A 113,913-nucleotide genomic window follows, 5' to 3' on the forward strand; every position below is an offset into this window, starting at 1 on the left:
GCGCTGGGGGTGATGGGCGGCGTGGCGCTGGGGGTGATGGGCGGCGTGGCGCTGGGGGTGATGGGCGGCGTGGCGCTGGGGGTGGTGGATGACGTGGTGCTGAGGGTGGTGGGCGACGTGGTGCCTGCGGCGGCGGGCAAGGTGGTGTGTTGGATGGTGGGCGACCCTGTGTTGCAAGTAGCGGGCGAGGTTGTGGCGAGTGGCGGGGTTCCGGTAGCAGCGGATGGGAGGGTAGCGGGCAGGAGGAGCGGGGAGGGGACCGTTGTGGCGAGGAGGGCGTGTACGCGCGCCACCTCCGTCCCCCCGACCCGGGGCGCCCCCGTAGCCGACCCGTCCCCCAGCAACCACCGATCGGCCCAGTCCTGCATGCTGACCAGCGTCGGCGCCAGCGCCCACCCCGTTTCCGTCAACACGTACTCGTGCCGCACAGGCCGCTCCTGATAGGCCCTCCGCCGCAGCACCCCGTGCTCCACCAGATGCTTCAGCCGCTCGGTCAGCACCTTCCGTGAGATGCCCAGCTCCCGCAGCAGGTCGTCGAAGCGCCGATGGCCGCGCGTCACCTCGCGCACGATCAGCAGGCTCCACCAGTCGCCGATGACGGAGGCCGCCTGCGCGATCGAGCACTGGACGTCCTGCTCGCGTAGCTGTCTGACCACGAGATGGACTTTACCTCAGCGGGTCTCTATTAGGAACTTACTTAGTTCCCAAAAGAGACCGAAGCGGCAGCGTGGGATTGCTCATGGAGGCGATGTGAGGGCACGGGGCGAAGGTCAGCGTCCCAGGATCTGCTGGAGCACCCGCTCAAGCGTCGCCACCGGATCCTGAACCGCCCCCGGCGACCGCCAGGCCACGTACCCGTCCGGCCGGACGAGCACGGCGCCGCCCCCGCTGACGCCGTACCGCTCCTCGAAACGCCCCTCCACGTCCAGCAGCTCGTCATCCACCGGCAGCCGCGTCAGCGCCACCCCGAGCCGTTCCTTGACCACCCGCCCCGCCTCCATCCACGCCTGCCGCCCCTGCTTGGCGGCCATGAGGACGAAGCCGGACCCGAACAGGTCGATGGTGGAGATGCGTTGCCCGTCCCAGTCGAGCACGACGTGCGGAGCGCGGCTGCCGGGCCGCCCGCCGGCGTGGCGCGGGTCCTCCAGGATGGAGCCGTCGTCGCCGGGCTCGGAGAGGATGGCCGTGGAGTGGCAGCGGTGGCCGAGCAGGGTGTGCAGGAGGTCGGGCAGCGGTTCCGGGTAGCCGATGCGCGCGGCCGGCGGCATGCGGGTGCCCAGCTCGGCGAGCTGCGCGTCGGCTGTCAGGGTGCCGATCGGGCGGCGTTCGGCGTCGTAGGTGTCGAGGAAGGCGGGCCCGGCCTGCCCGGTGAGGACCAGCCACAGCCGCCAGGCCAGGTCGGCGCCGTCCTGCAGCGCGGTGCTGCCGCCCTGGCCGCCGGTGGGCGGCATGGTGTGGGCGGCGTCGCCGGCGAGGAACACCCGTCCCGCCCGGTAGGTGTCGGCGAGGACGTGCGCGATGCCGAACGTGGCCCGGTCGAGGATCCGCACGTTCAGGTCGGGGCGGCCGGTCGCGAGCCGGACCAGCTCGGCGCAGCGGTCCACGGGGACAAGCCCATCGGCGTCGTGCACGCCCAGTACGTGCGCCCCGGCCCCCGCGCCGGTCACCAGCACGCCGGTGAGATCGTCGTTGCGCAGGTACCACAGCGTGACCTCGCGCTCGCGCACCAGGTCCGACAGGTCGGCGTCGAACATGATCGAGCACATCCTGCCCAGCTCGCCCTTGCCGGAGGTGGGCACGCCCAGTGCCGTACGCAGCGGGCTGTGGTGACCGTCGGCGGCCACCACGTAGTCGGCGCGTACGAGCCGGTCGCCGTCCTTGCCGCGGATCAGCGCCGTCACGCCGTCGGCGTCCTGCTCCAGTGAGACCAGCTCGGTGGAGAAGCGCAGGTCGGCGCCGAGCTCCTCGGCCTTGACCCGCAGCACCCGCTCGATGTCGGCCTGCGGCGCCCCCACCATCGCGACCGGGGTGAGAGCGGCCAGGAAGGCGTACTCGGCCTGTCCGCCGTCGGTGATCAGGTGCGGCTCCGGGTCGGCCATGTCGCGGGCGATCGCGATGCGCATGCCGTCGCCGATGCCTGCCCAGATGTCTCTGAGCTCGTCCTCGATCCCCTGCACAGGGCGCAGCAGTTCGAGCGCCCGCGGACCGATCCCGAACGCCTTGGGCTGGACGGAGGTGCTCGGATGCCGTTCGACCAGCATCACGGGCACCTCGCGCCAGGCCAGCAGCGTCGCGGCGCTGAGCCCCGCGTACCCGCCGCCGACCACCAGAACGGGCACTCGTTCCATTGAGACCACCTCCGAGCACGCGTACTATCGCGTCTGCGTCAGGGCAACACAATATGACGCGTCTATGGAGGGGTCAAGATATATCGCGAAATATCAGGACAGGTGGCGTTCCAGGGACTCGATCTTGGAGGTCATGCCGTCCGAGACCCCCTCGCGCAGGTCGGCCTTGAGCACCAGGCTCACCCGGGGGGCGACCTCGGCGACCGCGTCCACGGCGCGCTTGACGACGTCCATGACCTCGTCCCACTCGCCCTCGATGGTGGTGAACATGGCGTCGGTGCGGTTGGGAAGCCCGCTGTCGCGCACGACCTTGACGGCGCGCGCGACAGGCTCGGCGACCCCTTCGCCGACGCCCAGCGGGGTGATGGAGAAAGCGACGATCATCAAGGCTCCTCAGCGAACTCAGCGATTTCAGCGAACTGCGAACTCAGCGAATCCAGCGAATCCAGCGAACTCAGCGGAAGACATGACAGCGAGAAACACGACAGCGCAAGACCAGGACAGCGCAAGACCAGGACAGCGCAAGACGTGGACAGCGAAAAGCCACGACGTCCGCAGAACGCCGTGGCCGCCGCCGTACATCACGTCATGTCACGTCATGTCATGTCATGTCACGTCACGCGTGGTCGTGCTCTTCGTCGTCCTCTTCCTCGCTCGGCCCCTCCGACGGCTCGACGCCGAGCACGGCCTCGCGGGGCTCGATCTCGCTGATGTGCTCCACGAGCTGCAGCACGTGGTCAGGCTCGATCAGCCACTGCAGCGCCGAGGCGCCGGAGTCGTCGGAGCCGACCAGCTCGGCCTGCTCGGTGCGCTCCTCTTCGGTGAGATCGGCGTCCGGATGCCGGATCTCGGCAAGCGCCGCGGCCTGCAGCGCGTCCATGTCGAGCACCTCCACGGTCAGCTCGACCGTCAGGCGCAGGAACTTCGGTTCATCACTCATGGCGACGATGCTAGGGCAGCTTCCACTCCACAGGCGCCGCGCCTTGCGCGACGAGCAGCTCATTCGCCCGGCTGAAGGGCCGCGAGCCGAAGAATCCGCTGCGCGCCGACAGGGGGGACGGGTGCGCCGACTCGATGCGCGGCACCTGGCCGAGCATGGGCGCCAGGTTGCGCGCGTCGCGGCCCCACAGGATGGCCACCATCGGCTTGTCGCGCCCCACCAGGGCGCGGATGGCCTGCTCGGTGACCTGCTCCCAGCCCTTGCCGCGGTGCGAGGCGGGCTTGCCGGGCATCACGGTGAGCACCCTGTTGAGCAGCAGGACGCCCTGGTCGGCCCACGGTGTCAGGTCGCCGTTGGCGGGCCGCGGGAGCCCCAGGTCGGTCTCCATCTCCTTGTAGATGTTGACCAGGCTGCCGGGCAGCGGCCGCACCTCGGGCGCCACGGAGAACGACAGGCCGACGGGGTGACCGGGCGTCGGGTACGGGTCCTGACCCACGATCAGCACCTTGACCTCGTCAAAGGGCTGGTTGAAAGCACGCAGCACGTTGGCGCCGGCGGGCAGGTACTGCCTGCCTTCGGCGATCTCGTTGCGCAGGAACTCTCCCATCAGGGAGATCTGCTCGGACACGGGCTCGAGGGCGCGCGCCCAACCCTCTTCGACGACTTCGTTCAACGGACGACCGGCCATGGCCGTTGAGCTTAGTCAGGTCTGGTACGGCTTGCCTGCCGAACCCGGGGACAATCCGTACCAGAATGATCACAACGAGGGCTTGCCCGGCTTGAACAGCCACGCGTCGAAGAGGCCCGCGAGATCCTTGCCGGACACGCGCTGCGACAGTGCCACGAAGGCGGCGGTGTCGGCGTTGCCGTACCGGTGCTCGCGCACCCAGGCGCGCAGGATCGCGAAGAACGCGTCGTCGCCGACCGCGCCCCGCAGCACGTGCAGCGTCATCGCGCCGCGGTCGTAGACGGGGGCGTGGAACAGGTTCTCGGGGCCGCCGGGGTCGGCGGTCGGGGTCTGCCAGAATTCGTCCTCGGCCGGCCGCGCGTACGCCTCGTCGAAGGCGTCCTGCACGCTCTGCGCGCCGCGCCGCTCGCTCCAGAGCCATTCGCCGTACGTGGCGAAGCCCTCGTTCAGCCAGATGTCGCGCCACAGCGTGGGCGTCACCGAGTTGCCGAACCACTGGTGCACCAGCTCGTGCGCGAGCAGCGACTCGCTGGGCACGCGCGGGTAGATGGGCCGGGTCTGCGTCTCCAGCGCGTAGCCGACCTCGGGCGCGTGGTCCACGATGCCGCCGGTCGAGGAGTACGGGTACCGCCCGAACAGCCCGCTGAAGTAGTCGAGCACCGGCGGGTGCCGCTCGGCGAAGCCCGTGGCGTCACCGGCCGCCTTCGGGTCCACGGCGGTGGTCACCCGGTAGCGGCCGATCCTGGAGTCGGCCAGGTCGAACGTGCCGATCGACACCGTGGCCAGGTAGCCGGCCATCGGCTCGCGGGAGTTCCACACGTACGTGGTGCGCCCGCCCTTCGACGCCTTGCGCACCAGGTCGCCGTTGGCCACCGCGACGACGGAGCCGGGCACGGTCACCGTGAAGCGGTGCGTGGCCTTGTCCGTCATGTGATGGTTGCCGGGGTACCAGGTCATCGCGCCCTGGGGCTCGTTGGCGTTGAAGACGCCGTCATCGGTCTTGATCCACCCGTCCATGGAGCCGTCGGGGTCGATGACGTGGGCGGGGTTGCCGTCGTACCGGATCACGACAGAGAAGCCGCGCCGGTCGCGCAGTGTCCGGGGCGGGGTGACGACCAGCTCGGAGCCGCTCTGCGTGTAGGAGGCCGGCCTGCCGTCCACGGTCACGGAGCGTACGGTCAGCGTGTCGACGAGGTCGAGGTTGAAGCGGCTCAGTGCCTGCGTGGCCCGTGCCGCCAGGTCGGCGCGGCCGGACAGGCGGCCGGAGGCCGGGTCGTAGTCGAGGGTGAGGTCGTAGTGGAGGGCGTCGTACCCGCCGTTGCCCTGGCCGGGGAAGTACGGGTCGCCCGCGCCCGCCGCGCCCGGCGTGCCCGCCGGGTCGGCGGTTGCGGGGGTGAGCGGAAGCGTGAGGAAGGCTGCTGCGGTGAGAGCGAGAAGACGCTTCATGAAAAAGCATCGAAACTGCTCGTTTGGGCGTTACGGCGGGCGCCCGCCCCGGGCAGCGGATACGGGCGCCCGCCCCCGAAAAACGAAGCGGGCGCCCGCCCCCGACAAGCGGAGCGGGCGCCCGTTCAAGCCGTCGTCACTTGACGGAGCCGGCCATCATGCCCTGCACGAAGTACCGCTGGAACGCGAAGAACAACACCAGCGGAATGATCAGCGACATGAACGCCCCCGACGAGAGGATGTCGGTGTTCGACCCGAACTGCCGCATCTGAGACTGCAGGTACTTGGTCATCGGCTGGTTCCCGGTGTCCGCGAAGACCAGCGCGATGAGCATGTCGTTCCACACCCACAGGAACTGGAAGATGCCCAGCGACGCGATGGCGGGCTTGCCCAGCGGGAACACCACCGACACGAAGATCTTCCACTCCGACGCCCCGTCCATGCGCGCCGCCTCCAGCAGCGAGCCGGGGATGCCGACGAAGAAGTTACGCAGCAGGAAGATCGCGAACGGCAGGCCGAAGGCCACGTGGAACAGCACCACTCCGGGGATGGTGCCGAAGATTCCGGTGCTGCCGTAGAAGGAGGCGATGGGGATCAGCGCGATCTGGATGGGCACGATCAGCAGCCCGACGACCACGAGGAACGCGACGTCCCTGCCGGGGAAGTCCATCCAGGCGAACGCGTACCCCGCCATGGCCGCGATGCCGATCACCAGCAACGTGGTCGGCACCGTGATCGCGACCGTGTTCCAGAAGGACGCGGAGAACCCGCTGCCCAGCAGGTTGGCGTAGTTCTGGATGGTCAGCTCGGCCGGCTTGGTGAAGATCGTCCACCAGCCCTCCGCGCTGTTGACCTGGTTGGTCCGCAGTGAGACGACCAGCAGGCCGAGCGTCGGCACCAGCCAGAACAGGCCGAGCAGGATCATGACGACCTGGACGGCGCCGCTGCCCAGCCTGTCGACGATCCTGCTGGCGATGCCCCTGCGGGGCGCTCCCGACTCCAGCCCGGACGAGCCCGCGGGTGGCGCTGTGGCTGTCGCGGTCGTCATGACTCTCCCCTCCTGAACCGCCGGATGTTCATGATCATGAAGGGAAGGACCAGAATGAGCAGGAAGATCGCCAGCGCGCTGCCCAGCCCCTGGTTGTTCCCGCCGCCGAACGACACGCGCCACATCTCCAGCGCGACCACGTTCGCCTGCGGCTGCACCGAGGCGGGCGCGATGATGAACACCAGGTCGAACACCTTCAGCGTATTGATGATCATCGTCACGAAGACGACGAGCAGTACCGGCGACAGCAGCGGCACGGTGATCTTGCGGAACACCTGCCACTCCGTGGCGCCGTCGATGCGGGCCGCCTCCAGCGCGTCACGCGGGATCGCCGCCAGGCCGGCCGCGAGCAGCACCATGGCGAACCCGGCCCACACCCAGACGAACGCGCCGATGATCGCGGGTGTGATCAGTGTCGGGCCCAGCCACTGCAGGCCGCCGTACGAGGCCTGGAAGTTCGACTGCGGCAGCCGTACGGTGTAGGCCCCTGGCGCCAAACCCTCGAAGCGGAACGTGCCGTCCTCGGCCGTCGTGGCGGTGCCCGCGACCTGGCCGTTCTGCACCGCCTCGACGGTCATGCCGGGCAGGCCCTTCTCGGTGCCGTCCACGACGCCGCTCTGGCCGCCGCCGCCCTGCGTGAAGTCGAACCAGACGGTCCCCGACAGTCCGTCGCCCGCGGGAGCGGACTGGGCGGGCTGGGCGTTGGACGGCATGATCTCCGGCTTGACGCCGACGATCGGGATCAGCACCGGCGTGCCGGCCTGGGCGGGCTGCTTGGTGACGACCGCGCCGTCCTGCGCGGCGACCTGCGACTGGTCGCCCTCGCGCGGCCTGGCGTCCGGATAGCCCTGCGAGGAGGAGAACGTGTCGGCCACGGTGGTGAGGATGGCGTTGGCCAGGCCCTTGTCCGGGCTCTGCTCGTAGACGAGGCGGAAGATGACGCCCGCCGCCATGAGCGAGACGGCCATCGGCATGAACACGATCAGCTTGAACGCCGTCGACCACCTGATGCGCTCGGTCAGCACGGCGAAGATCAGGCCCAGCACGGTGACGATGATCGGGGCGACGATCACCCAGATCAGGTTGTTGCGGATCGTCGTCAGCGTGCCCGCGTCGGTGAAGATCGAGATGAAGTTGCCGAGCCCCACGAACTCGGTGAACCCGTTGGCGCCGTAGAGGCTGCGGATGATGGAGTAGACGATCGGATAGACCACCCAGATCCCCAGCAGCACCGCTGCCGGGAGGAGGAAGGCGATGGCGACCGCCGGCGAGGGGCCGAGGCGTTTTCTGGTACGGGGGGTTTCAGCCGGTCCGGTGGAGGTGCCGCCCGCGGTCTGCGCCGCGGGCGGGTCCTGCCGGCCGTCCAACCGTTCGGTCACGGCCTTACCTCTTTACTTCCAGGCCTTAGCGGCCTCTGCTTCGAGCGCCTCCTGGGTGCCCTTGACGTCGCTCGGGTCGCGGACGAAGTCCTGCAGCACCTTCCACTCGCCCTTGCCGTCGGTGCCGCCGAACGCGCTCGGCGCCAGGTCGGACATGTCGTAGCGGACGGCGTCGCCGGCGGAGACGATCGTCTGGCCGAGCTGCTTGGTCAGCTCGTCGGGGTAGTTGTCGGGCGAGACGTTCTTGTTGGGCGACAGGTAGCCGGGCAGCTTGGCCCAGACCTCGCCACCCTCCTTGGAGGCCAGGAACTGCACCAGCGCCATCGCGCCGGGGGTGTCCTTCATGGCCACGGCCACGTCGCCGCCGAGCACGACCGGGGTGGTGTCACCGGCCTTCGGGAACGGGAAGTACTTGGCCTCCTCGCCGACCTTGGCGCCGGCGTTCACGGCCTCGACGGCCACGAAGTCGGCCTCGATGACCATGGCGGCCTTGTCGGTGCCGTACACCTTGGTCACGCAGGTCGGGAAGTCGGTCTGCATGGTGCCGGAGGTGCCGTCGACCAGGTTGTCGCTCTTGGACACGATCTGCGCGATCTTCTCCAGCGCCACGCCCACGGTCGGGTCGGTCCACGGGATCTCGTGGTCGGAGAGCTTGTCGTAGTTCTCGGGGCCCGCGGTGGACAGGTAGACGTTCTCGAAGAGGTCGGTCAGCGTCCAGCCGGAGGCGCCGCACAGCGAGAACGGCGGGGTGCCGGAGTCGGCCACGGTCTGCGCGGCCTTCATCATCTCGTCCCAGTTGGTCGGCGGCTGCACGCCGGCGTCCTCGAACGCCTGCGACCGGTACCAGACCAGCGACTTGTGCGCCGCCTTGACCAGCACGCCGTACACCTTGCCGTCGACGGAGCCGAGCTCCTTCCAGTACGGCGTGTAGTTGGCGTCGATCTCCGCGGTGACCTCGGGGGTCAGCGGCTTGAGCGCGTTCTGCTCGACGTACTGCTCCACCAGGCCGGGCTGCGGCAGGATCGCGACGTCCGGCGGGTTGTTGCCCTGGATGCGCGGGCCGAGGTAGGCGCCGGTGTCCTCACCGGTGGAGGCGTAGGTGACCTCGGCGCCGGTCTTGTCGGTGAAGGCCTTCAGCACCTGCTCGAAGTTCTTCTGCTCGGCGCCGGTCCACTTGGCGGCTACCTCGATCTTGACGCCCTGGAGCGACTTGGCGCCGCCGCTGGTCGCCGATGCCGAGCCGGCCGCGGTGGGCTCGGTCGTCGTCGGCGCGTTGCCGCAGGCGGCGACGGCTACCGCGAGCCCGGCCAGGATCGCTGCTGCTCTGCCTTTTCGCATGGCTGCCTCACTGGGTTCTGATGATCTCTTCGAGTTCTGACTTCATGCCGGCCGCGACGTCGTCGGCGGCCGTGGGGGAGGGGTTGCCGAGCGCCTTGGCGACCGAACTGGCGATCACCAGGCTCAGCTGGTTGTAGTTCGCGCTCACCGGCCGTGGCCGGGCGGCGAGGATGCTCTCCTTGAGCACGGGCAGGTAGGGGAAGCGCTCGATGAGCTCGGGGTCGTCGTACAGCTCGCTCCACACGGGCGGGAACGAGCCTTCGGTGAGGACCCGGCGCTCGTTCTCCAGGCTCGTGAAGTAGCGGATGAACTCCTGCGCGGTGTGCTGGTGCTTGGAGTAGGCGCTGATGGCCAGGTTGGCGCCGCCCAGCGTGCTGGAGCCCGGCCCGTCGAGGCCGGGCAGCCGGGTCACGCCCAGCTTGTCGCCCAGCTCGGCCTTGGCCGGTCCGTACGCGTGCGGCCAGTTACGGGCGAAGGCGAGCCGGCCCTCCTGGAAGGCCAGGCGTGACTCCTCCTCCTTGTAACTCAGCGACTCCTTGGGGATCCAGCCCTCGCGCAGGCCCTGGAGCAGGAAGTCCAGTGCGACCCTGCCCTTGGCCGGATCGAAGGTCACCTCGGTGCCGTCGCGGCTGACGAGCTCCCCGCCGGCCGACTGGACGGCCTCGGAGAAGTTGACCGTGAGCCCTTCGTAGGCCAGGAACTGCCCCGCATACCCTCCTATGTTGTGCTTTTTCGTTATCTCGCGTGATTGGTCGCGAAGTTCGGCCCACGTCCGAGGCGGCTTCTTGACCAGGTCTTTCCGGTAGTAGAGCAGCCCAGCGTTGCTCGTGTACGGAACGGCCCAGAGCTTGCCCTTGTAGACGGCCGTCTCCACGACGGGCGGCAGGAACCTGTCGAGCGGGAACAACCCGCGCTCCAGGGGGATGATCCAGCCGTTCTCCGCGAATTCGGCAGTCCACACCACGTCGAGCCCCAGCACGTCGTACCGGTTGCTCTGGGCTTGCAGGTTGGCCGCGATCTGAGCGCGTTGCTCGTCGGCGGCCTCGGGCAGCTCCAGCAGCGTCACCTTCTCGGCCGGGTGGGCCTGATTCCAGCGATCCAGCAGGGGTTGCAGGTACGCCGTGGTGTCGCGTCCGGTGGCGAAGGTGATCGGGCCTGTTCCGCCCGTCCCGGTCTCGCCGCCGCCCTCGTCGCCCGCCGTCGCGCAGCCGGCCGCCAGGGTCACGGCCAGGAGTGCAGGCAGCAGGCGAAGCACCCTGTTTCCTCCACGTTCAGGTCGAATTACATACGTGTTAGGTAGATGCATTCATGTTATGCACAGCGGTAATCTGTAGGTCAACGGATTGGTCTGTAACGCGTACGTAACAGACCGGGGAGGAGAGCGGTGAGGCCTCACCTGCTGGCGCTCCTGGCGAAAGAGCCTGCCCATGGCTACGAGCTCAAACAAGCGCTTGAGCAGACGTTCGGCAGCGCGTACCCCTCCCCGAACATCGGGCAGATCTACGTCACGCTCGGCAGGCTGGAGAAGGACGGCCTCATCAGGGCCGTCGACGTCGAGCAGTCGAACCGGCCCAACAAGAAGGTCTACTATCTGACCGCGAAGGGCCGGGAGTCGCTCGAAGCCTGGGTGGACGAGCCGACCGAGGGCCCCAGGGTGCGCGACGAGTTCTTCATGAAGCTCGTGCTCGCCCCGCTCACCGGCATCGCCGACCGGATGGCGCTGATCAGCCGGCAACGGCGGCACTACCTGTCGCTGATGGGCGACCTCAACGACCTGCTGTCCCGCACCGCGCCGACCGATCGGGTGGCGATGCTGCTGATCGAAGGGGCCATGTTGCATCTTCAGGCGGATCTTGACTGGCTCGAACGCTGCCAGGAGGATCTGGCATGAGCCCGGTTGTGAAAACGGTCAATCTGGTCAAAATCTACCAGGATGGCGCGGTCCCCGTCCCTGCCGTACGCGGGGTGGACCTGGAGGTCGAGCCGGGGGAGTTCGTCGCGATCATGGGCCCGTCGGGCTCCGGGAAGTCCACGCTCATCCATATGCTGGGCGGCCTCGACGCGCGCACCAGCGGCGAGATCTGGCTCGACGGCAAGCGCACCGACACGCTCTCCGAGAGCGCCTGGGCGCTGCTGCGGCGCAAGAAGATCGGCTTCGTCTTCCAGTTCTTCAACCTGGTCGCCAACATGACGGTGGGCGACAACGTCGAGCTGCCCGCGCTGCTGGCCGGAGCCTCGCCCAAGGTGGCCCGCGAGCGGCGCGAGAGCCTGCTGGCCGCGCTCAACCTGACCGACAGGGCCGATGCCGCGCCCGCCCAGCTCTCCGGCGGCGAGCAGCAGCGGGTCGCGCTGGCCAGGGCGCTGGCCAACGAGCCCGCCCTGCTGCTGGCCGACGAGCCCACCGGCAACCTCGACAGCCGCAACACGCGCGACGTGCTACGGCTGCTGAGCGACGTGCACAAGCAGGGCCAGACCATCGTCATGGTCACCCACGACGCCCGCGTGGCCAGCCTGGCCGACCGGCTCGTGTCGCTGTTCGACGGGGAGATCGTGGACGACGGCCGCATCGCGCGCCGCCGCACGCGTACGGCCGGAGAGGTGATCGACCTCCGATGAGCACGAACTGGAGCGAGTGAGCCATCCATGAGCACAGCGCTCGCGGGCAGCAGGTGGATCAGGGCCGACCTGCGGGCCAGGACGGGGGAGGCGGTGCTCACCGTGCTGGCCGTGGCCGGCATCGTGGCCGCGCTGATCACCGCCGCGACCCTGCTGGAGGACAGCACGAACCCGTGGCGCAGCCTGTCGGCCCAGACCGACGGCGCCCACGTCTGGATCTACACCAAGGACAGCCCTCAGGTCGCGCTGGGCGGCATCGACGGCGTGACGCAGACCGCGGGCCCGTACCGCTCCGCGCCCGTCACGGTGGCGCAGGACGGCAAGAAGGAGCCGGCCTCGCTGCGCGCGATGCCGGCCACCCCGGCGGCGGTGGCGCACCCCCTGGTGGCCGAGGGCCGCTGGCTCGACCCGTCGCAGCCCGACGGGGTGGTGGTCGAGCGCTCGTTCGCCCGCTCCCTGGGGCTGCGGCTCGGCGCCCCGTTCAGCATCATCACGATCAACGGCGAGCGCCACACCCTGTACGTGCGCGGCATCGCCGACTCCGCCGACCAGGGCTTCTACCCCGAGTGGACACCCGGCCTGGCCTACGTGCTGCCCGTCATGCTCGACCGCGTCGAGCCCATGCTGGGCCGCAGCGAGTGGGTCACCGGGCTGCGCCTGGCCGACCCCGAGGCCGCCCAGGTCGTCTCGCAGCGCGTGGTCGTGCTGCTGGAGGACCGGCTCCAGCGCGTCTACACCTGGCGCGAGGTCAGGTCCGCGATGGAGCTGGACAACCGGCTGCTGGGCACGCTGCTCGCGCTGTTCGGCGTGGTCGGCCTGGTGGCCGCCGCGCTCGCGCTGGCCAACGCCGCCGGCGGCCGGGTGCTGGGCCAGCTCCGCGACCTGGCCACGCTCAAGTCCATGGGCTTCACCAGGGGCCAGGTCGCGCTGCTGCTCCTGGTCGAGCACGGCGCGCTCGGCCTGCTCGGCGTCGCGATCGGCGCCGTGGTGGGCTGGGGCGTGATGGTGGCCATGCTGGGCGTGGGCTCCGTGGCGCCCTTCCCCGTGCTGGCCATCGTCGGCGGCACGGCGCTGGTGGTGCTGGCCGCCGTCGGCGTGCCCGCCTGGCGGGGCGGCCGCACGCCGCCGATCCCCGACGTGCCCTCCGCGCCGCCCCGTGGCCACCTGTCCAGACTGGCTCGCCTGGCCCTGCTCGTACGCCTCCCGCCCGCCCTCGTGCTGGGCACCAGAGACGCCTTCACCCGCCGCGTGCCGGCGTTCCTGACGGCGTTCGGCCTGGCCGTGCCGATGATGATGATCACGATCGGCCTCGGCGTGTGGGCCACGCTCGACAACTTCTCCGCCCACCCCGAGCAGGTGGGCCAGCACGCCGCCCTGTACGTCAAACCGGGCAAGGAGGAGCCGGCCGTCGCCGAGCGGCTGGCCGGGCAGGACAAGGACGTGACCGAGGTCTACCCGGGCACCGACGTGAACGCGCTGGCCCCGGGCGAGGCCCGATCGGTGCGGGTGCGGGCCATCGGCAGCTCGGCGACCCCGTATCCGTTCCCGGTGGTCGAGGGCCGCATGTACGCCAGACAGGGCGAGGCGGTGGCCGGGCAGGGGCTGCTCGGCCTGCTCGGGCTCAAGATCGGCGACCGGGTGCGGCTCACGGTGGGCGGCACCCCGCTGATCGTCAGGATCGTCGGCAGGACGGTCGAGCCCGAGCAGGACGGCGAGGTGCTGTCCGTGGGGCTCGACAGCCTGGCGGCCAAGGACGCGGTGCCGCCGGAGTACTACGCGCTCGCGCTCAAGCCGGGCGCCGACCCGCTGGAGGTGCGGGGACGGCTGCTGGCAGCCTCGCAGGAGGGCCTGGACGTGCAGGCCGCGGTCAACCCGGCCGACCGGCTGTCGATCATCCGGGTGGTCATCGTGGCGCTGATCGCCGTGCTGGCCCTGATCGGCCTGGCCAACCTGCTCACCGCGAGCGCGCTGGGCCTGCGTGACCACGCCTTCGACCTGGCCGTGCTCAAGGCCATGGGGCTGACCCCGCGCCAGGTCATGGCCACGCTCGTGACCGGCACGGGGCTGCTGGTGGTGCTGGGCGTGGGCGTGGGCACGGCGGCGGGCATCTCCGTCGTCACCGGGCTGATCGACTGGCAGGGCCACACCAGCGGCGTCGGCGCGGGCATCGGCCGCGCGCCGTCGGCCCTGACGCTGGGTGTGGCGGTGCTGGTCGCCGTGGGCACGGCCCTCGCGGTGGCGCTCATCCCCGCGCGCCGCGCGGCCCGTGCCCAGGTGCCGGTCACCTCTCGATGAGGCTATCCTCGGGCTTCTTCAGCGCGAACCAGTAGAAGCCGTGCCCCGGCAGGGTGAGCAGGTAGGGCAGCTCCCCGATCGCGGGGAACGGCACCCCGCCCCTGGCCTCGACGGGCGTCATGCCCTCGAAGCGCCGCAGGTCGAGTTCGACGGGCTGCGGGAACTTCGACAGGTTGTTGACGCACAGCATGACGTCGTCGCCGTCCTCGCGCACGTACGTGAGCACGCAGGGGTTGGACGACCACATCTCCGTGTAGGCGCCCACGCCGAACACGGGGTGCCTGCGGCGGATCTCCAGCATCTTGCGGGTGAAGTGCAGCAGCGACCCCTCGTGCCGCTGCTGGGCCTCCACGTTGACCGCCTGGAAGCCGTAGATCGGGTCCATGACGGCGGGCAGGTAGAGCCGGCCGGGGTCGGCCGAGGAGAACCCGGCGTTGCGGTCGGGGCTCCACTGCATCGGCGTGCGGACCGAGTCGCGGTCCTCCAGCCAGATGTTGTCGCCCATGCCGATCTCGTCGCCGTAGTAGATGACCGGCGAGCCGGGCAGCGACAGCAGCAGCGCGGTGAACAGTTCGATCCGGTCGCGGTCGTTGTCGAGCAGCGGGGCCAGCCGGCGGCGGATGCCCAGGTAGGCCCGCATGCGCGGGTCCTTGGCGTACTCCTTGTGCATGTAGTCGCGCTCTTCCTCGGTCACCGTCTCGAGCGTGAGCTCGTCGTGGTTACGCAGGAAGATGCCCCACTGCGCGGTCTCCGGCAGCTTGGGCGTGCGGGACATGATCTCGGAGATCGGCTCCCTGGTCTCCTTCTTGACCGCCATGTAGATGCGCGGCATGAGCGGGAAGTGGAAGGCCATGTGGCACTCGTCGCCGCCCGTGGTGGGGTCGCCGAAGTACTCCACCACGTCCTCGGGCCAGCCGTTGGCCTCGGCCAGCAGCACCCGGTCCGGGTAGAGGCGGTCGACCTCCGCGCGGATCTTCTTCAGGTACGCGTGCGTCTCGGGCAGCCCGGAGCACGCGGTGCCCTCGCGCTCGAACAGGTACGGCACCGCGTCCAGCCGGAAGCCGTCGATGCCCAGGTCCAGCCAGAAGCGCAGCACCTCCAGCATGGCCTCCTGCACCGCCGGGTTGTCATAGTTCAGGTCCGGCTGGTGGTGGAAGAAGCGGTGCCAGTAGTACTGCTTGCGCACCGGGTCGTAGGTCCAGTTGGACTCCTCGGCGCCGATGAAGATGATCGGCGCGTCGGGGTAGCCGCCAGGATGGTCTGACCACACGTAGAAGTCGCCGTACGGCCCCTCCGGGTCGTGCCGGGACGCCTGGAACCAGGGATGCCGATCACTGGTGTGGTTCATCACCAGGTCGGTGATGATCCGCAGGCCCTTCTCGTGGGCCTTCTCGATCAGCGCTACGAAGTCCCCCAGATCTCCGAAATCCGGGAGGATCTTCATGTAGTCCGAAATGTCGTATCCGCCGTCGCGCAGCGGCGACTCGTACAGAGGCAGCAGCCACAGGCAGTCCACGCCCAGCCACTCGAGATAGCCCAGCTTCTCGATGAGACCGCGCAGGTCGCCGGTGCCGTCGCCGTTGGAGTCCTTGAACCCCCGGACGAGAACCTCGTAGAACACCGCCCGCTTGTACCAGGCTGGATCCTCCGAGACGAAGGCCTCGGAGATCGGCTCCGGCGTTGGGGATGCGTTGATCATGATGTCGCTCACAGGAAGAGATGTGGGCAGGACGAAGTCACCGGTTGCCCCGGCGTTGTTATCTGGTGACCGCGCCGCGTGGAGTCGTCATCCCTGCGAACTCCACTGCCCTAAAACGAGCCCGGATTTGTGATCTAGTACCCGTTTGTGCGGCGCTTACGGGCCGAACACTACCAGCCCGTTGGCTTTCCGGAACCCGCTTCTGCTGTGCGAGGTGTGATACCCGCGAGATCAGGATGTAATCACCCTGTTACCTAGAGTTCACTAAAAAGGCGTGGCCAGGTCCGAGAGGTCGTTCTCGAAGTCGTTCAGCCAGAGGCCGAACAGCACCAGTCCGCGCACCCAGAATCGATCGTTCCAGCCGTTGAACCTGGTCAGCGCGTCGGGCCCGCCGGCGACCACCTCGTGCAGCTCATCCGACAACAGGTTCGGAATCCGGCCGGCCAGAACCTCCAGCATCCGGTGCGAGTAGTTCCGGGCCGGAGCCGCCGTCGAGCGCAGCGGCACCCGCTGGAGCGGCTGCTTGATCACGTTCGTCGAGGGCAGCGCCGCCACGCGCGGGTTGGCAGCGTACAGCACCTCGCGGTAGAAGCGGCCCTTGTCCTTGCGCGCCACGCCCACCGACAGCGCCGCGTCGAAGAACTCCGGGTGGATGAACGGCGCAGCGAACGACGCCTCAGGGCCCACCAGGTTCACCGCCGAGCGCGCGATGCCCCGCACCGTCCTGGTGTGCAGCACCGACAGCGGCAGCTCGGCCCGGTGCCCGTGCAGCATCGAGGTGGTGGCCAGGAACTGCTCGCGCACCGTCTCGTCCATCCACTGGGCCGCCGCCTTCGACAGGAACGGCTGCGTCGGCTGACCCAGTGAGAGCGAGGCCAGCACCGCCGCCGACCGCTCCGCCTGCGACGTGGCCTCCAGCGCGGCCCCGCTGACCATGAAGTTCTTCAGCAGCGGACCGCCCGCCAGCCCGTCCACCAGGATCCGGCCCGCGCCGTGCACCTCCTTGGCGAAGGGCGCGTACCAGGCGTGGTGCGGCGTCAGGTACTCCAGCCTGCGCGCCACCTCCATCGCGTCGGCCGGATAAGCGGCGGCGTCCTGCGTGACCACCCGGTGCGCAATGCCCAGCTCCCTGGTGATCGACCTGGCGAACGCGATGTCGGTGTCGGTGCCGTCGTCGGGGCTGGTCGTCCACGACTCCACGTCGAACCCGCGCGCCGAGGCCACGCTCGCCAGCAGCCGCGAGTCGTAGCCGCCGCTGACCGGCACCAGCAGCTTGCGCCCGTCGTAGTCCCCGTAGACGCCGTGCAGCAGCTCGACGATCTCCGAGGGGCTGATCCACTTCTCGTACGGCTCCGTACGCAGCCAGCGCGGCAGCCGCCGCTCGGTCGCCAGCCGGTCGTGCTCGAACACCAGCGCGCTCGCCCCGGGCAGCCGCTTGACCTCCGTGTACGGCGTCGCCTCGCCCAGCGGGAACGTCACCTGAAGGATCGAGGCCCACGCCGACCAGTCGATCCGCACCGGCACCAGGCTGAGCAGCGGCTGGATCAGGGACGAGAAGTAGACCGCCTCGCCCAGCCGCACGTAGTAGACGTCCACCAGGCCCAGCGCGCCCGTGTGCAGCGTCACCTTCCGGCCGTCGCCGATCAGGCCGGGCGTCTCGTACGTCTCCGCGACCGTGATCCACTCGACCTCGGCCGTCTTCGGCCTGCGCTCGCCCCAGGCGAAGGCGTACGCGTCGCCCGACCGGTGGTAGGGCGGCAGCGGGGAGGAGCTGAACAGGGCCGCGTCGGCCGACTGGAGCGCGGGCCAGACCTTGGGGCCCGCGGCCATCAGTTTGCCGAGCACGGCGGTGTCGATCCGGCCGAGAGCGCCGCAGACATAGGGCCGCACGTTGAACTGCACCGGATCTCAATCCCTTCGAGACGCTTCTCGGCAAAGAGTATCCTTTGGCGGGCTACGAGAGCGGAGGTCCGGTTCGCGAACGTAGTGAGCGAACGATTAGACGCAGCGTCTTGACGCCGGACCGACGAAGGAGGACCGGTGTCCACAGAGCTGGAGAGCACGCGACGGGCGTTGCGTGACGCTATCGCGCAGGCCGAGCGCGCCGCCGAGCTGGCCAGGCTGCTGGACGCCGCCCAGGCCGAGCTGGCCGCGGCGCAGGAGAGCGCCGAGGAGGCCAAGGCGCTGGCCGAGCAGCTCGGCGACGCCGAGGAGCGGCTGGCCGCCGAGCAGGCCACCGCCGACAAGCTGCGCGGGGAGCTGGCCGAGCAGCGCTTCCAGGCCGAGGTCGCGCAGTGGAAGCTCTCGTCGATGAAGGTCGCCCGCTGGAGCCGCCTCGGAGACGCCATCAAGAGCGGCAAGAGCAACCCGGTACGCCTCGCCAGGGGGCTCAAGGGCGCCGCCAAGCCCGTCAAGCGCCCCACCGCGCCCAAGCGCAAGCCCGTCGCCGGCGCCGCCAAGCCCAAGGACGAGCGCCCAGGAGCCGCCTTCCAGGCCACCACCACGACCAGGACACTCGGCGGCGCCTCCTTCAAGCTCAAGCCGTACCGCGTGCCCACCGGCCCCAACACGCGCCCCCACCTCACGGCCGCCGTCATCGCCGACCCGCACGCAGAGGCGCTGCTGCGCTACGAGTGGCGCCAGACCACCGGCTTCACGCCCCGCGACTTCGCCAGGGTGCTGCCCCTGGAGGTGCCGCACCTGCTGGTCGTCGAGTCCGTCACGCAGGGCCCGTGGGCCGAGGAGCTCACCGGCGAGCCGGGCGAGGGCCTCAAGGCGCTGCTGGCCTGGTGCGCCGAGCGCGGCATCCGCACCGTCTTCTGGCACACCAAGGGCGACGTGTCGGCGTACGCGGCGGCGGCCGACCTGTTCGAGCACCGCTTCACCGCCGACCTGACCGTGGCCTGGCCGCGGCTGCAGTTCGGCGTGCAGCCCCGGGTGCACAACCCGCTGCCGCTGGCCGGCGGCCGCATCGACCGGGTGCTCACGCTCGACCAGCTCCTGCCGGGCCACCTGACCTACCCCGACGTCCTGACCTCCTATCGCTGGCCCGCCGCCGCCGACTGCCCGCCCGGCACCCCGCAGTGGCGGCTGGCCGAGATCGCCGCCTGCGGCACGCCCATCGGCACCGAGGCCGACTCGCGGCGCGCGCACGTCGCGCTGCGCAGGGCGTACGCGATGGGCACGATGAGCGAGCGCGTCGACGAGCTGCTCGACGCCATCGGCCTGCCCAGCGCCCGCCCCACCCTCAACACCTCCGTCCTGCTGCCCGTGCTCGACCCGTACCTGATGGAGCACGCCCTGGCCCAGGTCGCCAAGCAGTCCGGGATCGACCAGCTCATCATCATCGGCCCGCCCGAGGCCGAGCTGCGCGCCCGCGACGTGCTGCCCGACGTGGAGGTCATCCACCGCCGGCCGCAGCCGTCCATGACCGAGGGCGCCATGCTGAACGCCGGCATCGACCTGTGCGAGGCCGACCTCGTGGCAGTCATGGACCCGCGCGACGTCTACGGCCCCCACTACCTGTCGGACCTGCGGCGCGCCTTCCTGTTCAGCACCGCCGACATCGTCGGCAAGGCCGCCTTCTACGCCCACCTGCGCAAGCCCCAGGCCACGCTGCTCAAGCAGCCCGAGGCCGAATACTCCTACCTGCCCGAGGTCACCGGCGGCACCCTCCTGGCCCGCCGCAACACGCTGCGCGAGCTGGGCTTCGCCGACCTCACCGAAGGCTGGGACGAGGTCCTCATGCGGCAGTGCCGCACGGACGGGATCAAGGTCTTCTCGGCGGACCGGTTCGGCTACGTGCGGGTGCGCGACGAGGACCGCTGGCTGCTGGGGGCCGCGCAACTGGTCGAGTACGGGTCGGCGGAGCCGCACGCGCTCATCTGAGCCACAGGGCCAGGGCCACGGCCAGGAGGGTGTAGCCGCCCGCGGTCGCGATCCAGGTCGAGGCGGGGTGGTTCCGGGGGAACCCGCCTGCGAGGCCTGCCTCGGCGATCGTCACCAGCACGAGCCAGGGGCTCCACGCCACCAGGAGGCAGCGGGCGACCTCCTGGCAGATGAGCGCCACGCTGTGGATCAGGCGCAGCGGGCTCAGCAACGACCCAGGGCGTTCGCCCGGTTCCTCCACCTCGCCAGCCTGGTTCGCCGCGAGCGTCCGTAACGCCAGCCTGAGGGACGCCAGCATGACGCCGAGCCCAACGAGGAAGCTCCACACCCCCATCCATGCCGCCTCCGCCGCCCCCAGCCCGCCCCAGGCCACCAGCCCCCACCGCAGGACCTCGTTCAGTGTCGCCACGATCACCCCGATCACCACGGGCGCGACCGGCCGGCGCAGCACCTTCATGACGGCCGCCCCGCACAGCCCGGCCACCACCGCCGCCCCTGCCACCAGCACGACCGCGAGCCCCAGGCTGCGCCACGTCGGCCCCGACACCCACCCGGCCAGCCCCACGCCGGCGAGCACGGTCAGGACCATGTCCCGCCGCGTCTCCCGCATCCGGCGCCTGGCCAGGACCGTCCCGCGATCAGGCAGCGTCATGGCTCCTCCTCCGACACCCCGTCACTGCGTAGGGTCGTCGCCATGACGCTGCCTGACAAGCTCGCCGAGGCACTGGGTGAGCCGCCCGTCCCGGAGGGCACGTGGGACGAGGAGGTCGTGTACGTCTCCGCCGCCGCCCTGCGCCGCCGCCTGCCCGCCGAGGATCTGGCCGCCCGGGTGCGGGAGCTGGACGGGGTGGCCGCCGTGGAGATCCAGGGGAGGGGATTCCTGCGGATCGTCCTGACCGAGCCCTCTCTGGACGCCGAGCCCGCGGCCGTCCCCTGTCAGCCGGTCTGGCCGGACTTCCCGCGCACCTGGGACAACCCCGGGTTCGTGGTGCGGTACGGGCACGCGCGGGCCTGCGCCGTCCTCAGATGGGCCGGGCAGCTTGGCGTGGGGGACGGGTTCGCGGCGGCGGAGCTGTCCGACCGGTACCACCGGCGGGTGCTGCGGGTGCTGGCCGAGTTGCCGGGGAGGGTGGTCAGCCGGGAGCCGGGGTGGGAGGGTTATCTCCTGCGGCTCGCGCTGGCGTACCACGACGCGCACGAGCGGGCGCCCGCCGTTCCGGTCGGTGACGAGGAGCCGGGGCCGGTGCACGCCGCCCGCGTGCGGGTGGCGGACGTGGTGCGGAAGGTCCTCCCCGGCCCCGACCGTTTGTGACGTGTCACAAAATATCCGGCTAAACGGCGAAAAATCGTAAAAATATCCCTTCTGGGGCGTGATCGCGTCTCGATACGTGGTCACAGGGTCATGGCGTACTTGCGCTTCCGATAGCCTCGATCGGGTGAGTCGATTCGCCCATCCCGCCGGGGACCGGCACGCCGAGATGCTGCCCCAGGAGCGCCCGCCGCTGGCGCCCGCCGACCTCAACCGGATCAACCCCGCGATCTGGCCCCGAACGTCGACCCGGACCGAAGGCGCGCTCACGGTGGGCGGCGTGGACGTCCGCGATCTGGCCCGCGATCACGGCACGCCCCTCTACGTCATCGACGAGGACGACGTGCGCTCGCGCATGCGCGACTACGCCACGGCGTTCGCCGGCTCCGAGGTGCACTACGCCGGCAAGGCGTTCCTGTGCAAGGAGATCGTGCGCTGGCTGCAGGCCGAGGGCCTCGGGCTCGACGTCGCCAGCGCCGGCGAGCTGGCGGTCGCGCTGAGCGTCGGCTTCCCCGCCGAACGCATCACCATGCACGGCAACAACAAGTCCGTCGCCGAGCTGACCAGGGCCCTGGAGGCCGGGGTCGGGCACATCGTGGTCGACTCCTACGACGAGATCGCCAGGCTCGGCTTCCTCGCCGAGCAGCACGGCAAGCGGCCCAAGGTGATGATCAGGGTCACCACGGGCGTCGAGGCGCACACGCACGAGTTCATCGCGACGGCGCACGACGACCAGAAGTTCGGCCTGTCGCTGAACACCGGGGCGGCGGCCGAGGCCGTCCGCCGGATCCTGGCCCTGCCCCAGCTGGAGCTGGTCGGGCTGCACTCCCACATCGGCTCCCAGATCGTCGACACGGCCGGGTTCGAGGTGGCCGCGCGCCGCCTGACCGCGCTGCTCGTTCAGATCAAGGACGAGCACGGCGTGGTCCTGCCCGAGCTCGACCTCGGCGGCGGCTACGGCATCGCCTACGTCGAGGGCGACGAGGCCCCCGACATCAAGGAGCTGGCCGACGGCCTGCGCGAGATCGTCTCCAAGGTGTGCGTGGACGCGGGCCTGCCCGTGCCCCGCCTGACCGTCGAGCCGGGCCGCACCGTCGTCGGCCCCGGCGGCGTCACCCTCTACGAGGTCGGCACGATCAAGGACGTCGAGGGGCTGCGCACGTACGTAAGCGTCAACGGCGGCATGAGCGACAACGTGCGCACCGCCCTGTACGGCGCCGAGTACACCGCCGTGCTGGCCAGCCGGGCCAGCGAGGCCGAGCCGATGCTCAGCCGCCTGGTCGGCAAGCACTGCGAGAGCGGCGACATCATCGTCCGCGACCTGCACCTGCCCGCCGACCTCGCCCCCGGCGACCTGATCGCCGTGGCCGCGACCGGCGCCTACTGCCGCTCGCTGGCCAGCAACTACAACTACCTGCCCAGGCCCGCCGTGGTCGCCGTCTCAGGCGGCGTCTCCCGGGTGATCGTGCAGGGCGAGACCGAGGACGACCTGTTGAGGGGGCAGCTGTGAAACCGCTGAAAGTGGCTCTTCTGGGCTGCGGAGTCGTCGGCTCGCAGGTCATCAGGCTCATGCACGAGCAGGCCGACGACCTGGCCGCCCGCGTCGGCGCGCCGCTGGAGCTGGCCGGCGTGGCCGTGCGCCGCCTGGGCCGCAAGCGCGACATCGACGTCGATCCCGAGCTGCTGACCACCGACGCCGAGTCCCTCGTCACCCGCGACGACGTCGACATCGTGATCGAGGTCATCGGCGGCATCGAGCCGGCCCGCTCGCTGATCGTCGCCGCCCTGTCCAGGGGCAAGTCGGTCGTCACCGCCAACAAGGCGCTGCTCGCCGAAGACGGCTCCACCCTGCACGAGGCCGCCCGCACCGGCAACGGCGACCTGTACTTCGAGGCCAGTGTGGCCGGCGCCATCCCGCTGCTGCGCCCCCTGCGCGAGTCGCTGGCGGGCGACCGCGTCAAGCGGGTGCTCGGCATCGTCAACGGCACCACCAACTACATCCTCGACAAGATGGACTCCACGGGCGCGTCCTTCACCGACGCGCTGGAGGAAGCACAGACGCTCGGCTACGCCGAGGCCGACCCGACGGCCGACGTCGAGGGCTTCGACGCCGCCGCCAAGGCCGCCATCCTGGCCGGGCTCGCCTTCCACAGCCGCGTACGCGCCGACGAGGTGCACCGCGAGGGCATCACCGAGATCACCGCCACCGACGTGGCCTCCGCCAAGGCCATGGGGTACGTCATCAAGCTGCTGGCCATCTGCGCCCGCTCCGACGACGGCCGCTCGTTCGGCGTGCGGGTGCATCCGGCCATGATCCCCCGCTCCCACCCGCTGGCGGGGGTGCGCGAGGCGTACAACGCGGTCTTCGTGGAGGCGGAGTCGGCGGGCCAGCTCATGTTCTACGGCAAGGGCGCGGGCGGCGCCCCGACCGCCTCCGCCGTACTCGGCGACCTGGTGGCCGTCGGCCGCAACCGCCTGGCGGGCACCCACGGCCCCGAGGAGTCCACCTACGCCGACCTGGCCGTCCATCCGATGGGCGAGACCGTCACCCGCTGCCACGTGTCCCTGGACGTCGCCGACAAGCCGGGCGTGCTGGCGCAGGTGGCGGAGCTGTTCGCCAAGCACGACGTGTCGATCCAGACCGTCCGGCAGGAGGGCCACGGCGACGACGCCCAGCTCGTCATCGTCACCCACCGGGCCACGGACGCGGCGCTCTCCGCGACGATGGCGGGGTTGCGGGAGCTGGACATCGTGCGGGCGGTGGCGAGCGTGATGCGGGTGGAGGGCGACGAGTAGGGGCCGATCGACGCGGGCACATCAGGCGGCGTGACGGGGAGGACCTCCACTCCACGTCACGGCCGCGTAGGGCTCAGTCGCCGGGAAAGGCCAGGTCGCGGACGCGGCGTACGGCGCGCCTGAGCACCGTGCGATTGCGCTCCCCGGCCAGCCGCACCGCCTCGCGCCGCCACGTCTCGGCCTTCTCCCGCCACCGTGCCGCGTCCCGCCCGTTCTTGCCCGCCTCCCTGCGGGCCTGCGCGAGCTCGGCCCGCAGCGCGGCGACCCGCTTGCGGTAGCGGGCGACCTCCTTCTCGTGCTCGGCCGTGAGCACCGCGACCTCGGACGGCGGGCGCCGGCGCGGCGGGTAGACGGCGGGCCGCCGTTTGAACCCCCACGTCTCCCCGTCCACCCACTCCAGCCCGAACAGCGAGTCCACGAGGTCGTCCAGGTGTTCGCCCGGCGCGGCGACGAGGGCGGCGCGGGACAGGGCGGCCGTGCGGTCCAGCCGGGCGATGGTGACGCCTCGCCCGGTCTCCTCCAGGGCGACGCAGAGCGAGCCGGAGTCGTGTTCCTCCAGGTGCGCCACCAGGCGCTCCAGGGCGTCCTTGGCGACGACCCAACCGGGCGGCACCGACAGCCGGAACGGGGCCGTGCCCGCGCGGGGCGGAGTGAAGTGCACGCGGGGGTCGTGGTCGAAGGCGGCGTGGACGAGGCGCAGGTCGAGGTGCGGGTCCGTCAGCGGGGAGCGCCGATCGGGGGTCAGCAGGTCCCAGGCCCCGGCGACGGTGACCCTGACGTCGGGCAGCGAGCCGCCCAGCAGGGAGTCCACGGTGGCCCGTACGTCCTCGTAGCAGCCCTCCGCGACCGTCGCGTCCACGTACGGCACCAGCCACTGCCGGCCCGCGTCCGTCCGCAGGTAGCGCCGGTACGGCACCCGGTCGGCGACGTACGGATCGTTGTACCGCTTGAGCGCCCGGTGGTCGCGCATCGCCGTCGGCAGCCCGAGGTGCCAGGCCCTGGACTCGGGGTCGGGCACGTAGACGGCGCCCGCCTGCGTGAGCCGGTAGCCCAGCTCGGTGTCCTCGGCCAGCACCAGGGAGGTGTCCATGCCGCCCGCCGAGCGCAGCAGCGCCGCCGGGTACGACACCGTGGCCCCCACGTGGATCCTGGTGGCCAGGGAGCTGGGGGCGGTGCGCAGGCCGTCGTGGTCGGCGATGATCTGCTCGGCCCAGTCGTGGCGGTGCGGCGACAGGGGGAAGAGCCGCTCCTCCGAGCCCGCCGCCAGGGCGGCCACGACGTCCTCCGGGGCGGGGAGCGGGCCGGGGCCGGTGAAGTCGATCCAGCCGAGCGCCACCACGTACGGGGCCAGGTGGTGCCAGCGGAGCTGCGCCTCGACGTGCCGGCGGTGCGGCACCATGTCGGCGTCCAGGACGAAGACGACCTCGCCCGCCGCCGTGTCGATGCCCGCCTGCACCGCCCAGGCGCGCCCCCAGCCGCCCGGCGGGGCGGAGACGAGCTTGGTCCTGGCGGGGACGATCTCCGGCAGCACCAGCGGTGTGGCGCTGCCGTCGTCCACCACGACGACGTCCATCAGGTGCTCGGGGTAGCTCTGCGCCGACAGCGCCGCCAGCGTGAGGTCGAGCGTCTCCTGACGGTCGTGGGCGGGGATGACGACGGTGACCGTGAGCGTGGGCTCCCACTCGCCCAGCGCGGGCGGGGTGAGCACGCCGAAATCGTTGTGCGGGATGCGGGTGGTGGTCACGGGAGAGGGCTTTCTTCGAGCGCCATCAGCGCGTTGGGCCGGAAGCCGCGCCACTGCCGCCTGTTGCGCTGCAGGAACGTGCCGATCGGCTCCTGCCAGGTGTGGTTGGCGGCGGGGCCTCGGCGCAGGATGTACCCGAGGCCGTGCGTCCGGTAGATCTGCCCGCCCGCCGCCTGCAGCGCCTCCTGGAACTGCGTGTCCACCGAGCGGGGCAGCGGCCGGAACCCGCCCACCGCCTGGAACGCCGACCGCTCGACCAGGATCGTCCCACCGGCCACGAAGCTGGTGATCTGCTCGGTGACCTGCCGCCGGTGCACGGTCACGTCGATGGACGAGAGGTAGACGAACTCGGGCACCGTCCCGACCACCTGCGCCCCCGAGTAGGAGTGCGCAAGCAGCAGGTCCGCCAGGAAGTCGGGCCCGTACCAGTCGTCGTCGTCCATCTTCAGCAGGAACGATCCGGCGGCTCTGGCGGCGGCCAGGTTCAGCACCTCGCCGAAGACGGCCCGCCGGTCGGCCTCGAACACGGTCAGCGGCCCGTCGAAGGCGGCGATCGCGGCGGCGACGTCGGGATGCCCCTGGGGCACGCCGTGCAGCGCGAGGACGACCTCCAGCCCTGCGCCGCGCTGGCGGGCGATCTGGCCGAGCGCGAACGCCACCATGTCGGTGCGGCGGGTGGCCAGCAGCACCGAGGTGAGCGGGGGAGCGGGCGCGGGCGCGCCGAGCTGCTCCCAGCGGGCGGCCACGCCGTGGGTGCGCAGCGCGGCGCGGCGCAGCAGGATGCTGTGCTCCTCGCGCCGCAGCTCGTCCGACAGGTCAGGGGTACGGGTGAGCAGCGCGGCGAGCTCGTCGCCGAGGGCGCCCGCCCAGCGCGGCACCGTGTCGGCGACCAGCGGCACCCCGGCGGCGCTCAGCCCGGCCAGCACCCGCACGGCCGTCAGCGGGCCGCTGTGTGCGTGCCGCCAGTCGACCTCGACGCCTCTGATCTGGCGCAGCCTGGCCACGTCGGCGTCGGTGACGCCGCCCGACTCGGCGAACGACGTCACGACCTTCCCGTCCAGCAGCACCGACCAGCGTCCGTCGCGTTCGGCCAGGGACGCCATGCCGCGCGACGGGGTGGTGACGAAGCCCTGCGGGTTCACCAGCCGCTCGTCCACCGGCGGGATCATGGACGGCTCGGCGAGCACGTCGGGGTCGGTCAGCGGCGAGGCGGCCATGCCGGGCCGGCCCAGCCGTTCCCAGCTCACGGCTTCGAGGGCAGGGCGCTCGATCGGGGTCTCGGCCCCCGCCCATCCGGCCTCGGGGGCCGTGAGGGACGGGCCGGAGTCAGGATCCAGCACGTCCGCCGCCAGCGTGCGCAGCACGACGTCGCCGCCCGGCGCGCCCACCCGCTCGGGCACGGGCCCGCCGACCTCGGCGGGCGTCGCGTTCGGGTCTCCCGGCCGCCAGTCGGCCGCGCCGACGCCCGCGATCGCCGCCGCCGGCGCCGCGATCACGTCGAGGCGGTGCCCGGCGAACGCGCGGGCCGTGGCCGCCACGGTACGGCCGGCGGGCGTGGCGGCGGAGAAGCGGGCGTCCACCACCCACACCCGGTTCTTCGGCTGGTGGACCCGCAGGTCCGTGAGCGCCCGCCACCGGTGCGCGGGCGTCGGCGTGGGCACGGGCGCGGGGTGCGAGGCGGGCGTGTCGAGCACGGCGACGACGACCCGCTCGGCCTGCGGCAGCAGCTTGTGCAGGGTGGCGATCCTGCGCAGGTCAGCGGGGGTCATGGCGAGCACCAGCACGTCGCGGCAGCGCTCGGGCTCCGCGTGCGGCTCCAGCAGGTCCCTGTCCAGGTCCACGGCGCCGTGCAGGTGGGTGCTGTCGTCGATCCCGGCGAAGAACACCCGCGCCCCGCGCAGCTCCGCCAGCAGCCGCTCGATCATCCGGCGCTCCTGAGGTGGCGCATGAGCGAGCTGAGCGGTCCGCGCGGCTCCTGCTCGGCGGCGGGTTCCTGGCCGAGCCGCGCCACCTCGGCGGACAGCCGTTCCACGGTGGCCTTCAGCTCCCTGATCTCGGCCGCCCGCTGCCCGGCCAGCGCCCGCCACTTGGCGGGCTCCCCGGCCAGCGGCTCGGCCTCGTCCGCCGGAACGATGTCGTACTCGACGCCGCTCACCCACTCCGACCCGAACATCTCGTCCACCAGGTCGTCCGCCCTGCCGGGGAACAGCGCGGCGCGGGCGAAGGCGGCCGTGCGCTCCAGCCGGACGGCCACGACCCCTTCCGAGCCCTCCGCGAGCGCCACGCTGACCAGCCCGAGCAGGTCGCGGTCGGCATGCCGGACGAGCCCGGCGAGCGTGTCGGCCCCCAGCACCCATCCGGCGGGCAACGTGACCAGGAACGGGGCCGGCGCCGCCGACACCGGTACGCTCTCCGCGAACTCGACCCGGGGCTCGTACGCGTACAGGTTGTGCAGGAGACGCAGCTCCAGCATGGGGTCGTCGAGGTTCGAGCGCCGCTCGCCGGTCAGCTTGCTCCAGGGCCCGACGAGGGTGACCGCCGCGTCGGTGAGCGTGCCCGCGAGCGCCGAGTCCACGCTCGCGCGCGTCTCCTCGTACGTCGTGGCCGTCACCGCGACCCGCACGTACGGCACCAGCCAGTGCCGGCGCGGATGCTTGCGCAGCCAGCGCAGATCGGGGATCAGGTCACCGAGGTACGACCAGTTGTGCCGGTGCACCTCCTTCTCCCGCAGCATCACGGTGGAGGGCCCGACGTGCCACGCCCTCGCCTCGGCGTCGGGGATGAACACCGCGCCCGCCTGGGCGAGCCGGTAGCCGAGCTCGGTGTCCTCGGCCATGTTCAGGGAGGCGTCCACGCCGCCCGCCGCGCGCAGCAGCTCCGCGCGCACGGAGGTGGAGGCGCCGGTGTGCAGCAGGTACGGGTTCGCCCCCGCGTCCCTGAGCCGCCGCGTGGAGTCGAGGATCTTCTTCGTGTACGCGGTGGGCTCGCCCTCCTCGCCGGGCGCGTCCACGAACCGCGTCTCGCCGATCACCACCGCGTAGTCGATCAGGTGGTGCCAGCGCATGTGCGCTTCCAGGTGGTCGTCGGCGAGGAGCATGTCGGAGTCCAGCCAGTGGATCACGTCGCCGGTGGCCGCGAGCTGCCCCGTCTGCCTGGCCGCACCGCGTCCCCACCCGTCGGCCACCCGGACGACCCGCGCTCCCGGCACCCGCAGTGGCGGCTCGCTGCCGTCGTCGGCGACGATGATCTCGACCAGTTCGGCCGGGTACGTCTGCCGCGCCAGCGCGGGCACCGTGCGCTCCAGCGCCTCCTGGCAGTCGTAGGCGGGGATGACCACCGACACCCGCAGGGCCGGCTGCCACGTGCCGGGCTCCGGGGGCCGCAGCACGCCGTAGTCGTTGTGCCTGATCCGGGTCATACGCGGTCCTCGGCCAGGCTCCTGACCTCCTCGCGCAGCTCCTCCACCTCGCGGGCGCGCGCCATGGCGTTGACCCGGTCCTCGCCGAGTGAGGCCAGGATCGCGCCGAGGTCGTCGGCGCGGCGCGCGGCGGAGTCCTCGACGGCCTGCACCAGCACGTCCAGCCTGGTCTCGATGGTCCTCAGCGCGGCGGTGGTCCTGGCCAGCTCGGCCTCGTGCTTCTTGATGCGCAGGTCGATGCGGTGCGCCTTGCCGTCGAGGCGGCGCACGGTGAGGACGAGCAGGGCGAGCACGGCCAGCACGGCCAGGAACGCCACGGTGGTCGCGGCGGCGCCGAGCGTGATCAGGTCGGCCAGGACGAGGAGCGCGAGCACGCCGAGGGCCAGCGCTGCGAGGGGTGCGGCGGTCGCCGCCAGTCGGCGGGGCGAGAGCATCCGCGCATACCTTTCGTTGTTCACGACTGGGAGGACATCGGAGGCTTCAAGGACATTTATCGACTATTGACACCCTAATCAACATGGGCAACCACCGTGCCACAACTTTCAGCAGGTTCCCAGCGAATCATCAGGCACAAGGCAGGTCCTGCCGAATCTGGCATGCGCGTCTACTCGCCAGTAAAACGGGCGTAAGGTAGGCGCCGATCACCTCCCGAGCGGCCAAGGAGCACACCACCCATGTCCGTCAGCCCTTGCGGCTTCACGCGTACGCCGGAGAAGGGGCTGGCCCGCCTGCACTGGGGCGACACCGGCTGGGCGGTGGAGGGGCAGCCGCCCGACGTACCGGCGCTGCGCCCGCTGCGCGGGCTGGAGATCGAGTGGCCGGACGGGCGGGTGCCGCTCGACGGCCTGCTGAGCCTTACCGCCGCCGGGGTGCCGCTGACGGCGGAGAACGCGCCGCCATGGGTGCCGGACGACCTCGCGGCGCTGCTCACCGACCGCGAGTGGCTGGACCACGCCGCCGACGGCACCGCGCGCTCGCTGGGCGACCTGCGCCGCGAGGAGCACAGCGTACGCCTGCGCCGCCTCGCTCACCCCGTCGCCGCCCCGCAGGTCAGCATCGTGATGGCGACCAAGCGGCCCGCCCTGGTCGGCCAGGCGCTGGCCCAGATGGGGCGCCAGCGGGACGTCCGCGCGGAGGTGCTGCTGGGGCTGCACGGGGTGCGTCACGACGAGGTGCGCGACGCGGTCGCGGCCTGCCCGCTGCCTGTGCGCTGGGTGGAGGCGGCGGCGTCCGTGCCGTTCGGCGAGGTGCTCAACCAGGCCGCCGGGCTCGCCGGCGGTGACTATCTGGCGAAGTGGGACGACGACGACTGGTACGGCCCGCGCCACCTGGCCGACCTGTTCATGGCGATGTCGTACACCGGGGCCGACGTGGTGGGCACCACGGCCGAGTTCTTCTACCTGGAGCCGCTGAAGGCGACGGTCAGGCGGACGACGTTCGCGAGCGGGGCGAGCTATCCGAGCGAGGTGTTCGCCGATCACGTGGCCGGTGGCACGATCATGGTGTCTCGCGCGACATTCCACGAAATAGGGGGATTTCCGGGATTGCCGCGTGCCGTCGATCTCGAATTCCTCAAAGCGGCGCAGAAAGCGGAGGCCCGCGTCTACCGCACCCACGGGCTCGGCTACGTCCTGCGCCGTGGCCTCAGCGCCGACCACACCTGGCAGCTCCCGCTCTCCCACTTCCTCAAGGTGGCCGTCAACCAGTGGCGCGGCTTCCGCCCGAGCCTGCTGATGGAAGCCGCATGACCGAACGCGGCAGGGTGCGCGGGAACGACTACCGGGTTCTCGCCCCCGACGAACACTTCACGCCCCGGCTCACCGTCAGCGTCGTCATCCCGGCCTACGGCGGGCAGGACAAGCTCGACCTGGTGCTCGCCGCGCTGGCCAGGCAGACGTACCCGGCCGGGCTCACCGAGATCATCGTCGTCGACAACGGCAGCTCGCCGCCGCTGCGCCTGCCCGAGGGCACGGCCGCCCGGCTGCTCGTCTGCGACCGCCCCGGCCGGGCCAGCGCCCGCAACGCCGGCCTCGCGCAGGCCAAGGGCGAGGTCATCCACTGGCTCGACTCCGACGTGGTGCTCACGCCCGGCGCCATCGAGGCGCACATGCGCTGGCACCACGCCGCCCCGTACCTCGTCGTCACCGGCTACCTCCGCTTCACCGGCGCCGAACTGCCCGCCGAGCTGCCGGACGACCTGGAGGCGGCGTTCGAGCCGGCCGAGCCGCACGCCTGGATCGTCGACCTGGTCGAGCGCACCGACGGCCTCACCGACAACCCGCAGCGCCCCTTCAGCCTGCACGTCGGCGGCGCCACCTCGGTCAACGCCCGGCTCGTCGAGGCGGCCGGGCCCATGGACGAGGACCTGATACTCGGCCAGGACACCGAGATGGGCTACCGGCTCGGGCAGGCGGGCGCCGTCTTCGTCCCCGAACCGGCCGCCCGCGCCTACCACCTCGGGCCGACCATGCGCATGCGCGACAAGCAGCCCATCGACCGGGTCAGCCACGCGTTCGTCGCCGACCGCATCCCCGCCTACCGCTGGCTGCGCGGGCATCCGGGCCGTCAGTGGAAGGTCCCGTACGTGACGGTGGTCGTGGACGGGACGCGCGGCTACGACGACGTGCGCGCGACGGTCGACGCGGTGCTCGCCGGCACCGTGCCCGACGTGTCGGTGCTGCTCACCGGCCCCTGGTCCACCCTCGACCGCGACCGCCGCGCCCCGCTCCGCGACCCGGACCTGGAGCTGGTCCTCGTCCACGGGCACTACCTGCACGAGGGCCGCGTCCGGCTGGCCGGGACGGCGGACGTGGACCCGGCCGTGCCCTTCGTGCTCCACCTGCCGGCCGGCTGGATCCCCGGCGAGGACACCCTCGCCCGGCTGCTCGACCTGGCCCGCGACGACGGCCTCGGCCTGGTGAACGTCCTGCTGAACGAATCGGCCGAAGGGGTCGTCGCGGCGCGGCTGGAGCGGGCCTCGGCCTTCGCCAGGGCCCGCATCGTCGTCACCGCCGGTGAGGACCTGGACGACGTGGTGGACGAGGTGTCGGGGGTGGCCTGGGTCGAGGGCGAGACCTACGGCTTCTCCACCGGCTCCTCCACCGGCCTTTCCACCGGTTTTTCCACCGGGGCCGCTGTGCCGCTGGGGCGGCGGGGGGCGTACCGGGCGCGCGTGGAGGCGCAGGCCGAGGCCGACAGGCTGGCCAAGGAGGCCGAGCGGCTGCGGGCGCAGGTGGCCAAGTGGCGGGAGGAGGCGGGGCGGTGGCGCAAGTCCACCGTGGAGCTGCGCCGTGAGGTCGGCGCTCTGCGCCGCCAGCTCGCCGCCGCGAACCGGGCGCAGCAGGGGCTGCGCACGCTGGTCTCCACCACCATGAAACGCGCCCTGCGCAAGCGACTGCGCGGCTGACCGGCCGCCGGTCGCGTGGCGTGGCCTGGCGTGCGCCTGACCGGCCGCTGGTCGCGTGGCCTGGTCTGCGGCGCGACTGACCGGCTGTCAGTTCGGGCGCAGGGCGGACTTCAGGCGGCGGAGCAGCGAGTTCTCCGGAGCCTCCACCGACACCGGCACGGGCTCGGCAGCAGGCGCGGCGGGCGGTGCGGGGATGGTGACCGGCTCGGGCTGGGCGGGCGCGGGCCAGAAGCGATCCGGCGGCTCGTGCCGAACCCCGTGCGTCGCCGAGATGACTTCGTCCACGTCCTCCCCGGCCTCCGTGAGCAGCAGCGCCCGCCCCAGGGCCGAGGTCCGTTCGAGCCGGGCGGTCCGCCCGTCCGGCAGATCCACGACCAGCACCCCGGCCAGGTCCTTCTGCACCGACTCGACCATGCGCTCCAGCGTCGCCCGGTGCAGCGGCACGTCCACCGGCCCCCGGTAGCGGAACGGCGTCGGCGCGGGCGTCGGCGCGGCCTCGTCGATGAGCCTGATGCGTTCGTCGTTGGCGAACAGATCACGCATCAGCCGCAGCTCGAAGCACGGGTCCGACAGGCCGAAACGTTCGGGGGAGAGCCGCGACCACGGCCCCACCAGAGTCACGACGACGTCCTGCAGCTTGCCGTCCAGGGCGGCGGCCACGGCCTGCCGCACCACCGACTCGCTGGTGTCGGTGACGTCGAGCACCACCTCCACGTACGGCACCAGCCACCGCCGCCCCCGGTCCTTGCGCAGGTCCCTGCGCAGCGGGATGCGGTGCGCCAGGTAGGGCTCCACGGCCCGGACGGCGCGCTCGCGGTCGCGGTGCTGGGAGGGCAGCCCGAGATGGATGGCCTGGGCGCTCAGGTCGGGCACGAAGACGACGCCGTGCATGGCCAGCCGGTAGGAGAACTCGGTGTCCTCGCCGCGGATCACGGTCGGGTCGAGGCCGCCCACGGCGTGGAAGACCTCGCGGGGGAGGGCGAAGGTCGGCCCCGTGCAGACGTGGTACGGGTTGCGGCTCTTGCGCAGCCCGTCGGTCTTGGCGATCGTCGCCTCGGTCGAGCTGGCCACGGCCCCGTCGAGGTCGAACAGCTCTCCCAGGTGCCCGGCGTGGAAGACCTGGCGCGGCGTGACGGGCGGCGCGTCGACGAACTTCTTCATCCCGATCGTGACCAGGTAGTCGGTCACGTGATGCCAGCGGGCGAGCGCCTCGATGTGCTCGCGGCAGGCCACCATGTCGGAGTCGAGCCGCTGGATGAGCTCGCCGTCGGCGGCCTTGGCGCCGGTGTTGACGGCGTTGGAGATGCCCCAGCCGTCCTCGACCCGTACGAGACGGGTGTTGACCGGGCGGATCTCCGGCAGCCGGATCGGCGGCCGGCTGCCGTCGTCGACGACCAGTACCTCCATGAGGTGCGCCGGGTACGTCTGCGCGGCCAGCGCCGCCAGCGTCAGGTCGAGCTTGTCCTGCCCACCGTGCGCGGGTACCACCACGCTCACGGACAGGGCGGGTGACCAGGCGCCGAGCTGCGGTGCCGCCAGTGGTGAGTAGTCGTTCTGCCTCAGAGCAGGACGCGCGTTCATGGTCGTGACCCCCTTCCGCGACCTTATCGGGAGATGCTGAGAATTTCCTGAATAGTGCTCCTGTCCAACGCGGATCCAACGCGGATCCGGCGCGGACGTCCGACCCGTGGACGCGGCTCCGCGCCACGCGCGTACACCCCGTACACTCGGTGCCCAACACCGCAGGTAGGGAGTCATCATGAGCAGGTCGTGGCGTGGCCTCATCGAGGAGTACCGCGAGCGTCTTCCGGTCACCGCGAAGACGCCGGTCATCACGCTGCTCGAAGGCGGCACGCCGCTGGTGCCCGCCCACCGCGTCTCGGCCCTCACGGGGTGTGACGTCTACCTGAAGGTCGAGGGGGCCAACCCGACGGGCAGCTTCAAGGACCGCGGGATGACGATGGCCATCAGCAAGGCGGTCGAGGAGGGGGCCAAGGCGGTCATCTGCGCCTCCACGGGCAACACCTCGGCGTCCGCCGCCGCCTACGCCGTGCGCGCGGGGCTGACCTGCGCCGTGCTGGTGCCGCGGGGGAAGATCGCCATGGGCAAGCTGGCCCAGGCGCTCGTGCACGGGGCCACGCTGCTGCAGGTCGAGGGGTCGTTCGACGACTGTCTGGAGATGACCCGCAAGCTGTCGTCCAGCTACCCGATCGCGCTGGTCAACTCCGTGAACCCGTTCAGGCTGCAGGGGCAGAAGACGGCGGCGTTCGAGATCGTCGACACGCTCGGCGACGCGCCTGACATCCACTGCATCCCGGTCGGCAACGCCGGCAACATCTCGGCGTACTGGATGGGTTACCAGGAGTACGCCGACGACGGCGTCTCGACGAAGCGGCCGCGCATGTTCGGCTTCCAGGCCAGCGGTGCGGCGCCGATCGTCGGGGGCGCGCCGGTCGCGCATCCGCACACGATCGCCACCGCGATCCGCATCGGCAACCCCGCCTCCTGGTCGCTGGCCACCGCGGCGCGCGACGACTCGGGCGGGACCATCCAGGCGGTGACCGACCGGCAGATCGCGGCCGCGTACAAGCTGCTGGCGCAGGAAGAGGGCGTGTTCGTGGAGCTGGCGTCGGCCGCCAGCGTCGCGGGCTTGCTGCAGGCGCACGCGCAGGGCATGGTTGAGGCGGGGCAGCGCATCGTCTGCACGGTCACGGGCAACGGGCTGAAGGACCCTGACTGGGCCATTTCGGGGGCCCCGGCGCCGGTGGTCATCCCCATCGACGTCCACGCCGCCGCGGCGGCGCTCAACCTCGCCTGACGGGGAGTGACGAGGGAAAAGTGAACGAATGAGGACCGTTGACATTCGCGTGCCCGCGACGTCGGCGAACCTGGGGCCGGGTTTCGACGCGCTCGGGCTCGCGCTCAGCCTCCACGACGAGGTACGCGCCACGCTCACCGGGGAGCGCGGCGTGCACGTCACCGTGGAGGGCGAAGGCGCCGGGGAGGTGGATTCCGGCGAGGGTCACCTGGTCGTCAAGGCCATGCGCAAGGCGTTCGAGCGCATGGGCGTGCCTCAGCCGGAAGGCATACGGCTGCACTGCCGCAACCGGATTCCGCACGCGCGGGGGCTGGGATCGTCGTCGGCGGCGGTGTGCGCGGGCATTCTCGCCGCGCGCGCTTTGGCCGATAGCGAACTTTCCGACGACGACGTCTACGCCCTGGCCACCGAGATGGAAGGGCATCCCGACAACGTCGCCCCCTGTCTCGCGGGCGGGCTGACCATCTCGTGGTCCGACCACGACGGGCTGCCGCGTATGGTGAGACTGGCTCCCGACCAGCGCGTTCGTCCAGTCGTCGTCGTTCCTTCGACCCGGCTTTCCACGGAGGCGGCGCGGGGGCTGCTGCCGAAGGACGTGCCCCACAAGGACGCCTCCTTCAACGCCGGCAGGGCCGCGTTGCTGATCGCCGCGCTGACCCGACGGCCCGAGCGAGAGCTGCTGCTCGCCGCCACAGAAGATCGGCTCCACCAGGGATACCGCGCGCCTGCGATGAGGGCGAGCGCGGATCTGGTAGAACGTCTCCGTGCAGTGGGCGTGCCCGCGGTCGTTTCGGGAGCGGGTCCCACGGTTCTTGCGTTTTCGACATCGGATACGCAGGATTTGATCGCGCCAGAAGTGGGTAATGACTGGCACATCCAGCTAATGGACGTCGACCCGGTTGGTGCGAACGTTCAGTTCCCCGAGACACGCTGATGCCTCTTTAGACCTTCAGGGAATAGCCGTGTGCGCTGGTGATGTTAGGCTGATAGCCGCACCAGATGCCCCCTTGGTGGGTGCGTGCTTGTCAGCCACACATCGCTGCATCATGCTTCACGTCGCGAGGCGGAAGCAGCGCGGCTGTCTCCCCGGAATCCGTTGCCTCCGGTTGGCCCACACCCGGTTGGCTCGACGTGAGGTGGCGACGACGGGGATCTGCGCGTTCGAATCACTTCGACATCTGGTTGGCGACAGCAATCTGGGGGGTGTCAGCCACGCGCCAAGGGCCATCGGCGGCGTGGAAGAACCCCTCCCCAAGAGTGGCGGCCGTCTGCATCGACAGCCGAAGATCGCAAAGTGCACCCCGACCCGGTCTGTCCCGCCGGATCGCAAGCACCTCCGGGACGCTCGGAAGAACAAATCCGGCGCCCGACCCCTGGGAAGGACCTTTTAGTTGAGCGACACCACCGAACTCCTCTCCGACGCATCAGGCGCTGAGCCGGCGTCCGGCGACACCCCCACCCGCGCCGCGGCCAAGCCGCGTGCGCGTCGCTCCGGCACCGGCCTGTCCGCCAAGGTGCTGCCCGAGCTGCAGAAGATGGCAGCTGAGCTGGGCATCAGCGGGACCGGGCGCATGCGGAAGAGCCAGCTCATCGCGGCCATCCAGGAGAAGCAGGGTGGCGGATCCGGAGACGGCGCACCGACGGCCACGGCTGTGGCCGAGCCCGCCCCGGCCCCGGCGGAGGCGGCCCCCGCGGCCGAGCGGCCCACCCGTACGCGCAGGGAACGTTCCCGCACCAAGACCGTGGAGAAGCCCGCTGAGGAGACCGCTCCGCAGCCCGCCGCGCAGGCTCCCGAGCCCGTGGCCGCCGCGCCCGAGCCGGTCGCCGTGACCCCGGCGGAGCCCGTCGTGGAGCAGCAGGCCCAGCCCGCGGAGGCTCCGCAGGGCGACTCGCGCTCCGAGCGTGGCGAGAGCAGGCGCGAGCGCCGCAGCCGCGGCGAGCGCCGCGAGCGTGGCGACCGCGGCGGCGACCGCGGTGAGGGCGGCCGCGCCGAGAGCAGCCGTGACGGCGCCCGCGACGGCGCCCGTGACAGTGTTCGCGACGGCGCCCGTGACAGTGCTCGTGACAGCGCCCGCGACGGCGCCCGCGACGGCGTCCGTGACAGTGCTCGTGATGGGCGCGACGGCCGTGACAGCCGCGACGGTGGCCGTGACGGCCGCGATGGCCGTGACGGCGGGCGCGACGGCCGTGGCGAGCGCGACCGCGTCGCCGCCGACGCCGGCAGCCGCGGCGACCAGCGCGGCGGCCCCCGTGACGGGGCCCGCGACTCCCGCGACACTCGCGACGGGGACGACGACGACCGCGGCGGGCGCAGCCGCAGGGGCCGCTTCAGGGAGCGCAACCGTGGCCGCGGCCGCGAGCGCTACGAGGCGGGCGACCCCGTCATCGGCGACGACGACGTGCTCATCCCGATCGCCGGCATCCTCGACATCCTCGACAACTACGCCTTCGTCAGGACCAGCGGCTACCTGCCGGGCAGCAACGACGTCTACGTCTCGCTGGCCCAGATCCGCCGCAACGGCCTGCGCAAGGGCGACGTCATCACCGGCGCCGTCAGGCAGCCGCGCGATGGCGAGCGCCGCGAGAAGTTCAACGCCCTGGTCCGCCTCGACACCGTCAACGGCATGGACCCGGAGCAGGCCCGCAACCGGCCCGACTTCAACAAGCTGACGCCGCTCTACCCGCAGGAGCGCCTGCGCCTCGAGACCGAGCCGAACATCCTCACCACGCGGATCATCGACCTCGTCTCGCCGATCGGCAAGGGCCAGCGCGGCCTCATCGTCTCCCCGCCCAAGGCCGGTAAGACGATGGTGCTGCAGGCCATCGCCAACGCGCTCACCCGCAACAACCCCGAGTGCCACCTCATGGTCGTGCTCGTGGACGAGCGGCCAGAAGAGGTCACCGACATGCAGCGGTCGGTCAAGGGCGAGGTCATCCACTCGACCTTCGACCGTCCCGCCGAGGACCACACCACGGTCGCCGAGCTCGCCATCGAGCGCGCCAAGCGCCTGGTGGAGCTGGGCCACGACGTGGTCGTGCTGCTCGACTCGATCACCCGTCTCGGCCGCGCCTACAACCTGGCCGCGCCGGCGTCCGGGCGCATCCTGTCCGGTGGTGTCGACTCCACGGCGCTCTACCCGCCCAAGCGCTTCTTCGGCGCCGCCCGCAACATCGAGAACGGCGGCTCGCTAACGATCCTCGCCACGGCCCTGGTCGAGACCGGGTCCAAGATGGACGAGGTCATCTTCGAGGAGTTCAAGGGCACCGGCAACATGGAGCTCAAGCTCAACCGCTCCCTGGCCGACAAGCGCATCTTCCCCGCGGTGGACGTCGACGCGTCCAGCACTCGTAAGGAAGAGATCCTCATGGCCAAGGAGGAGCTGCAGATCGTCTGGAAGCTGCGGCGCGTCCTGCACGCGCTCGACATGCAGCAGGCGCTGGAGCTGCTTCTGGAGAAGATGAAGGAGACGAAGTCCAACGCGGAGTTCCTCCTCCAGGTCCAGAAGACCACGGTGAGCAACGACCGCGACTAGCGGTAGCGCTTCGCGAAGGGGCGGCGGGTTCTTTCCCGCCGCCCCTTTCGCGCGCCTGGGCGGGTGCCGGCGCCACTTCGGCGCGCCGCGGGGCCGGTGCCGACGGTCACACTCGGCGCGCTGCCACGCGCACCCGGCACCGCGTTCCTGGCGCAGCCTCTGCGGTGCGCGGCTGGACGCCGGGGGTGGAGCTAGCCCCACCCCTTGACTGCTGCTCGCCGTATTCCCGGCGACCCCGCCGCCGGGGGACGCTGTCGGCATGCGAACGGTGGCGTTGAAAGACCGCGTGCCGTGGGGGCCGTTGGGGCCGATCGGCTTGCTGGTGGATCCGATGACGTGGCGCGCGGCGCCGTACCTGCTGGTCAGCGGGGCGTTCGGGCTGATGTGGTACTTCGTGCTGGCCATCACCATCTCCGTCTCGCTCGCCCTGGCGGTGGTCTGGGTCGGCGTGCCGCTGGCCATCGCCACCATGCTGCTGTGGCGCGGCGGGGCCAGGCTGGAGCGGCGGGTGTTGCGGCTGGCGTTCGGGGTCGACATCGCCGACCCGTACCGGCCGCGCCCGAGGCGTGGGCTGGGCGCGCACGTGCGGTGGCTGCTGAAGGACCCGTCGACCTGGCGCGACCTGGGCTACCTGCTCATGCTGCTGCCGCTCGGCTTCGTCGAGGGCGTGCTGTCGTTCGTGTCGTGGATGGTCGCGGGCGGGCTGCTGCTGGCCCCCATGCTGTACGGGCTGCAGGAGGCGAGCGGCGGCTCCGGGTACTTCGTCGAGGGCTGGACGGAGGCGTGGTTCGCGGGCATCTGCGGCGTGCCGGCGCTGATGGGGTGCCTCTACCTGATCCGGGGGATGACCTGGCTGCACGGGACGCTGGCCACCGTCCTGCTCGGCGGGGGCGAGGAGGAACGGCTGCGGGCCAGCAGGGCCCGCGGGGTGGACGCGGCCGAGGCCGAGCGGCGCAGGATTGAGCGCGACCTGCACGACGGCGCGCAGCAGCGGCTGTTGTCGGTGGCGGTGGACCTGGGGCGGGCGCAGTCGAAGTTCGACAGCGACCCCGAGACGGTCAGGGAGCTCATCGCGCAGGCCCACGCCGGCACCAAGGCGGCCATCGCCGAGCTGCGGAACCTGGCCAGGGGCATCCACCCTGCCATCCTGAGCGACCGGGGGCTGGACGCGGCGCTGTCGGGGCTCGCGGCGCGGGCGCCGATCAGGGTGGACGTGTCGGTCGAGCTGGCGGACCGGCCGCCGGCCGCGGTCGAGAGCATCGCGTACTTCACCGTGGCCGAGTCGCTGGCCAACATGGCCAAGCACTCCGGAGCGACGGAGGCGTCGGTGACCGTGTTCAAGGACCGGCGCGGCGTGGTCGTGGACGTGTGGGACAACGGCATCGGCGGCGCGGCCGTCGTACCGGAAGGCGGCCTGTCGGGGCTGGCCGACCGGGCGGCGACCATCGACGGCGTGCTGGTCGTGCACAGCCCCATGGGCGGGCCCACGTTCATCCGTGCGGAGCTGCCGTGCGAGTGGTAGTCACGACTCATGCGTGTCGTCATCGCGGAGGACTCCGTACTGCTGCGTGAGGGGCTGGCGCGGCTGCTGGCAGACGGCGGCGTCGAGACCGTGGCGGCCGTCTCCGACGGCGCCGCCCTGGAGGCGGCGGTGCTGGAGCACGAGCCCGACCTGGCCATCGTCGACGTGCGGATGCCGCCCACGCACACCGACGAGGGCCTGCGCGCCGCCCTGCGGGTGCGCGCGGCCAGGCCCGACTTCCCGATCCTGGTGCTGTCGCAGTACGTCGAGGAGCGCTACGCGGGCGACCTCATCGGCAGGGCCGTCGGCTACCTGCTGAAGGAGCGGGTGGCGGACGTGACGGAGTTCCTCGCCGCGGTGCGGCAGGTGGCGGCGGGCGGCACGGTCATCGACCCGGAGGTGGTCGTGCAGTTGCTCAGCCGCCAGCGCCGTGGCGCCCCGCTGGACTCGCTGTCGCCGCGCGAGCGCGAGGTGCTGGCCCTGATGGCGGAGGGCCGCTCCAACACCGCCATCGCGGCCCGCCTGGTCGTCACGGAAGGCGCCGTGGAGAAGCACATCTCCGGCATCTTCGCCAAGCTGGCGCTGGGTCCGGCGCCTGAGGACCATCGGCGGGTGCTGGCCGTCCTGACGTACCTCGGGCGCTGATCGACGGGAATGACCGATGGCCTGGGATGGTTACACGATCTGGCACACTGGTAGCTGACCATTTTCGCGGTTCCGGTTCACGCCATGCGTGAAGGCGACCCGGCGGCCGCGCCCCGAAAGGACAGCGATGAAGCGCGACATCCACCCTGACTACCACGTGACGCAGGTCTCCTGCTCCTGCGGTAACACGTTCACCACCCGTAGCACCGCCAAGAACGGCGTCATCCACGCCGACGTGTGCTCGGCCTGCCACCCGTTCTACACGGGCAAGCAGAAGATCCTCGACACCGGCGGCCGGGTGGCCCGCTTCGAGAAGCGCTTCGGCAAGAAGGCCACGGGCAAGTAGCTTCACCCACGCCGGCTCGGACGCACCCTGTGCGGCCGGGTCGGCGTTGTTGGTGAAACGGCCACACTTCACGAAAACAAGGGACCCACGGTGAATCTCGACGAGTTGCTCAAGGAGTATTCCGAGCTGGAGCTGCAGCTCGCCGACCCCGCCGTGCACGCAGACCAGAACAAGGCCCGCACGCTCGGTCGTCGCTACTCGCAGCTCACCCCGATCGTCGGCACCTACCGCGAGCTCGACTCCGTCCGCGAGGACCTGACGGCCGCCAAGGAGCTGGCCGGCGAGGACGAGGGGTTCGCCGCCGAGGCCGCCGAGCTGGAGGAGCGCATCCCGCAGCTCGAGGAGAAGCTCAGGCACCTGCTCATCCCGCGCGATCCCAACGATGACAAGGACATCATCATGGAGATCAAGGCGGGCGAGGGCGGCGAGGAGTCCGCGCTGTTCGCGGGCGACCTGCTGCGGATGTATCTGCGCTACGCCGAGCGGCTCGGCTGGAAGACCGAGGTCATCGACAGCCAGCCCTCCGACCTGGGCGGATACAAGGACGTCACGGTCGGCATCCGGGCCAAGGGCGACGAGGGTGTCTGGTCGAGGCTCAAGTACGAGGGCGGCGTGCACCGCGTGCAGCGGGTGCCCGTCACCGAGTCGCAGGGCCGCATCCACACCAGCGCCGCAGGCGTGCTCGTCTACCCGGAGGCGGAGGAGGTCGACGTCCAGATCGACCCCAACGACCTGCGCATCGACGTCTACCGCTCCAGCGGCCCCGGCGGCCAGAGCGTCAACACCACCGACTCCGCGGTCCGCATCACCCACTTGCCCACCGGCGTCGTCGTCTCGTGCCAGAACGAGAAGAGCCAGCTCCAGAACAAGGAGTCGGCGCTGCGCATCCTCCGGGCCAGGCTGCTGGCCATCGCCCAGGAGGAGGCCGAGGCCGCCGCGCAGGCCGAGCGCAAGTCGCAGGTACGCACCGTCGACCGCTCCGAGCGCGTCCGCACCTACAACTTTCCGGAAAACCGCATCTCCGACCACCGCGTCGGCTTCAAGGCGTATAACCTCGACCAGGTTCTCGACGGCGAGCTGACCGCCGTCACCCAAGCCCTCATCGACGCCGAGACGGCGGAGAAGCTCGCACAACACTCATGACATTTCTGCTGGACGAGATCGCGCTCGCCACCGCCCGGCTCGCCGAGGCAGGCGTTCCTTCGCCGCGCACCGACGCGGAGGAGATCGCGGCGTTCGTCCACGGCGTGCGCAGGAGCGAGCTCCACACGGTCAAGGACTCCGAGTTCGACGCGCTGTTCTGGGAGGGCGTCGCCCGGCGCGAGGCCCGCGAGCCGCTGCAGCACATCACCGGGCACGCCTACTTCCGCTACCTGGAGCTGGCCGTCGGGCCCGGCGTGTTCGTGCCGCGGCCGGAGACCGAGGTGGTGGCCGGCTGGGCCATCGAGACCCTGCGCGAGATGGACGTCAACGCGCCCCTCGTCGTCGACCTCGGCACCGGCTCAGGCGCGATCGCGCTGTCCATCGCCCAGGAGGTGGCGCTGGCCGAGGTGCACGCCGTGGAGGTCGACCCCGCCGCGTACACGTGGGCCAAACGCAACATCTCCGAGCACGGCCAGGGCCGCACCCACCTGCACCCGGAAGACCTCGCCGAGGCGTTGCCCGAGCTCAACGGCAAGGTCGACCTGGTCATCTCCAACCCGCCGTACATCCCGCCCGGCGCGATCCCGCGCGACCCCGAGGTGCGCGACTACGACCCCTCCAGGGCGCTGTACGGCTCGGGCGACGACGGGCTCGGCGAGGTGCGCGCGGTGGAACGCACCGCCCGCCGCCTGCTGCGCCCCGGCGGCTGGGTGGCCGTCGAACACGCCGACGAGCAGGGCAGGGCCGTGTACCTGACCTTCCCCGAGGACAACGGCTGGCGCGACGTGCGCCTGCGCCAGGACCTCACCAGAAGAGACCGCTTCGTCACGGCCCGGCTGGGCCAGGACTAGGATGCACGCCGTGGGACGACGTTTTGACTGCTCCGACCCCGACCAGCGGGCCATCGCGCTGATGGAGGCCGCCGCGGCGGTGCGCCGCGGGGACCTCGTGGTGCTGCCGACCGACACGGTTTACGGCATCGGCGCCGACGCCTTCACCCCTGCGGCCGTCCAGTCGCTGCTCGACGCCAAGGGCCGCGGCCGCGACATGCCGCCGCCGGTGCTCGTGGGCACCGTCAGAGCCGCCACAGCGCTCGTGGACGACCTGGGGCCGTACGGGCAGGACTTGATAGACGCATTCTGGCCCGGGCCGCTCACGCTCGTCTGCAAGGCCAACAGGGCCCTTTCCTGGGACCTGGGGGAGACCAAGGGCACGGTGGCCGTCCGCATGCCGCTGCACCCGGTCGCGCTCGACCTGCTCAAGGAGACCGGCCCGATGGCCGTCTCCAGCGCCAACCGCTCGGGCGCGCCCGCCGCGACCACCGCGGAGGAGGCCGAGGAGCAGCTCGGCGACTCCGTCGAGGTCTACCTCGACGGCGGCAAGACCACCGACCACACGCCCTCCACCATCCTCGACCTCACCACCGCCGTGCCCCGCATGCTGCGGCGCGGGGCCATCCCGGTGGAGAAGCTGCGCGGCATCATCGGGTACGTCGCCACCGACGACTGACGTATACCGGCTGCTTATTCCGGCTGCCATCGCTGTCGGGCCGTGATTACGGTGAGGCCCGGAGCGGTGAGACGTCCGGGAGTGGCCGATGGGCAAGTACGACGGCATGGATCCCCAGTTGGTCCGTGACCTGCTGACCGAGGTGAAACACGCGGCCGAGGAGATGCGCAGGGTCGAGGACCGGGTCCGGGCCACCATGGCGCGTGTCGAGGTGCCCGTCGCGGCCACCCATCGGCCCGCGCAGGTGGCGGATGCCGTGGGGGAGATGGTCAGGGACGTCGATGGGCGGCTCGCCGTGCTGGAGAAACGGGTCGAGGGGGATGGGCCCAAGGACGTTCGGGGGGACGGGGATCGGTACGGGAATCCGCGTACCGGTGAGGATGACGGGGACCAGAAGACCGGCTCCGAGGGGAAGAAGACCGATTCCGACGGAGTGACGGGCTCGGACGGGAAAACCGGGTCCGACGGGAAGACAGGTTCCGAGGGCAAGACGGGGTCCGAGGGCAAGACGGGCTCCGAGGGCAAGACGGGGTCCGAGGGCGAGACCGGGACCGACTCCGACGGGAAGACCTGCGACGACACAGCGGGCAAGGGGACGGGATCCGAGGGAACGACCGGGGATCGGCCCGCGGAGACGCCCAAGGACCCCGCGGAGACGCCCAAGGACGACGATCTGGGCAGCAGGCGCGATCAGGGGACCGAGACGGATCGCGGCGTGACGGAGCCGCCGTCCAAGGACACCGACACCCCCGCCGAGGACGATGCTCCTGCCAAGGACACCGACACCCCCGCCGAGGACACGGATGCGCCGACCAAGGACACCGGCACCTCCGCTGCGAACGGCCAGAACGCCGCACAGCCCCGTGTCGTGGTGGTCGACGGCGTCAAGGTCCTGCAAGTGCCGCTCGACGCACCCCAGGCGGCCGTGATAGAGGACATGCTCAAGAACCCGGACCAGGTCCGACCGGCCGACATGCCGAAGCTCCCCGCCGACGGCGGCGACGTGGTCTCCGCCGAGGCGAACCCGCCCGGCCTGGACGCCCTCCAGACCGTCATCGAGGACCACAGGCAGATCGCGCCGCAGGACATGCCGGGTGTGCAGGTGCCGGAGGGCGAGTACGGCAAGGGCGAATGGGCCGAGCGTGACATCCGCCCGGACGGGCCCGCCGGGTCAATCGACGCGGGCGACGCGAGCACGGGCGCGCCGCTGACGCCTCCGGGGGCGGACACGTCGAGTGTGGCCGGGGGCGGCGTGGCGGAGGTCAGCACCACACCGGGCGACGACGCTTGCGGCTCGGGCCAGGACACCACCCCCGACCAGCCGAAAGACGACGCGCCAACGGACGACCAGCCCGCCGGTGACGGACGTACGGACGACCAGCCCGCCGGTGACGGACGTACGGACGACCAGCCCGCCGGTGACGGGCGTACGGGCGACCAGCCCGCGGGTGACGGGCGTACAGGCGACCAGCCCGCGGGAGACCGGCCTGAGCAGGGCACAGGCCGCCCAGGCGAGCCGGTCGCCATCCCACCCACCAACCCCGCCGACACCCCGGGCACAGCCCCGGAGACGGGCCAGGGCGGCGGGCAGACCCCTGCGCCGGGCAACAACGTGGCGGAGACGGGCTACGGAACGGCGCCCGGATCGCAGGTGAACGGCGGCACGGACCCCGCGTACGAGATCCTGATCGCCTACGACGTGGACCAGGTCCAAGACCCGGCGGCGGACGACGGCGACGTGGTCACCTCCGACACCACCCCACCCACCCTGGACGCCCTCAGAACCGTGATCGACCACCACCGCGACATCCAGCCCCAGGACATGCCCTCCGTCCAGATCCCCGCAGGCGAGTACGGCAAGGGCGAATGGGCCCCCGAGGACGTGGGCCCTGACGGCCCGCCCGGGGCGATCGACCCGGGCCGCCCGGAGAGGAGCCAGTGATGTACGCCGACCCACCGGCCCCCCGCCCCAAGGGCGCGAACGAGTCCCCGCCCGCCTCGCCCGGCGGCGCCGACGGCCTGCAGCACCCGTGGAAGTGGAACCCCGACTACCAGAAGCTGATCGACGCCTGGGAGGAGCTGCTGCCGCGTCTGGACACGCTGACGACCACGCTGGACAAGGCGTATTCGCGGGCCAGGAGCCCGCAGACGTGGGACGCGGCGGTGGGGGAGCGCTACGTGGAGGACATCCGTGAGTGGCGACGCCGGCTGGCGCTGTACCGGCTCTCGGTCCTGACGGCGCTCAGCGACAAGGCGGAGCGGATGCCGCGGTGGGTGCGGACCACGGACGTGCCCCAGCCGTTCTGGTGAAATTTCGGGTCAGCCCCGACATATGGGCAAATCGGACATCGGGCCGTATGGTGGAACGATGGGTGCGGAACCCTACTACGGTCCTGACTTCGGGATGCTGGAGAGCCGGGATCCCGAGATCGCGCAGATCCTGATCGACGAGCTCGACCGGGTCCGCGGCGGCATCCAGCTCATCGCGAGCGAGAACTTCACCTCGCCCGCCGTTCTGGCCGCACTCGGCTCCACCCTCACCAACAAGTACGCCGAGGGCTACCCGGGCAAGCGTTACTACGGCGGCTGCGAGGTCGTGGACCGGGCGGAGCGACTGGCGGTGGAGCGGGCGTGCGGCCTGTTCGGGGCGGAGCACGCCAACGTCCAGCCCCATTCGGGCGCGTCGGCGAACCTGGCCGCCTACGCCGCGCTGCTGCAGCCCGGCGACACCATGCTGGCGATGGCGCTGCCGCACGGCGGCCATCTCACGCACGGCTCCAAGGTGAACTTCTCGGGAAGATGGTTCGACGTCGTCTCGTACGGCGTGCGTCGCGACACCGAACTCATCGACTACGACGAGGTGCGCGACCTGGCGCTGCGGCACCAGCCGAAGCTCATCGTGTGCGGCGCGACGGCGTACCCGAGGCTGATCGACTACACGGCGTTCCGCGGGATCGCGGACGAGGTGGGGGCGTGGTTGCTGGCGGACGCGGCGCATCCGATCGGGCTGATGGCGGGCGGGGCGATCCCGTCGGCGGTGCCGTACGCGGACGTGGTGACGTTCACCACCCACAAGGCGCTGCGCGGCCCGCGCGGCGGCGCCATCCTGTGCACGCGGGAGCTGGCCGGGAAGATCGACCGGGCGGTGTTCCCGTTCGTGCAGGGCGGGCCGCTGATGCACGTGGTGGCGGCCAAGGCCGTGGCGTTCCGCGAGGCGGCGAGCCCTGACTTCGCCGACTACGCCAGGCGGGTGATCGCGAACGCGCAGGCGCTGGCCGAGGCGCTGGCGGTGGAGGGGATGCGGGCGGTCTCGGGCGGGACGGACACGCATCTGGCGCTGATCGACCTGCGCGGGGCGGGCGTGACGGGCGCGGAGGCGGAGCGCAGGTGCGCGGAGGCGGGGATCACGCTGAACCGCAACGCCGTCCCCTACGATCCGGAGCCGCCGGCGATCACTTCGGGCATCCGCGTGGGCACGCCGTGCGTGACCACTCAGGGGATGGGGCCCCAGGAAGTCAAGGAGATCGGCGTGCTGGTGACCCGGGCGGTGCGGCATCCTGGCAGCGCTGCGGAGATCAGGGAAAGAGTTGCGGCGCTTCTGGCCATCCATCGTCCATATCTCAGCGAATATTAAGCGGTTCTGTGTCGATTTCCGGTCACAGCTGGCCGGAGCATCCGGGAAACTAGGTTCGTGCGCGAATACCTGTTCATGGCGCTCATCTCGGCGGCGGTCACGTATCTGCTGGTGCCGCTGGTGCGCCGCTTCGCCATCCGCATCGGCGCCATGCCCGAGGTTCGCGAGCGCGACGTGCACACCACGCCGACGCCCAGGCTGGGCGGCTTGGCGATGTACGGCGGCCTGGTCGTCGGGTTGCTGACGGCGAGCCAGCTCACCCACACCGGCGAGGCTCTGGCCAGGTACGACGCCGACGTCGTCACGGCGCTGATCGTGGCGGGCGGGCTCATCACGGTGACCGGGTTCCTCGACGACTGGTGGGGCATGGACGCCTTCATCAAGCTCGGCGGGCAGATCGCGGCGGCGGGTGTGCTGGTCTTCTTCAACATGCGGCTGCTCTACATCCCGCTGCCCAAGGACTGGGGCGGCTCCACCAGCCTCGACTACACGCTCAGCACGATCATCACGATCCTCGTCGTGGTCGTGACGATCAACGCGGTCAACTTCGTCGACGGCCTCGACGGGCTCGCGGCGGGCATCGTCTGCATCGCCGCCATGGCCACCTGGGCCTACTCCATCTTCCTCGCGCAGAGCATGAGCGCCGGCAACATCACCACGACGGCCGCCATCGCGGCCGTGCTCATCGGCACCTGCCTGGGCTTCCTGCCGCACAACTTCCACCCGGCCAAGATCTTCATGGGCGACACCGGGGCCATGCTGATCGGCCTCGTGCTCGCCTCCTCGATCGTGACGGTGACGCCGCTCGACCCCGCCGCGATCGAGAGCGTGAACAAGGTCGGTGTGCTGCTGCCGCTGATGCTGCCCGCCGCGGTGCTGGTCCTGCCGCTCATCGACCTCATCACCGCGGTGGTCCGCCGCACCTCGCAGGGCCTGTCGCCGTTCGCGCCCGACCGCGGCCACCTGCACCACCGGCTGCTCGACATCGGCCACTCGATGCGGCGCTCGGTGCTGATCATGTACGCGTGGGCGTTCCTGTTCGCCTTCGGCGTGGTGCTGCTGGCGCGCGTGGGTGTGCCGGTGCTGTGGTTCGTGCCGTTCATCGTCCTGGCGCTGGGCGTGCTGGTGCTCATGGCCGCCCCGCGCTGGCGCGGCAGAGGCGGTGCGCACTCCGCGCCGCGGGGCAAGCACCCGGAGGACGATGACGGCCCGCCCACGGGCCCGATGCCGCCGATCCTGCCGGATACGCAGGTCAGAAGACCGCAGATGCCTCCGTCGGACGGTTCGTCGCGAGAGCGCGCGACCGCGGAGGGAAATCCGGTCATTCCAGTCTTTCCGAGCCGTTCTTGATCGCGAACTAGAAACGGCAGGTAAAAGCGGTCTTCCGTGAGCTTGTGATATCTTTCACGAGCAGGGACTCCAGACTGACCGGTTCTGGAGGTAGCAAACGCTCGCTTGATAACTTGCTGATGGAGCACCGATGCAGGCCAATGACGTGCGCGTACTCAAGAGCGCCGCGATTCCGACCGCACTGGTTGGGGTGGTCGCCGTCGTCGTGGCGCTGCTTCTGGCAGGAGGCAAGGGAGCGCTCGGCGCGGCCCTCGGAACCTTGCTCGTCGGGGTTTTCTTCAGCATCAGCGTGGTAGCGGTGTCCTATGCCGCCCGCGTCTCCCCGCAACTGATGGCGATCGCGGCGATGGGCAGCTACCTCGTCAAGGTCGTCGTCATCATGATCGTGCTCTCGTCCTTCAGCGACACCACGCTCTGGAACACCCGGGCGTTCGCCTGGGCCGTGGTGGTGTGCACGCTGGTATGGACGGGTTTCGAAGTGCGTGCCTTCGTCAAGACCAAGATGCTCTACGTCGACCCCGACGCCAAGGTTCCCGGCAAGGGCGACTCATGAGGCAGGCACTTGACGGGGCCCGATATGACTAGTCCTCCACTCGCCTGCTATCGTCGGGGCCGCGATGAGCGCACAGGAACGCCGACCGGAAGAAGACGGTCGCGACTTCGCCGACGCCATGTGGTCGATCCCCAGCTATCTGCTCGCCGGGATGGCCATCTATGGCGGAATCGGGTGGTTGCTGGACCGGTGGCTGGACATGTCCGCGTTCTTCCCCATAGGCATCGTCCTTGGGCTGGTGCTCGCTGGCTACCTGGCCTACCGGAAGTTCTCTCGCTGACTCGCGGAGACTCCGCCAAGGGAAACCCTTGTGATCCACACTACGACGTTGATGAAGGGAACGCCGCGTGAGTGCGCTGACGGCCCCAGCTCCCGCCCCACAGTTCCAGGCGCCGACGCCTGAAGAACTGTTCAACCTGCCACCGATCATCCCCGGGGTCGAATGGTTCACCAAGCCGGTCCTGCTGGCGCTGCTCGCCGCCGTTCTGGTGATCGGCGTCACGTGGGCGGCCTTCGGTAACCCGAAGATCGTGCCGCGGGGCATGCAGAACGTCGTCGAGTACGGCTACATGTTCGTCCGCGACCAGGTCGCCCGCCCCTTCCTGGGCAAGGACGCCGACCGGTGGATGGGCCTGCTGGTCTCGCTGTTCTTCCTGGTGCTGGTCTGGAACCTGATGGGCGTCGTCCCGCTGCTCCAGTTCCCGGTGGCCTCCCACATCGCCTTCCCGGCGGTGCTGGCGATCTCGATCTACGTGCTCAAGGTCTACCTGGGCGTCAAGCACCAGGGCGGGGTCGGCTACTTCAAGAACATGATGTTCCCCCCGGGGTTGCCGAAGGGCATCTACGTTCTGCTGGCGCCGATCGAGTTCCTCTCCAACATGATCATCGCCCCGTTCACGCACGCGGTCCGACTGTTCGCGAACATGTTCGCCGGCCACATGCTGCTCGCCTTCTTCAGCATGGTGGGCTTCTGGTTCCTGTTCGAGCAGCTGACCCCGCTGGGGGCCCCCGTCGGCATCATCGGCGTGGTGATGACCATCATCTTCACCGCGTTCGAGATGTTCATCCAGTTCCTGCAGGCGTTCCTGTTCGCGATGCTGGCATCGATGTACATCGGTGGCGCGCTGCACCCGGATCACTGAGAACCACCTACCGGAATATCCATGACCGGTGGACAACCCGCTTCACCGGCCGTCCAGTAAAGGAAATACAGCAATGAGCGTTCTCGCTGAGGTCTCCGGCAACGTCACCGCCATCGGTTACGGTCTCGCCGCCATCGGCCCCGGCATCGGCGTCGGCATCATCTTCGGTCAGGGCGTGCAGGCCATCGCGCGTCAGCCCGAGGCTTACGGCCTGATCCGCCAGAACATGCTCCTCGGCTTCGTGCTCACCGAGGCCCTCGCCCTGCTCGGTCTGGTCGCGCCCTTCATCTTCGCGGGCATCTAAGACCAGAAGACATCTGACGAAAGGCTGCATCCATGATCAAGGCAGCTACGCTCCTCGCGGCGGAGGAGGGTGCTAACCCGCTCATTCCGCACACCTACGAGCTTGTCGTCGGTATCTTCTCGTTCGCCGTCGTCGTCTTCGTCGTCGGCCGGATGCTCGTACCGCGCATCCAGAAGACGCTCGCTGAGCGGACCGACGCGATCGAGGGCGGCATCAAGAGGGCGGAGGAGGCGCAGGCGGAGGCTCAGGCCCTGCAGAAGCGCTACTCCGAGCAGCTCGAAGAGGCCCGTCGCGACGCCGCCAGGCTGCGCGAGGAGGCCCGCGAGCAGGCCGCGCAGATCAAGGCCGAGCTTCGTGAGGAGGCGCAGGCCGAGGCCCGCCGCCTCGTCGAGGCCGCGCACGCGCAGATCGAGGCCGACCGTCAGGCGGCTTTCGCTCAGCTCCGTACGGAGATCGGCCGCCTGTCGACCGATCTGGCCGGCCGCATCGTCGGCGAGTCCCTGGAGGACGAGGTCCGCCAGAGCCGCATCGTCGACAGGTTCCTCGACGAGCTGGAGAGCTCCAACGCGCAGGCGGTGCGCTGATGCGCGGTTTGAGCAGGACCTCGCTGGCCGAGGTCGAAGAGCGCTTCAACGCGGTCGCCGGTAGTGCCGACCTCGGTGCGCTCTCCGACGAGCTGTTCGCGGTCGCGGATCTGCTCGACCGTGAGCACGGTCTGCGTCGCGCCCTGTCCGACCCGGCCAGGGTGGCCGAGCAGAAGGCGGGCGTCCTGCGCTCGCTGCTCGACGGCAAGGTGGGCGCCGCGGCCCTGGCCACCGCCGAGGCGGCGGTCTCGGCCAGGTGGTCGCGCGCCGGCGACCTGGCCGACGTGCTCGAACGGCTCGGTGTCGTCGCCGCTGCGGCGGAGGCGGAGAGCCAGAGCCGGCTCGACGACGTGGAGGACGAGCTCTTCCGCTTCGGCCGCATCGTCGCCGCCAACCCCGGCCTGCGCCGGGCGCTCGCCGACGCGTCCGCTCCCGAGGAGGGCAAGCGCGAGCTGCTGCGCAGCCTGATCGGGGACAAGGTCGCCCCGTCCAGCCTGCGTCTCATCACGCAGCTGGTGGTGCACCCGCGTGGGCGTAGCTTGGAAACAGGCCTGGAAGAGGTCGGTCATCTCGTGGCCCAGCAGCGCCGGCGCCTCGTGGCGGTGGTGCGCAGCGCGGTCGAGCTGACCGAGGCGCAGAAGGAGCGCCTGGCGGCGTGGCTGCGCACCTCCTATGGCCGTGACGTGCACCTGAATGTCGAGGTGGACAAGCGAGTGCTCGGTGGGTTCTCGGTCCGCATCGGCGACGAGATCATCGACACCACAATCGTGGGACGAATCGAAGAAGTCCGCCGCCGGTTGGCCGGCTAGGCGAAGAGGGAGACAGAGTAGAGATGGCGGAGCTTACGATCCGGCCGGACGAGATCCGGGACGCGCTTGAGCGCTTCGTCCAGGCGTACGAACCGGAAGGCGCCGCGCGCGAGGAGATCGGGACCGTCGTCGACGCCGGCGACGGCATCGCCCATGTCTCCGGCCTTCCCTCGGCGATGGCGAACGAGCTGCTCGAGTTCGAGAACGGTACGCGCGGCCTGGCACTGAACCTCGACACCCGCGAGATCGGTGTCGTCATCCTGGGCGAGTTCAGCGGCATCGAGGAGGGCCAGACGGTCCGCCGGACGGGCGAGGTCCTGTCCGTGCCCGTCGGCGACAACTTCCTCGGCCGCGTGGTCGACCCCCTGGGCAACCCGCTTGACGGCAAGGGCGCCATCGAGGCCGAGGGCGTGCGCGCCCTCGAGCTGCAGGCCCCCACGGTCGTCCAGCGCCAGCCCGTGAAGGAGTCGCTGGCCACGGGCATCAAGGCGATCGACGCCATGACGGCGATCGGCCGCGGCCAGCGCCAGCTCATCATCGGCGACCGCGGCACCGGCAAGACCGCGATCGCCGTCGACACCATCCTCAACCAGCGCGAGAACTGGGCCTCTGGTGACCCCGCCAAGCAGGTGCGCTGCGTCTACGTCGCGGTCGGCCAGAAGGGCTCGACCGTCGCGCAGGTGCGTGCTCGCCTGGAGGAGGCCGGCGCGATGGAGTACACCACCATCGTCGCCGCTCCCGCCTCCGAGGCCGCTGGTTTCAAGTACATCGCCCCGTACGCCGGCTCGGCGATCGGTCAGCACTGGATGTACCAGGGCAAGCACGTCCTGATCGTCTTCGACGACCTGACCAAGCAGGCGGACGCCTACCGCGCCGTCTCGCTGCTGCTGCGCCGTCCGCCGGGCCGTGAGGCGTTCCCCGGTGACGTCTTCTACCTCCACTCCCGTCTGCTGGAGCGCTGCGCCAAGCTCTCCGACGACCTGGGCGGCGGCTCGATGACGGGTCTGCCGGTCATCGAGACCAAGGGCAACGACGTCTCGGCGTTCATCCCGACCAACGTCATCTCCATCACCGACGGGCAGGTCTTCCTCGAGACCGACCTGTTCAACGCCGGTGTGCGCCCGGCCATCAACGTCGGTGTTTCGGTCTCCCGAGTCGGTGGCTCCGCTCAGGCCAAGGCCATGCGGAAGGTCGCGGGCACGCTGCGTCTGTCGCTGTCGCAGTACCGTGACCTCGAGGCGTTCGCCGCCTTCGCCTCCGACCTCGACGCCGCCTCCAAGGCCCAGCTCGAGCGCGGTCAGCGACTGGTCGAGCTGCTCAAGCAGGCCCAGTACAGCCCGTTCTCGCTGGAGCGCGAGGTCGCCTCGATCTGGGCGGGCACGACGGGCGAGCTCGACGAGGTGCCGATCGAGGACGTGCGCCGCTTCGAGGGCGAGTTCCTCGACTACATCCAGTCGTCGCACAAGGGCATCTTCGACACCATCCGGGAGACCCGCGAGCTGTCCGACGACACGGTGACCGCTCTGAAGGACGCCATCACGGAGTTCAAGAAGGGCTTCACCACCTCCTCGGGTGAGCTGCTGGTCAAGGACGAGCCGGTGGCGCCGCTGGGGGCTGACGAGGTCGGCCAGGAGAAGATCAAGAAGGTCGTCCGTCCGGCGGCGGAGAAGTAGGACATGGGTGCCCAGCTAAGGCTGCTGCGGCGGCGGATCAGCTCGGTCAAGTCGACCGCGAAGATCACGCGCGCCCAGGAGCTCATCGCCTCCTCACGGATCGTGAAGGCGCAGCAGCGGATGCAGGAGGCGCTGCCGTACGAGCGCGAGATCACTCGCGCCGTCACGGGCGTCGTCAGCAACGCTGCCAGCGTCGACCATCCGCTGACCGTGGCGAAGGAGAACCCCGCCAAGGCGGGCGTCCTCGTCGTCACCAGCGACAGCGGCTTCTGCGGTGGCTTCAACGCCAACGTGCTGCGCGAGGCCGAGGCCCTGCGCGGGCTGCTGGAGAGCCGCGGGCTGACCGTGGTGCCGTTCGTCACCGGGCGCAAGGGTGTCACCTGGCACACCTTCCGCAACCGGGAGATGGGCGGCAGCTGGGTCGGGTTCTCGCGGAAGCCGGCCTACGCCGACGCCAAGGAGATCGCGAACACGCTGATCGACTCGTTCAAGGACGAGAACGGGATCGACGAGATCCACATCGTCTCGACCGAGTTCGTCTCGATGCTCACGCAGAACGTCGTGGTCAAGCGGGTCCTGCCGCTGGAGGTCGAGGAGACCGAGGCGACGGACTCGACGGTGATCCCGCCGTACTTCGAGTTCGAGCCGACCGCCGGCGACGTGCTGGAGTCGCTGCTGCCGCGGTACGTGGAGTCGCGCATCTTCACCGCGCTGCTCCAGTCGGCGGCCTCCGAGGAGGCCGCGCGGCGGCGCGCGATGAAGTCCGCGACCGACAACGCCAACGAGCTGATGCGGATGCTCACCCAGCAGATGAACCAGGCTCGCCAGGCCGAGATCACCCAGGAAATCAGCGAGATCGTCGGTGGCGCCAACGCGCTCGCTGACGCCGCAGCGGGGAAAGAGTGAAATGACTGCAGAGGCTGTTGAAACTGTAGAAGCCCCCGCGGCCGGCACTGGCCGCGTGGCACGTGTCACCGGCGCCGTCGTCGACGTGGAGTTCCCCGTCGAGGCGATGCCCGACATCTATAACGCGCTCAAGGTCGAGGTGACCCTCGGCGGCGAGACCAAGACCCTGACGCTCGAGGTCGCCCAGCACCTGGGTGACAACCTCGTCCGCGCCATCTCCATGCAGCCCACCGACGGCCTGGTCCGCGGCCAGGCGGTCACCGACACCGGCGCGCCGATCTCGGTGCCCGTCGGCGACGTCGTCAAGGGCCACGTGTGGAACGCGCTCGGCGAGACGCTCGACGTCCCGACCTCCTCGCTGAAGATCGAGGAGCGGTGGGGCATCCACCGTCCGTCGCCGGCCTTCGACCAGCTCGAGTCCCGTACCGAGCTGCTCGTCACCGGTATCAAGGTCATCGACCTGCTCACCCCGTACGTGCAGGGTGGGAAGATCGGCCTGTTCGGCGGCGCCGGCGTGGGCAAGACGGTGCTCATCCAGGAGATGATCCGCCGTGTCGCCCGTAACTTCGGTGGCACGTCGTGCTTCGCCGGTGTGGGCGAGCGCACCCGTGAGGGCAACGACCTCTGGCTGGAGATGGAGGAGGCGGACGTCCTCAAGGACACCGCGCTCGTCTTCGGCCAGATGGACGAGCCGCCGGGCACCCGTCTGCGCGTGGCCCTGTCGGCCCTGACGATGGCGGAGTACTTCCGCGATGTGCAGAAGCAGGACGTGCTGCTGTTCATCGACAACATCTTCCGCTTCACGCAGGCCGGTTCCGAGGTCTCCACGCTGCTCGGCCGCATGCCGTCCGCCGTGGGTTACCAGCCCACGCTGGCCGACGAGATGGGTGTGCTCCAGGAGCGCATCACCTCGACGCGCGGTCACTCGATCACCTCCATGCAGGCGATCTACGTGCCCGCGGACGACATCACCGACCCGGCCCCGCACAACGCGTTCGCGCACCTCGACGCGCAGACCGTGCTCTCGCGGCCGATCTCGGAGAAGGGCATCTACCCCGCGGTGGACCCGCTCGACTCCTCCTCCCGCATCCTCGACCCGCAGATCGTGGGCGAGGAGCACTACCGGGTGGCCCAGGAGACCAAGCGGATCCTCCAGAAGTACCGCGAGCTCCAGGACATCATCGCGATCCTCGGTATCGACGAGCTGTCCGAAGAGGACAAGGTCACCGTCCAGCGGGCCCGCCGCATCGAGCGCTTCCTGTCGCACCCGATGTACGCGGCCGAGGCCTTCACCGGCCAGCCGGGCGAGACCGTGCCGCTCGACGAGACCATCGCCTCCTTCAAGGGCCTCTGCGCGGGTGAGTACGACCACCTGCCCGAGCAGGCGTTCTTCATGGTCGGTGGCATCGACCAGGCCATCGCCAAGGCCAAGGAACTCGAGCGTCGCTAATCGCCCCACGGTGGTGGTACGGCATGATCGTCGTACCACCACCTGATCGGAAAGGAACCTACACAAGTGGCGAAGCTACGCGTAGGGGTTGTCTCACCCGAGCGTGAGATCTGGTCGGGCGAGGCCGACATGGTGATTGCCAAGACCGTGGACGGCGAGATCGGTATTATGCCGCAACACGCACCTGTGCTCGGCGTCCTCGTCGAGGGCGGCGTGCTGCGCGTGAAGCGCGAGGGGGAGCCGGAGCTGGTGGCGGCGGTGCACGGGGGCTTCATCTCCGTCGCCGACGACGAGGTCTCCGTGCTCGCCGAGGTCGCCGAGCTCGGCTCCGAGGTCGACGTCGCGGCCGCTCGCGATGCTCTCGACCGGGCCCAGGCCTCGATCGAGGCCAACCAGGAGGACGCCGACGCGGCAATCGAGGCCAAGCGTGCCAGGGCTCGGCTGCGCGCGGCAGGCGAAGAGGTTTAATACATAGCAAGTGGGCTTCAGGGGGGCGGCATGGTGGCGACGGTTGTGATTCTCGTAGTGCTGCTGGCCGCCCTCATCGTGCTGCGCGGGGTGACGCTCGCCCGATCGCGCGGCAGTGTGCCCTGTCGCCTGCGGGTGGGGGACCGCGGATGGCAGAGCGGGGTAGCCCGGTATGCCGACGGGGAGCTCCATTGGATCCCGCTGCTCGGCGTCCGACTCAGGCCGCGTCACGCGATTGCGAGACGCGGCCTTGTCGTTTCCGCCCGCAGGGAGATCGACGGCGGGTTGTTCGCGGTCGACTGCTCGGGCAGCACGCGGGGGCTGTCGCTGGCGATGAGCGCCGATGCGATGACGGGCTTCCTGGCGTGGCTGGAGTCGGCGCCGCCGAGCGCCTACCTGGACGTCGCGTAGCCCGCCGTCGGCGGGCTCAGCGGGTGCCCCGGACCGGCGGGCTCAGCGGGTACCGCCGGGCTTCCACAGGATCTCCCCGCCGGCGTGAGCCACGCGGCAGGCGACGAACAGCAGGTCAGAGAGCCGGTTGAGGTACTTGGCCGTCAGCGGGTTCATGTCGTCGTGCGTCTCCAGGGCGGCCCAGGCCGTCCGCTCGGCCCTGCGCACCGTGACGCGGGCCACGTGCAGGGCGGCCGTGGCGGGGTCGCCGCCCGGCAGGATGAAGCTGCGCAGCGGCTTGAGGTCCGCGTTGAAGCGGTCGATCTGCTCCTCCAGCCGGTCGATGTAGGCCTGCTCGACCCGCAGCGGCGCGAACTCCGGATTCTCGACGACCGGCGTGGCCAGGTCGGCGCCGACGTCGAACAGCTCGTTCTGGACGCGGAGCAGGCACTGGGCCAGGTCTTCCGGGAACGTGCCGTGGGACAGCGCCAGGCCGAGGTGGGCGTTGGCCTCCTCCACGTCGGCGTAGGCCGCCAGCCGGGTGTCGGTCTTCGGGGTGCGGCTCATGTCGGACAGCGCTGTGGTGCCGTCGTCACCGCCGCGGGTGTAGATATGTGAGAGAACGACAGGCTTGTCCTTATCGGCGCGCGTCATGGCTTCAGCGTAATGACAAATGTCATCCGGATCCTCCGCAGGATCCACATCGGGCCGGTGATTTCCACGACTACCTGCGCGAACCCCCACGAAGCCACCATTGACCCCATGATGAAGGAGATGACCTGATGCTCGAGATCAGCGAGCTGCGCAAGCGTTTCGCGGGCGGTCCCGACGCCCCCGGCGGCAAGGTCGCCCTCGACGGGATCAGCTTCGCCGTGCGGCCGGGTGAGATGTTCGGGTTCGTCGGCGCGAACGGCGCGGGCAAGACCACGACGATGCGCATCGTGATGGGCGTGCTTCAGGCGGACTCCGGCTCGGTGAGCTGGCAGGGCAAGCCCATCGGCTCCGACGACCGGCAGCGGTTCGGGTACATGCCCGAGGAGCGCGGCCTGTACCAGAAGATGCGGGTCGCCGAGCAGATCGAGTACTTCGGCCGCCTGCACGGGCTGAGCGCGCCGGCCGCGAAGAAGGCGACCGACGACCTGTTGCAGCGGCTCGCGCTGACCGAGCGCAGGGGCGACGCGGTGCAGGCGCTCTCGCTGGGCAACCAGCAGCGCGTGCAGCTCGCCGTGGCGCTGGTGCACGACCCCGAGGTGCTGATCCTCGACGAGCCGTTCTCCGGCCTCGACCCGATCGCGGTGGACGCGCTGGCCACGGCGCTGCAGGAGCGGTGCAGGGGCGGCGTGCCGGTGATCTTCTCCAGTCATCAGCTCGAACTGGTCGAGCGGCTGTGCGACTCCGTGGGCATCGTCTCCGCGGGCCGCATGGTGGCCTCCGGCACGGTGGCCGACCTGCGGGCCGCCGAGAGCGACACGCTGCGCGTGGTCGTGCGCGAGCCGGCCCCAGGCTGGGCCGACGGCCTGCCCGGCACCGTGACCGTGAACGGCGACAGGCAGGTCCTGCTGACGTCAGAGGGCGACGACCAGGAGATCCTGCGCCGCGCCATGAAGGCCGGCCACGTCGAGCACTTCGGCGTACAGCAGCCGTCCCTCACCGAGATCTTCAAGGAGGCCGTGGCGTGAACGGGTTGATGCTGGTCGCCCGGCGCGAGATCAGCACGCAGATCAGGACCAGGGCGTTCGTGATCGGCCTGCTCATCACGGCCCTGCTGGTGGCGGCGGTCTCCTTCCTGCCCAGGATCATGAACGGGGGCGACAGCTACACCCTCGGCCTGGTCAACTCCCAGCAGCTCCCGCTGCACACCGCGGCCCCCTCCATCGAGTTCGAGTGGCGCAAGCTGCCCGACGAGGCGGCGGCCAAGAAGGCCGTGTTGGACGGCGACGTGGACGCGGCGCTGGTCGACGACAAGCGGGTGCTCACCGACGGGCAGCTCGGCACCGAGCTGGAAGTGCTGCTGCAGAGCGTCAACCGCGAGTTCAAGCTGGGCGCCGCCGGCGTGGCGATCCCGCCGCTGGAGATGCAGTCGGTGGGCGCCGACACCCGGTACGAGGACGCCCGCAGGGGCCTGGCCACGGTGCTCGTCCTGCTGCTGTTCATGCTGCTCATGGGGCAGATCGTGATGGTGGCCATGGGCGTGGTCGAGGAGAAGGGCAGCCGGATCGTGGAGATCCTGCTCGCCGCGGTGCGGCCGTGGCAGCTCCTCGGCGGCAAGATTTTGGGGCTGGGCGTGCTCGGTCTGATCAACCTGGCCACGATCCTGGCGATCGGCCTGGCCGCCTCGTCGGTCTCCGGGCTGGCCGCGGACTTCCCGCCGGGCATGGTGGGGTTGGTGGCCGCGGTGCTGGTGTGGTTCGTGCTCGGGTACGCCTTCTTCGCCACGCTGTCGGCGGCGTTCGCCTCGCTGGTCTCCCGGCAGGAGGACGTGAACAGCGTCCTGACGCCGCTCACCATGATGATCATGGCGACCTACTTCGTGTCGTTCTACGTCACCAACGAGCCGACGAGCACGCTGGCCACGGTGCTGTCGTACGTGCCGCCGTTCTCCGCCATGGTGATGCCGGTGCGGATGGCCGCGACCGAGGTACCCCTCTGGGAGACCGGGCTGTCGATGGTGGCGATGGTGCTGGCGGTGGCGGTGGTGCTGAAGCTGGGCTCCACCGTGTACGAGCGGGCCGTGCTGCGGACGGGGGCCAGGCTGAAGTTCGGCGAAGTGCTGCGTTCCCGGTAGATGAACGAGTTCGAGCGGGCACGGCGCTACACCTGGCACGTCCTGATATCGGGCATCGCCGCCACGTGGGTGGTCATCGCCATCAGTGTCGGCACCAGACTCGAAGAGGGGCTGCTGAACTGGTGGCGCACCGTGCCCGCGCTCATCGCCGCGGTCGCTTTCACCTGGCTGTGCCCGCGCGTCATCCGCGCGGTACTGGACCGCCGTTACCCCACCAGGCTGGTGGTGGTGTCGGCGGTCCTCGCCTTGACGGCCGCGTTCCTGGGTGGGCCCGATCCGACCGCGTGGGGCTTCATCCTCTTGGCCTGGCTGTCCATCGCCACGCTGCACATCAGCCGGCGCGCCTCGCTGCTGGTGGCGGCGGGCACGTGGGTGGTCGGCGTGGCGGCGGCGTCGGCGACCTGGCGGGACAACCTGTTCGTCATCGGGCTGGAGCTGTCGTTCGGGGAGGTGCTGTTTCTCAACACGCTGATCTTCGGGGTCTTCTGCGTGGTGGTGCCGCCGTCCAACAGGTTGTGGGTGTGGATCTGGATGCTGGCGGAGGAGGCGCTCAAGGGCCGGGAGGCGCACACGAAGCTGGCGCTGGCCGAGGAGCGGCTGCGCTTCGCCAGGGACCTGCACGACCTGGTGGGGCACCAGCTCTCGGCCATCGCGGTCAAGACGGAGCTGGCCGTACGCCTGTCGGACGTGGACGGCGAGGCCGCCAAGGCCGAGATGGCCGAGGTGAACACGCTGACCAGGAAGGCGCTCAAGGAGCTGCGGCAGGCCGTGCGCGGCTACCGCGAGCTTGACTTGGCCGCTGAGGTGAATAGCGTGAAAGGTGTGCTCGAAGCGGCCGGGGTCCGCTGTGAGGTGCGCCTGCCCTACCGCGAGCTGCCGCCAGGCGTGGCGCCGGTGTTCGCCTACGTCGTGCGTGAGGCGGTGACGAACGTGCTCAAGCACAGCACCGCGACGTTCTGCGAGATCACCATCCGGTTCACCGAGCAGGAGGCGGAGCTGAGCGTCCGCAACGACGGCGCGGCCCGGCGGCAGGCGGTCGACCTGGGCAGCGGCCTGGCGGGCATGAGCGAGCGGCTGGGCGCCGTGGGCGGCCGTGTGACGGCCGCTCCGGCGGCCGACGGGCACTTCCTGCTCACGGCGGTCGTGTCATTGCCGCTGACGGGGTAGGGGAGTAGTACGTGCGTACGTGCGTGACTGAGGAGGTGGCATGCGCGTCCGGGGCAATCCGGGTGCCCAGGTGGTGCGGATCGGCGCCCGGCTCGACGCCGGGACGTCCGCCGGAGTGCGCGAGCGCCTGCACCAGGCCCTCGACTCCGGCGAGGGCGACCTGATCCTGGATCTTTCCAAGCTGGAGATGATCGACGCCACCGGGCTCGGCGTGCTCGTGGGGGCGCACCGGCGCGCGCTGAGCGTCGAGCGCCGACTCGTTCTTCGGGGGGTGCCACCGCGGATCATGCGGATACTCGCGGTGACCCGGCTGAATCGGGTGCTGCACGTGGAGGCTCCGGCGGCCGCGGTGGCCTGAGGTCGCATATCGGAGCGGGTGACGATCAGCCGTTACCCGCTCTTTTCATGCATAGACAAAATATAGATTCCGGTTGTCCGAGTCCGCTAAACGCCCGATGAATGACCGGTGCATAACGCGTTCAGCCGGCGCCGAGGCTGCGGTTGAAGATGTGGACGGCGACCGTCACGAGTTCGTCGATGTCCGGCTGGTCTTCGGAGAGCAGCCATTCGATGAGCAACTCTTGTAACGCCCCAATTACTCCGAGTGCGACCAGCCGCCGATTCATCCCGGTGCCCAGCGGGAAATCGGCGGAGGCCTCCTCGACCAGCCGGGCGAAGGCGGCCACCGCGCGCTGACGGGACAGTGTAAGGACGTCCCCGGACCTGCGGACCTCCACGTGCATGATCCGAGCGCGCCGCCAGTCGGCCGTTGTGAATTCGATATAGGCGCGAATCCCGGCCTTGACTCTTCCGTCAAGCGTGTTCGGCGCCTCCTCTAACGCCTTGGCGACGACCGACAGGCTTTCCTCCACGCAGCGCTCGTGTAACGCCTGGAGGAGCTCCTCGCGCCCGCCGAAACATTCGTAGAAGGCGCGGTTGGAGATCCTGGCCTCCGAGCACAGCCTTTCGATGGTCGTCGCCGTGAAACCCGGCTTCGCGTATAGCGTGTACGCGGCCGTCATCAGCCGCTCTCGTCTGTCCGCCAGCCTTTGCTCAGCCGACATTCCCCGGTAAGACCGGTTCACATTCCACCCGTCCAACATGATCGTGGCCCCCAGAGCACACAATTATGGACGGATGATCCGTTAAGGGAAAGGGTAAGAAGATTATCTTTTACGTCGTCCGTGCAAGAACGTGACGAGTCTGACCAGTCGCTCAAGCTCGGCGGGTCCCCGATTGAACGATGTCAGGTTCATCCCGGGCATCGCGAAGCGCTGCCTGGCGATGGCCTTCGAACGGGCGAACTCGCGCAGCCCGTCGGCACCGTGGATCCGGCCGAACCCGGAGTCGCCGATCCCGCCGAAGGGCAGCGAGGGCACCCCGGCGAACGAGATGACGGAGTTGATCGCGGTCATCCCGCTGCGCATGAGCCGCGCCAGCTCCGTCGCGCGGCGGGCGTTGCGGCTGAAAATCGTCCCGCCCAGCCCGTACGACGACGCGTTGGCCAGCGACAACGCCTCCTGGGCATCGCGGGTGCGGCGCACGGTGATGGTGGGGCCGAACGTCTCCTCGCGTACGGCGGGGGAGTCTTCCGGCACGTCCTCGACGATCACCGGATCCACGTACGGCGCCCGCACCGAGTCGGGCCCGCCGGTGATCACCTTGCCGGCCTTCGTGGCGTCGTCGATGTGCCGCTTGATGATCTCCACCTGACCGGGCATGGTGATCGGCCCGTACTGCTCGCCGGCCTTCACCTTCGTCACCCGGTCGGACAGCTCGCGCATGAAACTTTCATAGACGGCGTCCACGACGTAGACCCGCTCGACGCCGACGCAGGTCTGCCCGGCGTTGGCCATCGCGCCCCACAGGCAGGCGTCGGCGGCGGCGCCGAGGTCGGCGTCGTCGTCCACGATGAACGCGTCCTTGCCGCCGCACTCGGCCACGATCGGCGTGAGGTTCTCGGCGCAGGCCGCCATGACCCGCTTGGCCGTGGCGGTGGAGCCGGTGAAGGCCACCTTCTTGACCCGCGGGTCGGCCGCCAGCGCCGCGCCGGTCTCGCCCAGCCCCGTCACGGTCTGGAAGACGGGGTGCTCGGGCACCGACTCCGCGAACAGCTCGGCCAGCCGCACGCCGACGCCGGGGGTCAGCTCGCTGGGCTTGAACACGATCGCGTTGCCGGCCGCCAGCGCGTACGCGATGGAGCCCATCGGGGTGAAGACGGGATAGTTCCACGGGCCGATGACGGCGACGACGCCGAGGGGGAGGTACTCGAGGGTGGCGGCCAGGTTGAGACCGATCATGCCGGTGGCGACCCGGCGGCGGCCGAGCACCTTCTGGGCGTTGCGCGCGGCCCAGTCGAGGTGCGTGAGCGTGAGGACGAGCTCCAGCGTGGCGTCACCCACCGGCTTGCCGGTCTCCTGATGGACGAGCTCGGCCAGCTCCTTGAGGTGCTGGGCGAGTACCGCCTTGTAGTCGAGCAGCCGCCGCCTGCGCTCCGCGTGGCCGAGCGCGGCCCACCAGGCGGCGGCCTCCTGCGCCCGGCCGACCGCCTCGTGCACGGCGTCGGGGGTCTGCTTGGGGTGACTGCCGACGATCTCGCCGGTCGCGGGGTTGAGTGAGTCGAACGTCAGCGTCGTCATGGCGTCACCATAAACCGGTAAGGCGTCACTTACCAGGATCAGGGGGCAGGTCGCCACATACCCCACACCGGAGGGCCGTCGGGCAGGGTGAAACGGCTGGTCACCTCGAAGCCGTGCCGCTGGTAGAAGGGGATGTTCGACTCCTTGCTGCTCTCCAGGTAGACGGGCCCGTCGCAGCGGGCCAGGCCCTCCCGCATGAGGGCGCCGCCGACGCCCGTCCCCTGTACCTCGGGCACCGTGCCGATCTGGGCCAGGTACCAGTGCGGCTGCTCCGGCCTGTGACGGGCCATCGTCTCGTCGAGCGTCATCCCGTACGGCGCCCGGTCGCCCATCGCGGCGATCAGGGCCGGGATGCCGGCCTCCTCGTCGGGGCGGTGGCCGGGCGGGTCCCAGATGGCCGCGCCGGAGATGTCACCCGCCACGTCGGTGATGGCGTGAATGTGCCTGGCGAGCGCGACGAACATGGCGGCGACGCCCTTCCCGTCGGGCAGCAGCCACCCGATGACCGGATCGTCGTGGAAGGCTCTGGCCAGCGCGTCGCCGATGGCCTCCGCCTCGTGCTCCCAGTTCGCTGCTCTGATCATCACTGCTCCTCCAGCCAGGATCCGTGGAAACCCGCGGGCACGCGGCGCGGCAGCCGCACCGAGGCCACGTCGGACAGGTCGCGCGCGTCGAGCACCAGCAACCGCGAGGAGTCACCCGCGGTGACCACGGACAGCAGCCAGCCCTCGTCCTCACCGGTCGCCCCCGCGGCCGGCACGAACACCGCCTCGCCCGTGTCGCCGCCGGTCTTCCTGACCTGCGAGCCGCCGTCGCGCTGGTCGTACTTGACCACGGCGTCGTCGGCGACCGTGTAGAGGTAGCGGCTCTCCCGCCCGAGCAGGCCCTCGTTGAAGGTGGGGAACTCCACGCCGCGGTCGTCCAGCGGCTCCTCCTTCGCCACGCCCGTCGCCGGGTCGAGCGTCCAGCGGTGCAGCACGGCCGCGCCTGACGCGGCGGCCGGCACCGCCGGGTCCTGCTCGCCGCCGATCCTGCCCCACAGCGGCGCGAAGCGCTCGCGGGTGTAGCGGGCCGCGTTGAGGACGATGCGCCCGTGAGCGTCCTCCCAGGCGTTGCCGACGTGGAAGACGTAACAGGGGTCCACCTCGAACCAGCGCGTCGGCCCGCCCGCCCTCGGGGTCACGCCGATCCTGGCGCCGTAGTCGTCCTCCCACGCGTACGGCATGCCGCCGCGCTCCAGGCGGAAGACCAGGGGCAGGTCGAGCCAGACCAGGTGGTGCTCGGTGACGGCGAAGTCGTGCGTCATCGTCGGGCCGGGCACCTCGATCTCCCTGCTCTCCACCAGCTCGCCGGTCGCCGAGAGCCGGTGGTAGGTGAGGTAGGGCGGGAAGAAGCCGTAGCCGAAGAAGTGCAGCTCGCCGGTGAGCGGGTCCTGCTTGGGGTGGGCGGTCATCGCGGTGGTGAGCCGGCCGCCGAAGTCCACCGGCCCGACGGTGTCCAGCTCGGGCGTCACCTCGTACGGGAGGCCGCTCTCGACCAGGGCCAGGATGCGGCCCGAGTGCCGGATGACGTGCGTGTTGGCGGTGACCGCCGCCAGGTCGACGCCCGTCTCGCCGACGAACGGGGCGTCCTCGGTGAACGCCTTCGTGCGCACCCACCGGTTCCTGTACCACTCGGCGCGGCCGTCGCGCAGGCGCACGCCGTGCAGCATCCCGTGGCCGGCGAACCAGTGGCCGGGGTCCTCGCCGGGGCGGGGGTTGGGGCCGTTGCGGAAGTAGCGGCCGGTCAGCTCCTCCGGCAGCTCGCCGGCGACGGGCAGGTCGTGGGCGTCGATCTCGTCGGGGACCGGCGCGAGAGCGCCGCTGAGGTAGTCGGGCGTCATCGATCCTCCAGTGTTGATAGGTCGAAGGTAAAACGTCCATCAGCGACCTGTCAATGTTGGAATGTCGAAGCACGGGAAAGCCGTCCCCGGCGGGGGGACGGCTAGAAGAGGGTCGGGTTCTCCGGCTCGATGCCGCGCAGGGCGGCGTAGTCGAGCGTCACGCAGTCGATGCCGCGGTCGGTGGCCAGCACCCTGGCCTGCGGCTTGATCTCCTGAGCGGCGAAGACGCCGCGTACCGGGGACAGCAGCGGGTCGCGGTTGAGCAGCTCCAGGTAGCGGGTGAGTTGCTCGACGCCGTCGATCTCACCGCGCCGCTTGATCTCCACCGCCACCGTCGCCCCCGTGGAGTCCCTGCACAGGATGTCGACAGGCCCGATCGCCGTCATGTACTCGCGCCGGATCAGCGAGTAGCCGTCGCCCAGCGTCGTGATGTGCTCGGCGAGCAGCTCCTGGAGGTGCGCCTCGACGCCGTCCTTGATCAGCCCGGGGTCGACGCCCAGCTCGTGACTGGAGTCGTGGAGGATCTCCGCCATGGTCAGGACCAGCTTCTCGCCGGTCTTGCCGTGGGTGACCGTCCAGGTCTCGCCGTCCTCCTTGAGCTTGCACGGCGGATTCATCCAGTTGAGCGGCTTGAACGCGCGGTCGTCGGCGTGAATGCTCACGCTGCCGTCCGCCTTGATGAGCACGAGCCTCGGCGCCATCGGCAGGTGAGCCGTGAGCCGTCCGATGTAATCCACGCTGCACCGCGCGATGACCAGCCGCATGACCGTCCACCTTAGTGCCTCTGGAAAACTGGACGCATGGCGTTCGAACGGGTGGGTGTGGTCGGTCTCGGCACGATGGGTGCCGGGATCGCCGAGGTGTTCGCGCGGGCCGGGCTGCGCGTGATCGGGGTCGAGGCCGACGCCGAGGCGCTGGCCAGGGGTCGCGGCCATCTGGAGAGGTCCACAGGCCGCGCCGCCGACAAGGGCAGGCTGACCGCGCAGGAGCGCGCGGAGATCCTCGGCCGGGTGACGCTGACGACGGCCAGGGAGGATCTGCGGGACGCCGACCTGGTCGTCGAGGCCATCCCCGAGATCCTCGACTACAAGATCTCGCTGTTCCGCGACCTCGACCGCATCTGCAAGCCGGAAACCGTGCTGGCCACCAACACCTCCTCCCTGTCCGTCACCGCCGTCGCCGCCGCCACCGGGCGTCCCGGGCGGGTGGTCGGCCTGCACTTCTTCAACCCCGCGCCGGTGATGCGGCTGGTCGAGGTCGTGAGCACGGTGGTGAGCGAGCCCGCCGTGGTCCGCGACGTCACCGAGCTGGCGGGCCGCCTGGGCAAGACCGCGGTGAGCGTGGGCGACCGCGCCGGGTTCGTGGTCAACCGCCTGCTGCTGCCCTATCTCAACCACGCCGCCGTGCTCATGGAGCAGGGCGTGGCCGGGCGCGACGACATCGACCTGGCGATGAAGCAGGGCGTGGGGCTGCCGATGGGGCCGTTCACGCTGCTCGACCTGATCGGGCTCGACACCGCGTACGAGGTGATGGGGGTGCTCTTCGACGAGACCCGCGACCGCAGGCACGCGCCGGCGCCGCTGCTGCGCGAGCTGGTCACCGCCGGCCTGCTGGGGCGCAAGTCGGGGCGCGGGTTCTACGGCGAGGAGCAGGCGCGCTCCTGCGCCCCCGGGCGGTCGGGGGTGATCTCGTTCGACGTGGCGGGGCAGGGCGCGCAGGAGCTGGCGCGGCGGCTGGCGGCGGCCGGGTTCAAGCAGGTGAGCGAGGGCGCCGACGTCGTGCTGCGGCTGGCCGACCGGCCGGTGGTCGAGCACGCCGTACGGCTGCCCGACCCCGCCACGATGGTCGGCGTGCACCTCGTCGGCGACCGGGTGGCCGAGCTCGCCGCCACCGTCCTGACCTCCGGCGACGCCGCGAGAGCCGCCACCGACCTGATGAAGGTGGCCGGGCTGACGCCCGTGGCGTGCAAGGACCGGGCCGGGTTCGTGGTGGACGCGCTGCTGCTGCCGTACCTGAACGACGCCGTGCGCATGTACGACTCGGGCTACGCCTCGATCGGCGACATCGATGCGGCCATGCGGCTGGGCTGCGGCTATCCGGCCGGCCCGTTCGAGATGCTGGAGTCGCTGGGCCTGGCCCGGGTACGCGACGGCCTGCGCGCGCTGTACGCCGAGTACCGCGAGCCCGCCTTCGCCCCCGCGCCCCTGCTCGATCAGCTCGTCACCGCCGGCGCGAGCGAGTTCCCGCGCCGATGAGCCCCCGCCGCGCCCGCCGCAGGGAGTCCTCCCGCCCCTTCGGCTTCCCGACCGGCCTGGACAGGGTGGAGGAGTGGCCCGACGGGGAGTGGAAGGTACGCATGCTCACCGGCTCCTCCTCGACCAAGAACTACCGGTGCCCCGGCTGCGACCAGGAGATCCGCAGCGGCCAGCCGCACGTCGTGGCCTGGCCCAACTGGCCGGGCGGCGACGAGGAGCGCCGCCACTGGCACCAGACCTGCTGGCGTAAGAGACTCGACCGCGGCCCAGGCCGCACCCGTTACTGATCGACCGCGGCCCCCCGGCCGCACCCCGTCATCGAAGGGATCCCCGTGGAGATTCGCGCGGCGACCGAGCTGCCCGCCCGGCGCGAGCCGATCGAGCTGCACACGGCCGACGGCCTCACCCTGGTCGGCGAGCTGGCCCAGCCCCTCGACCGGCCGCCCGTGGCGACGCTGGTCACCCTGCACCCGCTGCCCACCCACGGCGGGTTCATGGACAGCCACGTCTACAAGAAGGCCGCCAACCGGCTGCCCGCGCTGGCCGACCTGGCGGTGCTGCGCTTCAACACCCGCGGCACCTCCTCCGACCGCGGCACCTCGCAGGGCGCCTTCGACGGCGGCGAGGGCGAGCGGTACGACGTGGCGGCGGCCCTGGAGTACGCCGAGTACCACGACCTGCCGCACGTGTGGGTGGTCGGCTGGTCGTTCGGCACCGAGCTGGCGCTGAAGTGGGCGCACGACCCGCTGGTGGAGGGCGCGATCCTGCTGTCGCCGCCGCTGCACAGGGCCACCGACGCCGACCTCGACGCCTGGGCGGAGTTCGGCCGGCCGCTGACGGCGCTGGTGCCGGAGTTCGACGACTACCTGCGGCCGGAGGAGGCCCGCACCCGGTTCGCCAGGGTGCCGCAGGCCGAGGTGATCGGGGTTGACGGGGCCAAGCATCTGTGGGTGGGGGAGCCGTACGTGCGCATCGTACTGGACGAGATCGTCAAGCGGGTCAATCCGGCCGCCTGGCCGCTCCCCACGGAGGTCTGACGGAAAGCTCCGCGCATAGTGCGGTCATGAAGAAATCTTTGAGCAGAATGACCAGAACTATGGACCGCGTGTACGACCCGGAGTGAGAATCCGATCGTCAATCGAAGATCGTGGAGACGCCGGGCGGCCTCCGTCCCGGGCGTAACCCCTGCTCGGCATGGGCGAGGTTCGTATGCGGGTTGTGCATGGTCTGGTCGCGGCGGCGTTATCCATTACGGCATCCATTACGGCATTGACGGTCCCACAACCGGTGGCCGCCCAAGAAGAACCAGAACGGCCCCCGGCCTCCCAGCCGGCGCAGGAGCGCTCCGCGGTCGCCGCCGCCCGCGGCGCGGGCAGGCCGGTCGAGATCGAGTCGATGCGCAGCGAGACGCGCACCGTCTACGCCAAGCCCGACGGCACGCTGTCCATGGAGCTGAACGTCCGGCCCATCCGGGTGCGCAAGGAGGGCCGCTGGGTCCCCGTGGACACCACACTCCGGCTGCGTCCCGACGGCGCGGTGGAGCCGGTGGCCGCCGCGGTCGGGCTGACGTTCTCCGGCGGCGGCGACGCCTCGCTCGCCCGCCTGTCGCGCGGCGGCAAGTCGATGGAGCTCGGCTGGACGGGCACGCTGCCCAAGCCGGTGCTGAGCGGCGACACCGCCACCTACGCCGAGGTCATGCCGGGCGTGGACCTCCAGGTCACCGCCGACGTGGACGGCTTCTCGCACCTGCTGGTGGTCAAGTCGCGGGCCGCCGCCGAGGGGCTGGCGGAGCTGACGTACCCGCTCTCGGCCGACGGGCTGAAGCTGGAGGCCGACAAGGCGGGCAACCTGGAGGCCACCGACGGGAACGAGGGCACGCTGTTCGTCGCGCCCACCCCGAAGATGTGGGACTCCGAGGGCATCACCAGCCAGAAGGCGCTCAAGGAGGGCCGCTCGCCCGAAGCCCGCGAGGCCACCATGGGCGTCGAGCTGAAGGGCAGGAACCTGCGGCTCAAGCCCGACAGGAAGATGCTGACGGCCGCGGACACCAAGTTCCCCGTCTACCTGGACCCGTACTTCTCGGCCGCGCGCAACGCCTGGACCGCCGTCTGGAGCAACTGGCCGAACTCCAACTACCTCAACTCCAGCGACGTCGCCAGGGTGGGGCACGTCGAGTCGCAGAAGAACCGCTCGTTCTTCCAGATGAACACCGGCTCCACCATCCACGGCAAGCAGATCATCAAGGCGACGCTGCGCACGTACGAGACGTGGTCGTACTCGTGCAGCGCCCGCAAGGTCGAGGCGTGGGCCACCAACACCATCAGCAAGGCCACCACCTGGAACAAGCAGCCCGCCTGGGTGACGCTGCTGGACACCAAGAACATCGCCAAGGGCTGGGGCGCGAGCTGCCTGCCCGGCGGTGTGGAGTTCGACGTGACGCCGCAGGTCGTCAACGCCGCCGCGAAGAACTGGGCCAACGTCACCATCGGCCTGCGCGCCACCAGCGAGACCGACGTCTACGCCTGGAAGAAGTTCAAGAACAACCCGAGCCTGGTCATCGAGTACAACTCGATCCCGGCCGACCCGTTGGCCGCCGACGTGTGGTCGGACCCGGGCGGCCCGTGCGTCTCCGGTGACGACCGCCCGATCATCAGCACGTCCGTGCCCAAGCTCTGGGCCAAGCTGAAGGACAGCGACAACTCGGTCAGGGGCCGCTTCGAGTGGTACAACGCCGCGGGCGTGAAGACCGGCGAGTACCTCAGCCCGCTCGGCTCCACCGGCACCGCGTTCTCCGCCACGATCCCGACGACCCTGTACGCCGACGGCGCGCTGATCCGCTGGCGGGTGCGGGCCGAGGACGGCAAGGCCAACAGCGCGTGGAGCCCCTGGTGCGAGGCCACCGTGGACGCCACCGCCCCCGGCAGGGAGCCGCTGGTTTCCTCGACGCAGTACACCGAGGACTCCTGGAACGACGGCGTCGGCCTGCCCGGCACGTTCACCTTCGGCTCCAACGGCGTCGCCGACGTGGCCACCTACGTCTACGGCCTGGACACCACGCCCAAGACGGAGGTCGCCGCCGGCCAGGACGGCACGGCCACGATCGCGCTGACCCCCCGCCACGACGGCCCGAACGTGCTGGCCGTGCGGAGCAAGGACCGCGCGGGCCAGCTCGGCCCCATCCGCACCTACGTCTTCAACGTCAACGCGGGCAGGGGCCCCAGCGGCCACTGGATGCTGGACGAGGGCCAGGGCACCAGGGCCGCCGACGCCACGGGAGCGCACCCGGCCACGCTCAGCGGAGCCACCTGGACCACCGGCAGGACCGGCGGCGCGCTCAAGCTGGCCAACTCCTACGCGCAGACCTCGGCCCCCGTCATCGACACCAGCCGCAACTTCACCGTCAGCGCCTGGGCCCGGCTGACCGGCAACGCCGCCTCCGCCACCGCCGTCACCCAGGAAGGCGGCAGGACGGGCGCGTTCGCCCTGCAGTACGTCAAGGCCAACGACCGCTGGGCGCTGACCATGGCCGGCTCGGACACCGACGCCGCGCCCACCGTACGGGCCCTGTCAGCCGCCGCACCGCGACTGAATGAGTGGACCCACCTGACCGGCGTCTACGACTCGGCGGCCGGCCAGATCTCCCTCTACGTGAACGGCCGGCTGGAGGGCACGGCCGCCGTCACCGCACCATGGAACGCCACGGGCCCCCTGACGATCGGCCGAGGGAAGGTCGGCGGGGCGGCTTCGGAGTACTGGCCCGGAGACGTCGACGAGGTGCGCGCCTACGGCCGCGCGATGTTCGCCGACGAGGTCGCCGATCTGGTCAACAGCGCTGCCACGCTGGTGGGCCACTGGACGCTGGACGAGGAGTCCGGCGTGTCGGCGGCCGACTCCTCGGGCCGGGCGACCGCCGCGACGCTGTCCGGAGCCGCCTCGTGGACGTCGGGCTGGCTGGACGGGGCGCTCGCGCTCGACGGCGTGGACGGTTACGCCCAGACGAGCGCCCCGGCCGTCAACACCAGGAACGGTTTCACCGTTACCGCCTGGACGCAGCTCGACTACACGCCCACCCGCGACACGGCGGCCGTGGCCCAGCCGGGCGGGCGGGCCGCCGGGTTCCAGCTCGGCTTCGACAAGGAGCAGGGCAGGTGGTCACTGGGCATGGCCGCCGCCGACACCGACACAGCCGCCCTCGTCAGAACCCGTTCCGACGCCATCCCCAACCCTCTCGAATGGACGCACGTCGCCGGCGTGTACGACCCGCTCGCCGGTCAGATCCGCATCTACGTCAACGGCCGCCTGTCCACCACCACCGTCACCAGTCATCTGAGCACCTGGAACGCCACCGGCCCGCTGCAACTGGGCCGGACCAAGGCCGCGGGCGTCTTCACCGGCCACTGGCCGGGGACCGTCGATGACGTCCGCACGTACGACGGCGTACTCAGCGCTGAGCAGATCGCCCAGCTAGCCGCCCAGTAAGTCCCGTTCCCCGCCCCCCGCACTGGGAGAGGTACATGGACCCGCAGGATGAGTTAGACCTGCCCGAATCCCGCTGGAATCGTTTTCAGGCCACCGACGAACCCCACCTTCCCGACACGTCCTGGAACAACTACCGGGACGAGGCCAAGCCCGAGTCTCCCTGGCCCCGCAGGCTCGCGGCCTCCCTCGCGATCGCCGTCACCGTGCCGCTGGTCTACGCGATGCCCGCGCAGGCCGCGCCGCGGGAGGCCCCGTCGGTGCAGCGCGAGGCTCCAGTCACGGGCACCGGCGTGCCGGTGACGCCGCCGCTCGCCGATCCCGTGCAGAAACAGGCGTGGAAGGCGCCACCAGGCATCACCTGGCCCAAACCGCAGAAGGCGGAGCTGAGCAAGAGCGCCAAGTCCGTCGCGGGGTTCCCTGTGCAGGTGGCCGCCGACAAGAGCGCTGACCTGAGCGCCGATCCGGTGAGCGTGGAACTGCTCGAGACCGACCGGCTCGGCCTGGCGATGCGGGTGTCACCTGGACAGGGCGTCGCGGTGGCTGCCAAGGCCGCGAAGAAGACCCCGCTGAAGATCGACTACTCCGGCTTCCGCTACGCCTACGGTGGCGACTACGGCGCCCGCCTCGGCATGGTCAAGCTGCAGGAGTGCGCGCTGAAGTCGGCCACGGCGACCGCGAGCTGCCCGCAGCCCGAGCCCGTCAAGAGCACCAACGACCCCAAGACGGGCACGCTGAGCGCCGAGGTCGAGGCCGGAGCCGTGTACGCGCTGGCCGCCGCCGCGTCCGGCCAGTCCGGCGACCACTCGGCCACCTCGTTGTCCCCGGCGGCCGACTGGAGCGTCGGCACCCAGTCCGGCGACTTCTCCTGGGGTTACGAGCTGCGCGTGCCGCCCGCGCTGGGCGGCGACGAGCCGGAGGTGGCGCTCTCCTACTCCTCGCAGAGCGTGGACGGCCGCACCGCCTCCACCAACAACCAGGCGTCCTGGGCCGGTGAGGGCTTCGAGCTGAGCCCCGGCGGCTACATCGAGCGCCGCTACAAGTCCTGCATGATCGACGGCAAGAAGACCGGCGACCTGTGCTGGGACCAGGAGAACGCGGCCCTCACGCTGGGCAGCACCACCGTCGAGCTGATCAAGGACGCCACGTCCAAGCAGTGGCGGCCCAAGCGCGACGACGGCACCCGCGTCGAGGCCCTCACGGGCGCGACCAACGGGGACAACAACGGCGAGTACTGGCGGGTCACCACGCCCGACGGCGTCCAGTACACCTTCGGCCTGAACCGCCTGGCCGGCTGGGCGACGGGCAAGGCCGAGACCAAGTCGGTCCAGACGGTGCCGGTGTTCGGCAACAACAGCGGCGAGCCCTGCTACAACAGCACCCCGGCCAACGCCTGGTGCCAGCAGGCCTACCGGTGGAACCTGGACTACACCGTCGACACCCACGGCAACGCCACCACCTACTGGTACACGCAGGAGAAGAACTACTACGGCCGTAACGGCAAGCCCGAGCTGGGCACCGTCTACGACCGCGCCGCGTACCTGAGCCGCATCGACTACGGCTACCTCAAGGGCGAGCTGTTCACCAAGACGCCGGCGACGCGCGTGCTGTTCGAGGTGGCCGAGCGCTGCCTGCCCAGCGGCACGATCACCTGCGCGCCCGCGGAGCTGAAGAAGGAGACCGCCAGTAGCTGGCCGGACGTCCCCTTCGACCAGATCTGCGACTCGGGCGTGAAGTGCACCGACCGGACGGCGGCGACGTTCTTCACCCGCAAGCGGCTGACCAAGGTCACCACCCAGGTGCTCAACGCGGCCGGGCAGTACTACGCGGTGGACTCGTGGGCGCTGAAGCACCAGTTCCCCGCCTCGGGCGACGGCCTCAGCCCCGCGCTGTGGCTGGCCTCGATCCAGCAGAGCGGGCACGTGGGCGGCACGCTGACGCTCCCGCCGATCACCTTCATCGGGATCCAGCTCCCCAACCGGGTGGACACGACGGAGGGCCGGGCCCCGCTGGTCAAGTGGCGCGTGCAGGCGATCAACAACGAGTCCGGCGGTGAGCTGCGGATCAACTACGCGCCCGCCGAGTGCCAGGCCGGCGCGCTGCCGGCCGCCGACAAGAACACCAAGCGGTGCTTCCCGCAGCGCTGGGCGCCCCCGAACGAGGGCGAGGTGACCGACTGGTTCCACAAGTACGTCGTCGCGCAGACCGTCGAGGTGGACCGCGTCGCGGCCTCGCCGAGCGTCGTCACCAGCTACGAGTACCTGGACGGCGCGGCCTGGCGCTACGCCGAGAACATCCTCGTCAAGCCCGAGCACCGCACGTGGTCGGACTTCCGCGGGTTCGGCCGGGTCAAGGTGCGCGAGGGCGACGGGCAGGACACCAAGCGCACGCTGACGGAGTTCCGCTACTTCCGCGGCATGCACGGCGACAAGCAGGCCGACGGCACCAAGCGCAGCGTGCAGGTGGAGGACACCGAGGGCGGCAAGCTCGACGACCTCGACCAGTACGCCGGCCTGGAACGGGAGGAGATCCTCTACGACGGCGACGGCGGGCCGGTCTCGACCGCGACCGCCGAGGAGCCGTGGTCGGCCAAGACGGCCGAGTCCACGCAGGGCGGCGTCACCAAGGCCGCCCACATGGTCCAGGCCAAGTCCATGGTCACCCGCACCGCGATGCCAGGGGACAAGTGGCGGCGTACCGGCGAGGAGCGCTCGTACGACGCCAAGGGCCTGCTCCTCCAGGTGGATGAGAAGGGCGACCTGGCCACCGCGGACGACGACGTGTGCACCCGCTACACCTACGCCCGCAACGACACGTCCTGGATGATCGACTACCCGAGCAGGGTCCAGAAGGTCGCCGCGGGCTGCGGCACCGGGGTCTCCACCCTCGCCGCCGGCGACGTGCTCGGCGACGAGAAGATCGCCTACGACAACCAGGCGCACGGTCAGCCCCCGACCAAGGGCGACGTGACCTCGGTGCAGGAGCTCGTCTCCGCCGACGGCCAGACGATCACCGGCAGCACCCACACCTACGACGTCTACGGCCGGGAGACCAGCGAGACCGACCCGGTCGGAACCAAGTCCGTCACCGCCTACAGCCCGGCCACGGGCGGCCCGGCGACGGAGACCACCGAGACCAACCAGCTCGGTCACGTCGAGCGCACGCAGGTCGAGCCGGCCTGGGGCGAGCCCGTCTCCGAGGTCGACGCCAACAACCGCCGCGTCGACATGGAGTACGACGCGCTCGGCCGCCTGACCAAGGTCTGGCAGGCCGACCGCAACAAGGCCGCGGGGCAGTCGCCCAGCACCGAGTACGTCTACACGGTGCGCAACAACGGCCCCAGCATCGTCACCACCAAGACGCTGGGCGCGGACGGCGCGTACACCGTCAGCCACGAGCTGTACGACGGCATGATGCGCAAGCGCCAGACCCAGGAGCCCGCGCCCACCGACGACCAGGCGAGCGATCCCGCGCTGCGTGACGGGCGCACGATCACCGACACCTTCTACAACTCCCAGGGCGAGGAGTACAAGACCAACACCGGCTACTTCGCCACGGGCACGCCGTCCACCGACCTGCTGGCGGTGGCCGACGCCGTGGTCCCGAACCAGGTGGTGTCGCTGTTCGACGGCACGGGCGACGCCAACGCCGAGGTGCTCAAGGCCAAGGGCGTGGAGAAGTACCGCGTGACCGCCAAGGAGGAGGGTGACCGGCTGCACGTCACCCCGCCGCCGGGCGGCACGGCCACGACCCGCATCGGTGACGCCGAGGACCGGCTGATCGAGCTGCGCCAGTACAAGGGCGCGACCCCGACCGGCGACTACGAGGCCACCAAGTACACCTACGACCAGGCCGGGCGCCTGGCCACGGTGACCGACCCGGCGGGCAACGTCTGGCGGTACACCTACGACCTGCGCGGCAGGGAGATCAGGACGGAGGACCCGGACAAGGGCGTCACGACCACCACGTACAACGACGCCGACGAGATCGTCACCACCACCGACTCTCGCGGCAAGACCCTGTGGTACGGCTACGACGACCTGGGCCGCCAGACCCAGCTGCGCGAGGGCTCGTCCAGCGGCACCCTGCTGGCCGAGTGGAAGTACGACTCGCTGGCCAAGGGCGAGCTGCACGCGAGCATCCGGTACGTCGGCGGCCAGGCCTACAAGGCCGAGATCAACGCCATCGACGCCGACTACCGCACCCTGCGCCAGACCATCACCATCCCCGAGCGGGAGGGCAAGCTGGCAGGCTCCTACCAGCTCAACACCCGCTACACGCTCGACGACCAGGTCCAGTCGGTCAGCTTCCCCGCGGGCGGCGGGCTGGCGGAGGAGTCGGTCGTCTACAGCTACGACGGGCTCAGCCAGCCGACCAAGGTCACCGGCCTGTCGGCGTACGTGAGCGCGGCCCGCTACTCGAAGATGGGTGAGACCCTCCAGTACGAGCTGGGCGAGGGCAGCAAGAAGACCTGGCTGACCTACACCCACGACGAGTCCACCCGCAGGCTGACCAGCATGCGGCTGGACCGGTCGGGCGCCGCGGCCAGCGATCTGGACCTGAGCTACAGCTACGACGCGGCCGGCAACATCACCAAGATCGCCGACAAGGCCGTCCAGGACACCCAGTGCTTCAAGTACGACCATCTGCGCCGGCTGACCTCGGCGTGGACGGCCAACGACGACTGCGCCGCGGGCACCCCCACGGCCGCGACCATCGGCGGCGTGGCGCCGTACGCGTTCAGCTACGCCTACGACGTCACCGGCAACCGGACCAAGGAGACCAAGCACGGCTGGGGCGGCCTGGCCGACACCGTCCGCACCTCCACGTATCCCGCGGCGGGCGGCAAGCAGCCGCACGCGCTGCAGAGCGTCGGGTCGGACCTGTTCGAGTACGACGCGGCCGGCAACACCACCCGGCGCAAGGTCGGCAACTCCGACCAGAGCCTGGTGTGGGACGCCGAGGGCAACCTGGAGTCGGTGACCGAGGCCGGCAAGACGACCTCGTTCATCTACGACGCGGACGGCGACCGCCTGCTCCGCAAGACCGCCACGGACGCCACCCTCTACATCGACGACATGGAGCTGCGCCTCGACTACGCCAAGAACGTCGTCGAGCAGACCAGGTACTACACCTTCGGCGGCGAGGCCATCGCGGTGCGCATGCCGGACAACCAGGTCTACTTCATGGCCAACGACCACCAGGGCACCGCGCAGGCCATGGTGAACGCCGGCACCGGCGACATCGCCGTCCGCAGGCAGACCCCGTTCGGCGAGGACCGGGGCACGGCGCCACCGTGGTGGCCGGGACAGCGCGGGTTCGTCGGTGGCACCAATGACGCCACCATCGGGCTCGTCCACCTCGGCGCCCGTGAGTACGACCCGAGGAACGGCCGCTTCATCTCGGTGGACCCGATCATCGACGAGAGCGACCCGCAGCAGCTCAACGCCTACGCCTACGCCAACAACAGCCCGATCACGATGACCGACCCCGACGGCCAGTGGGTGTGGTTCGCCGTGGCCATCGGCATCAGGATCGCGGCGCGCATCGCGGCCAGGCGGGCGGCGCAGGCCGCCGCCAGACGGGCGGCGCTCGCCCTCGCCAGGCGCAGGGCGGCCGAGGCCGCCAGGAGGCGCGCGCTGGAGGCAGCCAGGAGGAGAGCCGCCGAGGCGGCCAGGAAGCGGGCCGCGGAGGCGGCCAGGAAGCGAGCGGCGGAAGCGGCGAGGAAGAGAGCAGCGGAGGCGGCCAGGAAGCGGGCCGCGATGCAGGCCAGGAAGAAGGCCGCACTGGCCAGGCAGCGGGCGGCAGCCGCGGCCGCCAGGCGCAGAGCGGCGGCGGCACAGCGCAGGGCCGCGGCGGCCAGGCGCCGGGCCGAGGCCGCGCGCAGGGCGGTGACCAGGCGGGCGAGCAGGCCCAAGGCCGCGGTCAGGCACCGGCCGGCGGTACGTCCGAGCAGCCGCAGGGCGACACAGCGGCAGGCGCCGCCCAAGGCCCAGCGGACGTCGGCGAACACCGGGCAGTCGCAGTCACGCGGGCTGAGCGAGGCTCAGAAGCGGTCGATCGACGAGCAGTTGGGCAGGGTGCGGCCCACCGGGGCCAGCACGAGGACCAGCAGGACCCAGACGGAAGGCATCGCCGACCAGGGCACCGGGAACGGCCCGGCGTCCAAGCCGTGGACCTCGGACTACCCGGCCGCGGGGTCGAAGGGCAAGACGATCCTCTGGCGGGTCTGGCAGCTCTTCAGGCCGATCGACAAGGCGACCTGACCCACGCCCTGATCCGCACAGTCTCCGGTGGCCGGCCTTCCGGCCGGTCACCGGAGCTTTTTCATGCCCGAAGCACGTTCTCCTGGTGCTCGCCCTCGACGTCGCCCGCGGGCTCGAAGACGAAGACGATGTACGTCTCGTAGTGCGAGGGGCCCTGGCCGGCCACGCGGGCCGCGCCCATCACCGTGCTGGACGTCCAGACGAGCCGGCTGAAGTGGCAGGGGCGGGGGTCGTCCCAGTCGTACGGCTCGGCGTACCAGGAGGCCACGGCCTGGGCGGCGTCGCTCATGCCCGTGCTCATGCCCGTGCTCATGCCCGTGCTCATGCCCGTGCTCATGCCCGTGCTCATGCCCGTGCTCATGCCCGTGCTCATGCCCGTGCTCCTGAACACGTTCTCGCCGGTGCCCGCCCTGATGTCGCCTGCCTCCCCGCGGGAGTGCGCGGCGGCCCTGGTCTTGGCGTAGTCGACCAGCAGAGCGTCCATGGTCAGGGGAGGGGCGTGGTGAAGGGCGCGGCGGGCGTTCGTCTCGCGCAACGCCTGGAGGAGGAAGTCGGCGTTGGTGGCGTCAGGGAGCGCGGGGCGGGTGCCTGCCATGCCTGTGGGACCTGTCATGCCTGTCACCTCGGAGTGCACGTCACTGTGCCTGGATTGTGCGCGTGAATTATTCGTAGGGCAATGTCAGATTTATGGCTGGTATGGGTCGAGTGCGGCTTTTGTCAGCGCACTAAGGGCCGATCGGCATGAACCGTTGAGTGATTGTCGCCGTGAACCGGGCTACCGTGTGATCCGTGCAGCTCTACAAGAGATCTGCCGGGACCGGGATCCCGGTTGTGCTGCTTCACGCGTTCCCGCTCTCGTCGGCCATGTGGCTGGCCCAGCGGGAAGGGCTGGCCAAGGTCTGCCGGGTCATCACCCCTGACCTGCGCGGCTTCGGCGGGTCGCGGCTGGGCGAGGACGAGCCCTCGCTCGATGTGATGGCCGACGACGTCGCCAGGCTGCTCGACGAGGAGGGCATCGACCGGGCGGTCGTCGGCGGGCTGTCGATGGGCGGTTACGTGACCATGGCGTTCTGCCGCCGTCACCCCGACCGGGTGCTCGGGGTGATCCTGGCGGACACCAAGGCCGCCGAGGACCCGCCCGCGGCCAGGGACAACAGGGAACGCATCGCGCAGGCCGTGCTGACCGAGGGCAGCGAGGTGCTGGTCACCGAGGTGCTGCCCGCGCTCATCGGGCGGACCACCAGGGAACGCAGGGCCATGGTGTTCGGCCGGGTCAAGGGGCTGGTGCAGTCCGCGCCGCCGGGCGCCGTGGCCTGGGCGCAGCGCGCCATGGCCGCGCGGCCCGACTCGTTCGAGACGCTGGGCGCGCTCAAGGTGCCGCTGCTGATCATCGTGGGGGAGGAGGACGAGCTGTCGCCGCCCTCCGACGCCGACGCCATGGCGCAGGCCGTGCCGGAAGGGAAGGTGGAGATCATCCCCAGGGCCGGGCATCTCAGCGCGGTCGAGCAGCCGGAGGCGTTCAACGCGGCGGTGATCGAGTTCCTCAAGGCCGAGCTGGGCGGAGGGCGCAGGTAGCCGGGGGCCCCGTCAAGCCCGATGCTCGCGGAGCGAGCCGGCGGTCAGGCCTGGTCCTGGCGGGGGAGCACCAGCTCGCGGATGATCAGCGAGATCGCCGCGGCCACCGGGATGGCCAGCAGGGCGCCGACGATGCCGAGCAGCGCGCCGCCGAACAGCGCGGCGATCACCGTCACCGCCGGCGTCACGTTCACCGAGTGCTTCATCACCCTGGGGTAGATGAAGTAGTTCTCGACCTGCTGGTAGGCCACGAAGAAGATGGCGCACGCGAGTCCGGCGGGCCACGAGTCGAGCAGCGCCACCGCGGTCACCAGCACCGCGCCGATCGTCGCGCCCACCAGCGGGATCAGGTCGGTCAGCGCCACCACCAGGGAGAGCGCGAGCGCGTACTGCACGCCCGCGATCGACAGGAAGATCCACGTCACCACGCCCGCGATGACCGAGATCAGCACGTTGCCCGCCACGTACCCGCCGATGCCTGACAGGATCTCCTCGGAGATCGCGCGCGTCCGCGTCCTGCGCGAGGCCGGGACCAGCTTGAGCAGGTAGTCCTTGATCGTGTGCAGCGAGCCGAGGAAGTACAGCATCAGCACCAGCAGCGTCACCGTGGTGAACACGCCGTTCAGCACCACCAGGCCCGCGCCCATGATGCCGGTCGCCAGCGACGGCCCCAGCGTGCCCGTCACGAACGTCCTGAGCTGCGGGAGGATCTGGTAGTCCTGGTCGAGCTGGCGCAGCGTCGGATGGTTGCTCAGCTCGGTGATGTAACCCGGCACCGCGTCGATGAACTCGGTGAGCTGCTTGCTCACCGGCGGCACGATCGCCAGCCCGAACAGCACGAACGCCACGATGACCCCGGCGAACACGATCGAGATCGCGCCCCGCCTGGCCAGGCCGCGCCGCTGGAGGGCCTCGACGGCCGGGTTCAGCCCGACGGCCAGGAACATCGCCACGACGATCAGGATGATCGTGCTGAGCGAGGCCACGATCATCTGGGCCAGCGCGATCGCCGTCAGCACGCCCAGGCCGCCGACCAGGCCGAACAGGAAGGGGCCGCGGGCGAACGGCTTGCCCGGCAGCCCGTACGACGAGGGGCCGGTCTCGTCCTTGACCTTTTCCTGGGCCTCCGGCTCTTCCTTCTGCGTGGTCACCGGCTCGACGTCTGCGGACAAGGGGGACACACTCCAGGGGGATCGGCAACACAGCATGACGGACTCGTACCACTTCGTACACGTCCGACGGCAAAGAGAGAGCCTAGCGACCATCAGGCCGCCAGGCTCTCCCCAGCCGTCATTCAGCCCCGTGTGTCTTCGCTTCGCCTGGCGCTACTCCTGCCACCACTCGGCGTCGTCGTCGGCCTTCTTGACCTCCACCTTGGGAGCGGGGGTCGTGGCCGGAGCCACCGGCTCGGCCACGGGCGCGGCGAGGGCGGGCTTCGGCGGGGCCGCGGTGACCGCGGGCTCGGGGTCCATGCCGGGCAGGGCGGCGCCGCCGAGGAGCTGGCGGAGCTGGGCCAGGTGGCTGGTGATGCTGTCACGCTGCCGGGTCAGCTCGTCGACCTGGCGCTGCATCGCCGTACGGGTGCGCTCGGCCTCGTTCTTCGCCTCGGTGACGATCGTCTCGGCGCTGCTCTTGGCGTCGGAGACGATGGTCTCGGAGCTCTTGCGGGCGTTGGCGACGAGCTGCTTGGCGTGCAGGTCGGCCTCGCGGCGGGTCTGCTCGGCCTGCTGCGTGGCCTTCGTGGCCCGCGACTCGGCGGTGGCGGCGCGCTGCTCGGCCTCGGCGACCAGCTTCTGCGTGGCGGCCTGCGCGGTGGCGTGGCGCTCGGCCTCCTGGCGCTCGGCCTCCTCGCGGCGGGAGGCGAGCTGGATCTCGAACTCCGCCTCGTCCTGGGCCCGCTTGGCCTCCGACTCCTCCAGCACCCGCTGCGCCTGCGCGCGCATCTCGTCGGCCTGCCGCTTGGCGGTCGTCAGCACCTCGTCGCGCTCGCGCTTGGTCGAGGCGCGGAGCTGGGCGACCTCGCGCTCGGTGGTGGTGCGCAGCTTGGCGATCTCCCGCTCGGCGTCCGCCCGCTTCTCCGCCACCTCGTGGTCGGCGGTGGCGCGCAGCTTGGCGGCCTCCCGCTCGGTGGTGTTGGTCAGCTCGTCGGCCTCGCGGCGCGCGGTCGAGCGGATGTCCTCGGCCTCCCGCTCGGCGGTCGTCCGCATCTCGTCGCTCTCGCGCGCCGCCTGGGCGCGCTTCTCGGCGGCCTCGGCCTCGGCGGCGGCCCGCACGTCGGCGGCCTCGACCTTGGCGGCGGCCTTGATCTCGTTGGCCTCGGACCTGGCGGCCTGGACGAGCTCGGTGGCCTGCTCCTCGGCCAGACGCAGGAGCTGCTCGATGCGGGCGCCGAGGCCGGAGTAGGTGGGGCGCTCCTGCTCCTGTAGCTGGCGCTGGGAGTCGGACAGGTCGCGCTGGAGGTTGCCGACCTGCTCGCGGGCCTGACGTAGCTCCCCGTCGAGCTGCTTGAGGTGATCGTGGACCTGGTGCCGGTCGTAACCCCGCAGCACGACGTCGAACTCGCGTGCTGGGGCATCCTCGAAGAAGTTGTTGAGCTGGGCGTCGATGTCGGACTGCATGGAGGCTCGATCCTGGGTTGTCGAGACGGCTACACGGGCCGGACGGGGGGTTCGGGGCATCCGTACCAGGAGCCTGTGCCTCTCGGCAGGCCCCATGTCCGGTGGAAGGTCAAGCGTACTCCGCTGGTGCCACCTGCGAAGCCCCGTCCATCTTTATGCGTGACTAGTTACATATGAACGTTTTTTACGTTTTGTGCGGGTTTACTCTTGCTTGGCCGCTTGGACCAGCTCGGTCAGCATCCCGCCCACGTCCTTGGGGTGCAGGAACGCGATCTGCGAGCCCATCGACCCATGGCGGGGCCGCTCGTCCAGGAGTCTCACACCCTTCTCGCCGATCGTGGCCATGGCCTCTTCGACGTCCGGAACCCCGAACGCCACGTGATGGACGCCTTCGCCCCGCTTCGCCAGGAATTTTCCCACAGGAGAGTCCTCGGAGAGGGGCTCCAGGAGCTGAATGTAGGAGCCCCCACCTTCGCCGTCGGCGATGTGCAGCATCGCCTCCTTGACTCCCTGCTCCTCGTTGACCTCCCTGGCCACGACCGTGAGCTCGAACGTCCGGGAGAAGAGCTCGATCTTCTCCTCCAGATCACGGCAGGCGATCCCGATGTGGTCGATCCGCATGAACATGTGTGGCCTACCTCCATGGCGAGCGACGGCGTACTCGTGGGTATCGTGTCAAAGACCGGACGCGCGAGCACAGGAGGCCGTTGTCATGTCCAGTTCCGTCATCGTCGCCGGAGCTCGTACCCCCATCGGCAAGCTCCTCGGCTCCCTGTCCGGCCTGCCCGCCGCCGAGCTGGGCGGCATCGCGATCAAGGCCGCGCTGGAGCGGGCCGGCGTCGCGCCGGAAGCCGTCGAGTACGTCATCATGGGCCAGGTCCTCCAGGCCGGAGCCGGGCAGATCCCCTCCCGCCAGGCCGCCGTCAAGGCCGGCATCCCGATGACCGTCCCCTCCATCACCATCAACAAGGTGTGCCTGTCGGGCCTCGACGCCATCGCCCTGGCCGACCAGCTCATCAGGGCCGGCGAGTTCGACATCGTGGTGGCCGGCGGCATGGAGTCCATGACCAACGCCCCGCACCTGCTGCCCGGCCTGCGCAAGGGCGTCAAGTACGGCGGCTCGCAGGTCGTCGACTCGATGGCGCACGACGGCCTGTTCTGCGCGTTCGACCAGTGCGCGATGGGCGAGTCCACCGAGCGCTACAACACCCGCCTCGGCATCGGAAGGCAGGAGCAGGACGCGCTGTCGGCCCGCTCCCACCAGCTCGCCGCCGCCGCCGTCAAGAACGGCGCCTTCGAGGACGAGATCGTCCCCGTCGAGATCCCGCAGCGCCGCGGCGAGCCGGTGGTCGTCAAGGAGGACGAGGGCGTGCGCGGCGACACCACGGTCGAGACCCTCGCCAGGCTGCGCCCCGCCTTCGCCGCCGACGGCACCATCACGGCGGGCTCCGCCTCCCAGATCTCCGACGGCGCCTGCGCCGTGGTCGTCATGTCCAAGGCCAAGGCCGAGGAGCTCGGCCTGCCCTGGCTGGCCGAGATCGGCCGCCACGGCAACGTCGCGGGCCCCGACGCGTCCCTGCAGTCGCAGCCGGCCAACGCCATCAAGCAGGCGATGGCCAAGCAGGGGGTCACGGCCGCCGACCTGGACCTCGTCGAGATCAACGAGGCGTTCGCGAGCGTGGTGCTGCAGTCGGTCAAGGAGCTGGGCGTGCCCCTCGACAAGGTCAACGTCAACGGCGGCGGCATCGCGCTGGGGCACCCGATCGGGGCCTCGGGCGCCAGGATCGTGCTGACGCTGGCGTACGAGCTCAAGCGGCGCGGCGGCGGGCTGGGCGCCGCGGGGCTGTGCGGCGGCGGCGGCCAGGGCGACGCCCTGCTCATCAGCGTCCCGAAGGCCTGATTTCCGCCCGTTCAGCTCGCGGCCAGGTCCATCCGTAAGAACTCGGTGATGCGCAGCACCTTCGGCGGGCGCGCCACCGTCCGCGGCAGGGCCTGGAACGCCTCCTGCTTCCCGACGAGGCGCGGCGCGGTCAGGCCCACCTCCTTGCCGTCGACCCGCAGGCGCGCGTCACCGGACGCCAGCACGTTCCGCACCCAGTCCGACTGCGAGCCGTACACCAGGATGAACAGGTAGCCGCCCTCGACCGGATGCGCGTCCATCGGCGTCCGGTAGGTCGCGCCCGACTTGCGGCCGACGTGCGTCAGCACCGGATACTTCCCGCTCGCGATCGCGCGCGGGTTGAACACCCGCTTGTTCACGTGGCCCCACCACAACGGCATCGGCATCGCGCATCTCCTTCGCACTCGCTGGCTTACACCTGTAAGGCTGACTTACGCTTGTAAGGTTGTCAATCGCCGATTTCCCCGGAGCCGTCGTGTCGCCACCCTCCCAACCGCTCAGCAGGGCACTCGTGCTGGAAGCCGCGATCAGGGTCGCGGACCGCGGCGGCGTGGAGTCCATCACGATGCGCAAGGTAGCGCAGGAGCTCGGCGTGGAGGCGATGTCGCTCTACCACCACGTGCCGAACAAGGACGCCGTCCTCGACGGCGTCGTCGACATGGTCTTCGACGCCATCCGGCTCCCCGCCCCCGGCGGCGACGACTGGCGCGACGCGATCCGGGCACGCGCCTGCTCCGCCCGCGAGGTCCTGTCGCGGCACAGCTGGGCCCTCGGCCTCATGGACTCCCGCCGCAACCCGGGCATGGCCACGCTGCGCCACCACAACGCCGTCCTCGGCGTGCTGCGGGAGGCGGGGTTCACGCTGCCGATGGCCGCGCACGCCATCTCGCTCATCGACAGCTACGTCGGCGGGTTCGTCCTCCAGGAGTCGAACCTGCCGGTCATGACGCCGGACGACGTCGAGGAGGTCGCGGGCAACATCTTGGAGCACCTGCCCGCCGACGAACTGCCGTACCTGGCGGAGATCATCGTCGATCACGCCATGCGGCCCGGCTACGACTACGCGAGCGAGTTCCTCTACGGCCTGGACCTGATCCTGGACGCGCTCGAAGCCCGCCGGGGCTAGCGCCTACTCCTCGTTGATCGTCTGATCTCCGCCGGCCTGGTAGATCCGCCCCTGCCCGGACGCCTCGGCACGCAGGTTGACGTTGGTCGTGCCGTCGCCGGTGGAGATGACGCCCGAGTTGTCGCCCCCGATGGCGACCGACCTCGGCCCCGACGCGGACACCCCTGGGGCTTCATCCGCTTGCGCCGGCCGGTCGCGCAGGCCGTGGATCGCCACCGCCAGCCCCGCCACGGTGCAGAACAGGCCGATCACACTGGCCAGCTTGTCGGCCTCGTCGAGCCCGACCCGTACGAAGTACCAGATCAGCGCCGCCGCGGCGACCACGGCGACCGCGGCCCCGCCCCACACCAGCCCACGCTTGCGCATACAGGCATCATCGCCGGACCCTCCGGGGGTGTCCACGGCTCTTGCAGCCGGGGGCCGCCGAGATGAAGATCGGGGAGTGCCTCGCATCGGAGCCGTTCCCGCCGTACTGACCCTCGCCGCCTCCGCCCTGCTGACCAGCGGCACCGCCGAGGCGGCGGCCGACGTCCCGTTACCGTCGGCGATCTTCCGCGCCACCCACAACAGCTACTCGGGCAACATCGCCGGCGCCCGCAACTCGATCGCCTACCAGCTCGACCACGGCATCCGCTTCATCGAGCTGGACATCCACGACAACGGCTACGCCACCGCCCGCGACTACTCCGTCGGCCACGACTCCCCGGGCCACCAGGTCGACCACGCGGGCAACCCCGCCTCGAACCTCCTGCGCGACTGGCTCGCCGCCATCGACGCCTGGTCCGCGCAGCATCCCGCCGCCGCGCCGATCGTCGTCGCGCTCGACGTGAAGGACGACCTGACCGACAACACCTCCTACGCCGCGGGCAACCTGGCCGCGCTGAACCAGCAGCTCACCTCCGTCTTCGGCGCGCGGCTGCTCAGGGCGGAGGACTACCCGGCGACCACGCCGACGGTGGACGCGCTGCGGGGCCGCGTCCTCGCGGTGATCTCCGGTGACGGGAAGACGCGCGGCTCGTACGTGCGCGACACCGGACACAACCCGGCCGTCGCGATCAACGCCCGCGGCCAGGTCGTCGAGGTGCACGACTCCGGCTCGGGCGAGCTGTGGTACTGGAGCGGCGCGTACGGCGCCGACGGCCGCGTCACCTGGCTGCGCCACGGCAGGTACGACAGCGGCGTCACCCCAGCCGTCGCGCTCAACGACGTCGGCGACCTGGTCGAGGTCCACCAGTCGCAGAGCGCGACCACCCTGTGGTACCGCACCGGCAAGCTCGGCGCCGACGGCGAGATCACCTGGTCGGCCAGCCGCAGGTACGACAACGGCGTCCTGCCGACGGTCAGGTTCACCGACCCGGCGGGCACGCGGCTGCGCGAGATCCACCGCAGCCAGAGCTCCAGCCAGAACTGGCAGTGGGACGGCGTGCTCGACGCCGCCGCCGGGACGGTCGCGTGGACCGGCAACGCCAGGACCTCCGACGCCCGCTTCGACAAGGCCACCTCCACCAGCGGCGGCTCCCGCGTCCGCGTGTGGACCGGCGCGGACGGCGCCACCTCCGCTCAGACGCTGCGCGTGGACACCGACGGGCGCGCGGGCGACCGCGTCCGCTACCGGCAGGTCGCCTTCACCGAGTTCCAGCAGGGCGACAGCGCGGAGCTGCGGCAGGGCGCGCTGTTCTACGCGGCGCAGGCCGACGCGTCGTCGTTCATCACGGCGGCGCGGCAGGCCGGGAAGCTGGCGCGCGGCTGGGACTTCGACTCGGCCGGCCAGGCCACCGACCCGCTGGCCAGCTATCCCGCGACGAACCGGCCCTACGACGGCTGGTACGCCGATTTGCTCGCCCGATCCGGCGCCCTTGACTGAGAGTTGTGGTCATCTCACTCTGTGTGTGCATAATGGAGTCACATCCTTCAAAACCGCCCCAGCAAGAGCGTCAACTCCTCCAGCCTCGTTCCTCCCCGACTGGAGCCCCATGCCCCCTGATCCCGCGTGCTCCCGCTCCGCCTCGTTCGTCATCCCCGCCCTCTACCAGCCCACCCCCGCCCTGCTCAGCCCGCACGCCGACGCCGCGCGCGCACACTCCACGACCTGGGCCAGGTGGACGGGCCTGCTCGACCACGTCGACCGGAGCGGGGCGCGGGTCTGGGACGAGGCGCGGTTCACGTCCATGGCGATCCCGCTGCTGGCGGCCTACGGCCATCCGGACGCCGCCCCCAGGGAGCTGGAGCTGGCCTCCGACTGGTACGTCTGGGCGTGCTGGTTCGACGACCACTTCACCCAGGTGTTCAAGCTGCCGGGCGCCCGCGTCCGGGCGAAGGCGTACCTGCACCGGCTGCGCCGCTTCACCCCGCCCGACTCCCCGCGCACGCCCCGCCCGGCGAACCCGGCCGAGCGCGGGCTCGCCGACCTGTGGTCCCGCACGTTCGCCGGGTCCTCGCGCGGCTGGCGGCGCAGGTTCGCGGCCAGCACGCAGGCGCTCATGCGGGGCTGCCTGCGCGAGCTGGAGGACGCCGGAACCTACCGCGTCCCCGAGCCGATCGAGCACCTCGGCCTGCGCCGCACCTCGGGGGGCGCCGCGTGGGCGGCGGACCTCGTCGAGCGGGTGATCGGCGCCGAGCTGCCCGCCCAGGTCGTCGGGACGCGGCCGGTCACGGTGCTGCGTGACACCTTCGCCGACGCGGCGCACCTGCTCAACGACCTGTACTCCTACTGGCGGGAGGTCGGCGAGGAGAGCGCGCCCGACAACGGGATGCTGGTGCTGCGGCGCTTCCTCGGCTGCGGGGTGCAGGAGGCCGCCGACCGGGTGAACGAGCTGCGCACGTCCCGGCTGCGGCAGTTCGAGGCCGCGGTGCTGACGGAGCTGCCCGCGTTGATCGAGGAGGGCGGGCTGGGCACGGAGGAGCGGGGCAGGATCGCCCGGTACGTCCAGGGCTTGCGGGACTGGCAGGCCGGGGCGTGCGCGTGGCACCGGCGCTCCAGCCGCTACCTCGACCTCGGCCCCGCCTCGCGGGCGGCGCGGCGGATCGAGCTGTCGGCGGGGCAGGCCAGCGCGGCGCCCGCGCCCAGCGATCAGGGCATGCGCCGCCAGCCACTCTGACCGGCAGATGTGACTGGCCCGGAACAGCGCGAAGCCCCGGTCCGACCAGGAATGGGACCGGGGCCTCGTGGCGTTCCGCCTCCGGCTCGACCAGGAATTCGGGCCGAAGGCGTGGTAGCCCCCTAAGGGGGCATCTCAGCCCGGCCGCGAGGGAGGTTGCGGCCGGGCTGCTTGTGGGCGGTCATGAAGCGAGGAAGCGGGCGAAGACCGAGCGGTGGCGCCGCTCGACCGGCCTGGTCCTGCTCGCCTCGCGCACCCGGCGCTGCTCGGCGGCGGCGGCGCGCAGCTCGGCGGCGTGGTGCTGCATCATGGTGTATTCGAGTTCGGCGTTCATCCGACTGCTCCCTTGTCTTGTTCCCTGCACTCTCAAGATTCGGCCTAAGGCCCCCTCCGGCACATCGGGCGTATGCCTTATCTCTCGGCACGGGCGCAGGCAGGGAGGTACTTAGGCGAGCGCACGGGACACCTAAGGCGCAGGTGAGGATGCCTAGGGCTCGTCGGTGAACTTGACGGTGACCTTCGTGAAGCCCAGCGACTTGAGCATGCCCGTCAGCATGTTCTTGGTGTTGGCGTCGGCCCTGGCGCGCAGGTCGCTCGCCACCGCCGCCTCGCTGATCTTCTTCTCCGCCAGGAGGTAGAGCTCCCGCTGGTCGGTGGGGGAGCCGGAGAGGAAGTCGCTGACCCGGTCGAACAGGCCGCGCTGCTGGGCGAAGACGTAGGAGCGGCTGTTGTCCAGGTTGGGCTTCTCCAGCTGGGCGCGGGGCAGGCGGATGGTCGCCTCGGTGCGGTCCTGCGAGACCGTCACGCCGTTCGCCGTCATGGCGGAGAAGTCCACGTACGCGTCCACGCCGCCCGCCCCGACGAACAGCGTGCGCGTGCCCTTGATCGCGTCGGGCAGGAAGTTGGCGTCCTTCTCCAGGTCCACGACCACCTGGAAGGTCCCCGTCGCGGCCTCGAACCGGCTCAGGTCCTTGATCGACTGCAGCAGCACCGGCTGGCTGCGGTCGATGGTCTGCTCGCCCATCGGGTTCAGCCACGACCAGGCCACCCGGGCGCCCACGAGGAGCAGGACGGCCAGCACCAGGAGACCGGCCAGATATCGCCACCGGCGGCGTCGCCCGGAGGTCACCTCGGGCGACGCCGTTTGGGAAGTCGTCATGCGAGCATGACTACCCTTCAGGCGATCATCATTGCCAGCCCTTTGGTGACATCTTGGCTCCCCAGCCGTGTCCGTTTGCTGGCGACCCGTGCGCCGGGTGCCGGTGGGAGGCGGGGACCTGCTCGGCGTCCTTCGCGGCGTTCCCGGCCTGAGCTTGGGCAACCGGCCGGGCCGGTGGCTGCGCGGGCGCGCCCTCCCCGGCCGCCTGAGCCGGCGTGGCCTCCCGCGGCTGGGCCTGTGCGGGCTGCGCCTGTGCGGGATGGGCCTGTGCAGGATGGGCCTGTGCGGGCTGCGCGGGCTCGGCCTGCGCGGGTTGCGGCGGCGTGGGGTCGAACACCGGCCAGCTCACCCCCGACGTGTCGGGCGTCCACCGCTCGGCGGGCGCCTCCCGCGTGTAGCCGCTGCCGGAGGCGCCGGGCGTGGCGCCCGTGCCCGGCGTGCCCGGCGCGGCCGGCGCCGAGCCGGCCGGAGTGGCGCCGCTCGGGCCCGGATACACCGGGTAGACGTGGCTCGACTCGGGCGTCGGCCGCACCGACGGCGCCACCTGCGCGTGCGAGGGGCCCCCGCCGAAGTGCGTGCTCGACAGGCGGCACCCCTGGAAGTCGCTGTAGAACATGCGCAGCCACTCCCTGCGCTGGTGCTCGCTCCAGGAGGAGAACGACGTCGTCGCGTAGTGGTGCTCGGGCAGCGGCGTGCCGGGCAGCGGCTCGCCGCGCAGCCACGCCACCACGATCTGCCGGTAGCCCTCCGCGACCGCGCTCTGGCACCTGGGCGCCAGCGCCTCGATGTACTCGTGCGCCGCCTCCTCCGCGAACCCGGAGGACAGGTCGGGCACGTGCACGGGAGCCAGCCCGTTCGACGGCTTCAGCGGGTCGTCCAGCGGACGCTGCTCCACCCGGGTGAACGCGGCGGGCGTCCCCGCGAGCCGCGAGGCGATCTGCGTGAACGCCGCCCCCAGCTCGGTCAGCCCCGCCCGCATGCCCGGATGCATGCAGACCGTGATCGGCCACTCCTGGCAGGTGTAGGCGATGTCCACGGCCGCCGCCGGCTTCGGCTGGGCCAGCACCCGCGACACGCCCATCCCCGCGGTCAGCACCGCCAGCAGCGCGCACGCCAGCACCAGGGCCTGCCTGGTGACCAGCGCCGCCCAGCCGAGCAGCAGCGCCGCCGTGATGCCCAGCAGCCAGATCGTCTGGTCGAAGAACGGAGCCCCGTTCAGCCCCTGGAACAGGTCGTACGGCTCCCCGGTCCCCGGCGCGAGCTTGTCGGCCCAGCCGCGGTCGTCGGCCAGCCACGAGAACACCCCGTAGCAGGCGAGCCCGGCCAGCGGCGGCGTGAACGGCCGCGGCAGCACCCAGCCCGCCACCCAGCCGATCACCGAGTACAGCGCCAGCCCCGCCATGCCCATCGCCAGCCCGGTCAGGCTGAGCCGGCCCGACTGGTCGGTGAGCACCGTCTTGACCGCCAGCACCAGCACCGTGGCGCCGAACGAGCCCACCACCACCATCACGATCGCCAGCGGCGCCTTGAGCGCCCGCCACGTCGTGAGGGAGCGCCCGCGCAGCGCGCGGCGCTTGCGCAGCGCCACCCAGGCGGCGAAGGCCGCCGCCACGGGCCCGGTCAGCCGGAGCGAGCCGATGACCGCGGCCACGATGTTCTCCCACGCGTCCACGCCAGGAATCAGGACGTTCCACGCCGCGAACAGGCCGACAGCCAGCAGCACGGCAACTGTCACAGCCGCGCTGTGCTTCAGCTCCTCTCGTGAAACGCCCGCGTGTTCACGCACCCTTTTCCCCGTTGACGTTCATCAAGCACCCCCCGTGCCCCTCGGTGACGCGGAACAGGCGTGATCCCGGCCGTCCCCACGGCCGCTGGATTTGGCATCCGCGTCACCATACGTAGGAGAACCATAACTGAGCGTGATGATTGATGTCCGGATTCTTGGTCAAGCGAAGAAGCCTGTCGCTGAGAGTGACCAGACGAACCGGGACGAGCGGCGCGCTACCGTAGCGCTGTGTCGCAGCCGAAGCCGCTCAACCTGCCGTTCGACCCCATCGACCGCGCCGCGGAGACCTGGCGCGCTCACTTCGGGCCTTCCGCCGCCATGGCAGCCGTTACCTCGATCATGAGAGCGCATCAGATCCTGTTGTCGCAACTTGACTCGCTCCTGAAGCCATACGACTTGACCTTCGCGAGATATGAGGGATTGGTCCTGTTGACCTTCAGCAAGACGGGCGCGCTGCCACTGTCCAAGATCGGCGAACGTCTCATGGTTCACCCCACCAGCGTCACGAACACGGTGGACAGGCTGGAGAAGTCCGGGTTCGTACGCCGCCTGCCCAATCCGCGCGACGGCCGCGGCGTGCTCGCGGAGATCACCGACGCGGGCCGCGCCGTCGTGCGCAGCGCCACCGCCGACCTGATGGCGGCCGAGTTCGGCCTGACGATGTACGCCGAGGACGAACTCCACCAGATGTTCGACCAGTTGCGCACCCTCAGGGTGGCGGCGGGTGACTTCCCGGCTTCGTCCATGCGGCAAGATGAAGGGCATGGCGGACTTCTCTAGGCCTGGGTCCCTCTACGGAGCGGTGGACCTGGGCGCGCGCAAGCAGGCTCTGGAGTCGCAGGCTCGGCGGGAGGCGGCAGGTCCCCAGGCGGCCTCGTCGGCCTCGATCGTCGACGTGACCGAGGAGACGTTCACGACCGACGTCATCGACCGGTCCATGACCGTGCCCGTGGTCCTCGACCTCTGGTCGCCCAGGGCGCCCGGCAGCGCCCAGCTCAGCCCCGTGCTGGAGAAAGTCGTCGGCGACCTCGGCGGCAAGGCCGTCCTGGCGAAGGTCAACGTCGACGCCAGCCCGCAGATCGCGCAGGCGCTGCGCGTGCAGGCCGTGCCGACCGTGCTGGCGATCTTCCAGGGGCAGGCCGTCACCGGCTTCCAGCAGGTGCTGCCCGAGCAGGAGGTGCGCCGCTGGCTCGACGAGCTGATGGGCGCGGTTGAGCAGTTCTACCAGGCCAACCCCGGCGCCAGGCCGCCCGGGGCGGAGGACGAAGGGCAGGAGATGCCCGCCGGGCCGCCGGTCGACCCCGACCTGATGGCGGCCGAGCAGGCCATCGACCGCGGCGACTTCGACGCGGCGATCGAGGCCTACCAGCGGCTGCTGGCCCGCTCGCCGGGCGACGAGGACGCCAAGATGGGCCTGGCAGGGGTCAACCTGATCAAGCGCACCTCTCTGGCCGACCCCGCCGACGTGCAGCGGCGTGCCCAGGACGCCTCCGACGTCGAGGCCCAGCTGCTCGCCGCCGACTTCGAGATGCTCTCCGGCGCGGTCGACGAGGCGTTCGCGCGCGTCATCGCCGTGGTCAAGCGCACCTCCGGCGACGAACGCGACCAGGCCAGGCGCCACCTGCTCGGCCTGTTCGAAGCATTGCCGGCGGAAGACCCATCTTTGGCGAAAGCGCGCAGAGCTTTGGCCAGCGCCCTGTTCTAACCTGGAGATATGCGGGTCGTCACGATATCGGCGACATACGGCACGGCCGGCAGCCAGATGGGCCCGGCCGTCGCCGAGCTGCTCGGCGTGCCGTTCGTCGATCGCGCCATCCCCAGCGCCGTGGCCGAGGAGCTCGGCTGCACGCTGGAGGAGGCGCTGGCCCACGACGACCGGGCCGAGCACGGCCTCGGCAGGCTGTTCGCGGGCGCCGTACGGTTGCCGACGGTCACCTTCGGCGGCGTCGACATGTACGTGCCGGGGGCGATGCCGCTCGCGCCCGAGGAGTTCGTCCGGCGCACGGAGCGCATGCTCACCGAGATGGCCCGCAACCAGGGCGGCGTGTTCCTGGGCAGGGCCGGCGCGGTCGTGCTGGCCGACCATCCCGGCGCGCTGCACGTCCGGCTCGACGCCCCGCTCCAGCGCCGCGTCCGCCAGACGGCCACTCTGGGTGAGCTGAGCGAGCGCGAGGCCCGCCGCATCATCGAGGACAACGACCGGGCCCGCGGCGCCTACGTACGGCACTTCTATCGTGCCGATCCCGCCGATCCCTGCCAATATCACCTGGTTCTCGACAGCACCACAATCCCGGTGAGGACGTGCGTCGAGCTGATCGTGAAGGCGGCCGAGGCGCTCGATTGAGCGGGCGTCGAGTCAGGTCACAGTCAACTGCCCCTAACATGGATGCATTCTTGGTCAGTCCCGAAGGAGCGATTGACGTGGCGACCGTCCCGAGTGTGTCGTACTCCATCACCGTGCGTCTCGAGGTGCCGGCCGGCGGCAAGGCCGTCAGCCAGCTCACCCACGCCGTAGAGTCGGCCGGGGGCGTCGTGACCGCCCTCGACGTCACCAACGCGGGGCACGAGAAGCTCCGCATCGACGTCACCTGCGCCGCCAGGGACACCGACCACGCCCAGGCCATCGTCGACCAGCTCGAGGCCGTCGAGGGCGTCGTCATCCACAAGGTGTCCGACCGCACGTTCCTCATGCACCTCGGCGGCAAGATCGAGATGAAGTCCAAGGTGCCGCTGCGCAACCGCGACGAGCTGTCCATGGCGTACACGCCGGGCGTGGCGCGCGTGTCGATGGCGATCGCCCGCAACAAGGAGGACGCGCGGCGGCTGACCATCAAGCGCAACACCGTGGCCGTCGTCACCGACGGCTCGGCCGTCCTGGGGCTGGGCAACATCGGGCCGGAGGCGGCGCTGCCGGTCATGGAGGGCAAGGCCGCGCTGTTCAAACGCTTCGCGGGCATCGACGCCTGGCCGATCTGCCTCGACACGCAGGACGTGGACGAGATCGTCCGCACCGTGCAGGTGATCGCGCCCGGCTTCGGCGGCATCAACCTGGAGGACATCGGCGCGCCGCGCTGCTTCGAGGTGGAGCGGCGGCTGCGCGAGCTGCTCGACATCCCCGTCTTCCACGACGACCAGCACGGCACCGCGATCTGCGTGCTGGCCGCGCTCACCAACGCGCTGCGGGTGGTGAACAAGAAGATCGAGCACGTCAAGATCACCATGGCGGGCGCGGGCGCGGCGGGCAACGCCGTGCTGCGGCTGCTGCTGGCCTCCGGCGCCCGCAACGTCGTCGTCTGCGACTACCTCGGCGCCGTCCACAAGGGCCGCGACGACCTCGACGAGTCGCTGCGCTGGATCGCCGACCACACCAACGCCGAGGGCTACTCCGGCGACCTGCGCGGGGCCGTCAAGGGCGCCGACGTGTTCGTGGGGGTCTCCGCGCCGGGCATCCTGACCGGCGACGACATCGCCGCCATGGCCAAGGACGCGGTGGTCTTCGCGCTGGCCAACCCGGAGCCCGAGGTGTCGCCCGACGAGGCCGCCCAGCACGCCGCCGTGGTGGCCACCGGGCGCTCCGACTTCCCCAACCAGATCAACAACGTGCTGGCCTTCCCCGGGGTGTTCCGCGGGCTGCTCGACGCGCAGGCCAACGGGGTGACGCAGGAGATGCTGCTGGCCGCCGCCGGGGCGCTTGCCGCCGTCGTCACGCCGGAGGAGCTGGGGCCGAACTACATCATCCCCAGCGTGTTCCACCCCGACGTGGCCACCGCCGTGGCCGCGGCCGTGCGCGAGTCGGCGGGTGGCCGGGCGCGCGGCTTCACGGAGGCCTGATCACGCGTTCAGGGCGTCCCGTGATGCGCGGAGGTCGTGAGCGCGGGCATCAGGCGGAAGCTCTCCTGGAACACCAGGTTGTGCGCGTCGCCGGCCGCGATCACCCTCAGCGTGTCCAGCTGGCCGGCCGCGTCCGCCTCGTCGAAGATGTTCAGCGGCCAGTCGCCGACCGTGTTCCCCCGCAGGTGCGGGTGGTGGAAGTCGCAGCCGAAGTGGGCGACCACCGCGATCGGCTGGATCCCGCTCTCCCGCTGCTGCTGCCACGTCAGCGACCACATCGCGTTCAGGCCGCCCTCGCGTGACCGGGTGACCCCGCTGGCCACCACCTGACCGGTGCCGAGCAGCAGGTCGGCGTTGGCCTCGTCGAGGGCTCTGCGCGCCACGGGGTCGAGGAGCTCGACGGCCCTGGCGAAGACGCGTTCCTTGTCCTCCCGCGTGACGGCGGTGCCGTGGCCGCCGTCGCGCAGGTCCGTGAAGTGCCTGAGCAGGGCTTCGTTGATGGGAGTACGCATGCCTGCCCCCTGCCCAGGCTGAGCGCCTGGCCACCTCTCGTGGCGGCTCAGGCCAGCAGGGCGGCGATCCTGGCGCGCACGTCCTGGGTGTCGAGGCCGCGTACGGTGAGGGTGGTGCGGCGGCGTACGACGTCGTCCACCGTGGCCGCCCACTCGTGGTCGCGGGCGTAGACGGCCTGCGCCCAGATGTCGGGCCCGTCGGGGTGGATGCGCTCGCCGAGCGCCGGGTCCTCCCTGATGAGCCTGGCCAGCTCGAACGCGATCGACCCGTAGTGCGTGGCCAGGTGCCTGGCCACCAGCGGGTCCATGCGGGTGCCCGGGTCGCGGTCGGTCCACAGGCGCAGGGCGACCGCGTCGGGGCTGGCCAGGCCGGGCAGCGGCACGGCCGGCAGGATGTCGGCCAGGTCGTCGCCTAGGGGCCGGCCCGGCAGGTGGGCGAGGATGTCGAGCACGTACTTGCCGATGTGCCGGTAGGTCGTCCACTTGCCGCCGGCGACCGACAGCATGCCGCCGGAGCCGCGCGACAGCACCGTCTCCCGCTTGGCGGCCGTCACCTGGGCGGGGCCGCCGGGCAGGACGCGCAGGCCGGCGAAGGCGTAGGTGATGTCCTCGCGCCTGAGCTGCTCGTCGCGCACGGAGTGGCCGGCCTCGTCGAGGATCTGCGCGATGTCCGCCTCCGTCGGGCTGACCGCGCCAGGATCGCCCTCGTACGCCTCGTCCGTGGTGCCCAGCAGCAGATGGTCCTCCCACGGGATGGCGAAGGAGACGCGGTACTTGTCGATCGGCGTGGTCAGCGCCGCCTTCCACGGCTCGTGCCGGCGCAGCACCAGGTGGGCGCCCTTGGACAGCCGGATGCTGGGGGCGGCGTCCGGGTCCTCCATGCGGCGCAGGTGGTCCACCCACGGGCCGGTGGCGTTGAGCACCAACCTGGCGGACACGCCGAACTCGGCGCCGTCGAGCCTGTCGCGCAGCTCGGCGCCCGTCACGCTGCCGGACGTCTTGCGCAGCCCGACGACCTCCGCATGGTTGAGCACGGTCGCACCGGCGTCGGCGGCGGCGCGTACGGTCATGACCGCGACACGGCTGTCGTTCATCTGGTGGTCACCGTAGACGGCGGCGGCCCGCAGCCCCTCGGTGCGCAGCGCGGGCACCTTGGCCAGCGCCTGGTGCGGTGTGATCACCTTGCCCATGCCGTCGCCGAACACCGACAGCGCCGAGTACAGGAACACGCCCGCGCCCAGCTTGGCGGCCCCGTGCGGCCCGCCCTTGTAGATCGGGACCAGGAACGTCAGCGGCTTGACCAGGTGCGGCGCGATGTCGGCGGCCAGGGCGCGGCGCTCGCGGTGGTTCTCGGCCACCAGCCTGACGTTGCCGGTCTGCAGGTAGCGCAGGCCGCCGTGGACGAGCTTGGAGGAGGCGCTGGAGGTGGCTCCGGCGAAGTCGCCGGCCTCGACCATCGCCACCCGCAGCCCCGCCTGGGCGGCCATCCAGGTCACCGAGGTGCCCAGGATGCCGCCCCCGATCACGAGCAGGTCGTAGGTGGTGGTGGACAGCTCCTGCCGGACCTCCGCCCGGTCGGTGCCGATCGCGGTCGTCATCCCCGTCATCCCTCCTGCTCGACCCAGCCCAGGGTGCGGGCCACGGCCTTCTTCCAGTTGCGGTACTCGCGCTCGCGGGCGGCCTCGTCGATCGCGGGCCGCCATTCTGCGGCCTTGTGCCAGTTGGCGCGCAGGGTGTCGAGGTCCGGCCAGTAGCCGGTGGCCAGGCCCGCGGCGTACGCGGCGCCGAGCGCGGTCGTCTCGGCCACCATCGGCCTGATCACCGGCACGGCCAGCACGTCGGCGAGCGTCTGCATGAGCAGGTTGTCGGCGGTCATGCCGCCGTCGGCCCGCAGCGTCGTCAGGTCGAGGCCCGAGTCGGCGTTCATGGCGTCCACGACCTCGCGCGTCTGCCACGCCGTGGCCTCCAGGACGGCCCGCGCGAGGTGCCCCTTGTTCACGAACCCGGTCAGCCCGGCGATCACGCCGCGCGCGTCCGAGCGCCAGTGCGGCGCGAACAGCCCCGAGAAGGCCGGGACGAAGTAGCAGCCGCCGTTGTCGTCGACCGTCTTGGCCAGCGTCTCGATCTCGGCCGCGCTGGAGATCAGGCCGAGGTTGTCGCGCAGCCACTGCACCAGGGAGCCGGTGACCGCGATGGCGCCCTCCAGCGCGTACGTGGCGGGCCCGGCGCCGATCTGGTAGCCGACGGTGGTCAGCAGGCCGTGCTTGGAGACGACCGGCTCGTCGCCGGTGTTCATCAGCAGGAAGCTGCCCGAGCCGTAGGTGCTCTTGGTCTCGCCGGGTGCGAAGCAGGTCTGCCCGAACAGCGCCGCCTGCTGGTCGCCGAGCGCCGACGCCACCGGCACGCCGGCCTCGGTGTGGCCGTAGACCTCGGCGGACGGGCGGATCTCCGGCAGCATCGCGCGTGGCACGCCCATCGCGTCGAGCAGCTCGTCGTCCCAGGCCAGGGTGCGGATGTTCATCAGCATCGTGCGGCTGGCGTTGGTCACGTCGGTGATGTGGCGGCCCGTGAGGTTCCACAGCAGCCAGGAGTCCATGGTGCCGAACAGCACCTCGCCGCGCTCGGCGCGGTCGCGCAGCCCGTACGCGTCGAGCAGCCACCGGATCTTGGGCCCGGCGAAGTAGGTGGCCAGCGGCAGCCCGGCCCGCTCCTTGAACAGGCCCTCGTGCTCGGCCAGCGCGCGCGTGAGCGCGTCGGTGCGGGTGTCCTGCCACACGACGGTGGGGCAGACGGGACGGCCCGTCTCGCGGTCCCACAGGACGGTGGTCTCGCGCTGGTTGGTGATGCCGAGGGCGGCGATCCGGGTGTCCTCGATGCCGGCCCCGCTGACCGCTTCGGCGAGGACGGCCTGGACGTTGCGCCAGATCTCGTCCGCGTCGTGCTCGACCCAGCCGGGCTTGGGGAAGATCTGGCGGTGCTCGCGCTGGGCGACGGAGATGATGTTGCCGGCCTCGTCGAACACGATGCACCGGCTGGACGTGGTGCCCTGGTCAATGGCTGCGACGTAGTGCGATCGAGGCACTGGGTTCCTCGCAAGGCTCATGGTTCGACAATGCCGAACGAATGGTATGTGGTCTGTCGAAGCTTGTTCAAGTGTCATCGGGCGAGGTCGCGGGTTATGGCCCGGGCCGCGTCGCGTACGTACGAGACGAACTGCATGTTCAGGCCGCCGTCCGGGGCCAGCCGCTCGACCGCCCCCCGGATGCCGATGGCGCCGACCACCAGGCCGCGCGGGTCCTTGATCGGGGCGGCGATGGCCACTTCGCCCTCCGTCAGCTCCTCCATCTCGGCCGCCCAGCCCCGCGCCCTGACCTGGGCGAGCTCCGCCTCCAGGGCCGCCGGATCGACGATCGTGTGCTTGGTGCTGGGCTCCAGGGGCTGCGTGGCCTCGCCGTACGGGTCGTGCGCGAGCAGCACCTTGCCCAGCGCGCTGGCGTGCGTCGGCAGGTACGTGCCCACCTGCAGCGTCTGCATGCTGTCGTCGGGCCGGAACACGTGGTGGATGACCAGGACGTGACCCTCGTGCGGGGTGCCGATCCAGGCGCTCTCCCTGCTGCGGCCGGCCAGCGCGTCGGCCCAGTTGATGGAGCGGGTGCGCAGCTCGTTGACATCGAGGTAGCTGCTGCCCAGATGGAGCAGCGTGGCGCCGAGACGGTACTTCCCCGTGGCCGCGTCCTGCTCGACGAAGCCCACGTGGACCAGGGTGCGCAGGATGCCGTGCAGCGTGCCCTTCGGCAGGCCCATCGCCCGGGCCAGCTCGGCCACCCCGAGTTGCCGTGGACCGGAGGCGAGCAGCCGTAGGATCGCGGCGGCGCGCTCCACCGATTGAATCGTCTCTCCCACAAGGGGAACCCTAACGCAGTTCGGCATTGCCGAACACCCGGGGAGTGCGCCGATAGTGCGACATGTCCCGAGAAGGAGACTTGATGGACCAACCTTCCCGTTCTGCGGGAACCGTGCGGCCGGGGGGCCGCACAGCCCGGGTGCGCGCGGCCGTCCTGGAGGCCACCCAGGACGAGCTGGTCGAACGCGGCTTCCATGGCCTGACCATGGACCAGGTCGCGGCCAGGGCAGGCGTCGGCAAGACGACCGTCTACCGGCGCTGGGGAAGCACCCCGAGGCTGGTGGCCGACCTGATGAACGAGCTGGCCAACCAGTCCTCCGACCACGCCGACACGGGGAGCGTCGAGGAGGATCTGCGCGCCAACGCGCTGGCCGTGCTCGACGCGCTCAACGACGGGCGGCTCGGTGCGACGTTCCAGGCGGTGATCGCCGCCGCCACCTCCGACGAGCAGGCGGCGCAGGCGCTGCGCGGCTTCTACCTGCGCCGCATCGAGGAGTGGGCCAAGGTCGTGGACCTCGCCGTGCGGCGCGGCGAGCTGCCCGAGGGCACCGACGGCGGCGAGGTGATCAGGGCGGTCTCGGCCCCGCTCTACTACCGGCTGGTGGTCACGAGGGAGCCGGTGACGCGGGTGGCCGCCGAGCAGTCCGTGGCCCGCGCGCTGGCCGCCGCCAGGGCCGGAGCCTTCGTCGTGGCGGCGCCGCCGGGCTGATCGTGGCCGGAGCCCTTGTCGTGGCGCCGCGGCAGGCTGGTCGCGGTGGGGCCCATCGGTCAGGGGTTCGAACGCGGCCAGATCGAGCCGTACCACCACAGGATCCCGCCCATCACCACGAGCCCGCCCGCCGTCGCCAGCTTCCCCATGAGGTCGGCGGGCGGGCCCGTGTAGGGCAGGTGGCCGTGGCGGCGATGCCCCCAGGGGCAGTCGTTCTCGACGTGGCTGGAGTCGATCAGCGTCTCCGGCTCGTGGTCGCTCACGGAGTACGCCTCGATCTCCGCGCCGCTGCCCTTGCCCACCGGCACGTGCCTGACGATGGTCTTGCGGGCCGGGATCGAGCCGCTCGCCACGCTGGCGCCGTCGGCCTTCAGGTCGAAGCGGGCGAGCTGGCGGGTCTGGTTGTGCAGCCGCACGGGCACCTTGCCCGAGCGGCACCCCATGTCGTCCACGGTCATCGTGAACGGGTCGCCGGCGTCGTGGCGCGGCCAGGGCCAGTCGCGCTCCTGGGCGTCGGAGACGGAAGGCAGCAGAGCGATGGCGCCCAGCGGCAGGGCGGCCAACAGGAAGCGGAGTCTGGTGCGCATATGTTCCCCCGAGCCAGATTATCGCTACCTAAAGTTCCCAAGTGTGCACGAAAAGTAACATCGACACACTGGGGGAGCGCGCACCCCCGCAGGTACCTCATGATGGAGGGTATGGCGGAAGCGATCTACGTCGGCGGGTTGCTGGTGGCGACGCCACTCCTCGACGACCCCAACTTCCGGCGTAGCGTCGTGCTGATTCTCGAACACGACCACGACGGCGGCACCCTGGGCGTCGTGCTCAACAGGCCCAGTGACATCTCGGTGACACAGGTGCTGCCTGTGTGGGATCCCCTGGTGACCGGTCCCTCCGTGCTCTTCGAAGGCGGGCCTGTGCAGACCGACAGCGCGCTGGCGCTGGCGGCGGTCCCGAGCGGGGAGGAGCCGCTGGGGTGGCGCCGCCTGCACGCGGGCACCGACGCGGTGGCCCGGCTGGGCACCGTCGATCTGGACGCGCCGCCCGAGATCCTCCAGGGGGAGATCGCGCAGATGCGCATCTTCGCGGGGTACGCGGGCTGGACGTCGGGGCAGCTGGAGAGCGAGATCGCCGAAGGTGCCTGGTACGTCGTGGACTCCGAGGTCGGCGACACCTTCCACGCCGACCCCGCCTCGCTGTGGCGGCGGGTGCTCCGGCGTCAGCGGGGCGAGCTGGCCTTCGTGGCGACCTGCCCCGACGACCCCACCATGAACTGACTACACGTCCCAGCCGGGGCGCAGGGAGCGTTCCGCCAGCGCGATGCTCTCCGCCATCCGGTGCCCGACCTCCGTGATCGTGCCGTCGCGGCGGGGGCACTCGAACCCGACGCGCATGGTCGACATCGCGAACGCCACGATCAGGTGCGTGAGCTGATCCTCATCGGCGTTCACGCCCCTGCGGGCGGCGATCGCCTCGGCGAGGTGCTGCTCCGTCTGCGCGCCCCTGGCCGCCGACAGGCCGACCAGGCGCGGATGCTCGTCGAGCAGCCGCCGCAGCTTCAGGAATCTCCGCGCGTCCTCCGGCGTTGAGCCCTCGAGGTCGGCCAGGACGGCGCGCATCGCCTGCATGAGGCAGGTGAAGGGCGGTTCGTCGGCCGGCCGGTCCGCCAGGGCCTCCAGCATGAGGTCCTCGGCGTGGTCGTGGAACAGCAGGACCAGGTGATCCTTGCCGGTGAAGTAGCGGAAGAAGGTGCGGGGGGAGATCTCGACGGCCCCCGCTATCTGCTCGACCGTGGTGGACTCGTATCCTTGTTCGAGGAACAGGTCCAGCGCCGCGTCGAGGATCGCCAGGCGCGTCTTTTCCTTCTTGCGTTCCCGAAGACCCACTGTGGTCACTCCCTCGAAACCTTTCTGTCACAGTGTGCCATAAGTCATAGGGCGACGAATAAAAGTCGTTTGTCACACGTCACAGACTGACAGTAGATTACCTGAGACTTACGAGATCTATGCCCTGATGTGGGTGCTTTGAGGGGGATTCAATGGCTGATACGAAGGCGGTCGCGGCACCGTCCTCGTCCGGCCCTGGCAAGCCGGGGACGGGGAGCAACCCGTGGCTTGTGCTGCTGGCGGTGAGCCTAGGCGTGATCATGGTGATGCTCGACGGCACGGTCGTCGGCATCGCCAACCCGGTCATCCAGGCCGATCTGAAGGCGACACTTTCCGACCTGCAGTGGGTGACCAGCGGTTACCTGCTCGCGCTCGCGGTCTTCCTGATCACCGCCGGCAAGCTCGGCGACCTGTTCGGGCACAAGCGGGTGTTTCTCATCGGCGTGGGGGGCTTCGCGCTGTCCTCCGTGGGCATCGGGCTCAGCGCCGAACTGGCCGACATCATTCCCGGCGTCACCCCGATCGGCGCGCTGATCGGCCTGCGCGTGCTGCAGGGTCTGTTCGGCGCGCTGCTGCAGCCCGCCGCGCTGGCGCTGCTGCGTGCAGCGTTCCCGGGTGAGAAGCTGAACCAGGCGATGGGGGCCTGGGGTGCGATCATCGGCCTGTCCAGCGCCGCCGGCCCGATCGTGGGCGGCGTGCTGGTCGAGAAGGTCAACTGGGAGTCGGTCTTCTTCATCAACGCGCCCGTCGGCGTCATCGCCCTGATCATGGGCTTCCTGCTGATCAAGGAGAACCGCTCGCAGACGTTCGCGCGCATCGACTGGCTCGGCGTGGTGCTGCTGTCCGGCGCGATGTTCTCGCTGGTCTGGACGATCATCAAGGCGCCCGAGTGGGGCTGGGGCGACAGCACGACGCTCTCCTTCGTCGGCGCCTTCGTGGTGCTCCTGGCCGCGTTCGTGTTCTGGCAGAGCAGGGCCAGGCAGCCGCTGGTGCCGCTGTCGCTGTTCGCGAACCCGTCCATCTCCATCGGCACCTTCCTGATGATGATGGTCGCCTTCGCGATGTTCGGCGCGATGTTCTTCCTCGGCTTCTTCTTCCAGGGCGTGCACGGCCTGTCGCCGCTGGAGGCCGGTCTGCGCATGCTGCCGATGAGCGCGGGCATGATCGTCGCCTCGCCGCTGGCGGGCATGGCGCTCGGCAGGCTGGGGCCGAAGATCACGATGGCGGCCGGTCTGCTGGTCACCGCGCTCGCGATGTTCCTGATGTCCCGGCTCTCCATCGACGCCTCGTTCATCGAGAGCGGCATCCCGTTCGTGCTGCTGGCCTTCGGCCTCTCGCCGGTCTTCGTGGGCGCCACGGAGATCATCGTGGGCAACGCGCCGGTCGGGCTGAGCGGCGTCGCGGGCGGCCTGCAGCAGTCGGCCATGCAGGTAGGCGGCGCGCTCGGCACCGCCATCCTGGGCGCCGTGATGGCCGCCGAGATCTCCGACACGCTGCCGGGCTACCTCGGCCCCGCCGCCGCCGGGATTCCGCCGGCGCAGCTCGAAGGCCTGGAGAAGGCCGCCGCCTTCGGCCAGGCGCCTCCCGGGTTGCCCGAGCAGATCGGCGACGCCATCCACCTGTCGTTCATGGACGGCATGCACCTGGCCTTCCTGGTGAGCACCTGCGTCGCGGTGCTGACCGCCGCGCTGACGCTCTTCGTCAGGGCGGGCAGGAAGACCGAGGGCGCGCCCGTGCACATGGGCTGACCGGTCCCGGCCCCTTCACGGCCTCCGTCCCGCAGATTCACGGCCTCCGTCCCGCAGGGGACGGGGGCCGTGGTGCGTTGCGGGGGGCGGTCGCGGGCGGGCATAAACTCAATGGGGTGAGCACGAAGATCCTCCCAGAGCAGGAGACCACTCCGCGGACGTCGCACGGCGACGGCGATCACGAGCGGTTCGCCCACTACGCGGACAGGAACAAGATCACCGAGAGTATGGTGACCGGCACGCCCATCCGCGCCCTCTGCGGCAAGGTCTGGGTGCCCAGCCGCGACCCGAAGAAGTACCCGGTCTGCCCGGAGTGCAAGGAGATCTACGAGGGCCTGCCCCCGGGTGGCGGCGAGGGCGGCGACGACAAGCAGTGAGTGTTGCTGTGCGGTAATCCTCGCGCGTGGAGCTACGGTCTGTAGCCAGGCCAGCTCATATCGTAGTGGGGGTACCGCATGGTCCGGCGCGCGTCCGCCGTCTCGTTGGCATGCCTGCTCGCGGCCGGGTTGCTGCCGCCGCTTCAGCCCGGCGCCGCCCTGATGGCCGCCTGCGCCGCCACGGCGCCACCCGAAGCCGGACGTCCCGCCGCGCCGCCACCCGCAGCCGGACGTCCCGCCGTGCCGCCACCCGCAGCCGGACGCCCTGCGGCGCCGCCGCCTGCGATCGATCGTGTCGGCGCGGCGCCGTCCGCTACCGGTCCTTTCGGTGCGGTGCGTACGCGCGGGCGCGCGCCCTGGCACGTGCCGGGGCGGCCGGGGCCGCGCTCGCCGAAGCCGCAGGACGTGGCCATGGTGATGGCCGAGCTGGGCGAGCGGCTGAACGGGGTCACGCCGCCCAGCGCGATCACCGTCCCGACGCGGGTGCACATCATCTCCTCCGGCGCCGAGCGCAAGGTCTCCGACGCGGCGGTCCACGCCCAGATCGACACGCTGAACTCCGCGTACGGCGGCAAGTTCGGCGGCGTGGACACCGGCGTGCGCTTCCGCCTCGACGGCATCTCGGTCAAGGAGCAGCCCGCCTGGTTCACCGACCCGATCCGCCGCGAGCGCGACATGAAGAGCGCGCTGCACGTCGGCGGCGCCGACACGCTCAACCTCTACATCGCCCAGCTCAGCGAGCTGATGCTGGGCTTCGCCAGCTACCCCTACTGGTACGCGGGCGCGCCGGCGCTCGACGGCGTGGTGATCGACTGGCGCAGCCTGCCCGGCGGGGCGATGAGCGACTACAACAAGGGCTTCACGGGCGTGCACGAGATCGGCCACTGGCTCGGCCTGTTCCACACGTTCGAGAACGGCTGCAAGGCGCCCGGCGACGGCATCGACGACACCTCGCCCGAGGCGAGGCCGACGGAGGCGTGCCCGCAGGGCAAGGACACCTGCCCCACGCAGGACGGGCAGGACCCGGCGCACAACTACATGGACTACGCGCACGACAGGTGCATGTGGGAGTTCACGGTCGGGCAGGCGGACCGGATGCACGAGATGTGGGCGGCCTACCGCAGCACGCCCGCTGTCTGACATGTCGGGCCCGTCTAAGATATGTAGGTGACAGCACCAAAAGCACTCGACGCTCCCCACAAGCCCGCGGGAATCCTTGGCCCCGAGTACCGCACGGCCACCTTAGGCATCCTGCTGGTCGTCACGCTCATCGCCTTCGAGGGCATGTCCGTCGGTGTCGTCATGCCCGCCATCGCCGAGGAGCTCGACGCCCTCGACCTGTACGGGCTCAGCTTCTCCGCCTTCCTCATCGCCAGCCTGTTCATGAACGTGGTGGCCGGCCTCTGGTCGGACCGCCGCGGCTACGCGCTGCCGTTCCTGGCCGGAGTGGTGCTGTTCGCCGTCGGCATGGCGCTGGCCGGCGCGTCGGGCTCGGCCGGGATGTTCCTCGTGGCGCGGGCCGTGCAGGGGCTGGGCGGCGGGGCCTCCATCGTGGCGCTGTACGTGATGATCGCCCGCGTGTACGCCATGGAGGTGCGGCCCAAGGCGTTCGCCGCCGTGTCGGCCGCCTGGGTGGTGCCCGCCATGGTGGGGCCGTCCGTGGCCGGGTTCGTCGGTGGCCAGTGGGGCTGGCGCTACGTCTTCTACGGGATCGTGCCGCTGGTCGTGCCCGCGCTGGTGATGCTCGTACCGGCGTTGCGGATGGGCTCTCCCGCCGAGGCCCAGCCCGGCACGGGGCCGCGGTCCAGGCCGGTGGCGATGACGCTGGCCGCCACCGCGACGGCGGGCGGCGCCGGGCTGCTGCTGCACGGCGCGGACCGCCTGCACCTCGCGGCCGTGACGGCGGGCGTGGAGACCGTGGCAGGGCTGGCCCTGCTGGTCTACGGCCTGTACCGGCTGTTGCCGCCGGGCGCGCTGCGCTTCCGGCGCGGGCTGTCCACGACGGTGCTCATGCGCGGGTTCTTCTCCGCCGCCTTCTTCGGGGTGAACGCCTTCATCCCGCTGGCGTTGCAGCACGTGAAGGGCTTCGACACGACGTCGGCCGGCATCGCGCTGACGACCGGGGCGCTCGGGTGGTCCGCCGGCTCGTGGCTGCAGAGCAGGCGGCCCGGCGAGGCGCACAAGCGGATCAGGCTCGGCGCGGGCTGCGTCACCGTCGCGATCCTGGTCTGCCTGCTCTGCGTCATGCCGGGGGTGACCGGATGGATCTCCGTGCCCGCGTGGATCGTGGCGGGCTTCGGGATGGGGTTCGGCATCACCACCATCAGCATCACGGCCATGAAGCAGTCGCCGGTCAACGAGCAGGGCGCCAACTCGGCCTCCCTCTCCGTCACCGACCAGCTCGGCTCGGCCCTGTCCATCGGCATCGGCGGCGCGCTGGTGAACGTCATCGGCCACTCCTCCACCCAGATCGCCACCGGGTTCCTGGTCATCTCCGTGCTCATGGCGGTCATCTCGCTCAGCGCGACCCTGCTCGCCGGCCGCGTCCGCTGAATTCCGTCCCTCCCGTCACAGCGATCACGGTTCTCCTGATCGTCGTGGCGGGGAGTGATAGGACAGCGGGCAAGGAGGTGTCATGGAGGGTGATCACCGTGTCTGGCCGCCGCAGCCGGGGCCCAGGCATCGCCGTACTCCTCCTCCAGAGGACCCGGAGGCCGATCCGCCGGAACGCCCGCCGGAACCGCCGCCGGCTTGGGGGCGGCGCGGGCGTCCGTACGCGGACGAGCCTGTGCGCCCGGACCCCCAGCGGCCGGACCCCCAGCGCCCGGACCCCCAGCGGCAGGGGCCCCAGAGGCAGGGGCCCGCGCGGGGGGACCCGGCACAGGAAGGCCCGCAGAACGGGGACTCGGGCCGGGGACGGGACGCGCCATCGCGCGGGGACGCGGGCTGGGGGAGGCCGGATCCACAGGGACGCCGATCGCATCCGCTCGACCTGGAGCCGCACCGAAGACCGAAGTTCGAGGAGCCGCGGCCGCCGTTCGAGGGGTCTGGACCGGCGTTCGGGGAACCTGGACCGGTGTTGGAGCGACCTGGACCGGCGTTCGGGGAACCTGGACCGGCGTTCGAGGGGCCCGGACCGGCGTTCGAGGAGCCGGAGCGGCACCCCCGGTGGGACGACGCGCTCCCGCCATCGGCCCGCCTCCACGGCACGCCGAAGGACCCGGGCGCGCGCAGGACCCACCGCACAGGGGCGCGGCGGTGGCGGCGCGTCGGGGTCGTGCTGGCGGCGCTGGCGGCGGGGACGGGCCTGGTGTCCGCGGCGACGGCGGCGGCACTGTGGCTCACGAGCCGGCCGGGCGACGCGGGAAGGCTGAGCGACGCGCTGGCCGGGGTGGCGGCGACGCTGCCGCAGGGGTGGAGCGAGGGCGCGGTGCCGCCGGTCACGGGGTTCACCTCGGTCGTACGCGACGGTCATGGGGGACTGGTGATGGCCAGGCCGGTGCAGGGACCGGTCGAGGACGCCGAGAAGGCCACCCGGGAGGCGGCGGAGCTGTACTCCAGGCTCCTGCTCAGGGGAGACCGCGTGACGGTCGTCGAGGATCGGCGGCTGCCCGACGGCCACACTCGTGCGCTACGAGCGGAATACCAAGATGTGGTGAATCGTCCGGCGTACTTGAGAGTGATGCTCCTCACCCGCGAGGCCCGCCCCGTCCTGCTGGTCGGGCTGCTCCAACCTGAGGAAACAAGGAGCAGGCAGGCGCTGGACGCGGTGATGACGAGCCTCCGATAAGCCGCATAGCACGTGAGGAAGACCTTGGCCAGAATCCTCGGCTCACGGCACGTCTTGTCAGTGGGCCCGATTACTCTTGGGTCACTGTGAGAGAGCGAAGCACACGAACCCCAGAGGTGATGCGGTGAGCACCTTCGCCGCGTCCCACCTATCGCCTTCCTACCCCGACCGGGCCGCGTGGGGCACCGCGCCCAAGCTGCGCGCCTGGCAGCAGGAGGCCTTCGACCTCTACTTCAGGCGCGAGCCGCGTGACTTCCTCACCGTGGCGACGCCGGGCGCGGGCAAGACGACCTACGCCCTGCGCATCGCCAGCGAGCTGCTCGCCAACGGGGTGATCAGGGCCGTCACGATCGTGACGCCCACCGAGCACCTCAAGCGCCAGTGGGCCGACGCGGCCAGCCGGGTGGGCATCGCCATCGATCCCGAGTTCAAGAACAGCCAGGGCGCCACCTCGCGCGACTACACCGGCGTGGCAGTGACGTACGCGCAGGTCGCCATGCACCCCGCGCTGCACAGGGCCCGCACGGAGAACCGCAAGACCCTGGTCATCTTCGACGAGATCCACCACGCGGGCGACGCCAAGTCGTGGGGCGACGGCGTGCGCGAGGCGTTCGAGCCCGCCACCCGCCGCCTGCAGCTCACCGGCACGCCGTTCAGGTCCGACGACAACCCGATCCCCTTCGTGGCCTACGAGGAGGACGCGGAGGGCCTGAAGCGCAGCGTCGCCGACTACTCCTACGGCTACGGCCCCGCCCTCGACGACAACGTCGTCCGTCCGGTCATCTTCCTGGCCTACTCCGGCGAGATGAAGTGGCGCACGCGCGCCGGCGACGAGATCGCCGCCACGCTCGGCACCCCGCTCACCAAGGACCAGCTCTCCCAGGCCTGGCGGGCCGCGCTCGACCCCAAGGGCGACTGGATCCGGCAGGTCATGCAGGCCGCCGACCGCCGGCTCACCGAGGTGCGCAGGGGCGTTCCCGACGCGGGCGGCCTGGTCATCGCCACCGACCACGAGACGGCTCGCGCCTACGCCCGCCACCTGCGCAACATCACCGGCGAGGGCGCCACGGTGGTCCTGTCCGACGACCCCGGCGCGTCCAAGAAGATCAAGGCGTTCGCGGCCTCCGAGGACCGGTGGCTGGTGGCCGTCCGCATGGTGTCGGAAGGCGTCGACATCCCGCGCCTGTGCGTCGGGGTCTACGCCACCTCCACCTCGACCCCGCTCTTCTTCGCCCAGGCCGTGGGCCGCTTCGTGCGTGCCCGCAAGCGCGGCGAGACCGCCTCGGTGTTCCTTCCCTCGGTGCCCACGCTCATGGGGCTGGCCAACGAGATGGAGGTCGAGCGCGACCACGTGCTCAACAAGCGGCCTCCCGAGGACGGCCTCGACGACTCGCTGCTGGAGCAGGCCAACCGCAAGCAGGACAATCCAGACGTCCTGGGTGATGAGCTTCCGTTCGAGACGATGGAGACCTCGGCCACCTTCGACCGGGTGCTGTTCGACGGTGGCGAGTTCGGCACGGGCGCGGAGATCGGGTCGGCCGAGGAGGAGGACTTCATCGGCCTTCCCGGGCTGCTGGAGCCCGATCAGGTGGCCCAGTTGCTGCGCAAGCGGCAGTCCGATCAGCAGGCGGCCAAGCGCAGGCAGCAGACGGAGGAGCCCAAGCAGGAGGAGCTGGCGCCGCACGAGCAGATCGCTGAGTTGCGGCGGGAGCTCAACGGGCTGGTGGGGGCGTGGAACCATCGCACGGGGCAGCCGCACGGGGTGATTCATTCGGAGTTGCGGCGGGCGTGTGGTGGGCCGCCTATCGCGCAGGCGACGGTGGAGCAGATTCAGGAGCGGATCGCCACGATCCGGCGCTGGGCCACTCAGCGCCGCTGACCCGGGCGCGCCCGCACCGGCCGCCCGGCTCTTCGCGAGGGGGCGATCCGGGGCAGGCGGTCTGGTGAGGCGGCGGGCTCGGGCAGTTCGGGCGGGCGGCCTGGGCGGGTGTCGCGGGCAGACGGGCAGGCCGGCCGAGCGGGCGGGCGGTCCTGGGCAGACGGGCAGGCCGGGCGGGCGGTCCGGGCAGGCCGGGCAGGCGAGCTGGGCAGGCGGGGTGGGCGAACGTGTCGGCGTGTCGGGCGGGCCCGGCGCGCGGGTCGGGCGGGCGGGTTGGGCGTGTCAGAGGGAGGAGCGCCAGGTGAGGGCGGGTGCGCCCAGCCGGGTCAGCCGGGCCAGCGCGTCCGGCACGTTCCAGGCGAGCCGCGAGTGCCTCTTCAGGTGCTCGACCCACCCCCGCCGATCCTGCCGCCAAGCCTCGACGTACCGCACGCACAGCTCCGCCTCGATGGTGCGGAGCCGGCCGAGTGCGGCCCGCACCGAGGCCTCCATGGAGCGGGACCAGGGCCCGGTGGGCAGGCGGCCGGCGCGGCGCAGCACGTCCAGCAGGAAGCACTCGCGCCGGAGCAGGAAGCGCCGCCAGTAGGCCGGGCCGGCGGCGGCGGTCCAGTCGGCGCCGCCGTGGTCGTCGAGCAGCCAGTAGACGCCTTCGGCGAGCACGTCCCCGAGCTCCTGGTCGCGGGCACGCGCGGGCCGGTCGAACGGGTCGTAGGGGCGCTGCCTGGCCGTCCCCGCCACGGTGAGGCTGCGCAGGGAGCGCTCCTCCAGGAGGTAGAACCAGTCCTCGTTGTAGACGCAGGGGAAGAACGACGGGTCGCGGAAGGTCTCGACCGCCAGCGCGCCGCCGCCGACGAACGACTCCTGGTGCCCGCCGGTGAGCCGGTGCGCGTGGCAGACCACGGAGTTGTCGGGGAAGCCGTCGTTGTGCAGGCCCACCGCGTCGTAGCGGTCGAGCAGGGCGGCGGCCCGCACGAGGTCGCCGGGCGCGTCCACCTCGACGTCGTCGTCCAGGAAGACGACGCGCTCCCAGCCCATCAGGGTGGCCAGGAGCAGGCCGAGGTTGCGTTTGGCGCCGATGTCGGTCGTGCGCTCGAACCTGGTGCTCCTGAGCATGGCCGTGGTGCGGAGGTCCGGCAGGTTGAGGTGGCGTTGCTCGCCGAGGTCGATGGCGAGGTACGGGGTGCCCTCCGGCATCAGGCCGGCCGCGAGGTCGGCCCTGCTCCACCACCGGCTGTGCAGGCTCACCAGGGGGCAGCGCAACCGGCCGGCCAGGCGCATGGCGTGGGAGAGGCAGCCGGGGGCGCGCACCGTGGGCACGATGATCGCGTCCACGTGCCCGCGCGTGGGCGGGGCGGTCGCCGGGGAGGTGTCGATGAGCTGCCGGTGCGAGCCTCGGTGGTGCTCCATCGGGATCTCCTCAGTCGGCGGCGGACGGCATGGACCACTCGTGCAGCCGGTAGGAGTCGCGGGTCCAGTCCGGGGTGAGGACGATGCGGCCCTCCATCCGCACCCGGGTGAGGATGCTGTAGGCGGCGGCGGTGCCGAAGCGAGCCCTGAGGCGGGCGGCGTTCCGCTCGCTGAAACGATGGTCGGTCAGTGCCCTGACCACTCCGTAGACGCCTCTGGCGTACATGCCGTTGCAGATGCTGAGAGTGCGCTCGATGTTGTTGGGATTGGGGCCCCGGTAGAAGTGCCCGACGTCCTCCAGCAAATCATTTGCCTGCTGGAGCACGGGATGAAAGCGCTGCCGCGCGTCGACCTCGAAATAGGGGCCTTTCTCGCCGTTCCAGTCGGAGACCTGGCGCACGGGTAAGCGCACCCGGCGCAGCATGGAGGCCGTCATGTCGTTGTAGTCGGGGCCGCCGAGCAGCACCACGTGGTTGGTCAGGTCGTCGGCGTTCAGCTCCTTCACCGCGCGCAGGTTCACCGGGCTGCGCGGGTTCATCGCGCGCAGGTGCCCGTACAGCTCGAAGAGTGAATCGAGGTCGGCGAACCGGTACATGGCCACGTAGTCGGGCACGCTCCGCATGACCTCGCGGTGCGCGGACGGCGGCAGCTCGGAGCAGATGATGGTGATCCGGCCGCCGTCGGGGAAGTGCCACGGGTCGGCGGGCGGGCCCGCCCGCTGCGCCGGTTTGCCGGTCTCGGCGGTCAGCGCGCGCAAGGCGTCGGAGCGCAGCCTGCTCAGCTCGCCGAGGAGTCTGCGCTGCTCCTCGCGCTCCTCCGGGCCCAGCTCGGCCAGCGGCAGCACGCGGGGCGCGCCGTTGGCGAGCGAGCGCCTGGTGGCGAAGAAGGCCGCGTACGCCTCCAGCCGGTGCAGGGGCGGCACCCTGGGCGCGCCGCCGGCCGACTCCCAGGAGGAGATCAGCGGCACGCTGACTCCCAGGGCTCTGCTCAGTTGCTGCTGGGTGATGCGCAGGCCCGGCCACTGGCCTTCACGGAGCCGGCGCAGCCGTCGCGCCAGTGCTCGGGACAGGTCGTTCGCCACCATCGAGCCCCCTCGCCGGGTGCGTCAACCTTAAGTAAACATCGGCCCGCGAGCTGAAGTCGAGAGCGGCGGCGCGGGACGCGTCCGCTCAGCCGGGCCGTCACGCAGGCGGAGGCGGGGGCGGAGTTCAGGTGACGGCGCTGAACTTCAGTGAACCCCGGGACGCCCGTGGCCGGGCCGCCGGCGGCCCTCACTTCCGGTGCGGTGAACTTCGCCTGGGTTCGGTGAAGCGGGGTAGTGAATGGCTCGTTCGGTTTCTTCAGGTGAAAAGAGCGTGCGTGCTTGCTCGCCCGCCGCTTTTCCTCATTACATATTCCCATCATTCGGCGCGGGCCGGAGAATAGAAAGGAAGAAAATGCATACGCTGTCCCTCGCATTCACCGCGGGGATCCTCACGGCCGTCGAGCCCAGGCAGGTGTCGCTCGTCATCCTGACCGTCCTGATCGGGGTGACGGTGGCCGCGATGCGCAAGATGGCCCGCCACTCGCACGTCGTCATGGTGGTCGGGGGTACGAGTGTCCTGCTCGGGGTGCTCGCGGTCCTTACCCTGGCGTACCTCATCACCTATCGCGCGGTGTGAGGACGGAGGCCCGGTGACGCGCGTCCTCGCAGGTCGAAGCGTGTGAACCGGTCGCCGGGCCCTTGGTCACGATGCGTGACTCTGCGCATTTGGACACAGAGCAGTGGCCTTCTGTTAGAAGCTCGACGGAAGTGGCAACAACCACTCTTGGCTGTCTTGCGGATATGCAGAAGGGCTTTGCCCATGTCGTCTGAGGCCACCGGGAAATCGACGCTCGCCGTCACTTCCGGCCTCTCTCGAAACGCCATCATCATCCGGCTCGAGGGGGAGCTCGATGTCAATGCGCTGCCACTCCTGCGGGAGCATCTGCAGCACATCTGGGACCTACCCCCCAAATCCT

At 70.7% G+C, this 113,913-nt stretch carries 102 protein-coding genes (1 of these 102 only partly in view); 61 read left to right on the top strand and 41 right to left on the bottom strand.

All coding sequences use genetic code 11. The features are described 5' to 3' along the window. From FXF51_RS61860 to FXF51_RS14360, 10 genes are all read right to left on the bottom strand, one after another. Positions 1–656 (bottom strand): winged helix-turn-helix transcriptional regulator (locus tag FXF51_RS61860; protein WP_222871277.1); only part of this gene is annotated, 656 nt, incomplete at its 3' end. 114 nt (positions 657–770) lie between these two features. Next, a complete protein-coding gene (locus tag FXF51_RS14320; RefSeq protein ID WP_148434936.1) occupies positions 771–2,348 on the bottom strand; it encodes an FAD-dependent monooxygenase in 1,578 nt (525 codons plus the stop codon). A gap of 93 nt (positions 2,349–2,441) precedes the next feature. Continuing rightward, the gene (locus FXF51_RS14325; protein ID WP_148434937.1) at positions 2,442–2,732 is read right to left on the bottom strand and encodes an MTH1187 family thiamine-binding protein; all 291 of its coding nucleotides are present in this window, start codon (positions 2,730–2,732) and stop codon (positions 2,442–2,444) included. Positions 2,733–2,964: 232 nt separating this feature from the next. Further along, positions 2,965–3,288: a hypothetical protein gene (locus FXF51_RS14330; protein WP_148434938.1), complete on the bottom strand. Its 324-nt coding sequence runs from the start codon at positions 3,286–3,288 to the stop codon at positions 2,965–2,967. Positions 3,289–3,298: 10 nt separating this feature from the next. Then, entirely contained in the window at positions 3,299–3,976 is a 678-nt protein-coding gene (locus FXF51_RS14335; RefSeq protein ID WP_148434939.1) for a uracil-DNA glycosylase, read from the bottom strand. A 69-nt stretch (positions 3,977–4,045) separates the two neighbouring features. Then, on the bottom strand, positions 4,046–5,422 hold the full coding sequence (locus tag FXF51_RS14340; protein ID WP_148434940.1) for a M1 family metallopeptidase: 1,377 nt from the start codon (positions 5,420–5,422) through the stop codon (positions 4,046–4,048). 136 nt (positions 5,423–5,558) lie between these two features. Beyond that, entirely contained in the window at positions 5,559–6,470 is a 912-nt protein-coding gene (locus tag FXF51_RS14345) for a carbohydrate ABC transporter permease (protein WP_148434941.1), read from the bottom strand. Further along, the gene (locus FXF51_RS14350; protein ID WP_148434942.1) at positions 6,467–7,849 is read right to left on the bottom strand and encodes an ABC transporter permease subunit; all 1,383 of its coding nucleotides are present in this window, start codon (positions 7,847–7,849) and stop codon (positions 6,467–6,469) included. Before FXF51_RS14350 ends, FXF51_RS14345 begins: the two co-directional genes overlap by 4 nt. A gap of 12 nt (positions 7,850–7,861) precedes the next feature. Then, positions 7,862–9,187 carry an ABC transporter substrate-binding protein gene (locus FXF51_RS14355; protein ID WP_148434943.1) on the bottom strand — a complete coding sequence of 442 codons (1,326 nt, stop codon included), beginning with the start codon at positions 9,185–9,187 and terminating at the stop codon, positions 7,862–7,864. Between the two features lie 7 nt (positions 9,188–9,194). Beyond that, the gene (locus tag FXF51_RS14360; RefSeq protein WP_222871278.1) at positions 9,195–10,442 is read right to left on the bottom strand and encodes an ABC transporter substrate-binding protein; all 1,248 of its coding nucleotides are present in this window, start codon (positions 10,440–10,442) and stop codon (positions 9,195–9,197) included. A gap of 129 nt (positions 10,443–10,571) precedes the next feature. On the opposite strand from FXF51_RS14360, the gene FXF51_RS14365 reads away from it, so the two are divergent. Genes FXF51_RS14365 through FXF51_RS14375 form a run of 3 tightly spaced genes read left to right on the top strand, consistent with a single transcriptional unit; the run spans position 10,572 to position 14,098 of the window. After that, positions 10,572–11,078 carry a PadR family transcriptional regulator gene (locus tag FXF51_RS14365; protein ID WP_148434945.1) on the top strand — a complete coding sequence of 169 codons (507 nt, stop codon included), beginning with the start codon at positions 10,572–10,574 and terminating at the stop codon, positions 11,076–11,078. Beyond that, entirely contained in the window at positions 11,075–11,803 is a 729-nt protein-coding gene (locus FXF51_RS14370; protein WP_148434946.1) for an ABC transporter ATP-binding protein, read from the top strand. Before FXF51_RS14365 ends, FXF51_RS14370 begins: the two co-directional genes overlap by 4 nt. Positions 11,804–11,830: 27 nt before the next feature. Continuing rightward, complete coding sequence (locus FXF51_RS14375) at positions 11,831–14,098, top strand: FtsX-like permease family protein (RefSeq protein WP_148434947.1); 2,268 nt, start codon at positions 11,831–11,833, stop codon at positions 14,096–14,098. Here the strand turns inward: FXF51_RS14375 and treS are convergent. Together treS and FXF51_RS14385 are read right to left on the bottom strand one after the other, a co-directional pair. Continuing rightward, positions 14,085–15,797, bottom strand: a complete 1,713-nt coding sequence (gene treS, locus FXF51_RS14380) for a maltose alpha-D-glucosyltransferase (RefSeq protein ID WP_148434948.1) — start codon at positions 15,795–15,797, stop codon at positions 14,085–14,087. The genes FXF51_RS14375 and treS overlap by 14 nt on opposite strands. 264 nt (positions 15,798–16,061) lie before the next feature. Then, a complete protein-coding gene (locus FXF51_RS14385; RefSeq protein ID WP_148434949.1) occupies positions 16,062–17,699 on the bottom strand; it encodes an asparagine synthetase B family protein in 1,638 nt (545 codons plus the stop codon). Positions 17,700–17,837: 138 nt separating this feature from the next. On the opposite strand from FXF51_RS14385, the gene FXF51_RS14390 reads away from it, so the two are divergent. After that, positions 17,838–19,685 (top strand): glycosyltransferase family A protein, encoded by a 1,848-nt coding sequence (locus tag FXF51_RS14390; RefSeq protein WP_262379514.1) that lies wholly within the window; start codon positions 17,838–17,840, stop codon positions 19,683–19,685. Here FXF51_RS14390 and FXF51_RS14395 read toward each other — a convergent pair. Then, complete coding sequence (locus FXF51_RS14395) at positions 19,678–20,337, bottom strand: hypothetical protein (RefSeq protein WP_148434950.1); 660 nt, start codon at positions 20,335–20,337, stop codon at positions 19,678–19,680. The genes FXF51_RS14390 and FXF51_RS14395 overlap by 8 nt on opposite strands. 42 nt (positions 20,338–20,379) lie before the next feature. Between FXF51_RS14395 and FXF51_RS14400 the strand changes: the two genes are divergently transcribed. The 3 genes from FXF51_RS14400 (at position 20,380) to FXF51_RS14410 (ending at position 23,790) form a co-directional block, all read left to right on the top strand. Further along, the gene (locus FXF51_RS14400) at positions 20,380–20,997 is read left to right on the top strand and encodes an anticodon-binding protein (protein WP_148434951.1); all 618 of its coding nucleotides are present in this window, start codon (positions 20,380–20,382) and stop codon (positions 20,995–20,997) included. 124 nt (positions 20,998–21,121) lie between these two features. Beyond that, positions 21,122–22,504, top strand: coding sequence for a diaminopimelate decarboxylase (gene lysA / locus FXF51_RS14405; protein WP_148434952.1), 1,383 nt, complete (start codon positions 21,122–21,124; stop codon positions 22,502–22,504). Then, positions 22,501–23,790, top strand: coding sequence for a homoserine dehydrogenase (locus FXF51_RS14410; protein WP_148434953.1), 1,290 nt, complete (start codon positions 22,501–22,503; stop codon positions 23,788–23,790). The genes lysA and FXF51_RS14410 overlap by 4 nt, the downstream gene beginning before the upstream one ends. Before the next feature lie 73 nt (positions 23,791–23,863). Here the strand turns inward: FXF51_RS14410 and FXF51_RS14415 are convergent, their stop codons facing one another. From FXF51_RS14415 to FXF51_RS14430, 4 genes are read right to left on the bottom strand one after another with little or no spacing between them, the layout of a single operon-like run. Beyond that, positions 23,864–25,534 (bottom strand): glycosyltransferase, encoded by a 1,671-nt coding sequence (locus FXF51_RS14415; protein WP_148434954.1) that lies wholly within the window; start codon positions 25,532–25,534, stop codon positions 23,864–23,866. Next, positions 25,531–27,459 carry a glycosyltransferase gene (locus tag FXF51_RS14420; protein WP_148434955.1) on the bottom strand — a complete coding sequence of 643 codons (1,929 nt, stop codon included), beginning with the start codon at positions 27,457–27,459 and terminating at the stop codon, positions 25,531–25,533. Before FXF51_RS14420 ends, FXF51_RS14415 begins: the two co-directional genes overlap by 4 nt. After that, positions 27,456–28,952, bottom strand: coding sequence for a glycosyltransferase (locus FXF51_RS14425; RefSeq protein WP_148434956.1), 1,497 nt, complete (start codon positions 28,950–28,952; stop codon positions 27,456–27,458). The genes FXF51_RS14420 and FXF51_RS14425 overlap by 4 nt, the downstream gene beginning before the upstream one ends. After that, a complete protein-coding gene (locus tag FXF51_RS14430; protein WP_187414373.1) occupies positions 28,949–29,410 on the bottom strand; it encodes a hypothetical protein in 462 nt (153 codons plus the stop codon). Before FXF51_RS14430 ends, FXF51_RS14425 begins: the two co-directional genes overlap by 4 nt. A gap of 216 nt (positions 29,411–29,626) precedes the next feature. Here FXF51_RS14430 and FXF51_RS14435 point away from each other — a divergent pair, with 216 nt between their 5' ends. Both FXF51_RS14435 and FXF51_RS14440 read left to right on the top strand, forming a co-directional pair. After that, entirely contained in the window at positions 29,627–30,700 is a 1,074-nt protein-coding gene (locus FXF51_RS14435; protein WP_148434958.1) for a glycosyltransferase family 2 protein, read from the top strand. Then, complete coding sequence (locus tag FXF51_RS14440; protein WP_148434959.1) at positions 30,697–32,358, top strand: glycosyltransferase family 2 protein; 1,662 nt, start codon at positions 30,697–30,699, stop codon at positions 32,356–32,358. The genes FXF51_RS14435 and FXF51_RS14440 overlap by 4 nt, the downstream gene beginning before the upstream one ends. Positions 32,359–32,445: 87 nt before the next feature. On the opposite strand, the gene FXF51_RS14445 is transcribed toward FXF51_RS14440, so the two are convergent. Next, positions 32,446–33,939, bottom strand: coding sequence for a glycosyltransferase (locus FXF51_RS14445; RefSeq protein WP_148434960.1), 1,494 nt, complete (start codon positions 33,937–33,939; stop codon positions 32,446–32,448). A gap of 178 nt (positions 33,940–34,117) precedes the next feature. On the opposite strand from FXF51_RS14445, the gene thrC reads away from it, so the two are divergent. The 24 genes from thrC (at position 34,118) to FXF51_RS14565 (ending at position 57,158) form a co-directional block, all read left to right on the top strand. Beyond that, the gene (thrC, locus tag FXF51_RS14450; RefSeq protein WP_148434961.1) at positions 34,118–35,176 is read left to right on the top strand and encodes a threonine synthase; all 1,059 of its coding nucleotides are present in this window, start codon (positions 34,118–34,120) and stop codon (positions 35,174–35,176) included. Between the two features lie 28 nt (positions 35,177–35,204). Next, positions 35,205–36,110 (top strand): homoserine kinase, encoded by a 906-nt coding sequence (gene thrB / locus FXF51_RS14455; protein WP_148434962.1) that lies wholly within the window; start codon positions 35,205–35,207, stop codon positions 36,108–36,110. Positions 36,111–36,567: 457 nt separating this feature from the next. Beyond that, positions 36,568–38,709, top strand: a complete 2,142-nt coding sequence (gene rho / locus FXF51_RS14460; RefSeq protein WP_148434963.1) for a transcription termination factor Rho — start codon at positions 36,568–36,570, stop codon at positions 38,707–38,709. 259 nt (positions 38,710–38,968) lie between these two features. Continuing rightward, on the top strand, positions 38,969–40,231 hold the full coding sequence (locus FXF51_RS14465; protein WP_222871279.1) for a sensor histidine kinase: 1,263 nt from the start codon (positions 38,969–38,971) through the stop codon (positions 40,229–40,231). 9 nt (positions 40,232–40,240) lie between these two features. Continuing rightward, entirely contained in the window at positions 40,241–40,876 is a 636-nt protein-coding gene (locus FXF51_RS14470) for a response regulator (RefSeq protein ID WP_148434964.1), read from the top strand. A gap of 127 nt (positions 40,877–41,003) precedes the next feature. Beyond that, positions 41,004–41,222, top strand: coding sequence for a 50S ribosomal protein L31 (gene rpmE / locus FXF51_RS14475; RefSeq protein ID WP_043616312.1), 219 nt, complete (start codon positions 41,004–41,006; stop codon positions 41,220–41,222). Positions 41,223–41,312: 90 nt separating this feature from the next. Continuing rightward, the gene (gene prfA, locus FXF51_RS14480) at positions 41,313–42,365 is read left to right on the top strand and encodes a peptide chain release factor 1 (RefSeq protein ID WP_148434965.1); all 1,053 of its coding nucleotides are present in this window, start codon (positions 41,313–41,315) and stop codon (positions 42,363–42,365) included. Continuing rightward, positions 42,362–43,216, top strand: coding sequence for a peptide chain release factor N(5)-glutamine methyltransferase (gene prmC / locus FXF51_RS14485; RefSeq protein WP_148434966.1), 855 nt, complete (start codon positions 42,362–42,364; stop codon positions 43,214–43,216). The genes prfA and prmC overlap by 4 nt, the downstream gene beginning before the upstream one ends. Positions 43,217–43,226: 10 nt before the next feature. Continuing rightward, positions 43,227–43,874, top strand: coding sequence for an L-threonylcarbamoyladenylate synthase (locus tag FXF51_RS14490; protein WP_148434967.1), 648 nt, complete (start codon positions 43,227–43,229; stop codon positions 43,872–43,874). A gap of 88 nt (positions 43,875–43,962) precedes the next feature. After that, complete coding sequence (locus FXF51_RS14495) at positions 43,963–45,816, top strand: hypothetical protein (RefSeq protein WP_148434968.1); 1,854 nt, start codon at positions 43,963–43,965, stop codon at positions 45,814–45,816. Then, positions 45,816–46,184, top strand: coding sequence for a hypothetical protein (locus tag FXF51_RS14500; RefSeq protein WP_148434969.1), 369 nt, complete (start codon positions 45,816–45,818; stop codon positions 46,182–46,184). Before FXF51_RS14495 ends, FXF51_RS14500 begins: the two co-directional genes overlap by 1 nt. 58 nt (positions 46,185–46,242) lie before the next feature. Then, the gene (glyA, locus tag FXF51_RS14505; protein WP_148434970.1) at positions 46,243–47,508 is read left to right on the top strand and encodes a serine hydroxymethyltransferase; all 1,266 of its coding nucleotides are present in this window, start codon (positions 46,243–46,245) and stop codon (positions 47,506–47,508) included. A 57-nt stretch (positions 47,509–47,565) separates the two neighbouring features. Then, entirely contained in the window at positions 47,566–48,858 is a 1,293-nt protein-coding gene (locus FXF51_RS14510; protein ID WP_187414374.1) for an MraY family glycosyltransferase, read from the top strand. A 130-nt stretch (positions 48,859–48,988) separates the two neighbouring features. Beyond that, positions 48,989–49,411 carry a hypothetical protein gene (locus FXF51_RS14515; RefSeq protein ID WP_148434971.1) on the top strand — a complete coding sequence of 141 codons (423 nt, stop codon included), beginning with the start codon at positions 48,989–48,991 and terminating at the stop codon, positions 49,409–49,411. Between the two features lie 64 nt (positions 49,412–49,475). Continuing rightward, complete coding sequence (locus FXF51_RS14520) at positions 49,476–49,691, top strand: AtpZ/AtpI family protein (protein ID WP_262379516.1); 216 nt, start codon at positions 49,476–49,478, stop codon at positions 49,689–49,691. A gap of 67 nt (positions 49,692–49,758) precedes the next feature. Next, positions 49,759–50,553, top strand: a complete 795-nt coding sequence (atpB, locus tag FXF51_RS14525; protein WP_148434972.1) for a F0F1 ATP synthase subunit A — start codon at positions 49,759–49,761, stop codon at positions 50,551–50,553. Positions 50,554–50,626: 73 nt separating this feature from the next. Beyond that, a complete protein-coding gene (gene atpE / locus FXF51_RS14530; protein WP_043616287.1) occupies positions 50,627–50,857 on the top strand; it encodes an ATP synthase F0 subunit C in 231 nt (76 codons plus the stop codon). Positions 50,858–50,889: 32 nt separating this feature from the next. Next, a complete protein-coding gene (locus tag FXF51_RS14535; RefSeq protein ID WP_148434973.1) occupies positions 50,890–51,441 on the top strand; it encodes a F0F1 ATP synthase subunit B in 552 nt (183 codons plus the stop codon). Continuing rightward, complete coding sequence (locus FXF51_RS14540; protein WP_148434974.1) at positions 51,441–52,250, top strand: F0F1 ATP synthase subunit delta; 810 nt, start codon at positions 51,441–51,443, stop codon at positions 52,248–52,250. The genes FXF51_RS14535 and FXF51_RS14540 overlap by 1 nt, the downstream gene beginning before the upstream one ends. A 23-nt stretch (positions 52,251–52,273) precedes the next feature. Then, on the top strand, positions 52,274–53,923 hold the full coding sequence (gene atpA, locus FXF51_RS14545) for a F0F1 ATP synthase subunit alpha (RefSeq protein ID WP_148434975.1): 1,650 nt from the start codon (positions 52,274–52,276) through the stop codon (positions 53,921–53,923). A gap of 3 nt (positions 53,924–53,926) precedes the next feature. Further along, a complete protein-coding gene (locus FXF51_RS14550) occupies positions 53,927–54,829 on the top strand; it encodes a F0F1 ATP synthase subunit gamma (RefSeq protein WP_148434976.1) in 903 nt (300 codons plus the stop codon). 1 nt (position 54,830) lies between these two features. Further along, positions 54,831–56,279, top strand: a complete 1,449-nt coding sequence (gene atpD, locus FXF51_RS14555) for a F0F1 ATP synthase subunit beta (protein ID WP_148434977.1) — start codon at positions 54,831–54,833, stop codon at positions 56,277–56,279. A 66-nt stretch (positions 56,280–56,345) separates the two neighbouring features. Continuing rightward, entirely contained in the window at positions 56,346–56,747 is a 402-nt protein-coding gene (locus tag FXF51_RS14560) for a F0F1 ATP synthase subunit epsilon (RefSeq protein WP_080042501.1), read from the top strand. 45 nt (positions 56,748–56,792) lie between these two features. Next, positions 56,793–57,158, top strand: a complete 366-nt coding sequence (locus FXF51_RS14565; protein ID WP_262379517.1) for a DUF2550 domain-containing protein — start codon at positions 56,793–56,795, stop codon at positions 57,156–57,158. Positions 57,159–57,200: 42 nt separating this feature from the next. On the opposite strand, the gene FXF51_RS14570 is transcribed toward FXF51_RS14565, so the two are convergent. Then, positions 57,201–57,791, bottom strand: a complete 591-nt coding sequence (locus FXF51_RS14570) for a cob(I)yrinic acid a,c-diamide adenosyltransferase (protein WP_148434979.1) — start codon at positions 57,789–57,791, stop codon at positions 57,201–57,203. A 128-nt stretch (positions 57,792–57,919) separates the two neighbouring features. Here FXF51_RS14570 and FXF51_RS14575 point away from each other — a divergent pair, with 128 nt between their 5' ends. The 4 genes from FXF51_RS14575 to FXF51_RS14590 are packed head-to-tail and all read left to right on the top strand — an operon-like array spanning position 57,920 to position 61,447. Beyond that, positions 57,920–58,816 carry an ABC transporter ATP-binding protein gene (locus FXF51_RS14575; RefSeq protein ID WP_148434980.1) on the top strand — a complete coding sequence of 299 codons (897 nt, stop codon included), beginning with the start codon at positions 57,920–57,922 and terminating at the stop codon, positions 58,814–58,816. Further along, the gene (locus tag FXF51_RS14580) at positions 58,813–59,922 is read left to right on the top strand and encodes an ABC transporter permease (protein WP_148434981.1); all 1,110 of its coding nucleotides are present in this window, start codon (positions 58,813–58,815) and stop codon (positions 59,920–59,922) included. Before FXF51_RS14575 ends, FXF51_RS14580 begins: the two co-directional genes overlap by 4 nt. Then, the gene (locus FXF51_RS14585) at positions 59,923–61,089 is read left to right on the top strand and encodes a sensor histidine kinase (RefSeq protein WP_148434982.1); all 1,167 of its coding nucleotides are present in this window, start codon (positions 59,923–59,925) and stop codon (positions 61,087–61,089) included. A gap of 40 nt (positions 61,090–61,129) precedes the next feature. Next, complete coding sequence (locus tag FXF51_RS14590) at positions 61,130–61,447, top strand: STAS domain-containing protein (RefSeq protein WP_148434983.1); 318 nt, start codon at positions 61,130–61,132, stop codon at positions 61,445–61,447. A gap of 121 nt (positions 61,448–61,568) precedes the next feature. Here the strand turns inward: FXF51_RS14590 and FXF51_RS14595 are convergent, their stop codons facing one another. The 5 genes from FXF51_RS14595 to nucS form a co-directional block, all read right to left on the bottom strand. Next, entirely contained in the window at positions 61,569–62,111 is a 543-nt protein-coding gene (locus tag FXF51_RS14595; RefSeq protein WP_262379518.1) for a TetR/AcrR family transcriptional regulator, read from the bottom strand. Positions 62,112–62,255: 144 nt separating this feature from the next. Beyond that, positions 62,256–63,728, bottom strand: coding sequence for an aldehyde dehydrogenase family protein (locus FXF51_RS14600; RefSeq protein ID WP_148434985.1), 1,473 nt, complete (start codon positions 63,726–63,728; stop codon positions 62,256–62,258). A gap of 38 nt (positions 63,729–63,766) precedes the next feature. Then, positions 63,767–64,312: a GNAT family N-acetyltransferase gene (locus FXF51_RS14605; protein ID WP_148434986.1), complete on the bottom strand. Its 546-nt coding sequence runs from the start codon at positions 64,310–64,312 to the stop codon at positions 63,767–63,769. Beyond that, on the bottom strand, positions 64,312–65,610 hold the full coding sequence (locus FXF51_RS14610; RefSeq protein WP_148434987.1) for a carotenoid oxygenase family protein: 1,299 nt from the start codon (positions 65,608–65,610) through the stop codon (positions 64,312–64,314). Before FXF51_RS14610 ends, FXF51_RS14605 begins: the two co-directional genes overlap by 1 nt. 101 nt (positions 65,611–65,711) lie before the next feature. Further along, a complete protein-coding gene (nucS, locus tag FXF51_RS14615) occupies positions 65,712–66,374 on the bottom strand; it encodes an endonuclease NucS (RefSeq protein ID WP_148434988.1) in 663 nt (220 codons plus the stop codon). 36 nt (positions 66,375–66,410) lie between these two features. Here nucS and FXF51_RS14620 point away from each other — a divergent pair, with 36 nt between their 5' ends. The 5 genes from FXF51_RS14620 (at position 66,411) to FXF51_RS14640 (ending at position 78,607) form a co-directional block, all read left to right on the top strand. Further along, positions 66,411–67,865, top strand: a complete 1,455-nt coding sequence (locus FXF51_RS14620) for a 3-hydroxybutyryl-CoA dehydrogenase (protein ID WP_148434989.1) — start codon at positions 66,411–66,413, stop codon at positions 67,863–67,865. Beyond that, the gene (locus FXF51_RS14625; protein ID WP_148434990.1) at positions 67,862–68,152 is read left to right on the top strand and encodes an ATP/GTP-binding protein; all 291 of its coding nucleotides are present in this window, start codon (positions 67,862–67,864) and stop codon (positions 68,150–68,152) included. Before FXF51_RS14620 ends, FXF51_RS14625 begins: the two co-directional genes overlap by 4 nt. A 45-nt stretch (positions 68,153–68,197) precedes the next feature. After that, a complete protein-coding gene (locus FXF51_RS14630) occupies positions 68,198–68,902 on the top strand; it encodes an alpha/beta hydrolase (RefSeq protein WP_148434991.1) in 705 nt (234 codons plus the stop codon). Positions 68,903–69,134: 232 nt separating this feature from the next. Beyond that, positions 69,135–72,344, top strand: coding sequence for a LamG-like jellyroll fold domain-containing protein (locus FXF51_RS14635; protein WP_262379521.1), 3,210 nt, complete (start codon positions 69,135–69,137; stop codon positions 72,342–72,344). A 35-nt stretch (positions 72,345–72,379) separates the two neighbouring features. Then, on the top strand, positions 72,380–78,607 hold the full coding sequence (locus tag FXF51_RS14640) for an RHS repeat domain-containing protein (RefSeq protein WP_148434993.1): 6,228 nt from the start codon (positions 72,380–72,382) through the stop codon (positions 78,605–78,607). A gap of 61 nt (positions 78,608–78,668) precedes the next feature. Here FXF51_RS14640 and FXF51_RS14645 read toward each other — a convergent pair whose 3' ends face one another. Next, on the bottom strand, positions 78,669–79,220 hold the full coding sequence (locus FXF51_RS14645; RefSeq protein ID WP_148434994.1) for a CAP domain-containing protein: 552 nt from the start codon (positions 79,218–79,220) through the stop codon (positions 78,669–78,671). Positions 79,221–79,438: 218 nt separating this feature from the next. On the opposite strand from FXF51_RS14645, the gene FXF51_RS14650 reads away from it, so the two are divergent. Further along, entirely contained in the window at positions 79,439–80,182 is a 744-nt protein-coding gene (locus tag FXF51_RS14650; RefSeq protein ID WP_262379522.1) for an alpha/beta fold hydrolase, read from the top strand. Between the two features lie 44 nt (positions 80,183–80,226). Here FXF51_RS14650 and FXF51_RS14655 read toward each other — a convergent pair whose 3' ends face one another. The 3 genes from FXF51_RS14655 to mce form a co-directional block, all read right to left on the bottom strand. Then, positions 80,227–81,354 (bottom strand): AI-2E family transporter, encoded by a 1,128-nt coding sequence (locus FXF51_RS14655; protein ID WP_262379523.1) that lies wholly within the window; start codon positions 81,352–81,354, stop codon positions 80,227–80,229. A gap of 153 nt (positions 81,355–81,507) precedes the next feature. Continuing rightward, on the bottom strand, positions 81,508–82,800 hold the full coding sequence (locus FXF51_RS14660; protein WP_148434997.1) for a DivIVA domain-containing protein: 1,293 nt from the start codon (positions 82,798–82,800) through the stop codon (positions 81,508–81,510). A gap of 201 nt (positions 82,801–83,001) precedes the next feature. Further along, complete coding sequence (gene mce, locus FXF51_RS14665) at positions 83,002–83,427, bottom strand: methylmalonyl-CoA epimerase (protein ID WP_148434998.1); 426 nt, start codon at positions 83,425–83,427, stop codon at positions 83,002–83,004. 85 nt (positions 83,428–83,512) lie between these two features. Here mce and FXF51_RS14670 point away from each other — a divergent pair, with 85 nt between their 5' ends. Next, positions 83,513–84,700, top strand: coding sequence for an acetyl-CoA C-acetyltransferase (locus tag FXF51_RS14670; RefSeq protein ID WP_148434999.1), 1,188 nt, complete (start codon positions 83,513–83,515; stop codon positions 84,698–84,700). An 11-nt stretch (positions 84,701–84,711) separates the two neighbouring features. On the opposite strand, the gene FXF51_RS14675 is transcribed toward FXF51_RS14670, so the two are convergent. After that, a complete protein-coding gene (locus FXF51_RS14675; RefSeq protein WP_148435000.1) occupies positions 84,712–85,086 on the bottom strand; it encodes a nitroreductase family deazaflavin-dependent oxidoreductase in 375 nt (124 codons plus the stop codon). A 59-nt stretch (positions 85,087–85,145) separates the two neighbouring features. Between FXF51_RS14675 and FXF51_RS14680 the strand changes: the two genes are divergently transcribed. Then, positions 85,146–85,826 carry a TetR/AcrR family transcriptional regulator C-terminal domain-containing protein gene (locus FXF51_RS14680; RefSeq protein WP_262379525.1) on the top strand — a complete coding sequence of 227 codons (681 nt, stop codon included), beginning with the start codon at positions 85,146–85,148 and terminating at the stop codon, positions 85,824–85,826. 3 nt (positions 85,827–85,829) lie between these two features. On the opposite strand, the gene FXF51_RS14685 is transcribed toward FXF51_RS14680, so the two are convergent. Further along, positions 85,830–86,192 carry a hypothetical protein gene (locus FXF51_RS14685; RefSeq protein ID WP_148435001.1) on the bottom strand — a complete coding sequence of 121 codons (363 nt, stop codon included), beginning with the start codon at positions 86,190–86,192 and terminating at the stop codon, positions 85,830–85,832. A 76-nt stretch (positions 86,193–86,268) separates the two neighbouring features. Between FXF51_RS14685 and FXF51_RS14690 the strand changes: the two genes are divergently transcribed. Together FXF51_RS14690 and FXF51_RS14695 are read left to right on the top strand one after the other, a co-directional pair. After that, the gene (locus FXF51_RS14690) at positions 86,269–87,690 is read left to right on the top strand and encodes a hypothetical protein (RefSeq protein WP_262379526.1); all 1,422 of its coding nucleotides are present in this window, start codon (positions 86,269–86,271) and stop codon (positions 87,688–87,690) included. 109 nt (positions 87,691–87,799) lie between these two features. Continuing rightward, complete coding sequence (locus FXF51_RS14695) at positions 87,800–88,924, top strand: terpene synthase family protein (RefSeq protein WP_148435002.1); 1,125 nt, start codon at positions 87,800–87,802, stop codon at positions 88,922–88,924. 181 nt (positions 88,925–89,105) lie between these two features. Here FXF51_RS14695 and FXF51_RS60800 read toward each other — a convergent pair whose 3' ends face one another. From FXF51_RS60800 to FXF51_RS14705, 3 genes are all read right to left on the bottom strand, one after another. Further along, the gene (locus FXF51_RS60800) at positions 89,106–89,258 is read right to left on the bottom strand and encodes a hypothetical protein (RefSeq protein ID WP_187414375.1); all 153 of its coding nucleotides are present in this window, start codon (positions 89,256–89,258) and stop codon (positions 89,106–89,108) included. Between the two features lie 153 nt (positions 89,259–89,411). Beyond that, positions 89,412–90,083 (bottom strand): DUF4230 domain-containing protein, encoded by a 672-nt coding sequence (locus FXF51_RS14700; protein ID WP_148435003.1) that lies wholly within the window; start codon positions 90,081–90,083, stop codon positions 89,412–89,414. A gap of 28 nt (positions 90,084–90,111) precedes the next feature. Continuing rightward, a complete protein-coding gene (locus FXF51_RS14705; protein ID WP_148435004.1) occupies positions 90,112–91,818 on the bottom strand; it encodes a hypothetical protein in 1,707 nt (568 codons plus the stop codon). Positions 91,819–92,097: 279 nt separating this feature from the next. Between FXF51_RS14705 and FXF51_RS14710 the strand changes: the two genes are divergently transcribed. The 4 genes from FXF51_RS14710 (at position 92,098) to FXF51_RS14725 (ending at position 95,700) form a co-directional block, all read left to right on the top strand. Further along, positions 92,098–92,649: a MarR family winged helix-turn-helix transcriptional regulator gene (locus tag FXF51_RS14710; RefSeq protein WP_148435005.1), complete on the top strand. Its 552-nt coding sequence runs from the start codon at positions 92,098–92,100 to the stop codon at positions 92,647–92,649. Then, entirely contained in the window at positions 92,633–93,574 is a 942-nt protein-coding gene (locus FXF51_RS14715) for a tetratricopeptide repeat protein (RefSeq protein WP_148435006.1), read from the top strand. The genes FXF51_RS14710 and FXF51_RS14715 overlap by 17 nt, the downstream gene beginning before the upstream one ends. A 9-nt stretch (positions 93,575–93,583) precedes the next feature. Continuing rightward, positions 93,584–94,213: an AAA family ATPase gene (locus tag FXF51_RS14720; protein ID WP_148435007.1), complete on the top strand. Its 630-nt coding sequence runs from the start codon at positions 93,584–93,586 to the stop codon at positions 94,211–94,213. A 77-nt stretch (positions 94,214–94,290) separates the two neighbouring features. Continuing rightward, a complete protein-coding gene (locus FXF51_RS14725) occupies positions 94,291–95,700 on the top strand; it encodes an NAD-dependent malic enzyme (protein WP_148435008.1) in 1,410 nt (469 codons plus the stop codon). An 8-nt stretch (positions 95,701–95,708) separates the two neighbouring features. Here FXF51_RS14725 and FXF51_RS14730 read toward each other — a convergent pair whose 3' ends face one another. The 4 genes from FXF51_RS14730 to FXF51_RS14745 all read right to left on the bottom strand — a co-directional run bounded on the left by FXF51_RS14730 (position 95,709) and on the right by FXF51_RS14745 (position 100,142). Then, a complete protein-coding gene (locus FXF51_RS14730) occupies positions 95,709–96,212 on the bottom strand; it encodes a hypothetical protein (protein ID WP_148435009.1) in 504 nt (167 codons plus the stop codon). A gap of 47 nt (positions 96,213–96,259) precedes the next feature. Then, complete coding sequence (locus FXF51_RS14735) at positions 96,260–97,810, bottom strand: glycerol-3-phosphate dehydrogenase/oxidase (protein ID WP_148435010.1); 1,551 nt, start codon at positions 97,808–97,810, stop codon at positions 96,260–96,262. Positions 97,811–97,815: 5 nt separating this feature from the next. Further along, positions 97,816–99,294, bottom strand: coding sequence for a glycerol kinase GlpK (glpK, locus tag FXF51_RS14740; protein WP_262379527.1), 1,479 nt, complete (start codon positions 99,292–99,294; stop codon positions 97,816–97,818). A 74-nt stretch (positions 99,295–99,368) separates the two neighbouring features. Next, positions 99,369–100,142 carry an IclR family transcriptional regulator gene (locus FXF51_RS14745; protein ID WP_411268360.1) on the bottom strand — a complete coding sequence of 258 codons (774 nt, stop codon included), beginning with the start codon at positions 100,140–100,142 and terminating at the stop codon, positions 99,369–99,371. 56 nt (positions 100,143–100,198) lie between these two features. Between FXF51_RS14745 and FXF51_RS14750 the strand changes: the two genes are divergently transcribed. After that, entirely contained in the window at positions 100,199–100,825 is a 627-nt protein-coding gene (locus FXF51_RS14750) for a TetR/AcrR family transcriptional regulator (protein ID WP_148435013.1), read from the top strand. A gap of 59 nt (positions 100,826–100,884) precedes the next feature. On the opposite strand, the gene FXF51_RS14755 is transcribed toward FXF51_RS14750, so the two are convergent. Beyond that, complete coding sequence (locus FXF51_RS14755; protein WP_148435014.1) at positions 100,885–101,412, bottom strand: hypothetical protein; 528 nt, start codon at positions 101,410–101,412, stop codon at positions 100,885–100,887. A 111-nt stretch (positions 101,413–101,523) separates the two neighbouring features. On the opposite strand from FXF51_RS14755, the gene FXF51_RS14760 reads away from it, so the two are divergent. Then, positions 101,524–102,102: a YqgE/AlgH family protein gene (locus FXF51_RS14760; protein ID WP_148435015.1), complete on the top strand. Its 579-nt coding sequence runs from the start codon at positions 101,524–101,526 to the stop codon at positions 102,100–102,102. On the opposite strand, the gene FXF51_RS14765 is transcribed toward FXF51_RS14760, so the two are convergent. Continuing rightward, the gene (locus FXF51_RS14765; RefSeq protein ID WP_222871280.1) at positions 102,103–102,711 is read right to left on the bottom strand and encodes a TetR/AcrR family transcriptional regulator; all 609 of its coding nucleotides are present in this window, start codon (positions 102,709–102,711) and stop codon (positions 102,103–102,105) included. It abuts the gene before it with no gap. A gap of 152 nt (positions 102,712–102,863) precedes the next feature. Between FXF51_RS14765 and FXF51_RS14770 the strand changes: the two genes are divergently transcribed. The 6 genes from FXF51_RS14770 (at position 102,864) to FXF51_RS14795 (ending at position 110,505) form a co-directional block, all read left to right on the top strand. Next, positions 102,864–104,459 carry an MFS transporter gene (locus FXF51_RS14770; protein ID WP_148435017.1) on the top strand — a complete coding sequence of 532 codons (1,596 nt, stop codon included), beginning with the start codon at positions 102,864–102,866 and terminating at the stop codon, positions 104,457–104,459. A gap of 116 nt (positions 104,460–104,575) precedes the next feature. Continuing rightward, positions 104,576–104,836, top strand: coding sequence for a DUF3039 domain-containing protein (locus tag FXF51_RS14775; RefSeq protein WP_148435018.1), 261 nt, complete (start codon positions 104,576–104,578; stop codon positions 104,834–104,836). 333 nt (positions 104,837–105,169) lie between these two features. Then, on the top strand, positions 105,170–105,976 hold the full coding sequence (locus tag FXF51_RS14780; RefSeq protein ID WP_262379528.1) for a zinc metalloprotease: 807 nt from the start codon (positions 105,170–105,172) through the stop codon (positions 105,974–105,976). A 27-nt stretch (positions 105,977–106,003) separates the two neighbouring features. Next, positions 106,004–107,389 (top strand): MFS transporter, encoded by a 1,386-nt coding sequence (locus FXF51_RS14785; RefSeq protein ID WP_148435020.1) that lies wholly within the window; start codon positions 106,004–106,006, stop codon positions 107,387–107,389. A 523-nt stretch (positions 107,390–107,912) separates the two neighbouring features. Continuing rightward, positions 107,913–108,626, top strand: a complete 714-nt coding sequence (locus FXF51_RS14790) for a hypothetical protein (protein WP_148435021.1) — start codon at positions 107,913–107,915, stop codon at positions 108,624–108,626. Positions 108,627–108,750: 124 nt separating this feature from the next. Beyond that, entirely contained in the window at positions 108,751–110,505 is a 1,755-nt protein-coding gene (locus FXF51_RS14795; RefSeq protein ID WP_148435022.1) for a DEAD/DEAH box helicase, read from the top strand. Between the two features lie 282 nt (positions 110,506–110,787). On the opposite strand, the gene FXF51_RS14800 is transcribed toward FXF51_RS14795, so the two are convergent. Then, entirely contained in the window at positions 110,788–111,912 is a 1,125-nt protein-coding gene (locus FXF51_RS14800) for a hypothetical protein (protein WP_148435023.1), read from the bottom strand. 10 nt (positions 111,913–111,922) lie between these two features. Then, positions 111,923–112,996 carry a helix-turn-helix domain-containing protein gene (locus tag FXF51_RS14805; RefSeq protein ID WP_148435024.1) on the bottom strand — a complete coding sequence of 358 codons (1,074 nt, stop codon included), beginning with the start codon at positions 112,994–112,996 and terminating at the stop codon, positions 111,923–111,925. Positions 112,997–113,348: 352 nt separating this feature from the next. On the opposite strand from FXF51_RS14805, the gene FXF51_RS14810 reads away from it, so the two are divergent. Then, positions 113,349–113,573: a hypothetical protein gene (locus FXF51_RS14810; protein ID WP_148435025.1), complete on the top strand. Its 225-nt coding sequence runs from the start codon at positions 113,349–113,351 to the stop codon at positions 113,571–113,573. A gap of 183 nt (positions 113,574–113,756) precedes the next feature. Continuing rightward, on the top strand, positions 113,757–113,913 hold the 5' end (the start) of the coding sequence (locus FXF51_RS14815; protein ID WP_148435026.1) for an STAS domain-containing protein. Its footprint extends 221 nt past the window's final position; 157 of the gene's 378 nt are visible here — the first part of the coding sequence; its start codon is at positions 113,757–113,759; its stop codon lies off the right edge, out of view.

This window comes from Nonomuraea sp. PA05 (assembly GCF_008086045.1).
GTDB classification, from domain to species: domain Bacteria; phylum Actinomycetota; class Actinomycetes; order Streptosporangiales; family Streptosporangiaceae; genus Nonomuraea; species Nonomuraea monospora.

What these genes read in the sequence shown, in the direction of transcription:
- FXF51_RS14520 (WP_262379516.1), top strand. Translation starts at nt 49,476, where the DNA reads ATGAGCGCACAGGAACGCCGACCGGAAGAAGACGGTCGCGACTTCGCC.
- FXF51_RS14595 (WP_262379518.1), bottom strand. Translation starts at nt 62,111, where the DNA reads ATGACGGCCGCGTACACGCTATACGCGAAGCCGGGTTTCACGGCGACG.
- FXF51_RS14395 (WP_148434950.1), bottom strand. Translation starts at nt 20,337, where the DNA reads ATGACGCTGCCTGATCGCGGGACGGTCCTGGCCAGGCGCCGGATGCGG.
- nucS (WP_148434988.1), bottom strand. Translation starts at nt 66,374, where the DNA reads ATGCGGCTGGTCATCGCGCGGTGCAGCGTGGATTACATCGGACGGCTC.
- FXF51_RS14445 (WP_148434960.1), bottom strand. Translation starts at nt 33,939, where the DNA reads ATGAACGCGCGTCCTGCTCTGAGGCAGAACGACTACTCACCACTGGCG.
- FXF51_RS14715 (WP_148435006.1), top strand. Translation starts at nt 92,633, where the DNA reads ATGGCGGACTTCTCTAGGCCTGGGTCCCTCTACGGAGCGGTGGACCTG.
- FXF51_RS14605 (WP_148434986.1), bottom strand. Translation starts at nt 64,312, where the DNA reads ATGATCAGAGCAGCGAACTGGGAGCACGAGGCGGAGGCCATCGGCGAC.
- prmC (WP_148434966.1), top strand. Translation starts at nt 42,362, where the DNA reads ATGACATTTCTGCTGGACGAGATCGCGCTCGCCACCGCCCGGCTCGCC.
- thrC (WP_148434961.1), top strand. Translation starts at nt 34,118, where the DNA reads ATGAGCAGGTCGTGGCGTGGCCTCATCGAGGAGTACCGCGAGCGTCTT.
- FXF51_RS14675 (WP_148435000.1), bottom strand. Translation starts at nt 85,086, where the DNA reads ATGCCGATGCCGTTGTGGTGGGGCCACGTGAACAAGCGGGTGTTCAAC.
- FXF51_RS14330 (WP_148434938.1), bottom strand. Translation starts at nt 3,288, where the DNA reads ATGAGTGATGAACCGAAGTTCCTGCGCCTGACGGTCGAGCTGACCGTG.
- FXF51_RS14585 (WP_148434982.1), top strand. Translation starts at nt 59,923, where the DNA reads ATGAACGAGTTCGAGCGGGCACGGCGCTACACCTGGCACGTCCTGATA.
- FXF51_RS14495 (WP_148434968.1), top strand. Translation starts at nt 43,963, where the DNA reads ATGGGCAAGTACGACGGCATGGATCCCCAGTTGGTCCGTGACCTGCTG.
- atpD (WP_148434977.1), top strand. Translation starts at nt 54,831, where the DNA reads ATGACTGCAGAGGCTGTTGAAACTGTAGAAGCCCCCGCGGCCGGCACT.
- thrB (WP_148434962.1), top strand. Translation starts at nt 35,205, where the DNA reads ATGAGGACCGTTGACATTCGCGTGCCCGCGACGTCGGCGAACCTGGGG.
- FXF51_RS14575 (WP_148434980.1), top strand. Translation starts at nt 57,920, where the DNA reads ATGCTCGAGATCAGCGAGCTGCGCAAGCGTTTCGCGGGCGGTCCCGAC.
- FXF51_RS14340 (WP_148434940.1), bottom strand. Translation starts at nt 5,422, where the DNA reads ATGAAGCGTCTTCTCGCTCTCACCGCAGCAGCCTTCCTCACGCTTCCG.
- FXF51_RS14805 (WP_148435024.1), bottom strand. Translation starts at nt 112,996, where the DNA reads ATGGTGGCGAACGACCTGTCCCGAGCACTGGCGCGACGGCTGCGCCGG.
- FXF51_RS14440 (WP_148434959.1), top strand. Translation starts at nt 30,697, where the DNA reads ATGACCGAACGCGGCAGGGTGCGCGGGAACGACTACCGGGTTCTCGCC.
- FXF51_RS14345 (WP_148434941.1), bottom strand. Translation starts at nt 6,470, where the DNA reads ATGACGACCGCGACAGCCACAGCGCCACCCGCGGGCTCGTCCGGGCTG.
- FXF51_RS14515 (WP_148434971.1), top strand. Translation starts at nt 48,989, where the DNA reads ATGCAGGCCAATGACGTGCGCGTACTCAAGAGCGCCGCGATTCCGACC.
- FXF51_RS14730 (WP_148435009.1), bottom strand. Translation starts at nt 96,212, where the DNA reads ATGCGTACTCCCATCAACGAAGCCCTGCTCAGGCACTTCACGGACCTG.
- FXF51_RS14535 (WP_148434973.1), top strand. Translation starts at nt 50,890, where the DNA reads ATGATCAAGGCAGCTACGCTCCTCGCGGCGGAGGAGGGTGCTAACCCG.
- FXF51_RS14500 (WP_148434969.1), top strand. Translation starts at nt 45,816, where the DNA reads ATGTACGCCGACCCACCGGCCCCCCGCCCCAAGGGCGCGAACGAGTCC.
- FXF51_RS14760 (WP_148435015.1), top strand. Translation starts at nt 101,524, where the DNA reads ATGGCGGAAGCGATCTACGTCGGCGGGTTGCTGGTGGCGACGCCACTC.
- FXF51_RS14335 (WP_148434939.1), bottom strand. Translation starts at nt 3,976, where the DNA reads ATGGCCGGTCGTCCGTTGAACGAAGTCGTCGAAGAGGGTTGGGCGCGC.
- FXF51_RS14800 (WP_148435023.1), bottom strand. Translation starts at nt 111,912, where the DNA reads ATGGAGCACCACCGAGGCTCGCACCGGCAGCTCATCGACACCTCCCCG.
- FXF51_RS14470 (WP_148434964.1), top strand. Translation starts at nt 40,241, where the DNA reads ATGCGTGTCGTCATCGCGGAGGACTCCGTACTGCTGCGTGAGGGGCTG.
- FXF51_RS14625 (WP_148434990.1), top strand. Translation starts at nt 67,862, where the DNA reads ATGAGCCCCCGCCGCGCCCGCCGCAGGGAGTCCTCCCGCCCCTTCGGC.
- FXF51_RS14550 (WP_148434976.1), top strand. Translation starts at nt 53,927, where the DNA reads ATGGGTGCCCAGCTAAGGCTGCTGCGGCGGCGGATCAGCTCGGTCAAG.
- atpE (WP_043616287.1), top strand. Translation starts at nt 50,627, where the DNA reads ATGAGCGTTCTCGCTGAGGTCTCCGGCAACGTCACCGCCATCGGTTAC.
- FXF51_RS14400 (WP_148434951.1), top strand. Translation starts at nt 20,380, where the DNA reads ATGACGCTGCCTGACAAGCTCGCCGAGGCACTGGGTGAGCCGCCCGTC.
- FXF51_RS14320 (WP_148434936.1), bottom strand. Translation starts at nt 2,348, where the DNA reads ATGGAACGAGTGCCCGTTCTGGTGGTCGGCGGCGGGTACGCGGGGCTC.
- FXF51_RS14425 (WP_148434956.1), bottom strand. Translation starts at nt 28,952, where the DNA reads ATGACCCGGATCAGGCACAACGACTACGGCGTGCTGCGGCCCCCGGAG.
- FXF51_RS14770 (WP_148435017.1), top strand. Translation starts at nt 102,864, where the DNA reads ATGGCTGATACGAAGGCGGTCGCGGCACCGTCCTCGTCCGGCCCTGGC.
- FXF51_RS14810 (WP_148435025.1), top strand. Translation starts at nt 113,349, where the DNA reads ATGCATACGCTGTCCCTCGCATTCACCGCGGGGATCCTCACGGCCGTC.
- FXF51_RS14700 (WP_148435003.1), bottom strand. Translation starts at nt 90,083, where the DNA reads ATGACGACTTCCCAAACGGCGTCGCCCGAGGTGACCTCCGGGCGACGC.
- FXF51_RS14745 (WP_411268360.1), bottom strand. Translation starts at nt 100,142, where the DNA reads ATGCCGAACTGCGTTAGGGTTCCCCTTGTGGGAGAGACGATTCAATCG.
- atpA (WP_148434975.1), top strand. Translation starts at nt 52,274, where the DNA reads ATGGCGGAGCTTACGATCCGGCCGGACGAGATCCGGGACGCGCTTGAG.
- FXF51_RS14735 (WP_148435010.1), bottom strand. Translation starts at nt 97,810, where the DNA reads ATGACGACCGCGATCGGCACCGACCGGGCGGAGGTCCGGCAGGAGCTG.
- FXF51_RS60800 (WP_187414375.1), bottom strand. Translation starts at nt 89,258, where the DNA reads ATGAACGCCGAACTCGAATACACCATGATGCAGCACCACGCCGCCGAG.
- FXF51_RS14685 (WP_148435001.1), bottom strand. Translation starts at nt 86,192, where the DNA reads ATGCGCAAGCGTGGGCTGGTGTGGGGCGGGGCCGCGGTCGCCGTGGTC.
- mce (WP_148434998.1), bottom strand. Translation starts at nt 83,427, where the DNA reads ATGTTCATGCGGATCGACCACATCGGGATCGCCTGCCGTGATCTGGAG.
- FXF51_RS14670 (WP_148434999.1), top strand. Translation starts at nt 83,513, where the DNA reads ATGTCCAGTTCCGTCATCGTCGCCGGAGCTCGTACCCCCATCGGCAAG.
- rpmE (WP_043616312.1), top strand. Translation starts at nt 41,004, where the DNA reads ATGAAGCGCGACATCCACCCTGACTACCACGTGACGCAGGTCTCCTGC.
- FXF51_RS14465 (WP_222871279.1), top strand. Translation starts at nt 38,969, where the DNA reads ATGCGAACGGTGGCGTTGAAAGACCGCGTGCCGTGGGGGCCGTTGGGG.
- FXF51_RS14375 (WP_148434947.1), top strand. Translation starts at nt 11,831, where the DNA reads ATGAGCACAGCGCTCGCGGGCAGCAGGTGGATCAGGGCCGACCTGCGG.
- treS (WP_148434948.1), bottom strand. Translation starts at nt 15,797, where the DNA reads ATGATCAACGCATCCCCAACGCCGGAGCCGATCTCCGAGGCCTTCGTC.
- FXF51_RS14695 (WP_148435002.1), top strand. Translation starts at nt 87,800, where the DNA reads ATGCCCCCTGATCCCGCGTGCTCCCGCTCCGCCTCGTTCGTCATCCCC.
- FXF51_RS14620 (WP_148434989.1), top strand. Translation starts at nt 66,411, where the DNA reads ATGGCGTTCGAACGGGTGGGTGTGGTCGGTCTCGGCACGATGGGTGCC.
- FXF51_RS14610 (WP_148434987.1), bottom strand. Translation starts at nt 65,610, where the DNA reads ATGACGCCCGACTACCTCAGCGGCGCTCTCGCGCCGGTCCCCGACGAG.
- glyA (WP_148434970.1), top strand. Translation starts at nt 46,243, where the DNA reads ATGGGTGCGGAACCCTACTACGGTCCTGACTTCGGGATGCTGGAGAGC.
- FXF51_RS14750 (WP_148435013.1), top strand. Translation starts at nt 100,199, where the DNA reads ATGGACCAACCTTCCCGTTCTGCGGGAACCGTGCGGCCGGGGGGCCGC.
- FXF51_RS14755 (WP_148435014.1), bottom strand. Translation starts at nt 101,412, where the DNA reads ATGCGCACCAGACTCCGCTTCCTGTTGGCCGCCCTGCCGCTGGGCGCC.
- FXF51_RS14645 (WP_148434994.1), bottom strand. Translation starts at nt 79,220, where the DNA reads ATGACAGGTCCCACAGGCATGGCAGGCACCCGCCCCGCGCTCCCTGAC.
- FXF51_RS14325 (WP_148434937.1), bottom strand. Translation starts at nt 2,732, where the DNA reads ATGATCGTCGCTTTCTCCATCACCCCGCTGGGCGTCGGCGAAGGGGTC.
- FXF51_RS14590 (WP_148434983.1), top strand. Translation starts at nt 61,130, where the DNA reads ATGCGCGTCCGGGGCAATCCGGGTGCCCAGGTGGTGCGGATCGGCGCC.
- FXF51_RS14435 (WP_148434958.1), top strand. Translation starts at nt 29,627, where the DNA reads ATGTCCGTCAGCCCTTGCGGCTTCACGCGTACGCCGGAGAAGGGGCTG.
- FXF51_RS14355 (WP_148434943.1), bottom strand. Translation starts at nt 9,187, where the DNA reads ATGCGAAAAGGCAGAGCAGCAGCGATCCTGGCCGGGCTCGCGGTAGCC.
- FXF51_RS14640 (WP_148434993.1), top strand. Translation starts at nt 72,380, where the DNA reads ATGGACCCGCAGGATGAGTTAGACCTGCCCGAATCCCGCTGGAATCGT.
- FXF51_RS14420 (WP_148434955.1), bottom strand. Translation starts at nt 27,459, where the DNA reads ATGATCGAGCGGCTGCTGGCGGAGCTGCGCGGGGCGCGGGTGTTCTTC.
- FXF51_RS14660 (WP_148434997.1), bottom strand. Translation starts at nt 82,800, where the DNA reads ATGCAGTCCGACATCGACGCCCAGCTCAACAACTTCTTCGAGGATGCC.
- FXF51_RS14570 (WP_148434979.1), bottom strand. Translation starts at nt 57,791, where the DNA reads ATGACGCGCGCCGATAAGGACAAGCCTGTCGTTCTCTCACATATCTAC.
- FXF51_RS14600 (WP_148434985.1), bottom strand. Translation starts at nt 63,728, where the DNA reads ATGACGACGCTGACGTTCGACTCACTCAACCCCGCGACCGGCGAGATC.
- FXF51_RS14720 (WP_148435007.1), top strand. Translation starts at nt 93,584, where the DNA reads ATGCGGGTCGTCACGATATCGGCGACATACGGCACGGCCGGCAGCCAG.
- FXF51_RS14370 (WP_148434946.1), top strand. Translation starts at nt 11,075, where the DNA reads ATGAGCCCGGTTGTGAAAACGGTCAATCTGGTCAAAATCTACCAGGAT.
- FXF51_RS14540 (WP_148434974.1), top strand. Translation starts at nt 51,441, where the DNA reads ATGCGCGGTTTGAGCAGGACCTCGCTGGCCGAGGTCGAAGAGCGCTTC.